Source organism: Kitasatospora sp. NPDC022785 (assembly GCF_055561295.1).
Genome location: NZ_JBVHHB010000030.1, coordinates 1 through 112,828, shown reverse-complemented (window position 1 = coordinate 112,828; position 112,828 = coordinate 1). Strand labels below are relative to the sequence as shown.

The 112,828-nt window shown below is 73.8% G+C and carries 98 protein-coding genes and 1 riboswitch; of the genes, 44 read left to right on the top strand and 54 right to left on the bottom strand.

The window, feature by feature from the left end; genetic code table 11:
- Positions 1-73 precede the first annotated feature (73 nt).
- Complete coding sequence (locus ACZ3YO_RS34030) at positions 74-1,051, top strand: GlxA family transcriptional regulator (protein WP_465577230.1); 978 nt, start codon at positions 74-76, stop codon at positions 1,049-1,051.
- 418 nt (positions 1,052-1,469) lie between these two features.
- Here the strand turns inward: ACZ3YO_RS34030 and ACZ3YO_RS34025 are convergent, their stop codons facing one another.
- Entirely contained in the window at positions 1,470-2,024 is a 555-nt protein-coding gene (locus tag ACZ3YO_RS34025; protein ID WP_465577228.1) for an ATP-binding protein, read from the bottom strand.
- Positions 2,025-2,570: 546 nt separating this feature from the next.
- On the opposite strand from ACZ3YO_RS34025, the gene ACZ3YO_RS34020 reads away from it, so the two are divergent.
- Both ACZ3YO_RS34020 and ACZ3YO_RS34015 read left to right on the top strand, forming a co-directional pair.
- Entirely contained in the window at positions 2,571-3,353 is a 783-nt protein-coding gene (locus tag ACZ3YO_RS34020) for a sigma-70 family RNA polymerase sigma factor (RefSeq protein WP_465577264.1), read from the top strand.
- A complete protein-coding gene (locus tag ACZ3YO_RS34015; protein WP_465577226.1) occupies positions 3,350-4,531 on the top strand; it encodes a zf-HC2 domain-containing protein in 1,182 nt (393 codons plus the stop codon). Before ACZ3YO_RS34020 ends, ACZ3YO_RS34015 begins: the two co-directional genes overlap by 4 nt.
- 107 nt (positions 4,532-4,638) lie before the next feature.
- Here ACZ3YO_RS34015 and purU read toward each other — a convergent pair whose 3' ends face one another.
- Both purU and ACZ3YO_RS34005 read right to left on the bottom strand, forming a co-directional pair.
- Entirely contained in the window at positions 4,639-5,505 is an 867-nt protein-coding gene (gene purU / locus ACZ3YO_RS34010; RefSeq protein WP_396324439.1) for a formyltetrahydrofolate deformylase, read from the bottom strand.
- Between the two features lie 238 nt (positions 5,506-5,743).
- On the bottom strand, positions 5,744-6,187 hold the full coding sequence (locus ACZ3YO_RS34005) for an SCO4402 family protein (protein ID WP_465550256.1): 444 nt from the start codon (positions 6,185-6,187) through the stop codon (positions 5,744-5,746).
- 245 nt (positions 6,188-6,432) lie between these two features.
- On the opposite strand from ACZ3YO_RS34005, the gene ACZ3YO_RS34000 reads away from it, so the two are divergent.
- Entirely contained in the window at positions 6,433-7,749 is a 1,317-nt protein-coding gene (locus tag ACZ3YO_RS34000; RefSeq protein WP_465577221.1) for an ABC transporter substrate-binding protein, read from the top strand.
- A 167-nt stretch (positions 7,750-7,916) separates the two neighbouring features.
- On the opposite strand, the gene ACZ3YO_RS33995 is transcribed toward ACZ3YO_RS34000, so the two are convergent.
- Together ACZ3YO_RS33995 and ACZ3YO_RS33990 are read right to left on the bottom strand one after the other, a co-directional pair.
- Positions 7,917-9,098, bottom strand: coding sequence for a hypothetical protein (locus tag ACZ3YO_RS33995; protein ID WP_465577219.1), 1,182 nt, complete (start codon positions 9,096-9,098; stop codon positions 7,917-7,919).
- Positions 9,099-9,283: 185 nt separating this feature from the next.
- Complete coding sequence (locus tag ACZ3YO_RS33990) at positions 9,284-10,660, bottom strand: tetratricopeptide repeat protein (RefSeq protein WP_148643299.1); 1,377 nt, start codon at positions 10,658-10,660, stop codon at positions 9,284-9,286.
- 324 nt (positions 10,661-10,984) lie between these two features.
- Here ACZ3YO_RS33990 and ACZ3YO_RS33985 point away from each other — a divergent pair, with 324 nt between their 5' ends.
- Positions 10,985-11,683: a bifunctional DNA primase/polymerase gene (locus ACZ3YO_RS33985; RefSeq protein WP_465577261.1), complete on the top strand. Its 699-nt coding sequence runs from the start codon at positions 10,985-10,987 to the stop codon at positions 11,681-11,683.
- A 540-nt stretch (positions 11,684-12,223) separates the two neighbouring features.
- Here the strand turns inward: ACZ3YO_RS33985 and ACZ3YO_RS33980 are convergent.
- Positions 12,224-12,916, bottom strand: coding sequence for a metal-dependent transcriptional regulator (locus ACZ3YO_RS33980; RefSeq protein WP_396324435.1), 693 nt, complete (start codon positions 12,914-12,916; stop codon positions 12,224-12,226).
- Between the two features lie 221 nt (positions 12,917-13,137).
- Between ACZ3YO_RS33980 and ACZ3YO_RS33975 the strand changes: the two genes are divergently transcribed.
- The 3 genes from ACZ3YO_RS33975 to ACZ3YO_RS33965 all read left to right on the top strand — a co-directional run bounded on the left by ACZ3YO_RS33975 (position 13,138) and on the right by ACZ3YO_RS33965 (position 15,984).
- Positions 13,138-13,902 (top strand): sugar isomerase domain-containing protein, encoded by a 765-nt coding sequence (locus tag ACZ3YO_RS33975; protein ID WP_465550263.1) that lies wholly within the window; start codon positions 13,138-13,140, stop codon positions 13,900-13,902.
- 158 nt (positions 13,903-14,060) lie between these two features.
- Positions 14,061-14,981 (top strand): DUF4231 domain-containing protein, encoded by a 921-nt coding sequence (locus ACZ3YO_RS33970; protein WP_465577216.1) that lies wholly within the window; start codon positions 14,061-14,063, stop codon positions 14,979-14,981.
- Between the two features lie 115 nt (positions 14,982-15,096).
- The gene (locus ACZ3YO_RS33965) at positions 15,097-15,984 is read left to right on the top strand and encodes an alpha/beta fold hydrolase (protein WP_396324460.1); all 888 of its coding nucleotides are present in this window, start codon (positions 15,097-15,099) and stop codon (positions 15,982-15,984) included.
- Here the strand turns inward: ACZ3YO_RS33965 and ACZ3YO_RS33960 are convergent.
- From ACZ3YO_RS33960 to pdxH, 11 genes are all read right to left on the bottom strand, one after another.
- Complete coding sequence (locus ACZ3YO_RS33960) at positions 15,974-16,942, bottom strand: 2-hydroxyacid dehydrogenase (RefSeq protein ID WP_465577213.1); 969 nt, start codon at positions 16,940-16,942, stop codon at positions 15,974-15,976. The two genes, ACZ3YO_RS33965 and ACZ3YO_RS33960, sit on opposite strands and share 11 nt — an antisense overlap.
- A gap of 43 nt (positions 16,943-16,985) precedes the next feature.
- Complete coding sequence (gene fxsT, locus ACZ3YO_RS33955) at positions 16,986-20,978, bottom strand: FxSxx-COOH system tetratricopeptide repeat protein (protein WP_465577211.1); 3,993 nt, start codon at positions 20,976-20,978, stop codon at positions 16,986-16,988.
- A gap of 150 nt (positions 20,979-21,128) precedes the next feature.
- Positions 21,129-22,493, bottom strand: a complete 1,365-nt coding sequence (locus ACZ3YO_RS33950; RefSeq protein WP_465577208.1) for a TIR-like protein FxsC — start codon at positions 22,491-22,493, stop codon at positions 21,129-21,131.
- A 147-nt stretch (positions 22,494-22,640) separates the two neighbouring features.
- The gene (locus ACZ3YO_RS33945) at positions 22,641-23,480 is read right to left on the bottom strand and encodes an AAC(3) family N-acetyltransferase (RefSeq protein ID WP_465577205.1); all 840 of its coding nucleotides are present in this window, start codon (positions 23,478-23,480) and stop codon (positions 22,641-22,643) included.
- A gap of 314 nt (positions 23,481-23,794) precedes the next feature.
- On the bottom strand, positions 23,795-24,553 hold the full coding sequence (locus ACZ3YO_RS33940; protein ID WP_465577203.1) for an AAC(3) family N-acetyltransferase: 759 nt from the start codon (positions 24,551-24,553) through the stop codon (positions 23,795-23,797).
- 405 nt (positions 24,554-24,958) lie between these two features.
- Positions 24,959-27,403: an FxsB family cyclophane-forming radical SAM/SPASM peptide maturase gene (locus ACZ3YO_RS33935; RefSeq protein WP_465577201.1), complete on the bottom strand. Its 2,445-nt coding sequence runs from the start codon at positions 27,401-27,403 to the stop codon at positions 24,959-24,961.
- 41 nt (positions 27,404-27,444) lie between these two features.
- Complete coding sequence (locus ACZ3YO_RS33930) at positions 27,445-27,630, bottom strand: hypothetical protein (protein WP_465550279.1); 186 nt, start codon at positions 27,628-27,630, stop codon at positions 27,445-27,447.
- Between the two features lie 217 nt (positions 27,631-27,847).
- A complete protein-coding gene (gene fxsT, locus ACZ3YO_RS33925) occupies positions 27,848-31,897 on the bottom strand; it encodes an FxSxx-COOH system tetratricopeptide repeat protein (RefSeq protein ID WP_465577199.1) in 4,050 nt (1,349 codons plus the stop codon).
- Positions 31,894-33,288 carry a TIR-like protein FxsC gene (locus ACZ3YO_RS33920; protein WP_465577197.1) on the bottom strand — a complete coding sequence of 465 codons (1,395 nt, stop codon included), beginning with the start codon at positions 33,286-33,288 and terminating at the stop codon, positions 31,894-31,896. Before ACZ3YO_RS33920 ends, fxsT (ACZ3YO_RS33925) begins: the two co-directional genes overlap by 4 nt.
- 168 nt (positions 33,289-33,456) lie before the next feature.
- The gene (locus ACZ3YO_RS33915) at positions 33,457-33,636 is read right to left on the bottom strand and encodes a hypothetical protein (protein ID WP_465577195.1); all 180 of its coding nucleotides are present in this window, start codon (positions 33,634-33,636) and stop codon (positions 33,457-33,459) included.
- A gap of 195 nt (positions 33,637-33,831) precedes the next feature.
- Entirely contained in the window at positions 33,832-34,464 is a 633-nt protein-coding gene (gene pdxH / locus ACZ3YO_RS33910; RefSeq protein ID WP_465577257.1) for a pyridoxamine 5'-phosphate oxidase, read from the bottom strand.
- Positions 34,465-34,881: 417 nt separating this feature from the next.
- Between pdxH and ACZ3YO_RS33905 the strand changes: the two genes are divergently transcribed.
- A complete protein-coding gene (locus ACZ3YO_RS33905) occupies positions 34,882-35,982 on the top strand; it encodes a citrate synthase 2 (RefSeq protein ID WP_396324422.1) in 1,101 nt (366 codons plus the stop codon).
- 133 nt (positions 35,983-36,115) lie between these two features.
- Positions 36,116-37,234 (top strand): phosphoserine transaminase, encoded by a 1,119-nt coding sequence (gene serC / locus ACZ3YO_RS33900; RefSeq protein ID WP_465577193.1) that lies wholly within the window; start codon positions 36,116-36,118, stop codon positions 37,232-37,234.
- A 154-nt stretch (positions 37,235-37,388) separates the two neighbouring features.
- Here serC and ACZ3YO_RS33895 read toward each other — a convergent pair whose 3' ends face one another.
- Positions 37,389-38,186, bottom strand: coding sequence for an SDR family oxidoreductase (locus ACZ3YO_RS33895; RefSeq protein ID WP_465577191.1), 798 nt, complete (start codon positions 38,184-38,186; stop codon positions 37,389-37,391).
- An 84-nt stretch (positions 38,187-38,270) separates the two neighbouring features.
- Here ACZ3YO_RS33895 and ACZ3YO_RS33890 point away from each other — a divergent pair, with 84 nt between their 5' ends.
- The 3 genes from ACZ3YO_RS33890 (at position 38,271) to ACZ3YO_RS33880 (ending at position 41,588) form a co-directional block, all read left to right on the top strand.
- Positions 38,271-38,891 carry a TetR/AcrR family transcriptional regulator gene (locus tag ACZ3YO_RS33890; RefSeq protein ID WP_465577189.1) on the top strand — a complete coding sequence of 207 codons (621 nt, stop codon included), beginning with the start codon at positions 38,271-38,273 and terminating at the stop codon, positions 38,889-38,891.
- 107 nt (positions 38,892-38,998) lie between these two features.
- On the top strand, positions 38,999-40,276 hold the full coding sequence (locus ACZ3YO_RS33885; protein ID WP_465577186.1) for a hypothetical protein: 1,278 nt from the start codon (positions 38,999-39,001) through the stop codon (positions 40,274-40,276).
- A gap of 52 nt (positions 40,277-40,328) precedes the next feature.
- Positions 40,329-41,588, top strand: a complete 1,260-nt coding sequence (locus tag ACZ3YO_RS33880; RefSeq protein WP_465577183.1) for a hypothetical protein — start codon at positions 40,329-40,331, stop codon at positions 41,586-41,588.
- Between the two features lie 41 nt (positions 41,589-41,629).
- Here the strand turns inward: ACZ3YO_RS33880 and thpR are convergent, their stop codons facing one another.
- A complete protein-coding gene (thpR, locus tag ACZ3YO_RS33875) occupies positions 41,630-42,217 on the bottom strand; it encodes an RNA 2',3'-cyclic phosphodiesterase (RefSeq protein WP_465577181.1) in 588 nt (195 codons plus the stop codon).
- A 44-nt stretch (positions 42,218-42,261) separates the two neighbouring features.
- Here thpR and ACZ3YO_RS33870 point away from each other — a divergent pair, with 44 nt between their 5' ends.
- Positions 42,262-42,780, top strand: a complete 519-nt coding sequence (locus tag ACZ3YO_RS33870; protein WP_465550293.1) for a GNAT family N-acetyltransferase — start codon at positions 42,262-42,264, stop codon at positions 42,778-42,780.
- Between the two features lie 48 nt (positions 42,781-42,828).
- Here the strand turns inward: ACZ3YO_RS33870 and ACZ3YO_RS33865 are convergent, their stop codons facing one another.
- The 7 genes from ACZ3YO_RS33865 to ACZ3YO_RS33835 all read right to left on the bottom strand — a co-directional run bounded on the left by ACZ3YO_RS33865 (position 42,829) and on the right by ACZ3YO_RS33835 (position 50,072).
- Positions 42,829-44,385: an MFS transporter gene (locus ACZ3YO_RS33865; RefSeq protein WP_465577177.1), complete on the bottom strand. Its 1,557-nt coding sequence runs from the start codon at positions 44,383-44,385 to the stop codon at positions 42,829-42,831.
- 124 nt (positions 44,386-44,509) lie between these two features.
- Entirely contained in the window at positions 44,510-44,944 is a 435-nt protein-coding gene (locus tag ACZ3YO_RS33860) for a MarR family winged helix-turn-helix transcriptional regulator (RefSeq protein ID WP_396324415.1), read from the bottom strand.
- A gap of 87 nt (positions 44,945-45,031) precedes the next feature.
- Positions 45,032-46,834 (bottom strand): hypothetical protein, encoded by a 1,803-nt coding sequence (locus ACZ3YO_RS33855; protein WP_465577172.1) that lies wholly within the window; start codon positions 46,832-46,834, stop codon positions 45,032-45,034.
- A gap of 57 nt (positions 46,835-46,891) precedes the next feature.
- The gene (locus tag ACZ3YO_RS33850; protein ID WP_465577170.1) at positions 46,892-47,740 is read right to left on the bottom strand and encodes a nucleic acid/nucleotide deaminase domain-containing protein; all 849 of its coding nucleotides are present in this window, start codon (positions 47,738-47,740) and stop codon (positions 46,892-46,894) included.
- 14 nt (positions 47,741-47,754) lie between these two features.
- Positions 47,755-48,309: an SUKH-4 family immunity protein gene (locus ACZ3YO_RS33845; RefSeq protein ID WP_465577168.1), complete on the bottom strand. Its 555-nt coding sequence runs from the start codon at positions 48,307-48,309 to the stop codon at positions 47,755-47,757.
- Between the two features lie 27 nt (positions 48,310-48,336).
- Positions 48,337-49,335: a nucleic acid/nucleotide deaminase domain-containing protein gene (locus ACZ3YO_RS33840; RefSeq protein ID WP_465550303.1), complete on the bottom strand. Its 999-nt coding sequence runs from the start codon at positions 49,333-49,335 to the stop codon at positions 48,337-48,339.
- Complete coding sequence (locus ACZ3YO_RS33835; RefSeq protein WP_465577164.1) at positions 49,332-50,072, bottom strand: WXG100-like domain-containing protein; 741 nt, start codon at positions 50,070-50,072, stop codon at positions 49,332-49,334. Before ACZ3YO_RS33835 ends, ACZ3YO_RS33840 begins: the two co-directional genes overlap by 4 nt.
- Before the next feature lie 293 nt (positions 50,073-50,365).
- On the opposite strand from ACZ3YO_RS33835, the gene ACZ3YO_RS33830 reads away from it, so the two are divergent.
- A complete protein-coding gene (locus ACZ3YO_RS33830) occupies positions 50,366-50,770 on the top strand; it encodes a VOC family protein (RefSeq protein WP_465577161.1) in 405 nt (134 codons plus the stop codon).
- Between the two features lie 331 nt (positions 50,771-51,101).
- Positions 51,102-51,884 (top strand): MHYT domain-containing protein, encoded by a 783-nt coding sequence (locus ACZ3YO_RS33825; RefSeq protein WP_465577158.1) that lies wholly within the window; start codon positions 51,102-51,104, stop codon positions 51,882-51,884.
- Between the two features lie 89 nt (positions 51,885-51,973).
- Here the strand turns inward: ACZ3YO_RS33825 and ACZ3YO_RS33820 are convergent, their stop codons facing one another.
- From ACZ3YO_RS33820 to ACZ3YO_RS33805, 4 genes are all read right to left on the bottom strand, one after another.
- Positions 51,974-53,686: a hydrogenase maturation protein gene (locus tag ACZ3YO_RS33820; protein ID WP_465577155.1), complete on the bottom strand. Its 1,713-nt coding sequence runs from the start codon at positions 53,684-53,686 to the stop codon at positions 51,974-51,976.
- A 263-nt stretch (positions 53,687-53,949) separates the two neighbouring features.
- A complete protein-coding gene (locus ACZ3YO_RS33815) occupies positions 53,950-58,503 on the bottom strand; it encodes a caspase, EACC1-associated type (RefSeq protein ID WP_465577152.1) in 4,554 nt (1,517 codons plus the stop codon).
- Positions 58,504-58,508: 5 nt separating this feature from the next.
- Positions 58,509-58,976, bottom strand: a complete 468-nt coding sequence (locus tag ACZ3YO_RS33810) for an effector-associated constant component EACC1 (protein ID WP_465577149.1) — start codon at positions 58,974-58,976, stop codon at positions 58,509-58,511.
- 103 nt (positions 58,977-59,079) lie between these two features.
- On the bottom strand, positions 59,080-59,982 hold the full coding sequence (locus ACZ3YO_RS33805; protein WP_465577147.1) for a DUF4231 domain-containing protein: 903 nt from the start codon (positions 59,980-59,982) through the stop codon (positions 59,080-59,082).
- A gap of 158 nt (positions 59,983-60,140) precedes the next feature.
- Between ACZ3YO_RS33805 and ACZ3YO_RS33800 the strand changes: the two genes are divergently transcribed.
- Both ACZ3YO_RS33800 and ACZ3YO_RS33795 read left to right on the top strand, forming a co-directional pair.
- Positions 60,141-60,584, top strand: coding sequence for a VOC family protein (locus tag ACZ3YO_RS33800; protein ID WP_465577255.1), 444 nt, complete (start codon positions 60,141-60,143; stop codon positions 60,582-60,584).
- A gap of 185 nt (positions 60,585-60,769) precedes the next feature.
- Positions 60,770-61,786, top strand: a complete 1,017-nt coding sequence (locus ACZ3YO_RS33795; protein WP_465577144.1) for a hypothetical protein — start codon at positions 60,770-60,772, stop codon at positions 61,784-61,786.
- 97 nt (positions 61,787-61,883) lie between these two features.
- Here the strand turns inward: ACZ3YO_RS33795 and ACZ3YO_RS33790 are convergent, their stop codons facing one another.
- Positions 61,884-63,344, bottom strand: coding sequence for an NCS2 family permease (locus ACZ3YO_RS33790; RefSeq protein ID WP_465577142.1), 1,461 nt, complete (start codon positions 63,342-63,344; stop codon positions 61,884-61,886).
- 256 nt (positions 63,345-63,600) lie between these two features.
- Here ACZ3YO_RS33790 and ACZ3YO_RS33785 point away from each other — a divergent pair, with 256 nt between their 5' ends.
- The 3 genes from ACZ3YO_RS33785 to ACZ3YO_RS33775 are packed head-to-tail and all read left to right on the top strand — an operon-like array spanning position 63,601 to position 66,759.
- Positions 63,601-63,939 carry a DUF2530 domain-containing protein gene (locus tag ACZ3YO_RS33785; protein ID WP_465550327.1) on the top strand — a complete coding sequence of 113 codons (339 nt, stop codon included), beginning with the start codon at positions 63,601-63,603 and terminating at the stop codon, positions 63,937-63,939.
- A 52-nt stretch (positions 63,940-63,991) separates the two neighbouring features.
- Positions 63,992-66,496 carry an HAD-IC family P-type ATPase gene (locus tag ACZ3YO_RS33780; protein ID WP_465577139.1) on the top strand — a complete coding sequence of 835 codons (2,505 nt, stop codon included), beginning with the start codon at positions 63,992-63,994 and terminating at the stop codon, positions 66,494-66,496.
- Positions 66,497-66,537: 41 nt separating this feature from the next.
- Entirely contained in the window at positions 66,538-66,759 is a 222-nt protein-coding gene (locus tag ACZ3YO_RS33775; RefSeq protein ID WP_465577136.1) for a hypothetical protein, read from the top strand.
- Here the strand turns inward: ACZ3YO_RS33775 and ACZ3YO_RS33770 are convergent.
- Positions 66,696-67,679, bottom strand: a complete 984-nt coding sequence (locus tag ACZ3YO_RS33770; protein ID WP_465577133.1) for an EamA family transporter — start codon at positions 67,677-67,679, stop codon at positions 66,696-66,698. The two genes, ACZ3YO_RS33775 and ACZ3YO_RS33770, sit on opposite strands and share 64 nt — an antisense overlap.
- 106 nt (positions 67,680-67,785) lie before the next feature.
- On the opposite strand from ACZ3YO_RS33770, the gene ACZ3YO_RS33765 reads away from it, so the two are divergent.
- On the top strand, positions 67,786-68,811 hold the full coding sequence (locus ACZ3YO_RS33765) for a LuxR C-terminal-related transcriptional regulator (protein ID WP_465577130.1): 1,026 nt from the start codon (positions 67,786-67,788) through the stop codon (positions 68,809-68,811).
- Here the strand turns inward: ACZ3YO_RS33765 and ACZ3YO_RS33760 are convergent.
- Positions 68,808-72,113: a sacsin N-terminal ATP-binding-like domain-containing protein gene (locus ACZ3YO_RS33760; RefSeq protein WP_465577128.1), complete on the bottom strand. Its 3,306-nt coding sequence runs from the start codon at positions 72,111-72,113 to the stop codon at positions 68,808-68,810. The genes ACZ3YO_RS33765 and ACZ3YO_RS33760 overlap by 4 nt on opposite strands.
- 186 nt (positions 72,114-72,299) lie before the next feature.
- Here ACZ3YO_RS33760 and ACZ3YO_RS33755 point away from each other — a divergent pair, with 186 nt between their 5' ends.
- On the top strand, positions 72,300-72,662 hold the full coding sequence (locus ACZ3YO_RS33755; protein WP_465577125.1) for a hypothetical protein: 363 nt from the start codon (positions 72,300-72,302) through the stop codon (positions 72,660-72,662).
- Positions 72,663-72,757: 95 nt separating this feature from the next.
- Here ACZ3YO_RS33755 and ACZ3YO_RS33750 read toward each other — a convergent pair whose 3' ends face one another.
- Complete coding sequence (locus ACZ3YO_RS33750) at positions 72,758-73,639, bottom strand: DUF3027 domain-containing protein (protein ID WP_396324457.1); 882 nt, start codon at positions 73,637-73,639, stop codon at positions 72,758-72,760.
- 621 nt (positions 73,640-74,260) lie between these two features.
- On the opposite strand from ACZ3YO_RS33750, the gene ACZ3YO_RS33745 reads away from it, so the two are divergent.
- From ACZ3YO_RS33745 to ACZ3YO_RS33730, 4 genes are all read left to right on the top strand, one after another.
- Positions 74,261-75,568, top strand: a complete 1,308-nt coding sequence (locus tag ACZ3YO_RS33745; RefSeq protein WP_465577252.1) for an MFS transporter — start codon at positions 74,261-74,263, stop codon at positions 75,566-75,568.
- A 107-nt stretch (positions 75,569-75,675) separates the two neighbouring features.
- Entirely contained in the window at positions 75,676-76,209 is a 534-nt protein-coding gene (locus tag ACZ3YO_RS33740; protein ID WP_465577123.1) for a hypothetical protein, read from the top strand.
- A gap of 10 nt (positions 76,210-76,219) precedes the next feature.
- Positions 76,220-76,969 (top strand): futalosine hydrolase, encoded by a 750-nt coding sequence (locus tag ACZ3YO_RS33735; RefSeq protein ID WP_465577120.1) that lies wholly within the window; start codon positions 76,220-76,222, stop codon positions 76,967-76,969.
- A complete protein-coding gene (locus tag ACZ3YO_RS33730) occupies positions 76,962-77,807 on the top strand; it encodes a 1,4-dihydroxy-6-naphthoate synthase (RefSeq protein WP_465577118.1) in 846 nt (281 codons plus the stop codon). The genes ACZ3YO_RS33735 and ACZ3YO_RS33730 overlap by 8 nt, the downstream gene beginning before the upstream one ends.
- Before the next feature lie 88 nt (positions 77,808-77,895).
- Here ACZ3YO_RS33730 and ACZ3YO_RS33725 read toward each other — a convergent pair whose 3' ends face one another.
- Positions 77,896-78,279: a cold-shock protein gene (locus ACZ3YO_RS33725; RefSeq protein WP_396324388.1), complete on the bottom strand. Its 384-nt coding sequence runs from the start codon at positions 78,277-78,279 to the stop codon at positions 77,896-77,898.
- Between the two features lie 463 nt (positions 78,280-78,742).
- On the opposite strand from ACZ3YO_RS33725, the gene ACZ3YO_RS33720 reads away from it, so the two are divergent.
- Positions 78,743-78,976, top strand: a complete 234-nt coding sequence (locus ACZ3YO_RS33720; RefSeq protein ID WP_465550347.1) for a hypothetical protein — start codon at positions 78,743-78,745, stop codon at positions 78,974-78,976.
- A 10-nt stretch (positions 78,977-78,986) separates the two neighbouring features.
- Here the strand turns inward: ACZ3YO_RS33720 and ACZ3YO_RS33715 are convergent, their stop codons facing one another.
- Positions 78,987-79,631, bottom strand: a complete 645-nt coding sequence (locus ACZ3YO_RS33715) for an HAD family hydrolase (protein ID WP_465577114.1) — start codon at positions 79,629-79,631, stop codon at positions 78,987-78,989.
- Between the two features lie 100 nt (positions 79,632-79,731).
- Between ACZ3YO_RS33715 and ACZ3YO_RS33710 the strand changes: the two genes are divergently transcribed.
- The 4 genes from ACZ3YO_RS33710 (at position 79,732) to ACZ3YO_RS33695 (ending at position 83,680) form a co-directional block, all read left to right on the top strand.
- Positions 79,732-80,784: a FecCD family ABC transporter permease gene (locus ACZ3YO_RS33710; protein WP_465550351.1), complete on the top strand. Its 1,053-nt coding sequence runs from the start codon at positions 79,732-79,734 to the stop codon at positions 80,782-80,784.
- Complete coding sequence (locus ACZ3YO_RS33705) at positions 80,781-81,827, top strand: FecCD family ABC transporter permease (protein ID WP_465577111.1); 1,047 nt, start codon at positions 80,781-80,783, stop codon at positions 81,825-81,827. The genes ACZ3YO_RS33710 and ACZ3YO_RS33705 overlap by 4 nt, the downstream gene beginning before the upstream one ends.
- A complete protein-coding gene (locus ACZ3YO_RS33700; protein ID WP_465550355.1) occupies positions 81,827-82,648 on the top strand; it encodes an ABC transporter ATP-binding protein in 822 nt (273 codons plus the stop codon). Before ACZ3YO_RS33705 ends, ACZ3YO_RS33700 begins: the two co-directional genes overlap by 1 nt.
- Before the next feature lie 63 nt (positions 82,649-82,711).
- A complete protein-coding gene (locus ACZ3YO_RS33695; protein ID WP_465577107.1) occupies positions 82,712-83,680 on the top strand; it encodes an ABC transporter substrate-binding protein in 969 nt (322 codons plus the stop codon).
- 64 nt (positions 83,681-83,744) lie between these two features.
- Here ACZ3YO_RS33695 and ACZ3YO_RS33690 read toward each other — a convergent pair whose 3' ends face one another.
- Positions 83,745-84,743 carry a zinc-dependent alcohol dehydrogenase family protein gene (locus ACZ3YO_RS33690; RefSeq protein ID WP_465577105.1) on the bottom strand — a complete coding sequence of 333 codons (999 nt, stop codon included), beginning with the start codon at positions 84,741-84,743 and terminating at the stop codon, positions 83,745-83,747.
- Between the two features lie 167 nt (positions 84,744-84,910).
- Here ACZ3YO_RS33690 and ACZ3YO_RS33685 point away from each other — a divergent pair, with 167 nt between their 5' ends.
- Complete coding sequence (locus ACZ3YO_RS33685) at positions 84,911-85,279, top strand: ArsR/SmtB family transcription factor (protein ID WP_465577102.1); 369 nt, start codon at positions 84,911-84,913, stop codon at positions 85,277-85,279.
- Here the strand turns inward: ACZ3YO_RS33685 and ACZ3YO_RS33680 are convergent.
- The gene (locus ACZ3YO_RS33680) at positions 85,264-86,061 is read right to left on the bottom strand and encodes a DUF6597 domain-containing transcriptional factor (RefSeq protein WP_465577099.1); all 798 of its coding nucleotides are present in this window, start codon (positions 86,059-86,061) and stop codon (positions 85,264-85,266) included. The two genes, ACZ3YO_RS33685 and ACZ3YO_RS33680, sit on opposite strands and share 16 nt — an antisense overlap.
- A 64-nt stretch (positions 86,062-86,125) precedes the next feature.
- On the opposite strand from ACZ3YO_RS33680, the gene ACZ3YO_RS33675 reads away from it, so the two are divergent.
- Positions 86,126-86,725: a TIGR03086 family metal-binding protein gene (locus ACZ3YO_RS33675; RefSeq protein WP_465577097.1), complete on the top strand. Its 600-nt coding sequence runs from the start codon at positions 86,126-86,128 to the stop codon at positions 86,723-86,725.
- A 26-nt stretch (positions 86,726-86,751) separates the two neighbouring features.
- Here the strand turns inward: ACZ3YO_RS33675 and ACZ3YO_RS33670 are convergent, their stop codons facing one another.
- Positions 86,752-87,351: a TetR/AcrR family transcriptional regulator gene (locus ACZ3YO_RS33670; protein WP_465577094.1), complete on the bottom strand. Its 600-nt coding sequence runs from the start codon at positions 87,349-87,351 to the stop codon at positions 86,752-86,754.
- A 126-nt stretch (positions 87,352-87,477) separates the two neighbouring features.
- Complete coding sequence (locus ACZ3YO_RS33665; protein ID WP_465577091.1) at positions 87,478-88,242, bottom strand: SDR family NAD(P)-dependent oxidoreductase; 765 nt, start codon at positions 88,240-88,242, stop codon at positions 87,478-87,480.
- 124 nt (positions 88,243-88,366) lie between these two features.
- Here ACZ3YO_RS33665 and ACZ3YO_RS33660 point away from each other — a divergent pair, with 124 nt between their 5' ends.
- Positions 88,367-89,002, top strand: a complete 636-nt coding sequence (locus ACZ3YO_RS33660; RefSeq protein ID WP_465577088.1) for an NAD(P)-dependent oxidoreductase — start codon at positions 88,367-88,369, stop codon at positions 89,000-89,002.
- Between the two features lie 32 nt (positions 89,003-89,034).
- On the opposite strand, the gene ACZ3YO_RS33655 is transcribed toward ACZ3YO_RS33660, so the two are convergent.
- Positions 89,035-89,709: a hypothetical protein gene (locus ACZ3YO_RS33655; protein ID WP_465577085.1), complete on the bottom strand. Its 675-nt coding sequence runs from the start codon at positions 89,707-89,709 to the stop codon at positions 89,035-89,037.
- 361 nt (positions 89,710-90,070) lie between these two features.
- On the opposite strand from ACZ3YO_RS33655, the gene ACZ3YO_RS33650 reads away from it, so the two are divergent.
- Positions 90,071-92,653 carry a helicase-associated domain-containing protein gene (locus tag ACZ3YO_RS33650; protein ID WP_465577084.1) on the top strand — a complete coding sequence of 861 codons (2,583 nt, stop codon included), beginning with the start codon at positions 90,071-90,073 and terminating at the stop codon, positions 92,651-92,653.
- Positions 92,654-92,661: 8 nt separating this feature from the next.
- Here ACZ3YO_RS33650 and ACZ3YO_RS33645 read toward each other — a convergent pair whose 3' ends face one another.
- Positions 92,662-92,916, bottom strand: coding sequence for a hypothetical protein (locus ACZ3YO_RS33645; RefSeq protein ID WP_465577081.1), 255 nt, complete (start codon positions 92,914-92,916; stop codon positions 92,662-92,664).
- A gap of 105 nt (positions 92,917-93,021) precedes the next feature.
- On the opposite strand from ACZ3YO_RS33645, the gene ACZ3YO_RS33640 reads away from it, so the two are divergent.
- Both ACZ3YO_RS33640 and ACZ3YO_RS33635 read left to right on the top strand, forming a co-directional pair.
- Entirely contained in the window at positions 93,022-93,423 is a 402-nt protein-coding gene (locus ACZ3YO_RS33640; RefSeq protein WP_396324375.1) for a hypothetical protein, read from the top strand.
- Positions 93,424-93,520: 97 nt separating this feature from the next.
- Positions 93,521-95,158, top strand: a complete 1,638-nt coding sequence (locus ACZ3YO_RS33635; RefSeq protein ID WP_465577078.1) for a DNA repair helicase XPB — start codon at positions 93,521-93,523, stop codon at positions 95,156-95,158.
- Positions 95,159-95,188: 30 nt separating this feature from the next.
- Here ACZ3YO_RS33635 and ACZ3YO_RS33630 read toward each other — a convergent pair whose 3' ends face one another.
- On the bottom strand, positions 95,189-95,389 hold the full coding sequence (locus ACZ3YO_RS33630) for a hypothetical protein (protein WP_396324373.1): 201 nt from the start codon (positions 95,387-95,389) through the stop codon (positions 95,189-95,191).
- Positions 95,390-95,792: 403 nt separating this feature from the next.
- Between ACZ3YO_RS33630 and ACZ3YO_RS33625 the strand changes: the two genes are divergently transcribed.
- Positions 95,793-97,868 carry a HelD family protein gene (locus ACZ3YO_RS33625; protein WP_465577074.1) on the top strand — a complete coding sequence of 692 codons (2,076 nt, stop codon included), beginning with the start codon at positions 95,793-95,795 and terminating at the stop codon, positions 97,866-97,868.
- Between the two features lie 115 nt (positions 97,869-97,983).
- Here the strand turns inward: ACZ3YO_RS33625 and ACZ3YO_RS33620 are convergent, their stop codons facing one another.
- The 3 genes from ACZ3YO_RS33620 to ACZ3YO_RS33610 all read right to left on the bottom strand — a co-directional run bounded on the left by ACZ3YO_RS33620 (position 97,984) and on the right by ACZ3YO_RS33610 (position 100,096).
- Positions 97,984-98,670 carry a copper homeostasis protein CutC gene (locus ACZ3YO_RS33620; RefSeq protein WP_465577072.1) on the bottom strand — a complete coding sequence of 229 codons (687 nt, stop codon included), beginning with the start codon at positions 98,668-98,670 and terminating at the stop codon, positions 97,984-97,986.
- A gap of 149 nt (positions 98,671-98,819) precedes the next feature.
- A complete protein-coding gene (locus ACZ3YO_RS33615) occupies positions 98,820-99,752 on the bottom strand; it encodes a hypothetical protein (protein ID WP_465577069.1) in 933 nt (310 codons plus the stop codon).
- A complete protein-coding gene (locus ACZ3YO_RS33610) occupies positions 99,749-100,096 on the bottom strand; it encodes a PadR family transcriptional regulator (RefSeq protein ID WP_465550382.1) in 348 nt (115 codons plus the stop codon). Before ACZ3YO_RS33610 ends, ACZ3YO_RS33615 begins: the two co-directional genes overlap by 4 nt.
- An 87-nt stretch (positions 100,097-100,183) precedes the next feature.
- Here ACZ3YO_RS33610 and ACZ3YO_RS33605 point away from each other — a divergent pair, with 87 nt between their 5' ends.
- Positions 100,184-100,816 carry an HD domain-containing protein gene (locus tag ACZ3YO_RS33605; protein WP_465577065.1) on the top strand — a complete coding sequence of 211 codons (633 nt, stop codon included), beginning with the start codon at positions 100,184-100,186 and terminating at the stop codon, positions 100,814-100,816.
- Between the two features lie 45 nt (positions 100,817-100,861).
- Here the strand turns inward: ACZ3YO_RS33605 and ACZ3YO_RS33600 are convergent, their stop codons facing one another.
- From ACZ3YO_RS33600 to thrC, 5 genes are all read right to left on the bottom strand, one after another.
- A complete protein-coding gene (locus tag ACZ3YO_RS33600) occupies positions 100,862-101,221 on the bottom strand; it encodes a hypothetical protein (protein ID WP_465577062.1) in 360 nt (119 codons plus the stop codon).
- A 98-nt stretch (positions 101,222-101,319) separates the two neighbouring features.
- Positions 101,320-102,942, bottom strand: a complete 1,623-nt coding sequence (gene groL, locus ACZ3YO_RS33595) for a chaperonin GroEL (RefSeq protein ID WP_209412901.1) — start codon at positions 102,940-102,942, stop codon at positions 101,320-101,322.
- A 324-nt stretch (positions 102,943-103,266) separates the two neighbouring features.
- On the bottom strand, positions 103,267-103,470 hold the full coding sequence (locus tag ACZ3YO_RS33590; protein ID WP_030289665.1) for a cold-shock protein: 204 nt from the start codon (positions 103,468-103,470) through the stop codon (positions 103,267-103,269).
- A 684-nt stretch (positions 103,471-104,154) separates the two neighbouring features.
- A complete protein-coding gene (locus ACZ3YO_RS33585) occupies positions 104,155-104,433 on the bottom strand; it encodes a ubiquitin-like small modifier protein 1 (protein WP_396324366.1) in 279 nt (92 codons plus the stop codon).
- A 30-nt stretch (positions 104,434-104,463) separates the two neighbouring features.
- Entirely contained in the window at positions 104,464-105,759 is a 1,296-nt protein-coding gene (gene thrC / locus ACZ3YO_RS33580; protein WP_465577057.1) for a threonine synthase, read from the bottom strand.
- 17 nt (positions 105,760-105,776) lie between these two features.
- A riboswitch (SAM riboswitch) is annotated at positions 105,777-105,911 on the bottom strand.
- 172 nt (positions 105,912-106,083) lie between these two features.
- On the opposite strand from thrC, the gene ACZ3YO_RS33575 reads away from it, so the two are divergent.
- Together ACZ3YO_RS33575 and ACZ3YO_RS33570 are read left to right on the top strand one after the other, a co-directional pair.
- Entirely contained in the window at positions 106,084-107,091 is a 1,008-nt protein-coding gene (locus tag ACZ3YO_RS33575) for a glucosyl-3-phosphoglycerate synthase (protein WP_465577054.1), read from the top strand.
- A 38-nt stretch (positions 107,092-107,129) separates the two neighbouring features.
- On the top strand, positions 107,130-108,599 hold the full coding sequence (locus ACZ3YO_RS33570; protein WP_465577051.1) for an alpha,alpha-trehalose-phosphate synthase (UDP-forming): 1,470 nt from the start codon (positions 107,130-107,132) through the stop codon (positions 108,597-108,599).
- Here the strand turns inward: ACZ3YO_RS33570 and otsB are convergent, their stop codons facing one another.
- Together otsB and ACZ3YO_RS33560 are read right to left on the bottom strand one after the other, a co-directional pair.
- A complete protein-coding gene (gene otsB, locus ACZ3YO_RS33565) occupies positions 108,600-109,442 on the bottom strand; it encodes a trehalose-phosphatase (protein WP_465577049.1) in 843 nt (280 codons plus the stop codon). It lies immediately after the preceding gene.
- 44 nt (positions 109,443-109,486) lie between these two features.
- Positions 109,487-109,747: a DUF3263 domain-containing protein gene (locus ACZ3YO_RS33560; RefSeq protein ID WP_465550395.1), complete on the bottom strand. Its 261-nt coding sequence runs from the start codon at positions 109,745-109,747 to the stop codon at positions 109,487-109,489.
- Positions 109,748-109,813: 66 nt separating this feature from the next.
- On the opposite strand from ACZ3YO_RS33560, the gene ACZ3YO_RS33555 reads away from it, so the two are divergent.
- Positions 109,814-110,158: a cupin domain-containing protein gene (locus ACZ3YO_RS33555; protein ID WP_396324360.1), complete on the top strand. Its 345-nt coding sequence runs from the start codon at positions 109,814-109,816 to the stop codon at positions 110,156-110,158.
- Between the two features lie 24 nt (positions 110,159-110,182).
- Here ACZ3YO_RS33555 and ACZ3YO_RS33550 read toward each other — a convergent pair whose 3' ends face one another.
- On the bottom strand, positions 110,183-111,454 hold the full coding sequence (locus ACZ3YO_RS33550) for an extracellular solute-binding protein (protein ID WP_465577045.1): 1,272 nt from the start codon (positions 111,452-111,454) through the stop codon (positions 110,183-110,185).
- Between the two features lie 347 nt (positions 111,455-111,801).
- Between ACZ3YO_RS33550 and ACZ3YO_RS33545 the strand changes: the two genes are divergently transcribed.
- A complete protein-coding gene (locus ACZ3YO_RS33545) occupies positions 111,802-112,749 on the top strand; it encodes an ROK family protein (protein ID WP_465550399.1) in 948 nt (315 codons plus the stop codon).
- The last annotated feature ends 79 nt before the right edge of the window (positions 112,750-112,828 follow it).

Genomic DNA, 112,828 nt, shown 5'->3' with positions numbered 1-112,828 from the left:
GCTTTCGCAAGGATCGGGCCAGCGACCGGCGTACGCTGAGGCACTGCATCGGGGCACGGGAAGGGAGACCGGGGTGGCGCACAAGGTCGCGGTACTGGCCCTCGACGGGGTGATCGCCTTCGAACTGGGCATCCCCGCAAGGATCTTCGAGTCGGCCAAGGACGCCGACGGCGTCCCGTTCTACCAGGTGGCCACCTGCACCGTGGACGGCCGGCCCGTCGCCACCAGCACCGACTTCCGGGTCGCCGTCGACCACGGGCCCGAACTGCTGGAACGGGCCGACACCGTGGTGATCCCGGCCTCCACCGATCCGGGTCCCAAGGAGGTGGACGCCGAGCTCAGCCCCGCCCTGATCGCCGCACTGGCCCGGATCCGGCCCGGCACCCGGCTGGTCTCGATCTGCACCGCGTCCTTCGTCCTGGCCGCCGCCGGCCTGCTCGACGGCCGCCCGGCCACCACCCACTGGAGCTACACCGGCCGGTTCGCCGCACTCTTCCCGAAGGTCCGGCTCGACCCGGACGTGCTCTTCACGGACGACGGCGACGTGCTCACCTCGGGTGGGGTGGCGGCCGGCGTCGACCTCTGCCTGCACATCGTGCGGCGCGACCACGGCAGCGCGGTGGCCAACACGGTGGCCCGCACCTGCCTGGTCCCGCCGTGGCGCGAGGGCGGGCAGAAGCAGTACGTGACGCTCCCCCGCACGGCCGCCGAGACCGGCCCCGGCACCGCCGCCGTCCGGGCCTGGGTACTGGAGCACCTGGACGAGCCGCTGCCGCTGCGTCTGCTCGCCGACCGGGCGGGCATGAGCGTGCGGACCTTCACCCGGCGGTTCCGCGAGGAGACCGGTGCCAGCCCGGGCCAGTGGCTGACGGTCCAGCGCACCGAACGGGCCCGGCAGTTGCTGGAGCGCACCGACATGACGATCGACCAGGTGGCCCGGGAGTCCGGATTCGGGACGGCCGCCTCACTGCGGCTCCGGCTGCGCGGCCGGCTGGACGTCGCGCCGAGCGCGTACCGGCGCGCCTTCCGCACGGTCGAGCCCGCCGGCTGACGGCCTGCGGGCGCGTGGTCCGACGAGCCGGAAAAGTGGTCCCGCCGGTGGCCGAAACTTGCCCCCGGGAGTGGACGGATTGGATGGCGACAGGCCGCACGCACCCCGAGCACGGCACGGCAGGCCGCCATCCAACCGCGACGCACGGGCCCTGAACCCGCGCAACCGCCCTCCGCACTCGCCAAGGAGCCACCGCGCGATCGGCAGACCACGGCCCCCCTGCTGACATGATCCCCCTGGACAGCAGCACCGCAGCGGCGTTCGGGTGTTCCCTCGGCGTCCCCTCGCGACGGAGAGCTGCTCCCAAGAGTGATCAGTCGGATACGTCACGTCAATGGCTTGTCCGAAATTCGGAATGGTTGCGTCAGGTTTCGGCCCGATGATCGCCGGGTGATCGCCCGGCGTCCCACAGGGGTCGTCACTGCGCCAGCGCGGCCCAGTCCACGGTGGTCAGCGGGTCCACCGGCCGGGCGTCCGCGCCGATCTCGCACCAGACCCGTTTGCCCGAACCGTCCGGATACCAACCCCAGCGGTCGCAGAGCAGTTCGACCAGCTCCAGGCCGCGTCCGTTGGTGGCGTCGGTGTCCGGGCCGGCGTGCCGGGGGGCGGGGGCGACCTGGCTGGCATCCGCGACCTCGACCCGGAGCGGGCCGACGGTCGCCGTCTCGCGCACGCCACCGCCGAGCCCGCCGACCGCACCGCCGCCGCCCACGCCCCCCGCCGCGGAGCCGTGCGCCGGGCCGTAGCCCGCGGCGACGTCGTCCATCGGGAAGCAGAGCCGGAGCACGGCCGGACAGCCGGTGTGCACCACGGCGTTGGTCACCAGCTCGGAGACGACCAGCACCACCGTCTCGGCGATCGGGGCATCCGGATCCACGCCGTGGTTGAGCAGCCGCGAGCGCACCCAGCGGCGGGCCCGGCCGACCTCGGCGGGGTCCGCCTGCACCGCCAGCTGTACCTGAAGAACCTGCACCGCTCCACCACCCGCACTCGCAGTTCGGCCGTCGTCTCGTTCGGGCCGGGTCGTCCAGCCGGCCGGCCCTGGCGCGCGCCGGGCCACCGCATGCCGGGCCGCGCCGCACGTCAACCCGGTACGTCGCACCCGCGCCACCTCGTCCGTCGCGCACTGGCTGCGACACGAATACGCCTCAGGATGAGTCGGCGGGCGGACCGCAGCAAGCGCTTCGGGCATATTCCAGCGATCGAGGGACAGGGCAGTGCATACTGTCCCGTTCACTCTCGCGAGCCTCGCACCGGCGCTCGTCCGACCGGGGGCCGACCAGCCGGACACGCAGTGGCGAACCTACCGCCGGACGCCCCCGGTACCCGGCCCGCCACTCGCGAACCACCCGTGCGACATATGTCCAACGGCCTTCGAACAGCGGGATCGGCGGCAGATCCCACGATGTGACGATCCGAAACTGCGGGCTCCGTTCTGCCCGGAATCCACCCGTCCCCGGAAGAGCGCAAGATACCGTTGGGTACGGCAGCGAACCCCATGGCAGGAGGGTGGTTGACGATGGCCACCCCCGGCAGCGCCCCGCGCTGGGACGAACAGCTCCAACGCCGGCTCGCCCGGGGCGAGGAGACCGCCCTCGGCGAACTCTACGACCAGCTGGCGCCGATGGTGCACGGGCTGGCCGGACGGATACTGGCCGACCAGGCCGCCGCCGCCCAGCTCACCCGCGAGATATTCGCCCATGTCTGGGAGCACCCCGAGGCCTTCGACCCGGCCCAGGGCTCGCTCCGCTCCTGGATCGGCTCGCTCACCCACCGCCGCGCGGTGGACCGGCTCCGTCTCCGGCGCGCCGCCGAGGCCCCGCTCGCCGGCGGGGACAGCGACGGCAGCGAGGACAGACCGATCGGCAACGACGGCTCCGGCAGCGGCAGTTACGGCGAGGTCTCACTCGTCGAGGAGGAGATCCGGACCGTGGCCACCGCCGCCCGGATCCAGATCGCCGTCGACTCCCTGCCGCAGAGCCTGCGTGAGACGATCACGGTGTCGTACTACGGCGGCCGCACCTACGAGGAGACGGCCCGGCGCCTCGGCGTCAGCGAGCAGATCGCCAAGCAGCGGATGCGGCTCGGCCTGGAGCTGCTGGCCACCGAACTCGCCGAGGAGCGCGACCGCCAGCGGCGCGCCCGGCACGGCGACGCCCGGCAGCACGGCGAGCGGCAGCACGGCGACGGGCAGTGCGACAACGGACAGTGCGACGACGGGCAGCACGGGCACCAGCACCACGGGGCACAGCAGGACGAACAGCACGACGACCGGCACCGGAACGAGGACGGGGGCACGTGACGACCACCGAGGAGCAGCACGAGGCCCTGCGCTCGGTGCTCGGCGCCTGGGCCCTGGGCGCCTGCCCGCGCCGCGAGGCCGCCGAGCTGGAACGCCACCTGCGGGCCTGCCCGGACTGCGCCGAGGACGCCGCCCGGCTGCGCGAGGCCGCCGGCTGGCTCGCCGTCGACGAACCGCTCGACCAGCCCGGATCGCTGCGCCAGCAGGTGCTCGACTGGTGTCTGTCCCGGCGCCCCGCCGAACTGCCCGTCCCCGCCTGGGGCGCGCCCTACACCGCCGAGACCGCCAAGCTCGACGCACTGCTGCGCGACCTCGGCCCGGAGGAGTGGCAGGAGGTGGCCGAACTCCCCTGGCACGGCGGCACCGAGTACCTGCGCCCGGCCGAGGTGCTCTGCCATCTCGCCGCCGTGGACGGCTATCTGGCCGTCGCCCTCGGCCTGCCCGACCCCGTCCCGGGCGCCCCCACGCCACCGGCCGGCCGCCGGGTGCCGTCACAGGAGGCGGCCGCGCCCGCGCCCCGGGTGCCGCCGCAGGGCGGCCCGCCGTTCGCCGGGATCACCGAGCGCACCGCCCGGCTCACCGCCGAACAGGCCGGCCTGCCGCCGCAGACGGTGCGCGCCCGGTGGCGCCGGCACTGCCAGGAGCTGGTCCGCAGCGCCGCGTTGGCCCCGCAGGGCAACACGCCCGTCGACTACGGCTTCGCGACCGTCCCGCTGCGCGACGCCTTCGTCGACCGGGCCTTCGAGTGCTACGTCCACGGCGAGGACGTAGCCCGCGCGGTGGCGTACCCGTACGACCCGCCGGCGCCCCAGCACCTGCGGCAGATGGTCGACCTGGCCGTCCGGATGCTCCCGGCGGCACTGGCCGGGCTGCGTGCCGCACGGCCCGAGCACGCCGGGGCGCCCGCGGCTGCGCCGGGCAGGGACGGCCGGACGGGCCGGCAGGTCCGGCTGGTGATCGACGGCCCCGCGGCCGGTGAGTGGCTGATACCGCTGGACGGCCCGGAGAGCGGCCCGCCCGGAGGGGAGCCGGTGGCCGCGATGGTGCTGGACGGGCTGGAGTTCTGCCAGCTGGCCGCCGCACACCGCGACCCGGACCGGCTGCCGGTGGGCGCGCACGGCGACCGGGCCGCGATCCGCGAGGTGCTCCACGCGGCCCCGCTGCTCTCGCGTCCGTAGGGCTGTGGAGCGTCGGGCCGTTCAGCCGTAGACCTGGAGGCACGCAGGGCTGCGGGCATGCGTGCCCTGGCTCGCGGTCCGCAGCTGCGTGCCTCCGGCCCCGACCGTCAGGCGAAGACCACCGTACGGGTGCCGTTGAGCAGCACCCGGTGCTCGCTGTGCCACTTCACCGCGCGGGCCAGTGCCTGGCACTCGACGTCCCGGCCGAGCGCGACCAGCTGGTCCGGGGTGATGTCGTGGGTCACCCGGGCCACCTCCTGCTCGATGATCGGCCCCTCGTCGAGGGCGGCGGTGACGTAGTGCGCGGTGGCGCCGATCAGCTTCACGCCGCGGGCGTGCGCCTGGTGGTACGGCTTGGCGCCCTTGAAGCTCGGCAGGAAGGAGTGGTGGATGTTGATCACCTTGCCGGAGAGCGCGGTGCAGAGCTCGTCCGAGAGCACCTGCATGTAGCGGGCCAGCACGACCAGTTCGACGTTCTCCTTGGCGACCAGGTCCAGCAGCTGCTGTTCCGCCTCGGCCTTGGTGTCCCGGGTCACCGGGATGTGGTGGAACGGGATGCCGTAGCCCTCGGTCAGGTCGCGGAAGTCGGTGTGGTTGGAGACCACCGCGGCGATCTCCACCGGCAGCGCGCCGATCCGGTTGCGGAACAGCAGGTCGTTCAGGCAGTGCCCGAACTTGCTGACCATCAGGACGATCCGCATCCGCTCGTCGGTCGGGTGGATCTGCCAGTCCATCCCGAAGGAGGCCCCGATCGCGGCGAAGCTGGCCCGCAGCTTGTCCACGGTGACGGGCTCGGCGGCGGAGAAGTGCACCCGCATGAAGAACAGCCCGCTGTCGCCGTCACCGAACTGCTGGCTGTCGATGATGTTGCACCCGGTCATGAAGAGGTAGCTCGAGACCGCGTGGACGATGCCCTGCTTGTCGGGGCAGGACAGCGTGAGGACGTACTGGGCGCTGGCCGGCTGCTGTTCCACGGTGGGGGGTTCCCGTCCTGAGGTCGTGCTGTTGGTGAGTGGTCCAGCGTGTCACATCCTGGACAGCCACCGTCCCGCTGCCCGCACTGCGGGACGGCCCGGCCCACCCCGCGGCCTCGGGCCCCGACCCGAGCCCTGCGGCACCGGCCTCGGGGCGGAGCGGGACAGGCCGGGACAGCGCCGTAGCAGGGCCGGACCGGAGCAGGGCCGGGCAGCACCGGCGCCGGGCCGGCCCGGGTCAGGACGAGGTCAGGATGCGCAGCACGTCCAGCGAGCGCGGGCGGGCGTCCGGGTCCTCGCCGTCGTTGACCGCCAGCTTGACGTGCGCCTCGCGGGCCGCCCGGACAGCCTCCGGCCAGCCGTGGTGGCCGAGGTACGCGGAGGCCGGGGCGTCCGCGCCGACCTCGTGCAGGATCCGGACCACCCGGAGCACCGCGACGTCCACCACGGTGGCCTCGGCCGAGTCGCGGAAGATCGTGCCGACGTACTTCTCGGCCGACCACCGGTCCAGCCAGGTGTCCTCCACCAGCCGGTAGACGGCGTCGGTCACGTCACCGAAGCCCTCACGGCCGGCCAGCCAGGTCTCCTGCTGGAACCCGGGGTCGGAAAGCATGTGCAGCGCCGAGCGCAGTCGGGCACGCCAGCGCCACCAGGGCAGATCGTTGAGCGGCATGCCGCCCATCGTGCTGGAGCGGTGGCCCGGACGAGAAGGGTTTCGGGCAGACCGATACGAAGAATCTGTGCTGGCGGACATGGTGGACGATCGTACGTTCCCCTACCGTTCGTGCTCTACTCCGGTTCTACACGCGTCCCTGCCCGGAGTTCGGCCGCCGTTTGCCGTCCGTTCCCTTTTCGGCCCTCTCTGCGTGTGACGCCGGGGCTTGGCTTGTGCCGGTGCGCAGCACAGCGCCCCGGGAGGGAAGACCGATGACCAGCCGAAGGAGCTCGTCCCAGGCTCAGTACCCGATCGCGGTACGGCGTCGCCGCCGCCCGATCGCCGCAGCCGCCACCGTCGTGGCGCTGCTCCCCACCCTCTTCTCGGCCTCCGCGTGCGGCGGACCGGCCGATGCCGCCGCCACCAACGACGCCGGCGGCGGCGGCGACCTGACCGTGATGACCTGGGCGCCGTCCGGTACCGGCGCCGCCGACCGGCCCGGCATGACCACGCTGGCCGACGCCATCGGCCGGGACGTCAACACCAAGGGCGGCCTGAACGGCCGCAAGCTCCGCGTGCTCACCTGCAACGAGCACAACACCGCCGACGGCGCCACGGCCTGTGCCCAGCAGGCGGTGGACGCCAAGGCGGTCGCCGTGATCGGCTCGTACAGCCAGTACGGCGACCGCTTCATGCCGATCCTGGAGCGGGCCGGCATCCCGCTGATCGGCGGGTACGGGCTCTCCCAGCCCGAGTTCAGCAGCCCCCTGTCGTACCCCGTGGCCGGCGGCATGCCGGCGCTGATCGGCGGCAGCGGCCGGCAGCTGGTGGAGGCCGGCTGCAAGACCGTCTCGCTGGTCCGCCCCGACACCCCGGCCGGCGACAACCTGCTCGGCTACCTCGCCAACGCGCTCAAGCCGGCCGGGATCAAGCTGCTGGACGTCAAGGCGCCGGAGCAGTCCCCCGACTACACGCCGGTGGCCCGCAAGGCGATCGGCAAGGACGAGCCGGGCAACTGCCTCACCTCCGCGCTGGGCGCCGAACCGACCGGCAACCTGCTCGACTCCTACCGCCGGCTGGGCCCGAGGAACACCAAGATCGCCTCGGTGATCGGCAGCGTCCAGCAGTCGGTGGTCGACTCCACCGGCGGCGACAGCGGCCCGCTGGCCGGGGCCTACGTGACCGGCTGGTACCCGCCCGAGTCGGCCAAGACCTGGGACGCGCTGCGCGCCGTGGTGCGCAGCGACGCCGCCGGCGGCCGGGCCATCGACGTCTCCGACCCCGGGGTGCAGACCACCTGGGTCGCCTACGAGGTGTTCCGGCAGGCGGTCGACCGGCTGAACGCGGCCGGCCGGACGGTCACCTCCAAGACGGTGACCGGGCTGCTGGACGGCGGCGAGCAGATCGACGTCGGCCTGACCCCGCCGCTGAACTGGGGCACCACCAACATGCTGCCGAGCACCGAGTCGCCGCGGCTGGTGAACACCTGGGTGACGTACCAGGTGGTCAAGGGCGGGCGGATGACCCTGCAGCAGCCGGGCTTCGTGGACGTGCGCTGGGTGCTCACCGGGGGCAGGCCGCCGGCGTGACCGGGGCCCGCCCGGGAGGGGCCCCAACGCGAGGGGCCCGAACGGGAGGGGCTGAACGGCAGAGGCCTGGCCGGGAGGCGCCGTACCGAGAGGGGCCGTACCCGGGCGACCCGGGCGGCCCCTCCGGGGCTCCCGGGGCCGGCCGGCGGCCGCGGGGAGGCTCTCGCCTACAGATCCCCGTCGCCGCGGGTCGGCAGGCCGGTCTGGCCCGCGATGGCGTTCCAGAGGGCGGAGGCCTGCTTCTTCGCGTTGGTGGCCGTGCTGCTGGCCTGGACCGCGTTCTTGTAGTGCTGGTTGTCGGCCTTCTTGGCGTCGCAGGCGGCCTGCATGTCCGTGGCCCAGGCCGCGTACTCGTCGTCGGCGGTCGCCGAGGCCGTCCAGGCCGCGTTGAGCTGTTCGACCAGCTGCGGACCGCCCTGCAGCTTGTCCGTCTTCAGCGCCGCCAGCTTGGTCTGCAGCTCCCGGCGCTTGCCTGCGGCATCGGCCAGGGCCTGCTGGGACTCGGGCAGCTTGTCGCACTTCTGCACCGCGCCCACCGCGTTGACCACCGCCGTGCGGCTGTCGCTGGCGGTGCCGAGCAGGTCGGAGAGCGGCTGCGCCTGTGCCTTGACCTCCGGGTTGACGGTCGCCGCCGAGCCGCTCGCGGTCGGCGCACCGGTGGAGGCACTGCTGCCGGTGGCCACCGGGGCGGCCTGCTTCTCCTTGCCGGGGGACTTGTCGTCGCCGCCGCTCATCAGGACGGCCACCAGGATGCCGGCCGCCGCGCAGCCGGCCACCACGCCGCCGATGATCAGCTTGCCGGACGAACGCCCGCCGTTGCCGCCGCCCCGGGCCGGGACCGGGCCGGTCGGGTAGTCCTGCCCGCTGTACTCGGGCTGGGCCTGGTACTCCTGCGGGCCGGGCTGGTAGGCCGGCTGCGCCTGCTGCGGGTAGGCCTGCCCCGGCGCGGGCTGCTGGTAGCCGGGCTGGGGCGGGTAGCCGGCCGCCTGTGGGTCCGCGGTGGGGTAGGGCGGCAGGTACTGGGTGGCCGGGGCCGGGTCGGCCTGCGGCGCGGCGCCGTACCCGGGCTGCGGCGCGCCGCCCCACGGGGCGCCCTGGGCCGGGATGGCCTGGGTCGGAAGCGCGTGCGCGCCCTCGCCGAGGTACTCCGGCTGACCGGCGGGGTGACCGGCCGGCGGCAGGTGCGGCTGTCCGATCGCGGGACCGGCCTGCTGCCCGGCAGGCGGCTGCTGGCCCGGCGCACCCTGGCCCGGCACACCGCCCTGGCCCTGCGGCTGGCCGGGCTCCGGGCGAAACAGATCGTCCAGGTTGAAGTCACCCGAGTTGGGGTACGAGCGGCGCTGGCTCAACGCGATTCCTCACCTGTGCACGACCGCGCGCTGACGGCGGACCACATCTCGTCGGTTCTTGGGAGCATCACAGTTCCTTGGACGTCGCGCCCACGCTACCGGTTCGCCGAACCGGGTGACCACGTGGGCGGTCCATCCCTCACCGGCCCCTCACGTGCGCGCCGACGACGCGCCCTCCGTCCAGGTCAGGCGGCCTCCGCCTCGGCCCGGGCCTGGAACTCGCGGACCACCCGCTGCTCCCGGAACGGCTCCAGCCGCCGCCGGAACTCGTCCAGGTACTCCACGCCCCGGTTGGACCGCAGCCCGCTCAGAAGCCGCACCGCCTGGGCGCCGGTCTCACAGGCCCGCTCCAGGTCGCGCTGCTGGAGCTGGGCCGTGGCCAGCAGGACGAGGTCGACCGCCCGGCGCCGCACCCTGGTCGGGGGGTGCAGGTCGAGCGCCCGGCGGGCGTAGTGCTCGGCCTGGCCGGCCTGCTCCAAGTCCCGGTGGCAGTGGGCCAGCTCGTCCGCGAGGTAGGCGTCGTCGAAGTGGACGATCCAGTCCGGGTCGTCCTCCGGGCGGCGCTTCTCCATCGCCTCCAGCGCCTTGGCGGCCACCGCCTCGCAGGAGCGGGCGTCGCCGAGCAGGGCGTGGCCGCGTGCCTCGGCCGCGTAGAACATCGCCATCGCCGTCGGGGTGGCCACCGAGCGGGCACCCTCCTGCGCGGCGCGGGCGAGTTGGGCGATCTCCCGCGGGTTGCCCAGCGTCGCCGCCAGGTGGCTCATCGAGGCCGCCAGCACGTACCCGCCGTAGCCGCGGTCGTCGGCCGCCTGGGCGAGCCGCAGCGCCTGGATGTAGTAGCGCTGGGCCAGGCCAGGCTGCCCGGTGTCCACCGCCATGTAGCCGGCCAGCTCGGTCAACCGGGCGACCGCCGCGAAGAGTTGCCGCCCGGTCTCCTCCCGGTAGGCGCCGCCCAGCAGGCCGGAGACCACGCTGTTGAGGTAGTGGACGACCACCGGGCGGACGTGCCCGCTGCCGAAGCGGTGGTCGAGGTCGACCAGCATCGCCGTGGTCGCCCGGATCGCCGCGACGTCCGTCGGACCGACCCGCGGGCCGCCGGTACGGGCCACCACCGGGTCGGGCGGGGTGATCAGCCAGTCCCGGCTGGGCTCGACGAGCGCGGAGGCCGCCACCGTCGCCCCGGTCAGGAAGTCCCGCCGGCCGACGTCGCTGCGCCACAGCTCGCAGACCTGTTCCAGCGCGGCGTTCAGCGTCGGCGCGAACTGCAGCCCGATCCCGGAGCTGAGGTTCTTGCCGTCGGCCATGCCGATCTCCTCGACCGACACGCTCCGCCCCAGCTTGCGGCCGAGCGCCTCGGCGATGACCGCCGGGGCCTGCCCGCGCGGCTGCTGGCCGCGGAGCCAGCGCGCGACGGACGTCTTGTCGTACCGAAGGTCCAGGCCGTGCTCCGCGCCGCACAGGTTGACTCTCCGCGCCAGGCCGGCATTGGAGCAGCTGGCCTCCTGAATGAGCTGCTGCAGACGCTCGTTGGGCTGTCGTGCGACAAGTGGTCTCGCGGCCATTGGGCTTCGCCTCCCCACACCCTCCGGTCCCGGCCGGCGGGCGACGATTCTGCTGATCTGTTGCCGACTGTCCGACCGTCCAAGGAATCTGACACCAGGTTAGCGATCAGCAACGCCACCGGGATACCCACGGTGACGATCCCCACCCCCCGCGCGCCCTGGGAAATGCTCCCGTGCGCCCCCACTGCGCCCACCCCGGTCCACCCCGGTCGCGCCAACTCGGTTGCCTCACCGGTTCGGGTGACATTGCCACCACGCGCAAGACCCGCCCACGCCCGGCCGTAACCAGCCTCACGCACGGTAGTTGTGCACCGCGTGGAAGACATCCCAGACTCCCCCGACCAGGGCGGCACCGCCGGACTGCCCCCGCTGCTCATCGAAGCCGTCAGCTACGCCGAGAGCCGGCACTGGGAGGTCGCGCCGGGCGCCTGGCTGATCGACGGCGACGGGCCGGCCCGCTGCTCCTGCGGCGACGCCCGCTGCCCGCTGCCCGGCGCGCACCCGATCGACTCGGACTGGGCGCGCAAGGCGAGCGCCGGCCCGGGCGCGGTGCGGCGCTGGTGGACCGAACGCCCGGACGCCTCGATCCTGCTGCCCACCGGCCGCTCCTTCGACGTCCTGGACGTGCCGGAGGTGGCCGGCTGCCTGGCGCTGGCCCGGATGGAGCGGATGGACCTCCAGCTCGGCCCGGTGGTGGCCGTCCCGGCGGCCCCCGGACGCTCCGGCCGGCGGCTGCACTTCCTGGTGCTGCCCGGAGTGGCCGCCAAGCTGCCGGAGATGCTGCGCAAGCTCGGCTGGCCGCACGGCCGGCTGGACCTGGTGGCCCGCGGCGAGGGCGACTGGACGGTGGCCCCGCCGTCCCGGGTCGGCCCGTCCGGCTTCGCCCAGTGGGCCCGCTCGCCCTCCGCGCTGAACCGCTGGCTGCCGGACGCCGCCGAGCTGATCAGCCCGCTCGCCTACGCCTGCGGTCGCGAGGCCCCGTCGGCGCACCCCCAGCCGGCCCAGCCGGCGGCGGTGCGCTGAGCCACCCGGGCCCGTGCTGGGCCGGACGGTCTTCGGGTCCGGCCCGGAGATTCACCGTCCCGTGAACGGCCGCCCTACGCCTATCGGGTGAGGGTGCGCAACGCGCGACACCCCGCGCGCGACTGACGGGCCTTGCCTCCCACCGGAGGCGGGGCCCGTCACACGCATGTGCGGATAAGGCTTCGGTGTACCCGCTGGTCAACGGCGAAAGCCCCTCGTACGAGTGACAACGCTCAAGGATTGCCATGATCTGCCGAGGGGAGAAATTCCACCGTGAGGGGACGCCGGAAGGGACGCTCGGACGGGGAAGCCGGGCGGGGCGGTCGGGAGGGAACGGAGGGGAACGGAGGGGAACGGAGGGGAACGGAGGGGACGGGAGGGACGGGAGGGACGGGAGGGAACGGAGGGGCCGTGACACCGGCCGGGTTCGGGGAGGCCGGTGTCACGGAAGCACCGTGGGACAGGGAGGGACGGGGAGGACGAGCAGGGCCCGGTGCACGGGGATGCACCGGGCCCTGCTCACTGCGCTGTCGGGGAGGGTCAGGCCTGCGCGACGAAGACGTGCGCGGCGATCTCCTTGCCCAGCTCGGCCGCGGTGTCGCCGGTGCCGACCAGCACCCCGCCGACCCCGGCGGTGACCCGCACCGTCGAGCCCGGCCGGATCCCGGCCCGGCGCAGCGTGCGCATCAGCTCGCCGTCCGTCTGGATCGGCTCGCCGATCCGGCGGACCACGACGTCCGCCCCGGCGTCGCCCGGGCGGACCGTGTCCAGCGGGACGAGCGCGGCGTCGAAGCCCTCGCCCTCCGCCTTGGCGTCGCCCAGCTCGTCCAGGCCCGGGATCGGGTTCCCGTACGGGGACTGGGTCGGGTGGCCGAGCATGGCGAGCACCTTGCGCTCGACCGTCTCGCTCATCACGTGCTCCCAGCGACAGGCCTCCTCGTGGACCTGCTCCCACTCCAGGCCGATCACGTCGACCAGCAGGCACTCGGCGATGCGGTGCTTGCGCATCACGCGCACCGCGAGCCGGCGGCCCTCCTCGGTGAGTTCGAGGTGACGGTCGCCCGCTACCCGGAGCAGCCCGTCGCGCTCCATCCGGCCGACCGTCTGGCTGACCGTGGGGCCGCTCTGCTCCAGACGCTCGGCGATCCGGGCGCGCATCGGGGTGATGCCCTCCTCCTCCAGCTCCAGGATGGTGCGAAGGTACATCTCAGTGGTGTCGATCAGCCCAGACATCGCCGCTGGCTCCGTTCTTCGGTGTCCTCACCGCCAATTCTGACGTACGGCAACGACAACCGGGCCCGCGCAGGGGCCCCGGGGGCCGCATTTCGTTCCTGTTGACAGCGGCACCGGTGAGGCAGCACGGTGCTCGCCGTAGCTTTCTCCATCGGCGGTCTGGACCACCCAGGCCTCCCCACCCGGCCGGCTCCCCCGCCGGCAGAGAGCGAAGGCAACCGATGAGTGACCTGGTCGGCCGGTACTTCGACGCCGCGATCGCCCACCTCCAGCGGGTCCGCGCCGAGGAGGCCGACACCATCGACGCGGCCGGCGCGCTGCTGGCCGAGGCGGTGACCGAAGGACGCCGAATCTTCACCTTCGGCTCCGGCCACTCCTCGCTGGCCGCCCAGGACGTGGTCTACCGGGCCGGGGGGCTCGTCCCCGTCAACCTCCTGGACGTCCCCGGGATGGCCGGGGTGACGGTGATGCCGGCCCCGCTCGCCAGTGCGCTGGAGCGCGTCTCCGGCCTGGCCACCACCACCCTGGACCTCACCCCGGCCACCGCGGGGGACCTCCTCTTCGTCATCTCGCTCTCCGGCCGCCAGGTCATGCCGGTCGAGCTGGCCCAGTACGCCCGGAACCGCGGGCTGAAGGTGATCGGGGTGACCTCGCTGGCGTACCCGGAGGAGGTGCCCTCGGCGCACCCCTCCGGCACGTACCTGAAGGACCACTGCGACGTCGTCCTGGACAGCAAGATCGCGGTCGGCGACGGCGAGCTGACCCACCCGGCCGCCGAGACCTCCTTCGGCCCGGTCTCCACCATCGTGACCAGCGCGCTGATGCAGGCCGTGGTCGCCACGGCGGTCGGCCGGCTGGCCGACGCAGCGGCGGCCGGCGCCGGAGCCGCCCCGCCGCTGTTCCGCTCCGGCAACGTGCCCGGCGGCACCGAGTGGAACGCCAAGCAGATGGCCGACAACGCGGACCGGATCTTCTACACGTACTGAGCGGCGGGTGCCCGGGTACCGGACAACCTGCGGCGGCATCCCGGCCAATGCGGCCGGAGCCGGCCCGGGCCAGGCGTACCGGCACGGCGGGCGGGGCAGGACAGCGGTGCGACCGGAGCGACGGGTGGGGGCCGAGGATGGCGTCGGGTGGGGGTCCGATGGGAAGAGTGCGCGAGCAGGAGCTGATGCCCGCGTTGTTCTGGTCCGCCGACTCTGCCTCCCTGCAGGGCCAGCGGCGGTCGGTGCTGCTCTCCGCGTGGGAGCTGGTGCTGCTGGTCGCCGCCGCCGCGTTCGGCTCGGCCGACGGCACGCCGTGGGCCTGGCCGGCCGCCGTGGCCTACCTCGGTGCGATCGCCCTCGCCGTGGTGATCAGCCGGCAGAACCCGCAGGGCCTCTGGTACGAGGGCCGGGCGGCCGCCGAGTCGGTGAAGACGCTGGCCTGGAAGTTCAGCGTCCGGGCCGATGCGTACCAGCCGCCGCCGCGGAGCCTGCCGGACGCCGAGGGGCTGTACAGCTTCCAGCTCGGCCGGGTGCTGAACGCCTTCCGGGGCAGCCGGGCGATCGGCGCCGCCGGGGCGGAGGACGGCGGGGCGCGGATCACCGACGCGATGCGCGGCCTGCGCGACCAGCCGCTGGCGGTGCGCCGCGAGGTGTACCTGCGGGAGCGGATCCAGGTGCAGCACGACTGGTACCGCTCGAAGGCGCGGTACTGCGCCCGCGCCGGCTTCTGGACCGGCGTCCTGGGCGTGGTGCTGCCGCTGCTCGGCCTGGTGCTGGCGGTGTTGCGGGCGATGGGCGAGTTCGGCTACGACGCGCTCGGCACCGTGTCGGCGGTGGCCGCCTCGGTCGCCGCCTGGGCGCAGCTGCGCCAGTACCGGCCGCTGGCCGCCGCGTACGGGCTGGCCGCCGACGAGCTGGAGCTGATCCGCAGCCAGCTGGCCCAGCTGGACGTGACGTCGTCCGACGCCGAGGAGATCTGGGCCCGGCTGGCCCGGGACGCCGAGGACGCGGTCTCCCGGGAGCACACCACCTGGCAGGCCCGCCGCGAGGTCCGCGGCACCACCGACCGGGACCACTGAGCAGACCGGGACCACCGCGCGGACGAGGATCGCCGAGCGGACGAGGATCACCGAACAGACCGGGACCACCGAACAGCAGTACCCCGTACCGAGGAGGCCGCGCGTGTCATTACGGATGGTCAAGGCGCCGGACGGCCGTGCCATCGCCGTCGAGACCCTGGGCGACCCACGCGGCCGGCCGGTGTTCCTGCTGCACGGCATGCCCGGCAGCCGGATCGGCCCGCACCCGCGCAACACCGTGCTGTACCGCCTGGGCATCCGGCTGATCTCCTTCGACCGGCCCGGCTACGGCGACTCCACCCGGCTGCCCGGCCGCCGGGTCAGTGCGGCCGCGGCCGACGTGCGGACCATCGCGGACGAGCTGGGGCTGAGCGGCTTCGCGGTGCTCGGCCGCTCCGGCGGCGGCCCGCACGCGCTGGCCTGCGCGGCGCTGCTGCCCGACCGGGTCGGCCGGGTCGCCGTGCTGGTGGGCCTGGCGCCCCGGAACGCGGCCGGGCTGGACTGGTACGGCGGGATGACCCCGTCCAACGTCCGCGCGTACCGGGAGGCCGAGCGCGGGCACGACCGGATCGCCGACGCGATGCGGTTCCGCTCCGAGCAGATCAAGGCCGACCCGGTCCGGCTGCTCAAGGGCCTGCGGCCGGAGCTGCCGGCCACCGACCGCGAGGTGGTCGCCGACACCGGGCTGCGGCGGATGCTGCAGAGCAACTACCGCGAGGCGTTCCGGCACGGCGCCGACGGCTGGATCGACGACGTGCTCGCGTTCACCGCCGACTGGGGCTTCAAGGTGCAGGACATCACGGTGCCCACCTGGCTCTGGCACGGCGCCGACGACCAGTTCTCGCCGGTCGACCACTCGCGCTGGCTGGCCGACCACATCCCCGGCGCCGAACTCTTCCTGGAGCCCGGCGCCGCGCACTTCGGGGCGTTCCGGGTGATGACCACCGCGCTGGCCTGGGCGGCCGGCCACACCTCGGCGGGCGGTCGGGCCCTCAGGCCTTGACCGGGGTGACCGGCTCGCCGCCGGCCAGCACCGCCAGGACGTTCTCCACCGCGAGCCCTCCCATCGCCTGCCGGGTCCGGACGGTGGCGCTGCCCAGGTGCGGGGCCAGCACCGCGCGTTCCTGGGCGAGCAGGGCGGACGGCACGGCCGGCTCGTGCTCGAAGTTGTCCACGGCGGCGGCGAACAGCGCGCCCGACTCCAGCGCGGCGGCGAGCGCCTCCTCGTCCACCACCCCCGCGGTCATCGAGACCACGACCGCCCCGGGCGGCAGCAGGGCCAGCCGGCGGGCGTCCAGCAGGTGCCGGGTGGCGGCGCTCAGCGGGCAGGTCACCACCAGCACGGTGGAGGTGGCGAGCAGCTCCTCCAGCGGGAGCCACCGCGCGCCCTCGGCCTGCTCGGGCGGGAGTTCGGAGCGGTTGTGGTAGCCGACCGGCATGTCGAAGGCGCGGGCCCGGCGGGCCACCGCCTGCCCGATCCGGCCCATGCCGAGGACGCCCAGCGGGGTGCCGGCCAGCTCCAGGCCGAGCAGGAAGTCCGGTGCCCAGGCCCACGGACGCCCGGAGCGCAGCCACCGTTCGCCCTCGCCGAGGCGCCGGGTCGCGGCCAGCAGCAGCGCCCAGGCCATGTCGGCGGTGGCGGCGGTGAGCACACCGGGGGTGTTGGAGACCAGCACGCCGCGCTCGGCGCAGGCGGCGAGGTCGACGTTGTGATGGCCGACCGCGTGGTTGGCGACGATGAGCAGGCCCGGGCCGGCCGCGTCCAGGAACGCGCCGTCCACCACGTCGTCCAGCGTGGTGACCACCGCCGACCGGCCGCGGACGGCGGCCAGGAGCTCGGCGCGCGGCATCGGTACGTCCGAGTCGTGGTGGGTCACCGCGTGGTGCGCGGTGAGCCGCTCGATCACCCCGGGCGCGAGGCGGCGGGTGACCAGGACCGGGGGCAGTGGCTGCTCGCTCATAAGTCCCGCAGCGTACCCCCGGGCCCCGGCCGGTGTGTTCGCGTCAGACCGGCTGCGGCTCCAGGTCGCGGTTGATCCGCTTCCAGCCGCGGGCCGAGACGGTGTTGGGGTGCTCCTCGCCGAACTGCCGGATCAGCTCGGCGATCGCCTTGGCCCGCAGCTCGGCCGCCTGGGTGTGCCGGCCGGCCGCGCGCAGGGTGACGGCCAGGTTGGCCTCGCAGGCCACCGCGTCCGGGTGCCGGGGCGTGTAGCGCTCGCACAGGCCCGCGTACGCGAGGCGGCCGAGCTCCTCGGCCCTGCTGATCTGGCCGTCCTCGCCGTACGCGTTGGCCAGGTTGATCATCGCGTTGAGGGTGTACGGGTGCTCCGCGCCGACCGATTCGGTGAGCCCTTCGACTGTGGCCACCCCGCGGGCGATGGCGCCCCGGATGTCGCCGCTGCCCCGCAGGTAGATGCCGAGGTTGTTGGCGCAGGCCAGGGTGAACGGGTGCTCGTCGCCGAACAGCCGCCGGTGGCCGTCGTACACGGTGGTGCAGAGGTCGCGGGCGGCCTCCTTGTCACCGGAGGCGCTGTGGTCGGCGGCCAGGTTGAGCGCACAGGCCAGCGCGTCGGGCGCGTCGGCGCCGTACCGCTCCAGGTAGCGCTCGTACGTCTCCTTGGTGATCCGGCGGGCCTCGGCGAGCTGGCCGGTGCGGCGCAGCGACACCGCCAGCGACTTGGCGTTGCGCAGGTTCTCCGGCAGGTCGGGGTCGAGCACGTCGCCGAGGTCGTTGGTGACCTCCCGGAGCAGGTCCACCGAGCCCCGGTAGTCGCCGAGTTCGCGTAGGTCGCGGGCGAGCGCGGACTTGGTGTTGAGGGTGTACGGGTGGCGCGGGCCGAGCACGGCGGTGCGCCGGTCCAGCGTCTCCTGGTCGAGTTCGCGGGCGGCCTCGCTCTCGCCGACCAGCCGGTAGTCGATCGCCAGGTTGTTCGCCATGGCGAGGGTGCGCGGGTGGTCGTCGCCGAACAGCTCGCGGAACTGGTCGAGGATCTCGCGGTCCAGTTCGAGCGCGGCCTGGAACCGGCCGAGTGCCCGCCGGTCGGCGCCGAGCGAGCCGGCGGTCATCAGGGTGTACGGGTGGTGCTCGCCGAGCAGGGCCCGCTGGCGCTCCAGGGTGGCCTCGTCGAGGGCCAGCGCCTCGGCGTAGTTGCCCTGCGAGCGCAGCACGTTGGCGAGCTGGAAGCGGAGCAGCAGGGTCTGCCGGTCGTCCTCGCCGAGCTTGCCGGTCCACTCGGCGTCCAGGGCGTGGCCGAGGTCCCGGGCGCGGTCCAGTTCGCCGCGCTTCCACAGGTAGCGGACGCGGTCGATGAGCAGCTGCCGGGTGTCGGCCTCGTCGCAGTTGTGCGCCTTGGACGGCGACAGGTGCGGCCAGATCTCGTCGAAGGCGGGCCAGTTGGCCGGGTCGTCGGTGTCGCCGAGGACGGGGCGGGCGCCGGTGAGGATGCGGTGCACCTCGTGGACGGCGACCTCCTGCTCGTCCTCGGTCATCTCGGCCCGGATGACCGCCTGGACCAGCCGGTGCACCTGGAAGCTGTTGGTGCCGGCGTCGACCTTGGCCAGCGCGTACCGGCCGATCGCCTGGATGACCTTGCCCAGCATGAACTTGTCGCTGAGGTCGGCGTCGTACTGGACGAGCGCGCGGATCATCTGGTCGCTGTAGAAGAGGTTCATCGAGATGGGCTCGGGCGCGAAGAACGCGCAGAGCTGGAGCAGCCGCACCGCCGCCGGGGACTGGGTGCGCAGCCGGCCGATCGAGACGTTCCAGGTCGCGCCGACGGGCGTCGGGTAGTCGGCCGGCCGGGCGCCGGCCAGGGCGCGGGCGGCCTCGGCCTGGAGCTGGGCGACGTAGGTGTCGACCGGGGTGCCGGTGGTGTCCAGCCAGGCCGCGGCGACCTCGACGGCGAGCGGCAGGTCGCCGACCGCCTCGGCGACCCGGTCCGCGTCGGGACGGGAGAGGCCCCGGGCGCGCCGGCAGAGGTGCTCGACGCTCTCGCCACGGGTGAAGACGTCCACCTCCAGCGCCTCCGCGTGCCCGGACCAGGCCTGGTTACGGGAGGTGACCAGGATGTGGCCGGAGCCGCCGGGGAAGAACCGGCGGATCTCGGAGGGCTCGTCGGCGTTGTCGAAGATCAGCAGCCAGCGCGAGGTGGGCACGCCGCGGCGCAGCGCCTCGCGGGCGGCCTCGGCGGCCTCGGTGACGGAGTCGCCGACCCGCAGGCCGAGCCGGCGGGCGAGGTCGGCCAGGGCCGGGGCGACCAGCTCGGTCTGCTCGGCGTCGATCCACCAGACCAGGTCGTAGTCGGACATGAAACGGTGCGCGTACTCCAGCGCGACCTGGGTCTTGCCGACGCCGCCGAGCCCGTACAGGGTCTGCGGGGTGGGCAGGACGGCGGCCATGCCGCCGCGCAGCTGGTTGCGCAGCTGCTCCAGGACGGCGGCGCGGCCGGTGAAGGACGGGTTGCGCGGCGGCACGTCCCAGACCTGCGGCTTGCTGCCGGGGAACCGCGGGCCGGTGCCGGTGGTCTCGGCGAGCGGCACGTCGCCGCGGCCCAGCGCGCGCAGCAGGGTCTGCACGGACTGCGTCTCGTCCCGGCCGACCAGGTCGACCGGGTTGCGGTTGCTGAACGGCGCGGTGAGCCGGACGTCGCCCACCCGGACGGGGACGAGCTGGCGGCGGGTGCCGGACGGGTCGGAGCTGACGACGGACTCCCAGAGCGCGCGGGCCTGCGGCGAGCGCTGGTAGGCGGGCGAGAGCACGGCGACCGTCCGGTAGGCGGCGTCGATGCCGCGCTCGGTCTCGTGGCGCGGGTCCGAGCCGGCGCTCAGGTCCCTCGGCAGCACGCGGAAGCCGGCCCTGGTCAGGATGGACTCGATCCAGTCCGCCCACATCCGGTCCTCGGGCACGTAGGAGAGGTAGAGGTCGGCCGGCACGGAGGGGCGGCGCCGGGTGAAGGCGTCCACGTAGCGCAGCCGGACCTCCTCGTCGACCGCGGGCAGCGAGGTGACCCGGCCCTCGGTGATCACGCCGGTCAGCCGCTCGCAGGCGGCGAGCATCGACGTCTGGGTGCCGCCCTGGTCGCCGAAGGTGGCGAGGATCTCCTCGTAGGCGTAGAACGGCCGGTACGGGATCTCCACCGAGCCCCAGTAGTGGGCGAGGTCCTCGCCGTGCACGCCGGCCGGGAGTCCGTCGAAGCGGATCCGGGCCAGCGCCCGCCCGGCGTCGGCCTTCTCCTTCTCGCCCTCGTCGATGCGCATCGGCACCGGGAGGATGCGGATGCCGCGCTCGCGGTAGCGGTCGTGGATGTGCTGGGCGATCCGGGAGGCGCCGTCGATCGACTGGTCGCTGAGGGTGAAGCAGACCACCAGGTCGTCGGGCATCTGGACGGTGCAGATCTCGGCGATGTCGGAGAGGCCGGTCCGGGAGTCGATCAGCACGTAGTCGTAGCGCTTGCTCATGTCGGCGCGGAGCGCGTCGAAGAACTGCCCGCCGTCGAAGCGGTCGTAGAAGATGTCCCAGTCGAGGTGGGTGACGGCCTCGGAGTAGTCCCGGTTGAACTGGCCGGCGGAGAGGAAGTCCAGGCTGCCGCCGTCGGGGAACAGCGGCCAGGAGAGCGAGAGCGCGTGCGGGTGGACGCGGGCGAAGTCGAGGTGCCAGCCCTCGGCGTGCTCGACCGGCCGCAGTGCCTCCTCCCGGTACTCGGCGATCAGGTCCATCATGCCGGTGGTGCCGGCCAGGACCGCCGGGTCGAGGAACGGGTGGAAGAACTTGGCCAGGCCGGGCGCCTCGAGGTCCCAGTCGACGGTGAGCACCCGGAAGCCGTTGGCCGCCAGGATCCAGGCGGTGTTGGCGAGCGCCATGGTGCGCCCGGTGCCGCCCTTGTACGAGTAGAAGGTGATGATCCGGCCCTGGCGGTCCTGCTCCGCCTCGCGCTGGGCGGCGAGTTCGGCTGCGGTCAGGCCGCCGATGCGGAGGTTCCTGGTGCGGTCCTCGCTCATGCGCCCACCTCGCTGCACTCGGAGGCCGCTTCGCGAAACGCGCAGCCCTCAATGAATCGCTCGCTCCGCTCCCTCATGCGCCCACCTCGCTGCACTCGGAGGCCGCTTCGCGAAACGCGCAGCCCTCAATGAATCGCTCGCTCCGCTCCCTCATGTGGTTCCTCCCCCGGGCGGCGTCCCGTCGTCCGGGCGGTCGCCTAAGTCGCGTGCTGGCTGGTCGTCGTCGTAGGCGAAGGGTCCGGGCCCGTCCCGGCCGCGTCCGTACCGGAAAGCGTCCCGCAGATTGGGGCGCGGCGCCGGTGGTTCCTCCGGTTCGGTCCTGGTGCGGCCCTCGAAGGCGTACTTGGCCTTCATGGCGGCCCGGGGAAGTGCGTCGTCGAACTCCTCCAGGCTGCCCAGCCCGGGCGGCCCGCCGGTGGCGCCGAGGAAGCTCGGCCGGACCGACCGGTGGGTGAACCGCAGGACACGGTCGCTGAGTTCGCCCATCTCACGGTGCTTCTCCACGCAGTCCGGGTCGTCCAGGTTCCACGGTTCCAGGACGCTCACCCAGGAGCAGTCGGAGCTGTCGAAGCGGCGGACCAGCTCGCTCCACCGCTCGTCCTGGAGCACCCAGCGGTCCAGCAGCAGCAGACCGGGCGCGACCGGTTCGCCGCCGGAGATGATCGCCTCGGCCTCGCCGTCGAACTCGTGCACGGTGGCCTGGAACCCCAACTGCCGGGCGAGCCGCACCGCGTGCTCGGCCAGCGGGCGGGCGGCGGCCGGCCGGTACGGGTGCCAGTCGGTGCGCCGGGCGCCGTAGTAGTCGGGGTTGCGGTCCTGCGGCACCTCGCCCCGGCGGTAGGCGAGGACGGAGATCCGCAGCTGCTTGGTCGGCGCGGTGACGTTGAAGGCGCTGGGCTGGGCGTTGAAGTCGAGCCGGCGCCCGACCGGGATCACCGTCTCCTCGGCCACCTCGACGATCCGCCGGGCCAGCCGGTGCACGGCCAGCTCGTAGGCGGAGCGGAAGTAGCTGAGCTTCATCAGCGCGTAGAGGCCCTCGGTGGCGTAGTCCGGGCCGAAACTGGCGTGGTTGAACTGGAGTTCGCTCGCCACCCCGGGCAGCCTGTAGCGGCTCATCGGCGCCCAGAGCACCGGCACGATGCCGCTGGTCCGCTCCGAGTCGAGATTGGCCGGGTAGACCGGCCGCTGGGTGAAGGAGTGCCACTCCTGCCCGCACGGCAGGCTGTTGAAGTACCGCGGCGAGTACAACGGCACGAAGACCCGGCAGGTGGCCAGCTCCTCGGAGAGCCGCTCGGCCCACAACTCCCCCTGGTGCATGGACTCGTCCATGAACCCGACCGGCACGCCCGCGGGCACGGTGGTCAGTTGCAGCACCGCTTCGCAGAGGTCGCGGTACAGCTGCCGCACCCAGTGGTTGGGATCACCGGCGCCGCGCGCGCCGGCCTTCGGGGTGTGGGCGTAACTGAGGAAGAAGTACGGCCGGGCGGCGTCCTCGTCCCAGCCATGATCGTTCACACGCGCCTCCCCCTGGCCCGCCGGCAACCTCATTCCCGCGAGTCCCCGTACGCGGGGCTTCAGTGTAGGAACGACTGAGGGTCCAATGGAATAGCACAGTGGGCCACACGAGTTGACATGACCGAAACGACTGCCCCCGCACGGCCCCTATGCGCCACGGTCGGAGGCGCGGCGCGCCCGCATGATGCCCACCGCGAGATCGACCGCCTCGCGCATCGGGACCAGGTAGCAGCGGGCGCCGCCCACCCGGCCCTCGGTTATCCCGGTGGCACTCCTCAGGACCTCCTCCCCCAGTCCGGCGAAGTGCACGTCGTCCAGGTCGGGTGCCTTGAAGGCCACCCAGCCCTCCTGGACCCGGCAGTAGTACTCGCGGTGCCGTATGTCGGGCATCCGCAGATCCGCCAGGTGGAAGGAGGTGAACCGGGACATCGGGACGCCGAGCAGCAGGACCTTCGCGTCGAGGTCGTAGAGCCGGCCCAGGGCGGAACGTTCCCCCAGGTGACAGTCGAGGGGGTGGTCCGCGGTGATCTCCCGGGCCCGCGGGCCGAGGGCGGCGAAGGAGGTCTGGGGGTGCGCGCTGCGCAGTGCCCCGGCGCGGGTGCGGATCTTCTCGGACACCACCCCCATGGTCGCCGAGGAAGGGGTCGTGGCCGGGTCGAAGGGCGGCATCCGGTCCCGGTAGTCGGCGATCCCCTCGGCCGAGAGCCCGGCCGTGGCCGCGATGTACAGGCGCGAGGTCGCGGAGTTCTCGGGGGTGGCGGTGTACGCGACCAGGGTGCCCCGGTCCGGCGCGTCCACGGCCTCCATCAGTGCGTCGACCACGGTGGCGGCCCCGCCGCACACCGGGCCGAGGTTGCGCAGCGAGGCCTGGACGAACAGGACCCCGCCCGGCCGGACGCCGAGTGAGGCGAGTTCGCGGGCCAGGTCCGATGCGGTGAGTTCGGGTTCTTCGCCACGGGGGGCGACGGGACGGTGGGCAGCGGCCATGACAATTCCCTGGGGGCAACCCCCGGCGAGGGTGTCCGGGGGACGGAACGACATGAGGGCGCGGCGCAGGCCGCGGCGGAGCCCGCCACGGGGCGGGCACCACAGAGGTGGTGAACGGTACAACCGGGCACCGCAGAGGCGGTGAACCGTACGCCGGGGCGGGCGGGGTGGGACGGGCCCGCACCGGAGAGCAGTGTGTCGCGGCCGTCCGCGACGCTGCGGACCGCCTGGGTGGCGTTGCCACGGGGCCGGGCCCAGGGCTTGTCCGACGAGTCCCGCCGCGCACTGGTGCGACGCGAACGGTCGGACAAGCCCTAGCCGAGCTGCGGCGCGCCGGGCCGGAGTTCGGGGCGCTCGTGCAGGATACCGACGGCCAGGTCGACCGCCTCGCGCATCGGGATCAGCCGGCAGTCGGCGGCCCCGACCCGCCCGGTCACCACGCCGGCGGCGCGCCGCAGCACCTCCTCGCCCAGGGTCTGGAAGTGCAGGTCGTCCAGGAGCGGGCCGTCGAAGCGGATCCAGTGGCTGCGGCCGCCGTCCATGACCACACAGCCGTAGTGCCGGACGGGCAGGTCCGGCATCCGCAGGTCGGCCAGGTGGAAGGCGGTGAACTTGGCCAGCTCGACGCCGATGCTCAGCACCCGGGTGCCGATCTCGTACATCCGGCCGAGCGGGGACTCCGGGCCGAGGTGGCACTCCAGCGGGTGCAGTTCGGTGATCTCCTTGGCGCGGGCCCCGACGGCCGCGAATGAGGATTGCGGATGGGTGCTGCGGACCGCCTCGGGGTGGGTGCGGACCAGTTCGGAGAGCATGCCCATGGTCCGCGAGGAGGGCGTCTCGGCCGGGTCGAACGGGGGCATGGCCGCCCGCCACCGCGCCACCTGCCCGGGCGTCCAGCCCGCCATCATGGTGGTGACGAGCCGGGAGGTGTCCGAGTTCTCCGGGGTGGCGGTGTAGGCGACCAGGGTGCCGCGCTCGGGACCTCCGAGCGCGTCCAGCAGCGCTTCGCGGACCGTGGCGCTGCCGCCCTCCACCGGGCCGATCGCCCGCAGTGAGGCCTGCACGAGGAGCACGTCCCCCGGCCGCACACCGAGATCGGTGAGCTGACGGGTGAGCTCGGCCCGGGTCAGCTTATTTTCGGATATGTCCCGCTGGGGAGGCGCGGGACTCGGTTCGTGAGGGATGGCGGTTCCCGAGGGTGAAGGGCCCGGAGAGGGGTCTCCGGAGCCGGCTGGGGTAGGGGCGAGCGTACCTCCGAGGCGGCGCGCCGGGTGGCAGGGCGCCCGGCAACCGCCGCTCGTGTTCGGCCAGTTGCGACCGGCCTGGAGTGGCCGGCCGGTGGTCGTGGTCGGCCGGTGGTGGTGGCCGGCCGGTGGTGGTCGGTGGCCGTCCCGGCCGGTCGTGGTCGGCCGGTGGTCGTGGTCGGCCGGTGGTGGCCGGCCCCGCCGCCTCCCGCCGACCGATTCCCGCCGGTGTGGTCAGCCGGTGGGCACCGTCGGCCTGCGGTCCTGCCGGGCCCGCCGGGCGGCGTCCTCGGCCGCCTTCGGCAGCCGCACGTCCAGCCACGGCCCGACCGTCTCCCGCATGCCGTCCGCGAAGCGCAGGCCGACCGGGGTCAGCGAGCCGGAGCCGGCCAGCCGTTCGACCGCCTCGGCGGTGTACCGGCGCCAGAGCGCGAACTGCGCCCGGGCGTGCTCGGCGGCGGTGCCGGGCAGGCCGTCGTAGATGGCGGTCCGGGTGCCCCAGAAGGCGGTCACCGCTAGGTGGGCGTAGGTGCCTTGGAGCAGGCCCTCGATCGGGCGCGGGTCGGGCCGCCAGGGCGCGTCGTACAGCGTGCCGTCGGCGGGGTCGTAGAGGTCCACCAGGTCCAGCACGGCGCCCAGTTTGACGTGCTGGAACTCGTGCGCGAGCAGCAGCGCGAGGATCGGCGCGGTGGCCGGGCGGGCGATCCCGACCGCGCCGAAGGCCTGCCGGGCGGCGGCGCTGACGTCCCGCCCGGCCGGGCCGGGGCACAGCGGGGTGACGGTGGTCAGGCCGGTGCGCAGGCCCTGGGCGTAGGCCGGCAGGTCGCGGTCGAGCAGTTCCACGGCCTCGCGCAACGCCCCGGTCCAGGCGTGCAGTTCGGCCTCGTCGAGGCGGTCGCCGACCGGCCACTGGTGGCTGTCGCGCTGCGGGTCGGTGTCCTCCAGGGCGAGCGTCCAGCCGCCGGCCAGCCGGACCTGCCGGACCGGCTCCCAGCGCGGGTCGCCGTGGCCCGCGCCGATGGTGAGCACCTCGCCGTCGGCGGTGCGGACGGTGAAGCCGCCACCGGTGCCGGTGACCACCGCCTCGCCGCCCGGGACGGCGAGCCGGCCCAGCGTCGGCAGGTGCAGGGCGCCGGCCCGGACCGGGACGGCCACGGCGTCGCCCCGCCCCGCCCGGACGGCCGCGGCGCCGGCCAGCTCGGCCAGCCGGCCGAGCCCGGCGCCGGGGTCCCCGCCGAGCCGCCGGGCCGCCCAGGCCCGGGCGTAGGGGTGCCCGAGCACCGTGTCCAGCGCGGCCGGTGCGGCGGAGTCGAGGTCGGCGAGCAGCTCCCAGGCGGCCGAGGAGCGCAGCCCGGAGGTGCCCCAGACGGCTGCCAGCATGGCGCGGGTGAGGGCGAGTTGGGAGCGGACGAGGGCCCGGACGGTGTCCGCGCCGCCGTGGCCGTGGGCCAGCTCGTCGAGCCGGCGGTCGGTGAGGCCCGCGGGCACGGCCGGCTCACCGGCCTGCGCGGGAACTGCCTGGACGGCCGCCGGCCGCGCGGCCGCGCCGGGCCGGGGGTCCGGCTCGCCTCGGTCGGCGATGCCGTTGATGAGTGTCATGAGATCCCCGCAGTAGACGGAGGGGTGGTCGAAACCACCATCGGCCCGGTAGCGGTGGGCGTACAGACCGCCACCGCAGGAGCGGACGACGGGGCAGGCCCGGCAGGTGGCGCTGAGGTCGGCCAGCCCGGACTGCCGGGCGACCATGCCGGGGTGCCGGGCGACCTCGTCCAGGCTGTGCGTGAAGACGTCGAGACCGGTGGCGGGCGCGCCGTCGTACGCGGTCTTCAGGCTGTCGGCCTGCTCGAAGGTGCCGTCGGTCTCCAGCACGACCAGCGCGGCGGGTTCCAGGCCGAGCGACTCGGTGAGGCTGGAGAGCCCGTGCAGGGTGCGGTGGACCGAGTCGAAGGTGCGGACGGCGAACGGCCGGCCGGCCGCCTCCCAACGGTCGTAGACGGCCAGCAGCCACGCGGCGTAGGGGTTCTCCCCCCGGTCGGCGGGGCGTTTCGGCGGCTGGTCCCAGGTGGCGTGCGGGAGCAGGAAGTCGACGGCCGGGGGGTCGAGTTCGGCCAGCGCGTCGTAGACGGCGACCGGGTCGTTGTCGACGTCGACGGTGCAGAGCAGGCCGGCGTAGAGGTGGCGGTACTCGGGCCGCCGGAGCAGGGCCACCGCCCTCAGCACCTGCGGGTGGCTGCTGCGGCCGTCGGCGAAGCGCCGGTGCCGGTCGTTGGCCGCGCGGTCGCCGTCCAGCGAGATGCCGACCTTGATGTCCTGCCGGTCGAAGAGCTCGCAGAAGGCGGGGCTCAGCAGCACGCCGTTGGTGTGGATCCGCAGGTCGAGCGCGCAGCCGGGCGGGAGCGCGGACCTGAACTCCTCGGCGGCGCGGCGCAGTCGGTCCGGGCCGGCCAGCAGGGGTTCTCCCCCGTGCAGGACGACCCGGACGACGGTGAGGCCGTGGGCGGCCGCGTGCTCGCCGATCCGTTCGGCGGCCTTGGCCAGGACCTCGTCGCCGATGACCTTGGGCCGGGCGCGCCAACTGGTGTCGGCGTGCTCGTAGACGTAGCAGTGGTCACAGGCGAGATCGCACCGGCTGTGGACCTTCACAACGAACTGCGTGAACGGAAGCAGGGATCGCGTCATGGTCAGTCGGTTTCAGCCGGAGCCGATGGTCGATCGGCTGGTCAGATGGAGGAGTTGAAGGCCGCGACCGGCACCAGACCGGTATCGGAGCCGGGCAGGGCACGTCGGAGTCGCGCGGCCAGCTCGTCCGACCCGAGTGCGGCGAGACCGGTCAGAGTGAGCCGGTCCACATCGCCCTGAGGCTCCGTCAGTTCGCTGGTGGGCCTGGTGTCCAGTGCGGGTGTCATGTTCGATTCTCTTCCGCGATGGGGGTTAGAGAGAGCAGATACCGGGTATAAGGCCCGGCTCCAATCATCAATGTAGTGGCAGCGGGACAGCAGCGCCGTACTGTTCCGTGCACGTCTGTGCCCACTACCCCCGCCAGGCTGCGACGTCACGCGGAAAGTTCACCCACTCGGCGGTCGCATCGGGGCGTCGCACGCCACACGAGTGGCCGTGCCGGGATCACACCGGGGGCTGCTCGATGTCGCGGTCCAGCCGCACCCCCTCCCGGATCGCCACCGTCACCGGGTGGTCCTCGCCCAGCGTCTCCCGGGCCCGGGTGAGGGCGTCGGCCGCCGTCCGGGCCGCCCGGTCGTGGTCACCGGTCGCGGCGAGCGTGAGCGCGAGGTTGGACGCGGCCGCCAGGGCGTCCGGGTGGTCCGCGCCGAGCCGCCCGGCCAGCAGCGCGAGGGCCTCCTCCTCCAGCGGGAGCGCCGCCGCCGGACCGCCGTCGAGCGCAAGCCCGTTGGCGTGGTTGAGCAGGGCGATCCCGACGTACGGATGGTGGTCGCCGAGGGCCGCGCGCAGGCCGGACAGGGCCTCGCCGGAGAGCTGCCGGGCCTCTGCGGTGCGGCCGCCCCGCCGCAGCAGCACGGCGAGGTTCCCGGCCGTGGTCAGCGTGGTGGGGTGCTCCGCGCCGAGGTGGGTCCGGCAGTACCGGTAGGCGTCCTCGCCCGGCGGGACGGCCCGCCCGGTGTCACCCAGCGCGGCCAGCGAGCCGGCCAGGTTGGCGGCGGCGGCCGCGGTGCCCGGGTGGTCGGCGCCGTGCCGGTCGAGCAGCCGCCGGTGGACGTCCTCGTCGTTGGCGAGCGCCTCCTCGTACCGGCCGAGCCGGCGCAGTGCGGCGCCGAGGTAGCCGCGGGCCCGCAGCAGGCCGTGGTGGTCCTCGCCGTACAGCCCCGCGTAGCCGCGCACGGTGGCCTCCAGGAGGTCCAGCGCCTCCCGGGGCCGGCCGGCATCGCCCAGGTCGCGGGCGAGGTTGGCGGCCGAGAAGAGCGTGTAGGGGCTGTCGGCGCCGAGCGTCGCGCGCTGGCGCCGCAGGACCTCCCGGTGCCCGTGGACCGCCTCCGCGAAGTCCCCGCAGAGGAACTGGGACACGGCCAGGTTGTTGCCGCTCATCAGGGTGCGCGGGTGGTCCGGCCCGAGCACCCGCACCGCGGTGGCGAGGGTCTCCCGGTCGAGCGCCCGGGCTTCCTCGTAGCGGCCGAGGTGGCGCAGGTCACCGCCGAGGCTGTTTGCGACGGCGATGGTGTTCGGGTGGTCCGGCCCGAGGGCGGCGGTGAGCCGGGCCAGGACGTCCCGGTCGGTCTCGTACGCCTCCCCCGCGAGGCCCTGGAGCCGCTGGACGTTGCCGAGTTCGACGCGCAGCAGCAGGGTCGGGACGTCGTTCCCGCCGTCGTGCCCGGGCCCGGCCGGGCCCGCCTCGTACCAGCGGGCGAGGACCCGCTCGGCGAGGTCGCGCGCGGCGCCGTGCAGGCTGCGCTGCCACAGGTAGCGGACCGAGCCGACGATCCACCGCCGGACGGCCGGGTCGGCGGACCCGGCGGCGCCGGACGGCCAGAGATGGGGCAGCAGTTCGGCGTAGCGCGGCCAGTTCGCCGGGACGTCCGGGTCGCCCGGGTCGGCGAGGGTGAGCGCGCGGTGCACGACGGCCCGCACCCGGGCCCGGTCGGCCTCGGCGACCTGGTCGCGCAGCAGCGCCTGGGTGATCCGGTGCACGCTCAGCGTCCCGCCGGCCTGGTCGTAGCGGGCCAGGTTGAACTGGTTGACGGTGCGCAGGATCTCGCCCGTCGCGAGCCGGGCGTCCGGGGTGTCCGGGGGCAGCCCGACGGCCTCGATCACGGGCGCGCTGTAGAGCAGCCGGATCGGGATGGCGTCCGGTCCGAGGAAGCCGCAGACCTCCAGCAACCGGGCGGCGGGGGCGTTGATCCGGCGCAGGTCGGCGCCGGCGATCCGCCAGGTGGCCGCGGTGACGGTCGAGTACTCCGCGTCCGCCTGGACCGACCGGTCGAGGATGTCGGTGAGTGTCTCGTCCAGCAGTTCGGCGTAGGTGGCGGCCGGCATCGGGGTCTCGTGCAGCCAGGCCGCCGCCTGGCCGACGGCGAGCGGAAGGTCGCCGAGGAGTTCGGCGATCCGGTCGGCGTCGGCGGCCCCGACACCGGTGTTGAGGCGGCGGACCAGCTCGACGCTCTCCGCCCGGTCGAACACCTCGACCTCGGTGCATCCGCGGTGCCGGGCCCAGCGCCGGTCGCGCGAGGTGACCAGGACGTGCCCGTCGGCGGAGCCGGCGGGCAGCCACGGGGCGAGCTGCTCCGGGTCCTCCGCGTTGTCGAAGACCAGGAGCCAGCGCCGGTACGGGCGGCCCCGGCCGAGCGCGTCCAGCACGGCCCGGGCCGTCAGGGCCACGTCGTCACCGCTCTCCAGGCCGAGTTCGGGGGCGAGTTCGGCGAGCCGCTGCGGGACGCCGGCCGGCTCCTCGGCCGGCACCCACCAGACCACCTCGTACGCGGGCGCGAAGCGGTGGGCGTACTCGACCGCGGTCTGCGACTTGCCTACCCCGCCCATGCCGTACAGGACCTGCACCGGCTCGGCCGCCGGGCCGAGGGTGAAGCCGTCGCGCAGGGTCTCCAGCAGCCGGCCGCGGCCGGTGAAGGCGGGCAGCCGCGGCGGCGGGTTCGCCACGTCGGGCCGACCCGACGGGAAGCGGGCGGGGGCGGGCGGGGCCTCCTCGTCGGCCTCCAGCCAGCGGCCGGCGCCGGGCGGCGGGCCGAGCAGTTCGAAGAGCTGGGTCTCGGCCGCCTCGGCGGAGCCGCGGGCCAGCTCGGGCGCCCGGTGGCCGGCGAACGGCCCGGACAGCCACTCGCCCGGCGCCGCCAGGGCCAGCGCCAGCAGGCCGGCCGATCCGCCGTCCTGCTCGGCGGAGGTGAGGCGGCGCCAGATCTCCCGGCCGCGGGGCAGCGCCGCGTACTCGGGCGAGAGCAGCACCAGCACCCGGCCGTCGCCGTCCAGGGGGCCGGCGGCTTCGGGCAGGGCGCTGTCACCCGGTGGTCCGGCGTCCAGCGCCGCCGCGGCGCCGTGCAGTGAGGCGAGGTAGCCGAAGCCGGCCAGGGCGGCGGCGGCCCACTCGGCCCACATCCGGTCCCCGGGCGCGTAGCTGACGTACACCTGGCGGGAACGGCTGCGGCCGGTGCGCAGGTACGCCGCGTACAGCCGGCGGCGGGCCCGGTCGGGGACGGGCCGCAGCGTGCGGACCCGGCCGTCGGTGAGCCAGGCCGCCAGCCGTTCGAACGCGCCGAGCAGGCTGCGGCCCTGCTGCGGCCGGTCGACGACGGTGGCCGGCACCTCCTCGTACGCGTAGAACGGCTTGTACGGGACTTCGACGTCCCGCCAGTAGTCGGCCCGGCGTTCGGCGCTCAGCCAGCGGTCCAGGTACGGGGCGAAGGCGTCGTGGGCGAGATCGCGCCCGGCGGCCAGGCCGGCCCGCTCGGCGTCCTCGACCCGCATCGGGACGGGCAGCACCCGGATGTCGCGCTCGTCGGCGTCCACGATGGCGTGGGCCGCGTCCACGCCGCCGCGGATGCTCTGGGCGCCGAGGGTGAAGCAGTCCACCACGGTGTCGGGCATGAGCACGGTGCAGATGCCGGAGGTGTCGCTGACCCCGGTGCGGCTGTCGATCAGCACGTAGTCGTACGCGGCGGTCCACTCCTCGCGCAGCGCGTACAGGAACTCGGCGCCCCGGATGTCGCCGCGGGTGTAGAAGCTGCGCCAGTTGAAGCTGGTCACGGCGGCGGAGTAGGCGGCGTTCTGCCGGCCGGCCGGCATCAGGTCGAGCCGCCCGCCGGCGGGCAGGTCGAGTGCGAGGCCGCAGAGGTAGCGGTCGAGCCTGCCGGGCGCGGCCAGCCACTGCCGGGGGGCCGCCGCGGCGGCGTCGCCGGGGCCGGGCAGGGCCTGTTCGACGTAGGCCCGCAGCAGGTCGATCAGCCCGTCGGTGGCGTGGAGTTCGGGGTCGATCAGCAGCGGGTGGTAGTACCGGTGCAGGCCGGGCGCCTCCAGGTCCCAGTCGACCACCAGGACGCGCAGGCCCTGGCTGGCGAGGATCCAGCCGACGTTGGCCAGCGCCATGGTGCGGCCGGTGCCGCCCTTGTAGGAGTAGAACGTGACGACCGATCCGGTCCCGGGCGTCGACAGGACGGCGGACTCGGCGTCCGCCAGGGCCACCTGGTCGGCGGTCATCGTACGGAGTCTCCTTCGCGGGGCCCCCGGGGAGCCGGGGGCAGGACTGCATCAGGGGACACGGCCGGCGGCCAGGCCGGGATGGTCAGTCCGGGCATGGCCGCGGCTCCGGGGCCGAGGCCGAACGTGGCCCTGGCCAGAACCGGATCGGCCTCGTCCGCCTCGTCTAACAGTTTGTTCTGGGCGACCGTAACGGTGCATAGCAGTTCACTTTCGAAGCGTTCCCGCTGGACGCGGACCCTAAAGAGCGGCTCAGGCCCCGACCTGTGCAGCCAGTTGCGCGGGAACACGTCCCGCACTCCCCCCCAGAGCCGGGTGCGCGCCGGTCCCTCGGGCGGGTCGTCGGTGCCGGCCGGCACCAGGACGCCGGTGACGGGGTGGTTCCGGTCGTCGAAATCGCGCAGCGCCTGCCGGTAGTGCTCGGCGCCGGCCGCCCACGGGTCCACCAGCAGGACGCTGACCTCGTTGTTCTCGCGGGCGCGGTCCAGGTCGGCGGACAGACCGGGGCCGACCTCGTCCAGCGTGGTGCTGTGCCCGGCCCGGGTGATCGCCTGCTGGGCCTGCACGACCAGCGAGGGCAGCCGCGGCGGGTGGTAGGGAGCCCAGTCCCTGGGCCGGTCCCCGTACCACCCACCGCGGTACCGGCCTTCGTCCCCCGCCGGCACCGGGGCCCCCTCGTCCCCCGCCGGCACCGGGGCGGCCACCGGCCGGTCCTCGGCGGTGGCGGCGGGGCGGGCCGCCACGCTGCCGGCGGCGACGAAGATCCGGACCATGCCGCTGCGCCCCGGCGGCGGTGCGGCGTCCGGTACCGGGAAGCAACCGTCCACCCGGCCCAGGTCGAGGTGGGGCAGCTCGGTCAACGGCAGGCAGGCCGCCTCCCGCACCCGCTCGGCGATGGCCCGGACCACGCGGCGGTAGTCGGGCCCGTGCGGGTCGGCCCGCAGCAGGTCGCGCAGCCCACCGGTGACGTACGCCGCGCCCAGGTCGTGCTGGCTGTACTGGATCCGCAGCACCTCGGCCGGCAGGTCGGCCGGAGGCGGCTCCCAGACCACCGGGATCAGGGCGGGCACCGCCTCGCCGGTCAGCTCCTGGTGCCGGCGCATCCGGCCGTCGAAGGCCGTCCACTCCTTGCCGCAGTACGGGCTCGCGAAGTAGGCCGGGGAGTACAGCGCCACCAGGGTGCGGCTGACCGCGAGCATCCGGGAGAGCTGCCGCTCCCAGTCGTCGCCGACGCGCAGCCGTTCGGTGTCCCGGTAGGCGAGTTCGCCCGGGCCCGCCGCGGGCTCGATCCGGGCCAGCTCGTCCCGGAGGTCGCTGAAGAACTGGTCGACGAAGGCACCGCCGGCCTGGTGGTCCCGCCGCGCGTAGCTGAAGAAGAAGTACGGCCGCACTTGCAGCACCCCCCGGGCCGGTCGGCGAACTCGGCCTACGCTACCGGGGAGTTGGGTCGATGGGGAGCCGGGACTGGGGAAGATCCCGGCTCGGCTTTCACTCGGTTCCGTCACGGGGCGGTCACGCCGCAGGGTGGCGCCCCGGGGGGCGGTGCGCGGACCGGCCGGTCAGACCGCGGACTGGAAACAGGCCACTGGCAGGGCGCCGGGCCGGTCCTCGTCCACGCCTGCCCGGCGCACCAGTTCACCGACGTAGGCGGTTGCCTGTTCGGCGAGTCGGCCGAGCGTCGGGCGCTCGGCGCCGTCGCCCGGATCGAGTGCCGCGGTGGGGGTGGCGGTGTCACTCATCGATTGCCTCACCCTCTCGGGAGGAGTGGTGGCTCCGGCCCGCGGCCGGGGCCTTTGCTCCACGCTACCGTCGCGGATGACGTGGAGTCAGATCGCGCCGGAGGGCGGCCGGTTCACGCGGGAGCGCACGGCGGGGCGCACGGCCCCGCCCGACCCGGCCGCACCCCTGGAGGCCGAACTCACGGACGCCGCCGCTCACGGGCAGAGGCGCTCCACCCGCCAGCCGGCCGGGGCGGACGGGTCGGCCAGGTAACGCAGCCGGTCGTGCAGCCGGTTCTCCCGGCCCTGCCAGAACTCCACGCTCTCCGGGATCACCCGGTACCCGCCCCAGAACGGCGGCACCGGCACCCCCTCGCCCTCCGGGTAGCGCCGCTCCAGCTCCGCGTACCGCTGCTCCAGCACGTCCCGGCCGCCGACCGGGCTGGACTGCTCGCTGGCCCAGGCGCCGAGCTGCGAGCCGTGCGGGCGGGTGCGGAAGTAGGCGGCGGTCTCGTCCCGGCCGACCTTCTCCACCCGGCCCTGGACGATCACCTGGCGGGCCAGCGCGATCCACGGGAAGAGCAGCGCCGCATGGGGGTTGTCCGCCAGCTCGGTGCCCTTGCGCGAGCCGTAGTTGGTGAAGAAGACGAAACCGCGCGCGTCGAAGCCCTTCAGCAGGACGGTCCGCGAGCTCGGCCGCCCCTGGGCGTCGGCGGTGGAGAGCACCATCGCGTTGGGCTCCGCCAGCCCGGCGTCGTCCGCCTCGTGGAACCAGCGGGTGAACTGGGCGACCGGTTCGGCCGCGAGCTGCTCCTCGACCAGGCCCTCCTGCGTGTAGTGCTTGCGCATCACGGTGAGGTCCGGCCCGGGCCGGGCCTCGTCGGCCAGGATCCGGGTGGCGGGGCTCAGGGGCGTCGGCTGGGCGCGTTCCGGGGTCTGCACGTCAACATCATCCCGTACGACAAGCAACCGGCACCGCTACCTCCGGACAAACCCCGGTGGGAGATAAGGTGACTCGCCACCGCTTGACCGCCCGGCCTACGGTGAATTGTCCGGAACCTGGGGTTTGGTTCCGGAGATTTCCCTGGCACGACCGGCCTCCGGGCAAAAAGTCAAGCGGGCCCGCGGGCAACATCACCACGGTGGTGTATGGCGCAATGCACTCTGTGCCTGTGAGTATGGCACCGAGTGCCAACCACCATTCGGTCACTGGCGTACCGCCCCACCACGGCGGCCCGCCGATCGCAGAACTGAAGGAGCCGTCGCATGTCCGACTTCGTACCCGGGCTTGAGGGAGTCGTCGCGTTCGAGAGCGAGATCGCCGAACCCGACCGTGAAGGCGGCGCCCTGCGGTACCGAGGCGTCGACATCGACGACCTGGTCGGCCACGTCTCCTTCGGCCACGTCTGGGGCCTGCTGGTGGACGGCAAGTTCAACCCGGGCCTCCCGGCAGCCGAGCCGTTCCCGATCCCGGTCCACTCCGGTGACATCCGCGTCGACGTGCAGTCCGCCCTCGCCATGCTCGCCCCGGTCTGGGGCCTCAAGCCGCTGCTGGACATCTCCGCCGAGCAGGCCCGCGACGACCTCGCCCGCGCCGCCGTGATGGCACTCTCCTACGTCGCCCAGTCCGCCCGCGGCCAGGGCCTGCCGATGGTCCCGCAGAGCGAGATCGACAAGGCCGAGACCGTCGTCGAGCGCTTCATGATCCGCTGGCGGGGCGAGCCGGACCCGAAGCACGTCAAGGCCATCGACGCCTACTGGACGTCCGCCGCCGAGCACGGCATGAACGCCTCCACCTTCACCGCCCGCGTCATCGCCTCCACCGGCGCCGACGTCGCGGCCGCGCTCTCCGGCGCCGTCGGCGCGATGTCCGGCCCGCTGCACGGCGGCGCGCCGTCCCGCGTGCTCGGCATGATCGAGGAGATCGAGCGCACCGGCGACGCCACCGCCTGGGTGAAGAACGCCCTCGACAAGGGCGAGCGCCTGATGGGCTTCGGCCACCGCGTCTACCGCGCCGAGGACCCGCGCGCCCGCGTGCTGCGCCGCACCGCCAAGGAGCTCGGCGCGCCGCGCTTCGAGGTCGCCGAGGCGCTGGAGAAGGCCGCGCTGGAGGAGCTGCACAACCGCCGCCCCGACCGCGTGCTGGCCACCAACGTCGAGTTCTGGGCCGCCATCATGCTGGACTTCGCCGAGGTCCCCGCGCACATGTTCACCTCGATGTTCACCTGCGCCCGGACCGCCGGCTGGTCGGCGCACATCCTGGAGCAGAAGCGCACGGGCCGGCTTGTGCGCCCCGCCGCGCGCTACATCGGCCCCGGCCCGCGCAGCCCGCGCGACATCGAGGGCTACGCGGCCATCGCGCGCTGACGAAACCCCTGCTGAACAGCGGGTCAGGCCTCGTGCCGGGCCCGCTGTTTCCGCAGCTCCGGGCCGCGAAGATCACATCTCAGCGGGCGGACCGACCGCACACCGCGGCGGGCCCGGCCGGTAGGCTGCGCGCGTGGCTCAGATCCAGATCCCCGCTGACATCAAGCCCGCAGACGGCCGTTTCGGCTGCGGCCCGTCCAAGGTGCGCCCCGAGGCCCTGAGTGCCCTCGCCGCGACCGAGACCTCCCTGCTCGGCACCTCCCACCGCCAGGCCCCGGTGAAGAACCTGGTCAAGCGCGTGCGCGAGGGCGTGAGCAGCCTCTTCTCCCTCCCCGAGGGGTACGAGGTGGTGCTCGGCAACGGCGGCTCCACCGCCTTCTGGGACATCGCGGCCTTCGGCCTGGTGCGGGAGAAGTCCCAGCACCTCGACTTCGGCGAGTTCTCGTCCAAGTTCGCCTCCTCGGTGAAGGCCGCGCCGTGGCTGGCCGAGCCGACCGTGATCAAGACCGCCCCGGGCACCCACCCGCTGCCGGTCGCCGAGGCCGGCGTGGACGTCTACGGACTCACCCACAACGAGACCTCCACCGGCGTCGCGATGCCGATCAGGCGCCCGGCCGGAGCCGACCAGGGCTCGCTCGTCCTGGTGGACGCCACCTCGGGCGCCGGCGGCCTGCCGGTCGACATCACCGAGACGGACGTCTACTACTTCGCCCCGCAGAAGTCCTTCGCCTCCGAGGGCGGGCTCTGGCTGGCGTCCTTCTCCCCGGCCGCCCTGGAGCGCGCCGCCGAGATCGCCGGCTCCGGCCGCTACATCCCGCCGTTCTTCGACCTGCCGACGGCCATCGACAACTCGTCGAAGGACCAGACGTACAACACCCCGTCGATCGCCACCCTGTTCCTCCTCGCCGACCAGCTGGAGTGGCTGAACGGCAACGGCGGGCTCGACTGGGCCGTCGCCCGTACGGCTGATTCCTCGTCCCGCCTGTACGGCTGGGCCGAGAAGTCCGCGTTCGCCAACCCGTTCGTGGCGAACCCGGCCGAGCGCTCGCAGGTGGTCGGCACGATCGACTTCGACGACTCCGTGGACGCCGCCGCAGTCGCCAAGGCACTGCGTGCCAACGGCATCGTCGACACCGAGCCGTACCGCAAGCTCGGCCGCAACCAGCTGCGCGTCGCGATGTTCCCGGCGATCGAGCCGGCGGACATCGAGGCGCTCACCGCCTGCATCGACTACGTGGTCGAGCAGCTCTGACCGGCTGACGCACGCGGAAAGGGCCACCGCCCACGGGCGGTGGCCCTTTCCGCTGTCCGGAGCTACCTGCTGACCAGCGAGCTGATCACCACGACGGCCAGCAGCAGCACCAGGGCGCCGGTCACGATACGCATACGAGTCTTGGGATCCACGGTCAACGAGCGTACCCGGACCCCGGCCGGGTCAGGACGCCGAGGTTGGACCCGCCGCTGGCATCGAGGTTCTGCCCGGTGACCCAGCGGGAGTCGTCGGAGGCCAGGAAGGCCACGATGTCCGCCACGTCGGCCGCCTCGCCGACCCGGTCGAAGGCCGAGTAGGCGGCCACCCGGGCGCGCGCCACCGGATCCTCCAGCCAGGGGTTGATGTCGGTGGCGACGACGCCCGGCAGCACCGCGTTGACGGTGATCCCGCGCGGGCCGAGCTCCTCGGCCAGGGTCAGCGTCAGGGTGTTCAGCGCACCCTTCGTCATCGCGTACGAAACCGCCGTCGGGAACGCCACCCGGGTGACGCCGGAGGACACGTTGACGATCCGGCAGCCGTCCCGCAGCCGGCCCAGGCCCTGCTGGACGACGAAGAACGGCGCCCTGGCGTTCACCGCGAAGACCCGGTCGAAGTCGGCCTCGGTCACCTCGTGGATCCCCTTGAACACGCCGATCCCGGCGTTGTTCACCAGGATGTCCAGACCCTCGCCACCGTCGGCCGCCGCGAGGCCCGCGTCGAATGCCGCCCAGAGCGCCTGCGCGTCGCCGGGGACACCCAGCTCGGCGCCGACCGCGAAGGCCCGCCCGCCGGCCTGCTCGATCACCTTGACGACCTCCTCGGCCGCCGCCGCGTTGGTGGCGTAGTGGACGCCGACCAGCGCGCCGTCCCGCCCCAGCCGCTCGGCGATGCCCCGCCCGATCCCCCGGCTGCCGCCCGTCACCAGTGCCGTCTTCCCCGCAAGCGTGCTCATGGCCACGCCCCCTCATTTATGTAGCGGTCGCTAATGAAAGGAACCGTAGCACGTGTTCTGTAGTGCTCGATATAGAATCTCCGCATGGCGACGACCCCGGCGACCACGCCCACGACGAGCACCCCCCGGCGCGGGCGCCCGCGCTCCTTCGACCGCGAGGCCGCCCTGGAGCAGGCACTGCGGCTCTTCTGGGAGCACGGCTACGAGGCGACCTCGGTCGCCGACCTCACCGCCGCCATGGGCATCCGCCCGCCGAGCCTCTACGCGGCCTTCGGCGACAAGCGGGCGCTCTTCGAGGAGGTCGTCACCCGCTACCGCAAGACACACGGCGCGTACGCGCCCCGCGCGCTGGCCGAGGAGCCCACCGCCCGGGCCGGCGTCGCCCGGATGCTGCACGAGGCCGCGGCCCAGGGCACCGACCCGGACCACCCCTGGGGGTGCCTGGTAATCAGCTCGACGGTGAACTGCACCTCGCCCGAGGTCACCGGCGCCGTACGGGAGCTGCGCAACGCCAACGTCCGGGCGCTGGAGTCCCTGATCCGCGCCGACATCGCGGCCGGCCACGAACCCGCCGACGCCGACCCGGCGGCATTGGCCGCGTTCACCGCCACCGTGCTGCAGGGCATGTCCCAGCGCGCCCGTGACGGCGCGAGCCGGGCCGAGCTGGAACTGGTCGCCACCACCGCGATGCGGATCTGGCCCTGACCGAACCAGCCGTTGCCACCCGGGACTTATCCCGTTGACCGGCCGCCGACAGCTGCCGCTACGATGCCCTCCGCGATCATATGATCTTCACATCAGGGGGACTCTTCATGCGCACTTCGCGCGCAGCGGCCTTCGCCGCCCTCGTACTCGCCGCCGGGACCGTCCTGCCGTCCGCACCGCTCGCGGCCGCCGCCCCTGCGGGCGAGGTGGGGGCCGCGAGCACCTACTTCGCCATCCCGCCCCAGCGGATCCTCGACACCCGCTCCGGCGTCAACGCCCCGGCCGGCCGGCTCGGCACCGACGGCGTGATCTCGCTGAACATCGGCAAGATCCTGAGCACCAGCGGCAGCCGGATGCCCACCGCGGTGGTCATGAACGTGACGGCCGTCAACCCGACCGCCAACAGCTATGTCACCGCCTACCCGAACGGCGCGGAGCGGCCCAGCGCCTCCACCCTGAACTTCACCGCCGGGCAGAACGTCACCACCAATCGCGTCACCGTCCAGGTCGGGCCGGACGGCATCGTCAACCTGTACAACCACATGGGCGGCGTCGACCTGGTGGCTGACGTCCAGGGCGTCTACATGGTCAAGGGCGGCAACAGCCCGTACCCCGGCTCCACCTTCGTGCCCGGCGAGCCGAGCCGCCTGCTCGACACGCGCACCACCATCGGCGACCGCCAGGGCACGGTCGGCAGCGGCGCGCAGAACGCCCTCGCCGCCGACGTCTCCAGCGTGACCCCGTCGGGCGCGAGCGACACCGACCTGGTGCTCCAGGTCACCGCGACCAACCCCACCGAGGCGAGCCACGTCGTCGCCTTCGCTGCCGGTCCGCAGCCCTGGATCCCGAGCACCTCGGACCTCAACTTCGCCGCCGGCCAGACTGTCACCAACCTGTCCTACGTCGACGTCGGCCGCAACGGCCTCGGCCTCTACAACAACGCCGGCCAGGTCGACCTGGTGGTCGACTACGTTGGCCGGTTCCAGCAGATCATCGGGCACCCCGAGGCCGCCGACCACGGGCTCTTCTTCCCGACCCGGCCCACCCGGGTGCTCGACACCCGCAGCGGCCTCGGCGCCCAGGCCGGCCCGCTCGGCGCCGAGGACACCCGCCGGGTGAAGGTGAGCGACCTGCCCGGCGCGCCCGCCGGCATCGCGGCCGTCGTGGTCAACCTGACCGCCACCGACACGCCGTACGACGGGCACGTCACCGCCTACGCCGCCGGGACCGCGCGCCCCTCGACGTCCAACCTCAACTACCGCGCCGGCCAGGACGTGCCCGCCATGGCCGTGGTGAAGGTGAGCCCGGACGGCTACATCGAGCTCTACAACCACCACGGCAGCGTGGACCTGGTCGCGGACGTCCAGGGCTACTACACCTCCTGAGCCCGCCCCCTCCCGGCCCCGCCACTCGACTCTCTTCCCTGGGGGAACTCCCATGCGCGCATCCCGTGCCGCGGCGCTCGCCGCACTCGTCATCGCGGCCGGCACCGTCCTGCCGTCCGCGCCACTCGCCACCGCCGCTACGGTCGAGCAGGTCGGCCCGGCCGGCACGTGGTTCTCGGTGTCGAACTACCGGATTCTGGACACGCGGGTGGGCAACGGCGCCCCGTCGGGCAAGGTCGGCCCCGACAGCGTCACCAAGCTCGACATCAAGAAGCTCCTCGGGCTCTCCAGCGGCGACGTACCGACCGCCGTGGTGATGAACGTGACCGCGGTCGACGCGACCGACGAGAGCTTCCTCACCGCCTTCCCCGACGGCCGGCCGGTGCCGACGGTGTCCAACCTCAACGTGTCCCCGACCCGCAAGGTCACCACCAACCGGGTGACGGTGCAGGTCGGCGCCGACGGCGTGGTCAACCTCTACAACCACGTCGGCCGCGTCCACCTGGTCGCCGACCTGCAGGGCTACTACACCGCCAAGGGTGCGAGCGTCTACCAGGGCTTCAGCTTCGCGGTCGGCGAGCCCACCCGGCTGCTGGACACCCGCACCACCACCGGCAACCACCCGGGCAAGCTCGTCGCCGGCGAGCAGAACGTCCTCAATCTGGACGTCTCCTCGGTGGCGTCCCCGAACGGCAACCTGGTGGTCCAGGCCACCGTCACGGAGCCGACCGAGAGCGCCCACCTCACCATGTACCCGGCGGGGCAGTCCCCCTGGGGCACGTCCGACCTCAACTTCGCCCCGGGTCAGACAGTCACCAACCTCTCCTACGCCTACACGGGGACCAACGCTCTCGCGCTCTACACCAATGCCGGCCAAACCCACGTCGTGGTCGACTACATCGGCCGGTTCGAGTACCACAGCCCCAGCAGTGACGCCGGCAACAGCGGCCTGTTCATCCCGGCCGACCCGACCCGGGTGCTCGACACCCGCTCCGGGCTCGGCGCCCCGGCGGTCCAGGTCCGCCCCGGCTCCACCACCCGGGTCAAGGTCACCGGCCTGAACGGCGTGCCGGAGACCGTGGCGGCCGTCGTCCTCAACCTGACCGGCACCAACGCGAGCGAGGACGGCCACATCACCGCGTTCCGGGCCGGCGCCCGGCGTCCGTCGACGTCCAGCCTCAACTACGCCCAGGGCCAGGACACCGGCGCCATGACGGTCGTCCCGGTGAGTGCCGACGGCTACGTCGAGCTGTACAACCCGCACGGCAGCCTGGACCTCGTCGCCGACGTCCAGGGCTACTACACCATCTGACCCGGAGGCTCCCGGGGCGCGGCGCGCGCCCCGGGAGCGCCTCAGCTCCAGTCGGCCAGCGGCCAGGAGCGGACCGTCTCGTAGTGCGCGAAGCCGCCGTCCAGCTGGCTCTTCATCAGGTGCAGTTCGGCGGCCTCCCACTCCGGCCCCCGGTACTCGCCGAGCGCCAGCGCCAGGGAGTCGAGCTCCGCCGCCGCCACCCGCTGCACCGCCCGCCGCTGTCCGCGCGAGGAGCCGGCCCGGGCCAGGGTCAGGTGCGGGTGGAAGGTGAACGCGTCCACTTCGCCGATCACGTCCGCGGTGGCCTCGTTCACCGCCTCGGCGAGCCGCCGCAGTGCCCAGGTCTGGCCCTCCACCCCGGCCCAGAGCACCCGGTCGCCGAACCGCCCGGCCCCGGCGAGCCGCAGCCGGTGCACGGCGTGCACCTCCGCCACCCCGGCCAGCCCGGCCTCCAGCTCCGGCAGCCGCTCGACCGGCACCTCGCCGAGGAAGGCCAGGGTCAGGTGCCAGCCCTCCACCGTCGTCCAGCGCAGCCGGTCCGCCCCCGGCAGGCCACGCACCGGCGCCACCGCGTCGGAGAGCCCCTGCAACGCCTCGACCGGCGGCAGCACCGCCACAAAGAGCCTCATGAGGTCATCTTCCCGCGCACGGCTCTTTGAGCTAGAACATTTTCATGAAGATCCGTACCGGCGGCCCCGACGACGTCGCCGACATCCTTTCCCTGCTCGACGGCGCGGTCGCCTGGCTGGCGGCCCGGGGGCGCACCGGCCAGTGGGGCGACCAGCCCTTCAGCGGCAACCCGGCCAGGGTCGACCACATCCGGAAGTACGCCGACGAGCCGTTCCTTATCCGGCTCGCGGTGGACGACGAGGGCCGCACCGTCGGCTGCTGCGTCGTGTCCGAGGAGCGCGGCCAGTACATCCCGGCCGTCGAGGAGCGGGAGCTGTACATCCGCAACCTGGTCACCGACCGGTCCCGCAAGGGCTCGGGCATCGGCGCCGCGCTGATCGCCGACGCCCTGGACGAGGCCCGCCGCCGCGGCATCGGCCTGGTCCGGGTGGACTGCTACGCGGGCGACGACCGCCGGCTGGTCGGCCAGTACCGGGCACTCGGATTCACCGAGACCGAACCCTTCGAGGTCGAGCAGCCGAACGGCCTCTGGCCCGGCCAGATCCTGGAGATCCGGCTCTGACCACCGCCCCCGGGCGGGCCACCGTGCCAGCCCGGGTCTGACCGACCGTCAGCAGGCGGCGGCCAGCTCCGACTTGACGGTGGTCCGGGTACGCGGCACGAAGGCCACCACCCGTCCGCCGCGGCCCGGGTGCAGGTCGACCCGGACCTTGAGGTCGGCACTGCGGGCCAGCACCAGGCCGACCGTGCCGGCGGCCAGCGCCGAGACCAACCCGCAGGCCAGCAGCCCGAGTCGGGGCCCGTACGAGGCCGTCACCCAGCCCACGACCGGCGCACCGATCGGCGTGCCGCCGGTGAAGACCAGCACCAGCAGGCCCATCACGCGGCCCCGCATCTCCGGGTCGGTGGCCAGCTGCAGCGTGGAGTTGACCGAGGTGTTGAAGCTCAGCCCGAACACCCCGATCAGGGTCAGCAGCGCCGCGAAGGTCCAGTAGCCGGGCGCGAACGCGGCCACCACCTCCAGCGTGCCGAAGGCCAGCGCCGCCCCCACCAGCCTGCGCAGTCTGGGCGCGCCGCGGCGGGCCGCGAGCAGGGCGCCGGCCAGCGAGCCGACCGCCATCGCGGTGTTCAGCAGGCCGTACTGCCCGGCGCCCACCTTGAAGGTGTCGCGGGCGAAACCGGAGAGCAGCGTCGGGAAGTTGAACCCGAAGGTGCCGATGAAGCCGGCCAGCACCATCGGCCAGAGCAGCTCGGGCCGCTCCTTCACGTACCGCAGCCCCTCCCTCAACTGCCCCTTCTCGCGGGCGATCGGCGCGGTCGGGCGCAGTTCGCTCTGCCGCATGGCGAGCAGTCCGCCGATCACGGCGGCGAAGGAGAGCGCGTTCACCGCGAACGCCCAGCCGCTGCCGACCGCGGCGATCAGCAGGCCCGCGACGGCGGGGCCGACCAGCCGGGCGGTCTGGAAGTTGGCGGCGTTCAGGCTGACCGCGTTGGCGAGGTCCTTCGGGCCGACCATCTCGGAGACGAAGGCCTGCCGGGTCGGGTTGTCGACCACGGTGACCAGGCCGAGCAGCAGCGCGAACGCGTACACGTAGTACGGCGTGACCACACCGCCGATGGTCAGCGCGGCCAGGCCGGCGGCCAGCAGGCCCATCGCGCCCTGGGTGTAGATCAGCAGCCGGCGCTTGGGCATCCGGTCGGCGAGCACGCCGCCGAACAGGCCGAGCAGCAGCATCGGCAGGAACTGCATGGCGGTGGTGATGCCGACGGCCAACGGGCTGCCGGTGAGGCTGAGGACCAGCCAGTCCTGCGCGATCCGCTGCATCCAGGTGCCGGTGTTGGACACCACCTGGCCGGCGAAGTAGTAGCGGTAGTTGCGGACGCGCAGCGAGGAGAACATCCCCCCGGGCCGGGTGAAGCGGGCGCCTGTGGGGGATGCGGCCGCCGAGAGGGGCCGCGCGGTGGTGGCGGGCCACGGGCGGGCGCCGCCTTGAGCGGCGGGGTCTACCGCCGCGGTGCGTTCGTCGGGGTCGTCGTCGCCGTTGCCCGGCAGCCCCGTGGGGGCGGGTGCCTGGGCGTCGGCGGCCGCCGCGGAGGCGGCGGCGGGGTCGGTGGTCGGCTCGTCGGTACGGATGGCGGCGGCGCTGGCTGCGGCCGGCGGTGTCACGGTGGTCTCCCCTCGCGGCACGACGACCCGTCGGGGGGCCGTCGCGCTCCTGGTGTCTGTGCTCGGTCCTGCGGTGATGCGGTTCTCCTTCGTCCTCCGGCGGCTGACCGGAAACAGGTGTGCCTCAGAGATGTGCGAGCTTGTACAGCACGGGCGCGGCCTCCCGGAGGACGGCCCACTCCTCCTCGTCGAGCCCTTCGGCGAGCTCGGCGAGCCAGGCGTTGCGCCGGCGACGGCTCTCCGCGAGGATCACCTCCGCCTGCTCGGTACTGCTGACGACCACCTGCCGGCGGTCCTCCGGGTGCGGCTCCCGCCGCACCAGGCCCTTCTCCTCCAGCATCGCGACGATCCTGGTCATGGAGGGCGGCTGGACGTGCTCCTTCCGGGCGAGCTCACCCGGCGTGGCCTTCCCGCAGCGTGCGAGGGTGCCCAGCACCCCCATCTCGGTAGGGCTGAGCGACTCCTCGACCCGCTGGTGACGCAGGCGACGGGAGAGGCGCATGGTGGACGACCGCAGCTGACTGACGGCTGCGAGGTCCTGCTCGGACATCTCGGGCATGTCCTTAGCCTACGTCATTACTCTCGCTAAGGAAAATTGCTTTCCGATCACCCTCGGCCGACCGCCGGTGCCCCGGCGCCGGCGCCGTCAGCGCCGGGTGTCCACCGCGACGAGGCCGTCCGGCATACCCACCACCAACAGCGTCCCGGCCAGGGCGAGCGACCAGACCTCAGAGCCCGTCCGCAGGTCCAGCACCCCGCCGCCGCCCAGGTAGCGCACCCGGACCAGCCCGTCGGACCAGGCCGCGGCCACCACCGGGCCGGCCGCCGTCGCGCCGGCGGCCACCGCCGTCACCGGGCAGCCGCGCCGGTCGGACGGCTCGGGCATCGGCGCCGAGCGCGGACCCCAGATCCGTACGGCGCCGTCGAAACCGCCGCTCACCAGCAGCGGGATCTCCGGATCGGACAACGGCCCGCCCCCCAGGGCGGTACCGGCCAGCGCGGTGACCGGCCCGTGGTGCAGCCGCTCGCCGACCACCTTGCCGTCCTCGTACCAGTGCACGGCGCCGGCCTCGTCGCCGAACGCCGGCGCGGAACCGGCCAGCCCGCCGATCGCCGCCACCGCGCTCAGCCCGCCCGGGCCGCCGGCCGGCGTCGTGCCGCCGGCCACCGAGCCGACCGCGTCCAACGCCGTCATCAGCCCGTACGGCTCCAGGCCCGGCCGCGGTTCGGCCGGGACCACCAGCTCCGCCCGGCCCCAGGCGTCGAGCAGCACCACGGAACCGCCCGCCGTCGCCGCCAGCCCCCGCAGCGGGCGCGGGGACGGCACCACCACGGCGCCGACCCGGCGGCCGGTGGCGGCGTCGAAGGTCCGCACCGCGCCGGTCGGATCGCTCACCAGCACCTGCGACAGGTACGGCCCCGCCCCGGCGGTGATCGCGACGGCCGGCCCCGGCCAGTCCCGGTCGGCGCCCTCCCAGCGCGCCCAGCGCCCGGACCAGGGCACGGGCAGCTGCGCGAGGACGGACGCGGCGGCTGCGGCGGAGGTGTCCCCGCCGAGCAGCCTGGTCCGCAGCACGGCGGCCCGGACGGCCGGATCGGGCTCCTCGATCAGGGCCGGACCGGCGGCGCGCCAGGCCCGGGCGAGCGCGTCGTCCCGCCGCTCGACGGCCGCCGTCACCGGGACGGGGCGGGCCAGCGCGTAGAGCAGCGGGTCCGCGACCAGCGGGCCGGGGTCACCGCCCGCCGCGGCCGCCCTCCAGAGCGCGGACAGCGTCTCCTCGCCGACCGCCCGCAGGTCGGCACCGGCCGGGACCGCCGGCGGCACCGGAGCCGACGGGGCGGCCGGTGTCCCGAGGGCAGGGCCGGGCAGCGGGTAGGCGGCCGCGTCGCCGCCCCGGGCCGCCGCCCACTGCGCGAACCGCGCGCGGTCCGTCCACTGCGGATCGCCGAGGTCCAGCACCGCCGGCGCGGGCACCGCGGTGAACGCCCCGGCCGCCGCGCCCCCGGTCGTCGCCTCGACCACCAGTCGCACGCCGGGCAGCCGGAGCAGCGGGTCGAGCAGTCCGGTCACGAGACCGGCCGGGTCCTCGGCCGCGTCCAGCTCGGGGACGCAGACCAGGGTCGGCCGGGCGTCCGCCGCGATCGCCTCGATCAGCGGGCCCGGGGCGTGCGCGACCAGGTCGAGCTGCCGGCCCAGCGACCAGACGGCCGTCCGGACGGTGGCCCCGGCGGCGGGCAGCACGGCGTGGATCCGCCGCGTGCCCGGCACCGTCTCCGTGGTGCAGCCGCGGACCAGCCAGGCCAGCAGGTGCGACTTGCCGGCCCCGGGCGGCCCCGCCACCTGGCAGAGCCGCGGCGCCCGCAGGTCGTCCAGCCAGCCGAGCAGTGCCAGTCCGGCCGGCCTGCGCCCCGCCTCCAGCGGCGGCATCCGCCGTCCGTCCCGCGCCATTCCCCTGATTCCCTCTCCTGGTTCCACCACGGTCCGACCGCTCGGGTCTCTCCCCGCTCAGCCCTGCCGCTCGGCCAGGCTGATCATCAACGCCTTGATCCCGCTCTCGCGGGACCCGGCCGTGTCCCCGTAGTCGAAGCTGTGCGTGAACTCCGCATCCGGGAACTCCCGTGCCATCCAGCGGGCGCAGTAGTGCCCGGGCATCATGCACGGCTCCAGCTCACAGTAGACCCGGAGCACCTGCTCGGCCTCGACGCCCTCCGCCCGGAGGCGGTGCCACAGCACCTCCTCGGGGTGCAGCGGCCCGGGGCCGCCGGCCTCCGTGACGATCCGCTTCCCGCCCCGCTCGTCGACCACCTCGAAGGCCGCCGACGAGTCGACGTTCAGTGGGCGCCGCAGGTCGTCCAGCACCCGCGGCCACCAGCCCTCGCGGTCCTCGAATGCGGCGGGGTCGGCCGCCAGCAGTCCCTGGCGCAGCTCCCGGTAGGCCGCGAAGGCCTCCTCCGGCCGGTCGGACGCGGTGACCGCCGGCAGGTGCCGGTCCAGCAGCAGCAGTCCGGCCGCGAACGCCGCCACCGTGGAGCTGACCGGCTGGTCCACCGGCTCCGACCCCAGCAGCACCGCCCGGACCGACCGGTCCGGGGCGAAGTACAGCTCGGCCCCGCGATCGGTGCCGATCCGCAGCTGGGCCGCCGACGGCCCCGCGTCCAGCCCGTACCCGGCCGCGTACTCGCCCAGCGACGGCGGGTCGGACTCCTCGGCGGCCTGGAAGTACGGCCCCACCTGGAGCGGCAGCCCCGGGTGCCGCAGCGGTCCCGCGGGCGCGATCGACAGGCTGCGCAGCCCCCGCGGCCCGAAGTGCGCCAGCAGCTCCGCCGCCAGCTCGTCGTTCATGTCCGCGCTCACGTCCGAACCGGCCCTCACAGCATGGGGTAGGAGTCGAGGAACGCCGTCCAGAACTCACTCTTGAAGGGCAGCGAGTCCCAGCGCTCCATTCCCTCGCGGACGATCTCCTCCACGTCGGCCCAGTCGTTGGGGTCCGGGCGCTCGTCCGGCCCCGGCCGCTCCACCTCGAACTTGTAGACGAGGTAGGCCAACGAGGAGACGTCCCCGTGGATCAGCTCGTACTCGATCTCGGAATCCGGGTCGGAGACCCAGATCGTCCCGTCGCCGAGGTGCACGAAGACGACCGCCTGGTAGAGCCTGCCCAGCGGCTGCAGCTTCCCGTGCGGGGTGTCGACCGGCTCGGGCCCGGGCCAGTTCTCGAAGGCGATGTCCCGGCTCGCCGGGTCCCGGTCCGCCAGCTCCTCCAGAATGCGGAAGAGCCCCTTGGAGTTCGGGATCCCGATCTCCGTCACGAAGCGCGCGCCGTCACCGCCCGGCCAGATCCGCGCCGCGGCCTCGGGCCGGAACCTCAGCAGATCACCCGGCGTGGCCCGTTCAACGACCACGGGCCAGTCAATCCCTACCAGCACCAGTCATCCATCCTGTCGTCCCGCCCGTCACAGGCCAGTGTGTTTGAGCTTCTGCTTCTTCGCCACGTGCTTCGCGTCGGAGGCCGCCTTGTCCTGCTGCCCCTGCGCGTCGAAGTCCTTCGTGCCCATCGTGCCATCATGCTTGCCCGTGGAGTGGTCCTCCTCGAGCTGGTCCAGATAGGCCTTGTGGCCCCAGTCGCGGTCCTTCGTGGGGACCTTGTTGTCGTAGTCGACGCCGTGGGTGACCTTCAGGTCGGGATTCTCGGACTCGAAGTGCCGGGCCAGCCAGCGCTCGCAGTTCGGGCCGGCCTGGCAGGGCGCCCGTTCGGTGTAGAGCTCGCTGACGTTGCCTTCCTTGCCGCCCAGCAGCGGTTTGCCGATCGACCGTTCCGAGTGGCTGCGGACGTAGTCGCTCCGGCCGACCAGGATGAACTCGCCGTGCTCGTCCCGGTACCTGAGCGAGGCGTAGTTCTTGCCGCCGTAGTTGCCCTCGGCGCGCCGGGCCTCCTCCACGGCCCGGGACAGCTCCGTCGGCTCGGTGATCTTCTGGCTGACGACCTTCTCGTCCTGCTTGGGGTTGCCGTCGTCGTCCTTGTCCGACTTCTTGTACTTCTTCGCGTGGTACGTGGAGCTCAGGTCCTTCGGCTCCGCGTCCTTGACCTTGCCCGAGTCCCCGTCCAGCAGGGTCTTGAGGGACTTGTCGGTCCCGTCCGGGTCGACGAGCTTGCCGTCCTTGATCTCCTGGACCCGGCCGTCGTCGTGGATGAAGTACTTCCGGGGCGGCGGCTTCGCGTCTCCGCCGGAGCTGGTGCCCGCCTTCGGCGGCGGTGCGGCCTTGTCCTTGCCCTTGTCGGCGAAGCCCTGCGCGTGGTGCTCGTCGTTGGTCTTGTGGTGCTTGGCGGTCTTGGCCAGGTTGTCGCCCGCCTGCTTGTACATCTTCTTGACGGCTTTGCCCGTGTCCTCGGCCAGGGCCTTGCCGAGCTTCTGGGCGCTCTTCTGCAGCGCCTTGACGACCGGGTCGGTCATTCGAAGCTCACCCCTGCCACTCGGGCGCTGAAGACCTGCGCGTGCTGGGCGACCTTCTCCGCCTGGGCGTGCAGGGCCCGGGCGTGCGTCTCCACGACCGCGGGGTCGATCTTGAATCCGGTGCCGGCCGAACCGCCTCCGCCGTTCACGGCCGCTTCCGCCGCCTCGAACACCAACCCGGACACCGCCCCCGCGACGATCTCCACCAGCGGGGTGACCGCCGCCTCGATCACCTCGGAGATGATGTGGTCCTCCAGCTGGTGCGCCAGATAGGACATCAGCTTGCGCGCGGCCTGCTGGATCGCGATCACCCCGGCCTCCGCAAGCCCGAGGGTCGCCACGGCGGCGGCCTGGGCCGCGACGAAGGAGGCGGCCAGCACGATGAGCTCGGCGAGCGCCTCCATCTTCATGGCGATGATCACGTCCGCGGCGGTATCCAGGGCCTTCGCCACCACGTGGGCCGCCTGGACGACCTCGTTGAAGTGCTTGTCGGACATCAGCGCCCACTTGGCCACCAGCGCCTCGTACGACTCGCCCTCGTACGCCCCGCCGAGCTGATGGACCGACGCGGTCGAGTCCGTGTGCAGGTCTTCGAGTCCCTTGGCGAACTCCTTGACGTGCTCGCCGAATTCGCGGACCTTGTCCTCGTTGACCGAGGGCCAGTGAATGCCGATGAACTCGAGGAGCGTCGCCACCTCGCCGGGCAGCTCGATCGCCATCAGGATCCCCCCACTCACACCAATCCGTCGATTGCATCGAAATTTTATCCAATGAACCATCAGACAGCTCCCCCCGGAACGTGCCGATTCTGTACCGATCTGTACCGACCCGGACGCTCTCGATCCGCTCCGGCGACCGACCCCGACCCTCCGGGAACGGGCCCCACCCGCGTCCGGCCCGCTGGCCGTGCCCTCCGTGGCTCCCGGTGCGATGCTGGTTCTGGGGCCTGACCTACACGGCTCCCAGCGCCACGCACCCCTCGACGGAAGGGCCGACCAGCACCACCCCTCAGTGAAAGGGCCGACCAGAAATGACCGACGTCGCCGCCGAGCAGGCCGAGCAGAACGACACCGGCTTCGCCCGCCTCGCCATGGTCACCATCGACTGCGCCGACCCGGTCGCGCTGGCCGCCTTCTACGGCGAGCTCCTGGGGTGGGAGACCCGGCACGTGGACGAGCGCTTCGCCATCCTGGACAACCCGGAGGGCGGCAGCCCGCTCGGCTTCGGACGGGTGACCGGGTACCGGCCGGAGCCGTGGACCGAACCGGACGGCAGCAAGCACTTCCACCTGGACTTCTACGTCGACGACCTGGAAGACGCCACCGCCCGGGCGCTCGCACTCGGCGCCACCGAACCCCGCTACCAGCACGGCCGCACCCTCAAGGTGCTGATCGACCCGGCCGGCCACCCGTTCGGCCTAGCTCCTCTGGAGTGACGGCCGGGAGGCCCGAGCGGCTCCCCGGACAGGCCGGGTGCTCTATGCGCAGGCGACGTCAGGGCTTGGTGGCGAGATCTTGCCGATCACGTGAAGAACAGCTCTGACCTGCGCTTTCACCAAAAACCCGAACATTGTGCGACTCACCGGTAGTGGTTACTGTCCCCCGTTGTCAGGGGCACCACACGCCAGGCTTCCCCCGGGCAGGACCGCGACACCCGCGCGTACCGCGCATCCGGCTTCGCCACCCATGACCGGGCCGTCCCACGGCCGACGCGTCCGCCCGTTCCTGGCGTCAGTCCTCCCCCCAAACCCGTCAGGGAGCTTCCTCGTGGGAGAGATCCATCATGCCGACCACGGCTGGGTGACGCCGGCGGTCTCGTACTTCGTCGCCTGTCTGGGCGCCTTCGTCGCCCTGCGCAGCACCCGCTGGGCGCTCGTCTCCACCGGCCGGACCCGCGTCTACTGGCTGCTCTTCGCCTCGACCTCGCTCGGCGCGGGCATCTGGTCGATGCACTTCATCGCGATGCTCGGCTTCTCCGTCACCGGGATCGAGATCAGCTACCGACCGGGGCTCACCGTGCTCAGCCTGCTCGTCGCGATCTTCTTCGTCGGCCTCGGCATGTTCGCCGTCGGCTACAGCCGCCACCGCGTCGTCGCCCTGCTCGCGAGCGGAGTGACCACCGGGCTCGGCGTCGCGGCCATGCACTACCTCGGCATGGCCGCCATGGTCCTGCCCGGCCACGTCGGCTACGACCGCACCACGGTGTGGCTGTCGGTCGGCATCGCGGTGTTCGCCGCGACCGCCGCGCTCTGGGCCGCGCTGAACATCCGGGGCACCCTCGCCGTGCTGGCCGCCGCCCCGGTGATGGGCGTCGCGGTGTGCGCGATGCACTACACCGGGATGGCCGCCGTCTCCGTCCGGCTCGACGCCTCGCAGAGCACCCTGGGCGGGGTGATGGCGCTCCAGTTCATCTTCCCGCTGGTGGTCGGGCTGGGCTGCTACATCTTCTTCGGCTCGCTGGCCTTCGCGGTCTCGCCGAGCCGCAGCGCCGTCAACGCGCAGCCGATCCTGGTCGGCCGGGCGGCGCCGCTCGCCCCGCGCGGGCGCTGAGCCGCCCCCGCGCGGGCGCTGAGCACGCGCAAAAGCCCTGGGGCCCGGTCTTCCGGCCGGGCCCCAGGGCTTCGCCGCACCCGGGCCGTCTACTCCGGCTTGCCGAGCAGCCCGGTCAGGTGCTCCGGCGTCGCGACCGGGCAGACCTTGTGCACGAAATTCCGCCGCAGCTCGTGGTACGGCTCGCCGTCCCGGTAGAAGTTGCGGTGCATCCGGCGCAGCTCCTCCGCCCGGTACTCGGCCAGCGGCTTGGTCTCCTCGTCCTCGGCCCGGCGGCGCTTCTTGTCCACCAGCCGGCCGGTCAGCTCCGGTGAGCCGGCGAGCCGGGCCGCCTCCCGGGCCACCCAGCGGCGGAAGTCCGCCGCGCTGCCGCCCGCCGTCCGGTCCACCAGGCCCAGCCGCTCCGCGTGCGCCGCGCCGACCGGCAGCGCCTCCGTGGTCAGCCGCTCGGCCTGCTCGGCGCCGACCCGGCGGGGCAGCGTGTACGTCCAGTACTCGGAGCCGTAGAGGCCCATCAGCCGGTAGTGCGGGTTCAGCACCGCCGACTCGCGGCACCAGACCTCGTCGGCGGCGATCGCCAGCATCAGGCCGCCGGCGGCCGCGTTCCCGGCCAGGGCGGAGACGGTGACCTTGTCGGTGGTGGTGAGGACCGCCTCCACCAGGTCGTCCATCGCGTTGATGTTCTCCCACGACTCCAGCGCCGGGAACGACGCGCCCTCGATCACGTTGAGGTGGATGCCGTTGGAGAAGAAGTCCCGGGCCGCGCCGAGCACCAGCACGGAGGTCGGCCGGTCCGCGGCCTCCCGGTAGGCGGCCAGCAGGCGGCGGCACTGCTCGGTGCTCATCGCCCCGCCGGCGAAGGCGAATTCGAGGAAGCCGACCTCGTCCTGCTCGTGGTAGCGGATCTCCGACCAGGTGTCCCGCCGGGCCGCCGAAGCGGGGCTGACGGGCACCTCGCGGACCCGGTGGAGGTGGCCGGCGAGCACCGTCGCGGCCGGCTGCTTGAAGGTGGCCGGCCCGCCGGGCGTGCGGCGCGGGCGCAGCTGCGGGATCCAGACCGCGCCGTCCACGGTGGCCCGGCAGATGGCGCCGTCCCGGGTGGCGATCACCGCGCCGGGCTCACGGCCGCGCAGCTCGTCCTCGGGGTGGCCGCCGTGCAGGAAGTACTCGCGCCCGTACAGCTCGTCCAGCACGCCCGGCTGCGAGTCGGCGGCGCGCAGCTTGCGCAGCACGGTGGCGGTGGGGTCCTCTGACCAGTCGATCCGGCGGGCGGCCTGCTTGAGGAAGGGCCGCAGCTCGCCACGGACGTCCGGGCGGTCGTAGTCCAGCGGCTCGGGGGTGAACAGCCCGCCCTGGAACCGGCTGACGGCCAGCAGCACCGCCTCGACGGCGGCGTCCGCGACCTCGTTCCGGTACAGCTCGCTCTTGCCGCCGGCCGGGACGGCGAAGTCGACGGAGGCCCAGATGTCCCCGGCGTCCATCTCCTCGACGGCCTGGAGGACGGTCACGCCCCAGCGCTCGGCGCCCTCGGTGATCGCCCAGTCGAGCGAGGAGGGGCCACGGTCGCCCTTGGGGCCGGGGTGCACGATCAGGACGGTGCGCTGCGACCAGATGTCCTCGGGGACGGCCTTGGTGAGCATCGGGCAGAGGATCAGCTCGGGGTCGGTCCGCTTCACCGCCGCCCGCATCTGTTCGTCGCCGAGCGCCAGTTGCACGGCCACCTCGTGCCCGCGGTCGCGGAGTCCGGTGTGGACGCGCTGGGTCAGGCTGTTGAACGCGCTGGCGATCAGGAGAATGCGCAAGGGGGGCCTCCGAGCAGTGACTGACGTCGTGCGCGGAGGCGATGAAACCAGGGCATGGACACGTAACGATTACGGTTCGGGCTTCCGCGCCCGACCCTCACCCACCTCGCACACCTGTGCCCCAAGCGGTGCGCAGGCTTCGCCCGATCTCCCCACGACCTCCCGATTTCCCCCGTGACGCGGCCGGGGGTGCCGGCGCTGCGCCGCTCGTCAGCGGGGGAAGGCCCGCCGGGCGCGCTCCCGGTCCGGGGCGACGCACCTGGTCAGCAGAGCTTCGGCTGCGAGACACCCGGGGCGTGCTTCTTCCACAGCTCGTCGGGGAGCTGCCCGCTCAGCCGGTGACACGCCAGCCCGATGAGGTCGGCCGCCACCGCGGGGAGGTCACCGAGCTCCCAGACCTGCAGCGTCCGGTCCGACACACCCACCAACAACCGGCCGTCCGGGCTGAAACCGACCTCCCCGCCCGTCGACATGCTCAGCCGCGCCAGCAGGAAGGCCTGGTCGGGAGCCTCGACGTCCCAGACGGCGATCGCGCCGGCGGAGCTCGCCCCCGCCACCAGCTTGCCCCCGGGGTGGTACGCCACCGCGTGGCTGTCCCTGATGTCGGCCAGCTGCGCGGCCTCCCTGGGCCTGTCGGGGTCGGCGAGGTTCCACAGGACGACGCCCGCGCCGCCCTTGGTCACGGCCAGCGTTCGGCTGTCCGGGCTGAAAGCACCCTGGCCGACCCCGTAGGGATGTCCGTCGTCCTGCACCGCCTTCCATCCGCCGTCCGGCGTCCGGCGGAACACGGCCGACATGGGCTTGGTGAAGTTCCCACCGGTGTCGAGCGGGACGAGCAGCAGCCGGCCGTCCGGGCTGATCCGGACCGGGGCGGTCGCGCTGGCTCCCTCCAGGCGGTACGCGGCCACCGGCCGGCCGCGGTCCCTGACGTCCCACACCACCGAGGTGCCGGACGCGAACGAGTTCGCGGCCCCGGACGTGATCAGCGTCGTCCCGTCCGGGGTGAAGCCGACCGAGGCGTTGCCCCGCGTACCGGGCAGGGTGACGGCGAGGCGCGGGCTGGCGCGGTCGGTGACGTCCCAGAGGATGGTCTCGTCCACCGCGCCGCTCGCCAGCACGGTGCCGTCGGGGCTGAACGCCACGGTGTCGACCATCCGGGTGTGGCCGGTGAGCGCGGCTGCCGCCCGCGGGTGCTGCGGGTCGGAGAGGTCCCACAGCTCGACGGTCTCAACGGCGGTGCCGACGGCGGCGAACCGCCCGTCCGGCGTGAACGCGATCCCGTGCCCGGACGCCCCGAGGTCCGCCCGGCCGAGGAGGGTGGGCTCGGTGTGCTTGCCGACGTCCCAGGCGGTCAGGCGGTTCTGGCCGTCCAGTGTCGTGAGGGTCCGGCCGTCGGGGCTGTAGGCCAGGGCTTCGATGCCCCTCTCCCGGTTGGTGACGGTGGCCACCACCCGGGGATGCGCCGGGTCCGTCACATCGGACTCGACGACGGTCCCCACGCCGTCCCCGCTCGCCAGCCGCCGGCCGTCGGGGCTGAACCGCAGCGCCGAGACGTCGTCCGTGTGATCGGCCACGGTGGAGAGCGCCCGCGGGTCGGCCGGGTCGGCCATGTCCCACAGCCGCACACGAATCCCGGAACGGGTCACCAGCAGGCGGCCGTCCGCGCTGAACACCAGCCCGGCGGACCAGCCGTCGATCCGCTTCAGCCGCCTCGGCCGGGTGGGGTCGGAGATGTCCCAGACGGTCATGCCGGAGTGCTTGACGACCGAGTCCGGATCGGGCACGTCGCTGCTGAACTTGATCATGCCGTCGCCGATCACCAGCGTGCGGCCGTCCGGGCTCAGCGAGACGGTGTCGCAGTCGTAGAGGTCCGACATCCGGGTCACCCTGACCGGCTTCGTACGGTCGTGCAGATCCCAGAGCGTCAGCGTGCCGCACTCCGTGTCCTTCACACTCCCGACGACGGCCATCATCGTGCCGTCCCGGCTGAACGAAACACTGTCCGCCCCCTCGGTCAGCCCGGGGTCCAGCACCGCGCTCCTGACCGGACGGGCCGGATCGGCGAGGCCCCAGAGCGTCACCGTCCTCACCCGGGCGGGGTCGCGGCCGGTCTCCAGCACCACCAGGGTCCGGTCGTCGGGGCTGAAGCCGAACCCGGTGACCCGCTCCCGGTCCACCGGCAGCTCCGCCAGACGGCGCCGGTGCAGGGGATCGGCGACGTCCCACAGGACGACGGCGGTGCGGGTCACGCCCACCAGCAGCCGGCTGTCGTGGCTGAACGCCGGTTCGTCGACGAAGTCGACCGGGTCGGCGGGCGACTCCACACGGGCACCCAGGAAGCGCGACTGCGCGAGCGTCGTGGCCAGGCCGGCCCGGGTGTGCGGGGCGGAGTCCAGCCGTACGGCGGCAAGCCCCATCGCGATCGCGTTCTCCGGCTGGACGTCCCGCAAGTCACGGGCGTCGGAGACCAGCACCCGGGCCGTGGCGGCCTGACGCTGCTCCTGCGCCGTCAGCTGCTGCTGCCGGGCCAGGTAGGCGGCCGCCAGCGCCACGCACAACGCCGCCGCGATCACGGCGAGCAGGCGCCGCAGCACCCGGACCCGACGGAGCTCACGTGCCTGCACCGCCTGCTCGGCGGCCTGGCTGACCCGCAGGAACCGCTCGTCCACCGTCCGCAGCAGCCGCGCCGCCCGTTCGTCGGTCGCCCACTCGGCCGCCGCCGCCAGGCGGGTACCGACGTAGAGGTAGGCCGGGTCACGGCCGGAGCGGTCCCAGGCATCGACGGCGGACGCCAACTGCTGACGCTTCACCAGGTCGGCTCTGTCCGCCTCGATCCAGCCCTTCAATCGCGGCCACGCGCGCAGCAGGGCCTCGTGCGCGAGCTGGGCGCTGCCGCGGCCGACGGTGACCAGCCGGGCCGCCGCCAGCCGGTCCAGGAGCAGGGCCAGCAGCTCCCGCTGCTCGCGCGACCTGCCCTCCCGCAGCACGCGAAGCCGGACCTGCCGGCGTACCGCCCCCTCCCTGCCGTCCGGCAGCTGGATCATGCTCAGCATCAGGTCGCGCAGAAGTGCCCGGCCTTCCTCGTCCAGCTCGTCGTGGATCGCCTCGGCCGTGTGGGTGAGCGAGTCCCAGATGCCGCCGGTCGCGGCGTACCCGGCGAGGGTGAGGGTGCGATCGGACCGCCGTACCCAGGTCTGACGCAGTGCGTGCGCGAGAAACGGAAGGGCCGAGCCGAGGGCCGGTCCGCCGCCCCTTCCCGCGTCGCGCAGCAGCAGGTCCGTGAGGCCTGGCTCCAGCGCCAGGCCGGTCTGCGCGGCCGGGCCCTCGATCGCGGCCCGAAGACCGTCCTCACCCATCTGCGGAACGATCACCTGGCGTCGGTGCAGCGCCCGGACCAGCTGCGGATGGTCCAGGCAGCTGTCGTACCGGTCGGCGCGCAGCGCGATCACCACCCGCACCCCGGCGGCGGCCGCCTCGCACAGGGCGGCGACGAAGCGGCCCCGCTCCTGCTCATCCGGACAACGGCTGAAGACCTCCTCGAACTGGTCGACCAGGAGGACGGGGCAGCCCGCGGGCACCGCGCCGGCAGCCAGCTCCTCCTCGACGTCGGCCACCGGCCGGTCCAGGGCCTGCGCCCAGCGGGCAGCCAGCGCACGCAGCGGGCGCGGGCCCGGCGCCTCCAGCAACAGGGCGGGCCAGGGCACTGCGGGATCCGCACCGTAGCGGCGCTCCAGCGCCGGGAGCAGGCCGGCACGCAGAATCGAGGACTTGCCCGCACCGGACGCGCCGACCAGCATGACCGGCAGACCCGGCGATTCCTCGGCGGCGCCGTCCACGGCGGCCCGCCCCTCCGCGGCACCGTCGACCGGCGGGGCCTGCCCGGCCGGACGGAGCACCTCGGCCAGAAGCTGCCCGACCAGCTCCTCCCTGCCGAAGAAGTAGTCGTACTCCTCCGGCCGGAACGCCTCCATACCCGGGTACGGGCAGATCGCCCCGTCGTTCCGGACCGGCTCCTGGTCGCGGTCAGGCTGCGGGGGAAGGGGGTAGCCGAGGTTCCGTGCCAGCACGAGTTCGCCCGCGCGGTCCGAACTCTGCCGGTGCGGGCGGACGTCGGTATTCGCGAACTGCTGGTCGAGCCGGGCGTAGACGTCCTCCAGCGTCAGCCAGGCGGGCGCGCCGGGGTGCCCCTCGCCCAGCAGCCGCAACAGCTCGCCGCTGAACCGGGTGTGCCGCTCGCCCTCGGGTGCGTACGAGCGGTCGAACCCCGAGGCCGAGGTCAGGAGGAAACTACCGCGCGGGCGTGCCGAGACGAACGGGTCCCGGCGCAAACCCCCACCCACGTCCGCGAGGCCGGAGAAGCAGCAGTCCAGGATGACGGCCGTGGGCTGGAGGCAGCCGCTCAGCGGGTCCCGGACGGACTGGAAGGGCACCGCGTAGGCAACCCGGCCCGCCCCGGTGCTCGCGCTGGTCGCCACGTAGAGCTCGTCGCCGGCGCTGAGCAGTCCGTGCCCGACGAAGTAGAACAGCACCGGGCCGCGCGCCTCGGCGACGGCCTCCTCGACCGCTGCGACCACGACGCCGTCGTTCGGCGGGTCGACCAGCAGGGTGATCTGGTCCGGCGCCATGCCGCACACCTCGTGCAGGACGGCGGCGATGTCGCGTGCGGTGGTGGCGGCGCTCGGGAGGTCGGGCAGCCTCGGCAGGGCGGCGGCGCCGTCCGGCACGACGGCCGCTGCGTGCCGGGCGGTGCCGACGACAACGGCCCGAGCTCCGGGCACGGCGAAGCCCTCGGAGCGGCGGGGCGCAGGGGGTGCCACGGCCGTCAGCCCCGCACGGGCGGCAGGCCGCGGGGGGCCGGCGGCGACCCGGACGGCGGCACAGCGGTCGGCGGCACAGCGGACAGCGGCGGTTCGGCCGAGGGCTGCCCCGGTTCGATGACGTCCGCGATCCGCCGGGTCAGCTCGGCGAGCTGCTCCGGGTTCATCGGGCGCACCCGATCCGAGGCCACGGTCACCTGACCGCCGTCCGGCCTGGTGACCGTCACCGAGACGCTCTGGCCGCCGCGGCGGTTCTGCACCCAGGCCACCACCGCGGTCGCGAGGACGGCGGCGACACCGCCGGGGGCGAGCACCGCGAGGAACAGCTCACCTGCGCCGCCCATCGTTCCGGGCGGTGGTACGGCAGTGTCGTCCCGCCTTACAACGCCGCGCAGTTCGGGCTGCCGGTCGAGCCACCTCCGCAGCCCGCCCGAGGCGTCCTCCCCCGCGTCCGACCACACCGAGATCGACACCCTTGGATCCGACGTCACATCACATTCCGTTTCCGCGAAAGAGTCGAGCCCACCCCCGGCCTCGACATCCCGACCTTCTCGCCCCAGGGCACCAACGGCCCCCTCAGCGGGGGAAGGCCCGACGGGCGCGCCAGGTGGTGTGCTCGCGCGAGACCGCGTCCTCCGCCTCGGCGGCCAGCCGGGCCCAGCGGGGCTCGGCGTCCGGGGCCTTCAGGTCGAGGTCGGAGAGCTGGTTGCCGACGTTCTCCAACTCGCGCGCGGCCAGCTGGTACGCCGCCGCCAGCGGGCGCAGCTGCTTCAGCTGGGTCCAGGCGATCACCGCGGCGGCCGCCGCCGAACTGGCGCCGAAGACGTGGACGGGCAGCGCCCCGACCGCCTGCGCGATCGCCGCCGCCGCACCGATGATGATCAGCGCCGCCACCCCCAGCCCCCAGGAGACCGCCTGCGACTCGCACGCCTCGGCCCGCGAGCGGTACCAGGTGCGCTGGCCCTCGACCCGGGTGCGCAGGTAGAGCGTGCGGCGGGCGACCAGGCTGGCGGAGCGGACACGGCGCATCTCGGGGGTGATCTCCGGGATGGTGCCGGGCGGCACGATCTCCGGGTCCTCGAAGGCGCGCAGCACGTCCTCCAGCTGGAGCAGGTAACCGCGGTCCACCTCCGCCGATTCCGCCGCACCGTCGAACGGCCGGGCCCGCATCGAGTACTTCCAGGCGAGGGTCTTCACCGACTCGGCCGCCGCCCGGGCCTCGTACCAGCGGCCCTGCGGGTTGCTGCGGCGCAGCCGCGACCAGAAGTAGCCGGCGACCAGGAATGCCACGACGGAGAAGAGCGGCGTGATGTCGCCGTCCCCGCGGTGCTCCGGGCCCGGCAGGGATCCCACCACCGCGGCGATCACCAGCATCGCGATCAGTCCGCGGTACCAGCGCAGCGTCTGCCGCTGCCCGTCCACCGAGGCCCGGTCGGCCGTCCAGAACAGCTCCGGCAGCAGCCGCGCCTCATCGCCCACGGGCGGATCTTCCTGCACCATCGGTCGAGCCCCCTCCGCGTCTCCCGTCCAGGCAGTATGCCCACCACCAACTGGCCTACACAGTCCCATTTTTGACACCTTCCGCCCGCCGGTGATTGCCCGTGCCCGGGGTAACCGATATACACGGTTACATGCCCATGCACTGGAAGATCGTCATCGACTGCGCCGACCCGCACCGCCAGGCCGCCTTCTGGGCCGCGGCCCTGGATTACACGGTCGAGGACCACAGCACCCTGATCGAGCGCCTGGTGTCGGCCGGCGCGGTCACCCCCGACCTCCTCACCGAGGTCGACGGCCACCCCGCCTTCCGCGCCCTGGCCGCCGTCCGCCACCCCGACGAGCCGTTCGACCCCGTCAGCGACACGGGCCTCGGCCACCGCCTCCTCTTCCAGCAGGTATCCGAGCCGAAGACCGTCAAGAACCGCCTCCACCTCGACCTCCACCCCGGCCCCGCCGACCGCGACGCCACGGTGGAGCGGCTGACCGCCCTCGGCGCCACCGCCCTGCGCCACGTCAAGGAGCCCGGCACCGATCACGTCGTGATGGCCGACCCCGAGGGCAACGAGTTCTGCGTTCAGTAGCGGGCACCTCGCCCCCCGGGGCGGGGAGCCGGTCCGGTCCGGCCTCCCGCTCCGGGGCGCCGGCGGTCGCCCCACCCCCTGCTTGCCGGGCCCCCGACCGGCAATGTGGCCCTTCCGGCCTCCAACCCTGCCCTGTCTCGGATAAGTTGACCGCCCGAGGTGCCGGCGCCCAGACAGGAGGGCCGATGGCCGCGAGGCATCAGGACACCCGCAGGACCCTGGTCAACTACGCGTTCTTCCTGGCCTGCCTGGTGGCCCTGTTCGCGGGCTTCCTGCTCATGAAGGCCGATCCCGGCCTGACCACCCGACAGATCCTCTCGAACCTGGGTCTCAGCCTGATCGGCAGCGTGCTGTTCGCCCTGATCTTCACCGCGTTCAGCACCCGCATCCAGGAGAAGAGCCTCCAGGAGTCACTCAAGGAGAGCTTCGCGGAGCTGTCGGGCGAGCTGACGGCCACCGTCGCCCAGGGCAACAAGGACTACCTGCCGATCGCCCTCTACCCCGCCCTGAATCCCTCGGACGGCAGGTACGGGAACCGGTTCAACATCGACATGACCAGGAGCCTGGAGGCCACCGGCTTCTGCGCCTTCCGCGGCCCGAGCGCCCGCTACGTGGCAGCGCGGCTCCGCGCCTCGAACCAGTACCCCCAGCAGGTGAAGGTCGCCATGCTGAACCCGAGCGACTCCCGGGCCGTCCAGCGGCGTGCCGCCGACAGGGTCCACTGGGACCGGTTCTCGGACCGGGAACTCCAGCAGCTCGAAACCGAGCTGCGCCACGAGCTGATCGTCAGCATCGTGTCGCTCTTCGACTACCGCCGCTTCTGCCCGGTCGAGCTGCTGCACGTCGAGGACACGGCCGTCTACCGCTACGAGATGTTCGACGACTCCGTCTACATCTCCTGGTACCACGGCCCCCAGTCCCAGGCCAAGGAGATGCCGGAGTCACTGCGCTTCACCGCGAACTCCTTCCTCTACAAGACGCTCCGCCTCGAACTGACCCGCAGGTTCGAGATTTCGAGCAGCAGGGTGACCTTCACCCCGGACCAGGACGACGAGTTCCTGGCCCGCCACCTGGCGACCGTGCTCGGACAGCCCGTCGACCAGTCCGACATCGACCAGTGGCGGCAGGACTACCAGCGACTGGTGGGGGACTTCCCGGACTACCTGGGCTCGGTCTACCGCGAAATCCGGGGCCTCCACTGAACCCGGGCGCGGTCTGTTTCTGCGGACGCCCGCGCGGAGAAACAGACCGGGCCCCCTCCCGGTCGGGGGAGAGGGCCCGGTACGGAGTCCGCCTTGATCAGAGCAGGCCGAGGGCCGGCATCAGGTAGTAGAACGCGAACACCGCCGCCACCGCGTACATCGCGACCGGCACCTCACGCCCCCGGCCTGCGGCGACGCGCAGGATGCAGAAGGTGATGAAGCCGAAGCCGATGCCGTTGGTGATCGAGTACGTGAACGGCATCATCACGATGGTCAGGAACGCCGGGATCGCGATGGTGTAGTCGGCCCAGTCGATCTCCTTGATCGAGTTGGCCAGGATCAGGAAGCCGACGGCGACCAGGGCCGGGGTGGCGGCCTGGGCGGGGACCATGGTGGCGAGGGGCGTGAGGAAGAGGGCCACCACGAAGAGCAGGCCGGTGACGATCGAGGCGAAGCCGGTGCGGGCGCCCTCTCCGACGCCGGCCGTGGACTCGACGAAGCAGGTGTTGGCGGAGGAGGAGGTGGCGCCGCCGGCGGCGGTGGCGATGCCGTCGACCATGAGGATCTTGTTGATCCCGGGCAGGTCGCCCTTCTCGTCCAGCAGGTGGGCCTCGTCGGCGACGCCGAGGATGGTGCCCATCGCGTCGAAGAAGCACGACATGAGCACCGTGAAGACGAAGAGCACGCCGGTCAGCACGCCGACCTTCTCGAAGCCGCCGAACAGGCTGACCTTGCCGACCAGGCCGAAGTCGGGGGCGGCCACCGGGTTGCCGGGCCAGGCCGGAACGGTGAGGCCCCAGCTGAGGGCGGGGATGTCGGCGAGCTTGTCGATCACTACGGCGAGGCCGGTCATCACGACGATGGAGACCAGGATCGCGCCGGGCACCTTGCGGACGATCAGGACCAGCGTCAGCACCAGGCCGAGCACGAACACCAGCACCGGCCAGCCGAGCAGGTGGCCGTTGCCGCCTAGCTGGAGCGGGACGGTGGTGTGGGCGGCGTCCGGGATGCGGCTGACGAAGCCGGAGTCGACCAGGCCGACGAGGCTGATGAAGAGGCCGATGCCGATCGCGATGGCCTTGCGCAGGCCGAGCGGGACGGCGTTCATGACCCGCTCGCGCAGGCCGGTGGCGACCAGGAGCATGATCGCGAAGCCGGCCAGCACCACCATGCCCATGGCGTCCGGCCAGGTCATCTTGGGGGCGAGCTGGAGGGCGACGATGGTGTTGACGCCGAGGCCGGCGGCGAGGCCGATCGGGACGTTGCCGATCACGCCCATCAGCAGGGTGGTGAGCCCGGCGGTGAGGGCGGTGGCGGTGACCAGCTGGGCGCTGTCCAGGTGGGTGCCGTTCATGTCCGTGGCGCTGGCCAGGATGATCGGGTTGAGCACCAGGATGTAGGCCATGGTGAAGAAGGTGGCGATGCCACCGCGGACCTCGCGCGGCAGGGTGGAGCCGCGCTCGGTGATCCGGAAGTAACGGTCCAGGGCGCCGGTGGGGGGCTTCGGCGCGGTGGAGGCGGGCTCGGGCGACTCGGTGGTCGGCTGGGCCACAGGCATGCGTGCGTCCTCTGGTGGGGGCTGAGGAGAGGGTGAACGCCCGGAGCGACGGTGGCCGGGCGGGCCCGGTGGGACGGGCACGAACTCAGGCGTCCTGGGCATGGCGCGGCCAACCGGAATGCTCAGTATGAATTCCCCGATCGCATGCGCGCTATCTTCGCGCGTAGATCGAGCAGGGGCGATCACGGGCGAGGGACGACCGGGCGTGAGCCGCCGGGAGTCGGACTCGCAGCCCCGGCGCCGTACGCTAGGGCCCATGCCGAAGACCCCGCTGCACCCCTCGCCCCCGCCGCTGGAGGCCAACGACGTCGCCATCGTCGGCGGCGGCACGGTGCTGTGGTTCGTCGCCTTCCTGGCGCTGCTCCCCTTCCAGGGCACCCTCTCCGACCACGGACACGGCAGCTGGCCGTGGATCTGCCTGTCCGGTGCCGGCCTGGGCCTGATCGGCCTCTGGTACTGCCGCGCCCGCCGGGACGCGATCGCCCGCAGCCGCGCCGCCGAGACCGAGGCCGCGGGAGCCGGCACGCCCGGGGACGGCACGCCCGGGAACGACGCGACGGGCAACGGCGCGGACCCGGCCACCCGGTCGGACTGAAGAGTCCTTTAGTAGCACGCATCGGACATAAGGCGCCCGTAGAGTCGGTGCCATGACGCAGCCTGCGCAGCCCGCGGAAGAGACGCCCGGCGACCAGGACAGCGGCCGCGACCGGGAGCACGACGGCGCCCACCCGCTCGGGCTGCTGCCCGGGCGGCGCGGCGGCCTCACCAGCGCCGAGGTCGCCGAGCGGGTCGCCCGCGGAGATGTCAACGACGTTCCGGTGCGGTCCAGCCGCTCCACCCGGGAGATCGTCCGGGCCAACGTCTTCACCCGGTTCAACGCGATCATCGGCGTGATGTTCGGCATCATCCTGATCGTCGGCCCGATCCAGGACGGCCTGTTCGGCCTGGTCATCGTCGCCAACACGGCGATCGGCATCGTCCAGGAGCTGCGCGCCAAGAAGACCCTGGACAGCCTCGCACTGATCGGCGAGGCCAGACCCCAGGTGCGAAGGGACGGCACCGTCCAGCAGATCGCCACCGGCGGGATCGTGCTGGACGACACCGTGCTGCTCGGCATCGGCGACAAGGTGATCGTCGACGGTGAGGTCACCGAGGCGGACGGCCTGGAGATCGACGAGTCGCTGCTCACCGGCGAGCCCGACCCCGTCCTCAAGCAGCCCGGCGACCAGGTGATGTCCGGCAGCTTCGTGGTGGCCGGCGCGGGCGCGTTCACCGCCACCAAGGTGGGCCGCGAGGCGTACGCGGCGCAGCTGGCCGAGGAGGCGAGCCGGTTCACCCTGGTCAGGTCGGAGCTGCGCAGCGGTATCGACTCCATCCTGCGGTTCATCACCTGGCTGCTGATCCCCACCGCCATCGGCCTGATCATCAGCCAGCTGGCGGTGGAGGGCCGGGACTGGCGGGAGGCGGTCCGCCGGATGGTGGCCGGCATCGTGCCGATGGTCCCCGAGGGGCTGGTGCTGCTGACCTCGGTCGCCTTCGCGATCGGCGTGGTCCGGCTCGGCCGCAAGCAGTGCCTGGTGCAGGAGCTGCCCGCGATCGAGGGGCTGGCCCGGGTGGACACCGTCTGCCTCGACAAGACCGGCACCCTCACCGAGGGCGGCATGGACGTGGTCGAGCTGCGGGCCCTGCCGGAGGCCGCCGAGGCCGACGACCACCCGCGGCCGGACGCCCCGTCGGCCCGCAGGATCCCGGCCGACCCGGCGGTCATCAGGCAGGCGCTCGGCGTGATGGCCGGGGCGGACGCCCGCCCCAACCCGTCCATGCAGGCCGTGATCGACGCCTACGGCAGGAACGACGGCACCGGCGGCGGCTGGCGGGTGATCGAGGCGATGCCGTTCTCCTCCGCCCGCAAGTGGAGCGGCGTGCAGCTGCTGGAGCCCCAGGGCGGCGAGGCCAGCTGGCTGCTCGGCGCGCCGGACGTGCTGCTGCCCACCGGGCACCGGGCCCTGGACGAGGTCGACGAACTGGGCGCCAAGGGCCTGCGGGTGCTGCTGCTCGGCCGTACGTCCGTCCCGCTGGACGCCCCCGACCCGGCCGCCGACCTCCAGCCGCTCGCCCTGGTGGTGCTGCAGCAGCGCCTGCGTGAGGACGCCGCCGACACCCTGCGCTATTTCGAGGGCCAGCAGGTCCAGGCGAAGGTGATCTCCGGCGACGCGGCCGTCTCGGTCGGCGCGGTCGCCGCCCACCTCGGCCTGCCCGGCGCCGACCACCCGTTGGACGCCCGGACGCTGCCCGGCGAGCCGGCGGAGTTCGCCGACACCGCGGAGCGGACCACCGTGTTCGGCCGGGTCACCCCGCAGCAGAAGCGCGAGCTGGTCGGCGCGCTGCAGTCACGCGGACACACCGTGGCGATGACCGGCGACGGCGTCAACGACGTGCTGGCGCTCAAGGACGCCGACATCGGTGTGGCGATGGGCACCGGCAGTGACGCGACCAAGGCGGTCGCCCAGATCGTGCTGCTGAACGACTCCTTCGCCACCCTCCCGTCGGTGGTCGCCGAGGGCCGCCGGGTGATCGGCAACATCGAGCGGGTGGCCGGGCTCTTCCTGGTGAAGACGGTCTACTCGGTGCTGCTCGCCCTACTGGTGATCTTCACCCACTCGCCGTACCCGTTCCTCCCCCGGCACTCGACGGTGCTCTCCACGCTCACCATCGGCGTGCCGGCCTTCTTCCTGGCGCTGGCGCCCAACAACGAACGCGCCCGCACCGGCTTCGTCCGCCGGGTGCTGCGGCTGGCCGTCCCCGGCGGCATCATCGCCGGGACGGCCACCTTCGTCGCCTACGCGCTGGCCCGGGCCGACCACTCCACCGATCTGGAGTCCGACACCAGCGTGGCCACGCTGACGCTGTTCCTGGTGGCGATCTGGGTGCTGGCGATCGTGGCCCGGCCGTACAACTGGTGGCGGCTGCTGCTGATCGGCACGATGTGCGGGGCGTTCGCGCTGGTGCTGTTCGTGCCGTTCCTCTCCGGCTTCTTCGAACTCTCCCTCTCCGGCACCCGGGACCCGTGGATCGGCGTCGGCATCGCGGTGATCGCCGACGTGACGCTGGAGGTGACCTGGCGGGTCATGCGCCAGAAGGTGGATGATTGACCCGGAGGGGGGTGGCCGTATTGGCTTACCGGGAGCGGGATTTGGAGGCGTTCACCGCCTTCCTGGGCGGGGTGCTGGCGACCGGGCTGCTGGCCCTGGCGCTGGCGGGGATCGGCGCGCTGGTCGAACCGGCGCCCTGGCACCGGAACGCCGCGGCCGTGCTGCTGGCGGCGGCGTGGCTGAGCAGCACGGTCGGGATCTACCGCCGGCTGCTCTCACGCGCTGCGGGGCGGACGCCGGGTTCCCGCGGCACCCTGCCGTAGCGGGCCCGGGCAGCGGCGCCCAGGCCGACCATGGCGGTGATGCCCAGCACGCAGAGCAGCGTCAGAGGGGACGGCGAAAGCCGCCGGTCCGGCAGTTGCAGCAGGTAGGCGAAGAGGGGCGAGAGGGCGCTGAGCAATGAGGCGGTGATCGGCTCGGTGTGCTTGATGCCCACCTGGATCAGGTAGAGCGGCAGACCGACCCCGATCACCGCGATCACCGCGCCGGGCAGCGCCGCCGGGCCGATCCGCTCCGGCCCGCCGAGCAGCGCCGCCGCCCACGTCACCCCGACGGTCAGGAAGAACCGCACCGAGAGCACCGCCCGCGGCCCGAGCCCGGCCTCGCTGAGCCGCTTGGAGTAGAGCACGTTGGCGGTCACCGCGCAGCCGCAGACCACGGTGAGCGCCAGCCCGAGCAGGGCCGCGCCCGCGCCCACCCCGCCGACCCCGCTTCGGCCGGTGAGCGAGCCCCAGACCAGCAACGCCAGGCTGAGCACGATCCCGGCGGAGGCCACGGCCTCGGCCCGCAACACCACCGCGCCCCGCCGCAGCAGCGGCCCGAAGAGCACCGTCAGCACCGGGCCGATCGCCAGCCCCACCACGTTGACCACCGCCGGTTCCAGGTACTTCAGCGCGTACAGCATGGAGAGCCAGGTCACCGCGGTGGAGAGGTTGACCGCCAGCACGTCCCCGCGGTGCGCCCGCAGCGGCCGCAGAGCCTGCGCCGGGCCGTTCCGGACGCTTTCGAGGCCGAGGAAGAACGCGGCGGCCAGGGTGAACGAGACGGCGGCCAGCGCCAGCGGGTCCACCGACTGGAGCCGGTTGCCGGCGTAGACATCGAGGGCGGCGGTGAGGGCGGCATAGCCGAGCAGGGGCGCGGCGCCCCGCACCGGGAGAGTCGCCGGCAGGGTCGTGGATGGCATCAGGGAGTTCCTCCGTTCCGCGATCACGATCACAGGCGCCGGGCCGGTGGTCGAGATAGCTTGGGCGGCGGGATCACGACAGGCGGAAAACCGAAGGGGGCGGCACATGTCGGCCGAGGGAGCGGTGTTGAGCGAGGCCGCCACCCGCGCGTACGCCTTCGCGGTGGACCGGCTCTGCTTCGGGGTCGCCGAGCTGGCCGATGCGCTCGACCTGGACAGGCGGGCGGCGGAGAGTCTGGTCGCCGAGCTGGAGGGGCTGCACCTGCTCGCCCGGGTGCACGGCGAGCCGTGGCTGCTCTCCCCGGTGCCGCCGGAGTCGGCCGCCGCCCGGCTCCTCGCGCCGATGGAGCAGCGGGCCAGGGAGGCCCGGTTGGCGATCGACCGGGCCCGCACGGGGCTGCTGGAGCTGGCGCCCCGGTACGAGGCGGGCGCCGCGCACCAGCGCCGTTCGGGCCGGGTCGAGCTGGTGGCGGACGCGGCGGCAGTGCGCGGGATCGTCCAGGACGCGGCGCACCGGGCGGGCGTCGAGGTGCTGGCCGCGCACCCGGGCGACGGGCGCCCGGCCGGGCCGCTGACCGGCTCCGCCGAGCGGGACGCGGAGCTGCTCGGTCGAGGAGTCGCCGTTCGCACGCTCTATCAGCACACCGCCCGGCGCCGCCCGGCGACGGTCGCGCATGCCGAACGGGTGGCCGAACTCGGCGGCCAGGCGAGGACGGTGGGAGACGGTCTGCGCCGGATGCTGGTCTTCGACCGGTCAGTCGCACTGCTCCAGGTGCAGGGCGACGAGGACGCCGCCCTGGTGGTCCGCGAGCACAACATCATCGACCTGATGCGCTCGGTGTTCGAGCAGAACTGGCTCCAGGCCAGGCCGTTCAGCTCACCGGCGGACCGGGCCGGCGCACTGGTGATCTCGGACGAGCTGCAGCAGGCCGTGGTCGCCCTGCTGGCGGAGGGCCTCGACGACCGGTCGATCGCCCGCCGACTGGGCATGTCCGAGCGGACCTGCCAGCGGCACATCGCCCAGCTGATGGCCCGGATCGGCGCCAGGAGCCGGTTCCAACTGGGCTATCTGGTGGGCGGGCTGCAGACCGGGGAAGCACCCGGGGACCAGCCCGCCCGACAACGGATCTAACCTTCGAAGTCCCGGGCGGCGGACAGCTCGTAGGCGCGGTCCGGCTCGGTGAGCGCGGCCAGCACCTCGAACCGCCGGTGCCACTGCCCGACCGACCAGGCCAGCCCGGCCGCCAGGCCCTCCGGGGTGGCCGCGTGCAGCAGCCCCGGCACCGGCGCCAGCTCGAACTCGTCGTCCTCGTCCGCCGCTTCGGCCGCCTCGGGGTCGTACGGCGCCTCCGGGGTGTCCGCCGAGGTGTCCCAACGCCAGTCCACGGCAGCCTCGTTGCCGTCCGGGCCGACCACCAGCAGCTCCTCGTGCTCCTCGTAGGCCACCGGGCAGCCGGGCAGCAACTCCCGCACCACGGCGGGGACCCGGTGCAGCTGGCCCTCGGAGAGCACCCGCCCCCCGGCCACCTCGCTGGCCAGCGAGACGTGCAGCCGCTCGGCGAGGTCGGCGGCCAGCGCCGGGGCGACCGGCAACAGCGGGTACCGGTGCAGGAGTTGGACCAGGTCCGGGGCGTCGGCGACGACCGCCTCGGTGGCGTCCACGATCACCGTGTGCGCGGGGCGGCGGCCGGTCTCCACGTCCAGCGGCGGCAGCGCCCGGACGACGTCCAGCGGGTCGATCCGGTCCGCCTCGACGCGGGCCAGCGCACTGTGGACGCCGTGCAGTTGGCGGTGGCCGATCTCGGAGGCCGGGTCGGTGAGCCGGTCCAGCACCTCGTCCGGCCCGTGCGGCTCGGCGAGCAGCGCGGCCAGCGTGGTGCGGACGCCCAGCGCGTGCAGGAACTGCTCGTCCAGCGTCGTCCGCGCCTCCTCGTAGAGGCCTCGCAGCAGCGGGTCCGCGCCGGCCGCACGCAGGCCCGCCGGCTCCCGGCCGTCCAGCACCGGGTGGTCGCGCAGCCACCACGCGGTGTACGGCGGCAGGTCGGCGTACGAGCCGTTCGGCAGCAGGGTGCGGACGGGGAGGACCACGGCGTCCCGGTACGGCGGGCGGGCCAGCGCGGCCAGCGCCTCGGGCCAGGCGTCGTCGTCCACCAGGTCGAGGTCGCGGACGACCAGCAGCTCGGCGGCGACCGGAGGCACGCCGACCGCGTCGGCGTCGTCGGCGTGCAGCGCCTCCAGGGCGTCCTCGGCCCACTCGGCGAGGCCGTCCGGCGCCTCGTCCAGCAGTCCGGTGGGCCGGCCGCCGGCGGCGCGGTCGGCCGGGACGGTCGGGTCGAGCCGCTCCAGGTCGTCCGGGTCGAGCACCACGTCCTCGGCGCGGACGAGCACGAAGTCCGCCAGCACACCTGCGGCGGTGAGGACTTCGGGGCCCCAGCGGTCCAGCAGCTCGTCGTCCACCCAGCCGGCGTCGTCCTCCCGGGCCAGCGCGGCGAGCGGGCTGTCGGGCAGGATCAGCTCGCCCGCGCGGGCCGGCTCGCCCTCGTCGTCCAGCAGCGCCAGCCGGGCCAGCCACGGGTGCTCGCCGACCGCCGGGGCGGCCGCCTTGACCAGGGCGAGGACGGACTCGGCGAGGTCGACGGCGGCGTCCAGGTCGTCCTCGGCCAGCTCGTAGGAGCGGGCGACGGCGGCCCGCACCTCGGGCGTGTCCAGCACCCCGGCCGGGGTCGCGGTGCCGGCGCCGAGCTTGGCCAGCAGCGGGTGCGCGGCCTCCGGGTGGGCGAGGCGCAGGTCGAGCAGGGCCAGCGCGCCGGCGAGCGACTCCGGGTAGCCGGGGAAGGCCGCCCAGTCGGCGTCGTCGGAGGGCAGCAGGACGCGGCGCGGGCCGGTGACCGTCCGTCCGTCGGCCAGCGGCACCGGCAGCGCGCCGAGCGCCTCCGGGTCGGCCGCGCCCAGCGCCGCGTAGAGGTTCCGCCACCAGGCCGGCTCACGGTCCAGGCCGCCGAGCTGGTCGACCACGTCGGCCAGCGGCACCCGGCGCACGTTCAGCACCCGCAGCTCCGTCCGGCGCTCCAGACCGGCCGGGAGCAGACCGGGGAAGATCGGCGCCAGCGCCTCGACCACGGAACCGTCCGCACCCTCCAGCAGCGTGGCGTCGCGCGGCCGCAGCGCGGGCGTGCCCTGCTCGACCGGCGCCGGGTGCGGCAGGAACGGCGTACCGGGCAGCCGGGAGAGGATCGCGGCGCGCAGCGCGTTGTCCAGCGCGCCCTGGCCGAGCGGGCCGGGCACCAGGCCGAGCGAGCCGAGGTCGCCGCCGCGGGCGCGCAGCAGGTCGGCGTAGCTGTCGGCGGCGCGCTCGGTGAGGAAGTCGGCGAGCGGGCCGGGGGCGACGTGCCGGCGGGTGGAGTCCAGCGGGTAGGAGGCGATCAGCAGCGCCGGCAGGCCGAGCGGCTCGTCGCTGGGCGTGGGCGCGTGCAGCACCGGGGCGATCCCGGGCGTCTGCGGGGAGCCGTCGGCGGCGACCGGAACGGCCCAGGTCACCGTCCAGTACGGGCGGGCGCGCTCCTCGGTGGGGCGGTCGGCGAGCAGCCCGGCGTCCAGGGAGCCGGAGGCGCCGGCGGTCTGCCAGACGGTGTGCCGCAGCCGCCCGGCCGCGTCGTCGGTGACGGTGACCTCGGTGACGCCGTCCGGGCGCGGCTCGGCGGCGCTGCGGGTCAGCGTGCGGGTGCCCTCCGGGGTCTCCACCACGACCTCGGCGAGGCCGGGGAGGGTGAGCAGCAGGGCGTCGTCGATGCCGGCCAGCAGGCGGCGGGTGAGATCCTCGGCGGCGGCGTCGCGCAGCGGCAGCACGACCACCGTGTCGTAGCCGTCGGGCGCCGGGCCCTCGGCCGCGAACGGAAGCCGCAGCAACGGCACATGGCCGTCCCGGCGGCGCAGTTCGTCGGCGAGCGCGGGCTGTGCCTCGGCCAGCGAGCGGGCCTCGCCGAGCGACCAGCGCACGCCGCCGGCGGCGCCGAGCACGGCGGGCTCGTCGGTGACGGCGAGGACGGCGGCGAAGCCGACACCGAAGCGGCCGACGGTGGGCCGGTCGTCCGCCCGCTTCGAGGACGCCCGCAGCGTGGAGAGCGATTCGACGGCGGCCTCGTCCAGCGGCGCGCCGGTGTTGGCGGCGGCCAGCACGCCGTCCGCCAGGGTGAGCCGCAGCCGGCCGGGCCCGCCGCCCGCGCGGGCCGCCGCGTCGGCGGCGTTCTGCGCCAACTCGACCACCAGGCGGTCACGGTACCCGCCGAGGGCGAGCTCCTCCTCGGCGTTGGCGTCCTCCCGGAACCGGGCCGGGGAGGCGGCCCAGGCGTCCAGCACCCGGCGGCGCAGCCCGGCGCTGCCGAAGTGGTCCGCGAGGTACTCGTCCGTGCCGCTGCCGATGATCCGAGGTTCCACTGGACCTGCCGCCTTCCGCCGCCCTGTACTTCGTACGGGGGGCATTCTCCCCCGCCCGGGCACCCCCGGCGGACCGGGGTGGGGCCGCGCCTATGTTGAAGCCGCTCCGACGGCCCGGCGAGGGGGGAACCCGATGGTGTCCGACAGTACGCAGGAGTCCGCTGCCCCGCAGGTCTCCGACCGTTCGTGGTACGTCCTGATCGAACGCGACCGGCGGACTACGACGACGCCGTCCACTACCGGTGGCAGCCGGTCCCGCCCAGGGAGGCACCGCTGGGCCGGGAGCAGGCCGTCGAGACGGCGGAGGAGGCGGCCCGCACGTACACCCCCCGCGAGAACGGGCAGCCGAACGGAACGCCGGCCCGCCGGGTCTTCCGGCTGCCCGACGGCGGCTTCCTCGTCGAGCTGCGCCACGCCGGCTGGAAGCGCCACTTCCGGGTCTCGGTCGGCGAGCTGGTGCACACCGAGGAGCAGCGAGAGGCGCCGCCCGCGAGCCCGAAGCCGTCCAGTGCCCCCGCCCCCAGGCGCGGGCTGTTCGGCCGCCGCTGACCCCGCCCGACGGCGGACGGGGCCCACGGCACCGGCCCGGGCCCGCAGCGCCGGGCCCGGGCCCGCGACACGGGGCCCAGGCCTGCGGCACCGGCTCAGGAGTGGCCGAGCTCCTCGGCCGGGGCGTCCGGCTCGACCGAGCCGGAGGTGCGGTCGGGGTGCAGCTGGAGCGGCTCGACCACCAGCTCGTCCAGGATCAGCTCGGACGGCGCCGGCGGGGCCGGGATGACCGCCGCCTCGGAGTGGCCGCCGCAGCCGTACGCGAAGGAGACGATCTGGCCGTCGGCCGGACCGAACTCGTTGCCGCAGACGCCGAACGCCTGGCCCAGCGAGCCGCCGATCGGGATCAGGAAGCCACAGCTGTTGCAGGAGGCCGGTGCCGACTGCGCCATCGGGGTCTGCGGGCCGTGCGCCTTCTCCCAGCGGTCCGCCGCCAGGTGCAGGCCGAGGCGCGAGAGCACCCGGCTGCGGCCCATGCCGAGCTCCTCGGCGACGGCGCCGATCTGCGCACGGACCGGGGCCGGCTGGATGTGCGGGTCGCTGACGACCACGTCCTCGTCGGCGGCCAGCGCCACCGCGGAGTTCGGCGCCGGCTCGTCCTCGCCGGTCCAGCCCGGCTCCAGACGCAGGTCGTCGGCGTCGGTGGGCAGCAGGTCGCCGGGGCCCATGTCGCCGGGGCGCAGCCGCTCGCTCCACGGCACCCACTGCGGGGCGAGGACGGCGTCGGGGCCGGGCAGCAGCACGACCTCGTCCAGGGTGACGTTCTTGGCGCGCGGGGCGCGGGCCACGGTGACGGCCCAGTGCCAGCCCCGGTAGGCCGCGTCCAAGCACTCGAAGGTGTGGGTCACGACGCGGTCGGCGTCCGCCTGGACTCCGAGGTGCGCACCGACGGTCTCTGCTCCGACGGCCTCGTCCGCTGCCTGCCGGGCGAGTTCGACGGCCTCGGCACAGAGCCGGTCGGGGGTACGGCTTCGCATCGCAGCACTCACGGCGTCGATTCTCTCCCAGTTCTTCTGTTGCCCACGGCGTGTTGCCTGTTCCGTCGCGGCTCGGTGTCCCTCGTCCATTCTGCGCGACCGCGGGCCGCCTCGGATACCGGCCGCGCCGCTCGCCCGCTCCCGCCGACGCCCGGCCGGCCGTCGGGCGGACCCTGGGCAGGCTACCCGCCGGTCGGCCGCCCGGCACAGTCCGGGGCGGTGGCCGGCGCCGGAACGGCCGCGCCGAGCGGACCGGAATCCCGCGTCGCAGTCACGATTCTGGGGCAGGATGGGCTTGTGGCGGACGAAAACCCGTCGCAGCACGCACTGCGCGCCTCGCAGGCCGACGGCAGCCCCGACGAGGCGAACGCCGTGCCGCGACAGCAGCCTCCGGTCCTCGCTGCGGGTGAACCGCAGCCGGTGGGCACCTCCACGACGCCTCCGGACCCCGGCGGGCCCGTGGACCTCGCCAAGCACCCGGGCGCGCTCGTCGGGGAGGACGCGCTCGGGGAGAACCCTCTCGACGAGGAGGGCGCGGAGCCCCGCCGGCACTTCCTCGTCCGCACCGCCTCCGCCGCCGGCTCGCGCACCGGAAAGGTCGTACACGGCACCGGACGGCGGATCCGCAAGGCCACCTCCGCGGAGGGCGCCGGCGAGTCCGGCCTCGCCAAGCTGATCGAGCTGCACGCGCTGAACTCCTTCGGCGACATGCTGATCACCGTCGCCCTGGCGTCCACCATCTTCTTCTCCGTCCCCACCGGCGAGGCCCGCGGCCGGGTGGCGCTCTACCTGCTGATCACCATGGCGCCGTTCGCCGTGCTGGCCCCGGTGATCGGCCCGCTGCTGGACCGCCTGCCGCACGGCCGCCGGGCGGCGATGGCGATGTCGATGCTGGCCCGCGCGGTGCTGGCGTGGACGATGGCCGGCACGGTGGCCGGCGGCGGGCTGGCGCTCTATCCGGAGGCGCTGGGCGTGCTGGTGGCGTCCAAGGCGTACGGGGTGGTGCGCAGCGTCGTGGTGCCCCGGCTGCTGCCGAGCCGGCTGTCACTCGTGAAGGCGAACTCGCGCGTCACCCTGGCCGGACTGCTGGCCACCATGGTGGCGGCCGGGGTGGGCGGGCTGCTGCACCTGATCGGGCCCGGGTGGCCGCTGCGAGGCGCCTTCCTGGTCTTCGTGGTCGGCACCCTGATGGCCTTCCACCTGCCGCACGTGGTGGACTCCGCCAAGGGCGAGCAGCGCGCCGTCCTGCACGCGGAGGTGCACGGCGAGGCCGGGGCCGCCCCCGCCGAGGCCGGAGCCGGGCCCGCACAGGCGGCCAAGGCCCCGAAGGCGTCGCTGCGCACCGTCGGCCCCTCGGTGATCCTGGCGCTGCGGGCGATGTCGGCGCTGCGCTGGCTGGTCGGCTTCCTGGTGATGTTCCTGGCGTTCCTGCTCCGTGACGACCCGATCGGCGGCCTCCAGCCCACCCTGGCCCTGGGCCTCGTCGCGCTGGCGGCCGGAACGGGCAACGCGCTGGGCTCGGTGCTCGGCTCCTGGCTCCGCACCCGTGGCTCGGAGGCGACGATCACCGCGATGCTGCTGCTGGCCACCTGCGCGACGGCCGCCGCCGCGCTCTGGTACGGCGTTGTGACGGTGATCGTGGTCGCCGCGGCGTCCGGGGTGGCGGCCTCGCTGGGCAAGCTGGCGCTGGACGCGCTGATCCAGCGGGACGTCCCGGAGTCGGTGCGGACGTCCGCCTTCGCCCGTTCGGAGACGCTGCTCCAGCTGTCCTGGGTGGCCGGCGGTGCGGTCGGCATCCTGATGCCGCTGAACGGCGCGCTCGGCCTCTGGGTGGCGTCCGCTGTGGTCGGCCTGGTGCTGCTCTGGACGGTCCGCTCGCTGTTCCGGGTGGGGCTGCGCCACCGCGCGGCCGCGCCGCGGGTGGCCTGACGGCCGCGCCCCGCCGGTGGCCGGGACGAGGCGGTGGTTTCCGGCCACAACACGCGGTTGCCCACCCCCGCGTAGCGTGATCGGCAAAGCCCGGTAGCCTCTGACCCATGAGCCTCAGCACCCGTGTCATCGCCGCCCTCGGCGCCGTCGTCGTGATCGGCGCCGGCACGGTCGGCGGGTCCATCGCCTACGCCATGGGCCAGGACGAGCCCGTCAGCCACCGCGCGACCCTCACCGTCGGCCGCTCCTCGATGGAGACCGGCCCGTTCTGCTTCAACGACGGCAAGCCGCTCACCGAGGACCAGCAGGGTGAGTGCCAGGACAAGGCCAGCAAGGCCCTGGACGAGGGCAAGCTCCCCAAGTCCGACGTGGTCGCCAGCGACATGATCGGCCTCGGCGTGACCCCGGACGTGGCGGACCGCGGCTGGTGGGCCAACACCAACGGCGGCGGCCAGGCCTCCGGCGGCCGCTTCATCCTGGCCCCGGCGGCCAAGGGCTCCACGTACTCCGGCTCCGTCCCGGCCTCGAAGGCGATCAACGCCTCCGGCAAGACCCTGATCACCGTGGTCGAGTCCGACCCGAAGCAGCCCGACGCGATCTACGGCGTCTGGTACTTCGAGCTGAACACCCAGGACGCCTGATGGTCGCCCGGTGACCGCGCGACTTCCCGACGACGAGCAGTCGGCCCCCGAGCCGGGCCGGCTGCTCGTCGTCGTCGCGGTGGCCGCCGAGGCGGAGGCGGTCCTGCGCGGCCTCGGCGGGGCCGCGCGGAGCCTGCCGCTGCCCGGCGGTGAACTGCACCGCGCCGTGCACCCCTCGGGCGTGACGGTGGACGTGCTGGCGGGCGGGGTCGGCCCGGCCGCCGCCGCTGCCGCCGCGTCCGCCGCGCTCGCCGCCCACCGCTACGACGGGGCGGTCTCGGCCGGCATCGGCGGCGGCTTCGCCCCGCAGGCGCCGGTCGGCGCCACGGTGCTCGCCGACGCGATCGTCGCCGCCGACCTCGGCGCCGAGACCCGGGACGGGTTCGCCGACGTCACCGAGCTGGGCTTCGGGACGGTCCGGCACACCCCGGCCCCCGCCGCCGTGGCGCTCGCCGCCGAGGCGCTGGGCGCCGTCACCGGCACCGTGCTGACCGTCTCCACGGTGACCGGCAGCGCCGGACGCGCCGCCGCGCTGACCGCCCGCCACCCCGGTGCGGTGGCCGAGGCGATGGAGGGCTTCGGTGTCGCCGAGGCCGCCGCCCGGCACGGCGTACCGGCCTTCGAACTGCGCACCGTCTCCAACCCGGTGGGCCCGCGCGACCGGGCCGCCTGGCGGATCGGCGAGGCGCTGGCCGCGCTGGAGCGGGCCTTCGCCGCGCTGCCCCACCCGGAGTTCCTGAAGGAGGCCCGCCGTGGCTGAACAGCTGGGCATCGCCCACTCGCCGTGCCCGAACGACACCTTCGTCTTCCACGCCTGGACCCACGGCCTGGTTCCCGGCGCGGACGCCCCCGAGGTCACCTTCGCGGACATCGACATCACCAACGGCCTGGCCGAGCGCGGCGAGCTGGACCTCCTCAAGATCAGCTACGCCGCCCTGCCCTGGGTCCTGGACGAGTACGCCCTGCTGCCCTGCGGCGGCGCGCTCGGGCGCGGCTGCGGCCCGCTGGTGCTGACCCGCCCGGACACCGACGGCGACCTCACCGGCCGGACCGTCGCCGTCCCGTCCGAGCGGTCCACCGCCTACCTGCTGTTCCGGCTCTGGGCCGCGAAGGCGGTGCCGGGCGGCTTCGGCGAGATCGTCGTCCTGCCGTTCCACGAGATCATGCCCGCCGTCCGGGACGGCCGGGTGGACGCCGGACTGGTGATCCACGAGGCCCGCTTCACCTACCGGCAGTACGGGCTGCACTGCCTCGCCGACATGGGCGAGGCCTGGGAGCAGGAGACCGGCCTGCCGATCCCGCTCGGCGCGATCATCGCCAAGCGCTCGCTCGGCACCGAGCGGCTGCGCGAGATCGCCGACGCGATCCGCTCCTCCGTCCGGCAGGCCTGGGCGGACCCTTCGGCCAGCCGGGAGTACGTGCTGGCGCACGCCCAGGAGATGGACCCGGCCGTCGCCGACCAGCACATCGGGCTGTACGTCAACGAGTTCACCGCGGACCTCGGCGAGGAGGGCTACGGCGCCGTCCGGGCGCTGCTCACCCGGGCCGCGGCCGAGGGGCTGGTACCCCCGGTCGACCCGGGTGCGCTCGCGTTCTGAGCCCCGCTGAACGCGGGGCGGCTCAGGCGGCGGACCGACGCCCTGGCCGGCCGATCCTGCCGGGCGGGCAGATCGGCCGGACGAGGACCTAGACGTCGAACTGGTCCGCCACCGCGCGCAGCAGTACGGCCAGCTTCTGACCGGCCGGCTTGGCCGGGTAACGGCCGTGCTGGAGGCCCGGCAGCACCGAGTCCATCATCGTGATCAGGTCCTGGACGAGCGCCGCCATGTCGTCCGGGCTCTTCCGCTGGGCGGCCGCCACCGACGGCAGCGCGTCCAGCAACTGCACGGCCATCGCCTGGTCGCCGCGGTGGCCCGCGACCACGCCGAACTCGACCCGCTGGCCCGGCTTCAGCACGGTGACACCGGCGGGCAGCGCCTTGGTGTGGACGAAGACGTCGCCGCCGTCGTCGCGCGACAGGAAGCCGAAGCCCTTCGTCTCGTTGAACCACTTGACCTGGCCGGTGGGCATCTCGAACAGTCCTCGATGTGGGTGTGAGGGATCCCGGCCCTGGCCGGGGATCACTGGATGGGAGGGCGGGCCGACCTCGGCTCGGCGCCCGCGGGGCGCTCACGGTCAGCACGCCGTAGGGAGCAGACTAACGGTCCGTCACTGCCTCATCCGCGTTCCGCGAAGGATCCGTACGGGGCTCTCGCGGCCACGGGCGACCCGGTACTGGCATGGCCGGGGCGCGACTCGGCGCTTTCCACTGGCTCACACCCCCGGTCTGAGGAGACGGGGCGCACCTGTCGCACCCCTCGGCACAGCCTGCATACCCCCGCTCAGCAGGGATCAAAACTCCCAGCTCCCGGGAAACTGCGCAACGTGACCGAACCGCTCGCCCCCGGAGCGGTCCGGCGCGGGCGCCGCCCGGGCGCTCTGCGAGACTGGGGCGGCAGACCGACTCCCCCAGGCCCGCAGAGGAGCAAGCCCAGTGAGCAGCCAGAGCGCCGACCGAGGCGACGCCTACGTCAAGGCCGGAGCGATCGTCTTCGGGCTCGGTGCGCTCGCCACGCTCGTCACCTTCGTTCCGCTGTTCCTGCACCTCACGCCGCTGCCGACGGCCGCGTACTGGCTGAGCATGATGATGCCGCTGGGCTTCCTGCTCGCCCTGACCGGGCTGCTGGTCTCCGCCCGCGCCCAGCGCCGCCGGGTCCGCGGCTCCTAGCGCCTGGCTCCTAGTTCACACGGCTCACGCGGCCGGCGAGGTGCCCGGCCAGCCAGGCGGGGAACTCGGTGAGGCCGGCCAGCACCACGTCCGCGCCGGCCGCCAGGAGTTCGTCCGCGCCGTACGGACCGGTGGCCACGCCCACCGCGACGGCGCCCGCGTGCCTGGCGCCCCGGATGTCGCCGAGGTGGTCGCCGACGTAGACGCTCGCGCCGTGCTCGCGCAGCGCGTCCCCCTTGCTCTCCGCCCAGAGGTCGCCGACCAGCGCGTCCGCGTGCAGCCCGGCGTGCTCCAGGTGCAGCCGGGCGTTCGGCTCGTACTTGCCGGTGATCACCGCGACCCGGCCGCCGTGCGCGCGGACCGCCTCCACGGCGGCGTGCGCGCCGGGCAGGGCGACGGTGGGGGCGAAGGCGTGGTCCCGGTACAGCTCGCGGTAGCGGTCGACGGCCGACTGGAGCCGCTCGGCCGGGAACCAGTTGCGCAGCTCGTCCACGAGCGGCGGGCCGAGCCGGGTGACCACCAGGTCGGCGTCGATGTACACGCCGGTCTCGGCGGAGAGCACCGCGTAGGTGGCCCGGATGCCGGGCCGGGTGTCCAGCAGGGTCATGTCCAGGTCGAAGCCGACGGTGAGCGGGGCGTCCGGGGCGGGGGGCATGCCGTCAGGCTATCCAACCCGGCCGACCGGCCGGCACGGTGATTTGCCGCGCCTTCTCCGTGGAACTTAGGTTTGCCTGAGCTATCTGCGAGAGAGAGCCATGACCGACACCACCGCGCCGGCCGCACGACCGGCCACCGCACCGGGCAAGCGGCGGCTGCTGCGCCGCCGAATACTGTGGCTCGCCGCCGCCCTCGCCCTGCTCGCCGCGGCCGTCCTGCTGAGCCTGGCGGTCGGCAGCCGCACGATCCCGTTCGGCGAGACCCTCGACGCCCTGCTGCACGGCGGGGACACCACCAACGCCGTCGTCGTCCGCGAACTGCGGGTGCCGCGGACGGTGGTCGGACTCGCGGTCGGCGCGGCGCTCGGCCTGGCCGGCGCGGTGATGCAGGGCATCACCCGCAACCCGATCGCCGACCCCGGCATCCTCGGCGTCAGCCAGGGCGCGGCGGCCGGCGTGGTACTGGCGATCTCCGGCTTCGGCATCTCCACGCTCACCGGCTACGTCTGGTTCGGCTTCGCCGGGGCCGTGATCGCCACCGTGCTGGTGTACGGGCTGGCGGGGCGCGGCCGGGGCGGAGCCACCCCGGTCAAGCTGGCGCTGGCCGGCTCGGCGATGTCCGCGTTCATCGCCTCGCTCAACACCCTGGTGCTCACCACCGACGCCGCCGCCATGGACCAGTTCCGGTTCTGGCACGTCGGCTCGCTCTCCGGCCGCACCGCCGACGTGGCCTGGCAGCTGCTGCCGTTCCTGCTGGCCGGCACGGTGCTGGTGTTCGCGGTGGCGCGCGGGCTGGACGCGCTGGCCCTCGGCGACGACACCGCCAGGGGCCTCGGCGCCAGGACCGGCGTGGTCCGGGCGGCCGGTGCGCTCGGCGCCACCGTGCTGACCGGCTCGGCGGTGGCCGCGGCGGGCCCGATCGCCTTCGTCGGCCTCGCCGTCCCGCACGCCGCCCGCGCGGTGGCCGGCGCGGACCACCGCTGGGTGCTCGCCTTCTCCGCCGTGCTCGGCCCGGCGCTGCTGCTGCTCGCCGACGCGCTCGGCCGGGTGCTCTTCCCGCCGTCCGAGGTGCCCGCCGGGGTGATGACCGCGCTGGTCGGGGTGCCGGTGCTGGTCGCCCTGGTCCGGCGGCGGAAGGTGGTGGCGGCGTGACCACCGTCTCCTTGCGCGGCTACACCGTGCTGCGCGCCGGGCGCGCGTCGTTCCTGCTGCACCGGCGCTCGGCCCTGGCGGCGGCCGGCCTGCTGCTGGTGCTCGCCGCCACCGTCGTCGCCTCGCTCTGCCTGGGCGAGTCCACCGTCTCCCCCGCCGAGGTGGTGAAGGTGGTGCTCGGGCAGCCCAGCCCGGATGAGCTGGTGGTCGGCGAGTTCCGGCTGCCCCGGGTGGTGGTCGGGCTGCTGACCGGCACCGCGCTGGGCCTGGCCGGCGCGCTGATCCAGACCGTCGCCCGCAACCCGCTGGCCAGCCCCGACGTGGTCGGCGTCTCCTGGGGCGCCACGGCCACCGTCGTCGGCCTGATGGCGTACGGCGTGGTCGGCTCCCCCGGGCAGGTGCCGTACGCGGCGGTGGCCGGTGGCCTGGTGGCCGGCCTGCTGGTGTACCTGCTGGCCTGGCGGCGCGGCCTGCACGCCCAGCGGTTCGTGCTGATCGGCATCGGCATCAGCGTCGCGCTCTCCTCGCTCACCTCGGTGTTCCTCACCAGGGGCGACGGCTTCCAGGCACAGGCGGCGAAGGTGTGGATGACCGGCAGCCTCAACGGCTCCGGCTACGACCAGGCCGGCCGGCTCGCCTGGGTCCTGCTGGCCGCCGTGCCGGTCGCGCTCTGGGCGGCGCGGGCGCAGCGGTCGATCTCCTTCGACGACGCCACCGCCGTCGGCCTCGGCCTGCGCCTGGACCGGATCCGGCTCGGCATGGCGCTGCTCGGCATCGTGCTCGCCTCCTGCGCGGCGGGCGCGGCCGGCCCGGTGGACTTCGTCGCGCTGATGGCCCCGCAGATCGCGCTGCGGCTGGCCCGCTCGGCGCAGATCCCGCTGCTCTGCTCGGCCCTGACCGGCGCGCTGGTCGTCGTCCTGGCCGACCTGCTGGCCCGGCGGCTGCTCGCCCCCACCGAACTGCCGGTCGGCGTGGTGACCGGGCTGGTCGGCGCGCCGTACCTGATGTGGCTGCTGATCCGATCCCGCCGTGGAGGTTCCTGATGACCGCTCCCCTGGTGCCCGGCCACCGTCTCGAGGCCCGGGGCCTGACCCTCGCCTACGAGGCGCGCACGGTCGTCGAGGGGCTGGACCTCGTCGTCCCGGACGGCAAGGTGACGGTGATCGTCGGCCCGAACGCCTGTGGCAAGTCGACGCTGCTGCGCGCGCTCGGCCGGCTGCTGAAGCCGGTGCGGGGCGCGGTGCTGCTGGACGGCTCCGAGCTGGCCCGCGTCCCCACCAAGAGGATCGCCCAGCGGATCGGGCTGCTGCCGCAGTCACCCACCGCGCCCGAGGGCATCTCGGTGGCCGACCTGGTCTCGCGCGGCCGGCAGCCGCACCAGAGCTGGTGGCAGCAGTGGTCGGCGGAGGACGAGCAGGCGGTGGCCGAGGCCCTGGAGCGCACGTCCACGGCCGAACTGGCCGAGCGGGCCGTCGACGAGCTGTCGGGCGGCCAGCGGCAGCGGGCCTGGATCGCGATGGCGCTCGCCCAGGGGACGGACATCCTGCTGCTGGACGAGCCGACCACCTTCCTGGACATCGCCCACCAGGTGGAGGTGCTGGACCTGGTCCGGCGGCTCAACGTCGAACGCGGGCGGACGGTGGTCGCCGTCCTGCACGACCTCAACCAGGCGGCCCGGTACGCGGACCACCTGGTGGCCATGCGCGACGGGCGGATCGTGGCCCAGGGCGAGCCCGGCGAGGTGGTGACGGCGGAGCTGGTGCGGGAGGTCTTCGGGCTGGACTCGGTGGTCGTACCGGACCCGGTGACCGGCACCCCGTTGGTCGTGCCGGGCGCGCCCTGGGCGGTGAAGACGGACGCCTAGCGGGCAATTCGGACATAATCGACGCGCCAGCGCCCTTGTGCCCACCTCACCCGAGGACCGCCGATGCCCCCGATCACCCGCCGCACCCTGCTCGCGGGGCTCGGCGCCGCCGCCCTCACCGGCTGCAGCACACGGCACTCCACCCTGCCCGCCGACACCACGACGGTCACCGTCACGCCCAGCCCGGCGCCGGTGCCCCCCGTCACCGTGAACACCGCGACGGGCCCGGTCCTCGTGCCGGGCGCGCCGATGCGCGTGGTCACCCTGGACACCGCCGAGTTCGACTCCGCGCTCACCCTCGGGATCACCCCGGTCGGCTCGGCGCTGGCCGCCCTGGACTCCGGGCTCCCCGACTACTGGCCCACCTCCCGGCTCAGCGGGATCACCCGGGTCGGCCCCATCGGCAACCCGGACCTCTCCGCGATCCGCGCCCTCCGGCCGGACCTCATCCTCTCCAACCAGACCCGCGACGGCGCCCGGTACGACCAGCTCCGCGAGATCGCCCCGACGGTGCTGACGCAGACCACCGGCGCCCCCTGGAAGGCCGACTTCCAGGTGCACGCCCAGGCCCTCAGCCGCCAGGAGGCGGCGGCGGCGTTCGTCGGCTCGTACCAACGGCACGTCTCCCAGGTGATCCAGGCCCTCGCCGGCGCCAAGGCCTCGGGCCGGAAGGTCAGCCTGGTGAGGTTCGTCGAGGGCGGCGGGATCCGGCTGTACGGCCGGCAGAACTTCCTCGGCACCGTCCTGGCCGACGTCCAGCTCGGCCGGCCTGACGCGCAGAACACCGACCAGTTCGACGTCGAGATCCCCATCGACCAACTCGCCAAGGCCGACGGCGATCTGCTGGTGTACGCCACCTACGGCAACCCGATCGGCACCGCCGCCGTCCTGGCCATGCCGGCCTGGCAGTCCCTCGGGGCGGTGCGGGCGCACCGCGCCTTCGAGGTGGACGACCAGCTCTGGTTCCAGGGCATCGGCTACACGGGCGCCAACTACGTCCTCGCGGAGTTGCAGCGGTTCCTGGGGGCTTGAGCGGCGGTCCCACGGCCCCCTCGCTCCGCCGGGCGAGGGGCCCTGGCGTCCGCCTGCCGGACCCTCAGTGGTCGACGGTCACCACGATCTTGCCCAGCTGGTCGCCCGCCTCCATGTACCGGTGGGCCTCCGCGATCTCGTCCAGGCCGAAGACCCGGTCCACCACCGGCGTGAACGCCCCGCTGCGCAACCCCGAGGCAACGAACGCCTCGGCCCGGCGCAGCCGTTCGGCATCCCTGGTGATCTCGTGCAGCGTGTAGGTGCGCATGTTCAGCGCCGGCATGCCGAGTTCGAACCCGGGGTACGGCGTCTCCTCGCCGCTCAGGGCGCCGTACAGGAAGAGGGTGCCGCCGGGGGCGACCACCCTGGCCAGGTCGAGCACGCCACGGCCGGCGACGGCGTCGAAGACGAAGTCGGCGCCCCGGCCCCCGGTCAGTTCGAGCACGCGCCCGACGACGCCCTCCTCCTCGGTGACGATCACCGCGGCCGCGCCCGCCTTGAGCAGGGCGTCCCGCTTGGCGCGGGTGCGCGTGGTGGCGATGGGCACCGCGCCGACGCGGTGGGCGAGTCGGATCGCGGCCAGGCCGACGCTACTGGAGGCGGCGGTGAGGACGACGGTGTCCCCGGCGCGCATGCCGCCGACCTCGACCAGCGCGCCGTAGGCGGTCAGGTACGGCATCCACACCGCCGCGCCGGCGACCGCGTCGAGCCCTTCGGGGCGGTGGACCACAGCGGCGGCGGGGACGATCGCGCGCTCGGCGTAGACGCCGTAGTCGTTCATCGAGAACGCGGGCACCACGCTGATCGCCTGGCCGGGCTCGAAGCCGGTCACCTCCGGGCCGACGGCCTCGACCACACCGGCGGCCTCGCTGCCGAGCCCGGCGGGGAACTCCCGGACCGGCTCGATGTAGTGGCCGCTGCGGAACAGCACCTCGGCCCGGTTGAGGCCGATCGCGTCCACCCGGATCAGCAGCTCGCCGGGGCCGGGCGCGCCGACCTCCGCGTCCTCCAGCCGCAGCACCTCCGGCCCGCCGATTTCGTGGAACCGCACCGTCCTGGCCATCACGCATCGCCCCCTTCCGATCGGTGACGGCGGCCCGGGAACCGCGGGCCGCCGCAGATCACTGAACCTGAAAGTACGTCAGCTGTCAAACTTCGATGGATGTCGTACTTTGACACGGGCCATACTTTGCCCAACCTCGTACGACGAGCCCCCGAGATCGGAGAGAGATGGCGACAACACGGCGCGGCGGGCAGCAGGACCGCACCCCGCCCCACCCGGACATCCGGGAGATCACCCTTCAGCAGGTACTGGAGGCCGTGGTCGACCCGGTGCGCCGGTTGATCGTCGGCGAGCTGTACGCCGCCGCCGAGGACCTCGCCTGCGGCACGATCGAGTTGCCGGTCGGCAAGTCCACCGCCACCCACCACTTCCACGTGCTGCGCGAGGCCGGGCTCATCCGGCAGTACTACGTCGGCACCTCGCGGATGAACGCGCTGCGCCGGGAGGAGTTCGAGGAGGCCTTCCCGGGGCTGCTGAGCGCGCTGATGGCCGAGCGCCAGCGCGGCCGGACCACGACGGGTCAGCCGCCCGCGTAACGGGCCGGGGACAACCCCACCGCCGCCGTGAAGTCGCGGGTGAGGTGCGCCTGGTCGGCATAGCCGAGGTCGGCGGCGAGCGCCGCCCAGTCCACGTCCGCGCCCCCGTCCGCACGCTGGGCGGCCTCGTGCAGACGGGCCCGCCGCAGCACCCACTTGGGGGCGGCGCCGACGTACTCGGCGAAGAGGCGCTGCAACCGGCGGACGGTGACGCCGAACTCACCGGCCAGCTCGTCCACGCGGTGCAGGTCCGGCGAGGCGGTGATGCGCTCGACCATCGAGGCGGCCAGCTCGGCCTGCCGGCCCGCCACCGGGTCGGGCTCGGGCAGCCGGGCGAGCAGGAAGGCGTCCACCAGTGCGGCCGGCTCCGCGCTGCCGTACAGCACCTCCTCGTTGAGCCGGTCGGCGCCGGGGCCGAAGACGCCGGCCGCGGGCACCGACCGGTCCGCGAGCCCGGCCGCCGGGCGGCCGGTGAGCAGACGGAACCCGCCCGGCCGGAACCTCACCCCCAGCACGTGCCCGGCCCCCTCCAGCCGGCGGACGAACAGCGACCGGTCGACCCCGTAGACGGCGGCCCGCGGCGCCTCGAAGACGAGGTGGACGTTGGGGTGGGACAGCACCTTCTGCTCGTGGACGGGCAGGCCGCGGCGGTCCCAGCGCACCAGCCAGTAGTACTCGACCAGGCGCGCCAGCCCGGGGGCGGGCTCCAGCCGGTCCAGGTGGACCACGCCCGCCGCCCGTCCGGGATGGAGGACCCCGCGGCCGAGATCACGAGCGTTCACACCGCCAGGCTAGCCGTCGCGTTTCTTCAAGACCCGGCGGCACCGCCCGGCCCAGGATCGGCCCATGAACGGTCATGCACTCCACCCCCTCATGGCTCGCGCCGCCACGGAAGCCGCGCGCGTCGCCCGCGGCGTCCGCCCCGAACAGCTGGACGGGCCCACCCCCTGCAGCGGCTTCGACACCCGGACGCTGGTCAACCACTGGGTGCTCTACACCTCCCACGGCCTGGAGCACCGGGCCCTGCGCAAGGAACTCCCGAAGGACCTGACCGAACACGACTTCACCACCGACCCGGAGTGGGCCGACGCCTACGCCGCCCAGCTGGAGCGGGCGGTCGCGGCCTGGGCCGACCCTGCGGTCTGGGAGGGCGAGCTGGACCTGGGCGGGTCGTCCATGCCCGCGACGGCCATCGCCCGGATGCTCGTCCTGGAACTGGTGGTGCACACCTGGGACGTCGCCCGCGCCACCGGCCAGCCGAGCGAGGTCGAGGACGACCTGGCCGTGGCGACCGTCGGGCTGGTCGAGGAGCTCGCCGAGATGTACCGCCAGTACGACGGGTTCGCCGCCCCCGCGGCCGTGCCCGCCGACGCCTCGCCGCTCGACCGCGCGCTGGCGGCCTCGGGCCGCGACCCGCGGTGGGTGCCGGCGACCGCGTCGGCCTGAGACGTACCGGGCGGGCCTGCGGCACCTCAGGCCGCAGGCCCGCCCAGCGCGCCACGGACCAGCCGTATGACGGCCGGGACAGCCGTCCGCAGGTCCCCGTCGGGGCCGGCCACCTCGCCCGCCAGCGCGTCGAAGGTCTCGAAACCGGTGAGGACGAACAGCAGCGCCGCCGCGTCCTGCGGCGCACCGTCGAGCCGGGCGGCCAGCACCCCGGCACCCTCACGGCGGCGGGCGTCGCGCGCACCGACGACCCGGCCCACCTCCTCGTCCAGGGCGGCCAGCGCACGCAGCCGACGGGTGCAGACCCGGTCCACCGCCCAGAAGCCGCCCATCACTTCGACGAAGCGGTCCACCGCCGGCCAGGGCTCGGGCAAGGCGAACGCCTCGGCGAGCCGCGCCATCCCGCCCTCGGCCGCGAGCGCGTCGCAGACCGCCTCCAGCAGGCCCGTCTTCGAGCCGAACTGGTAGTACACGGTGGCGCGCGCGACGTCCGCCCGCTTGGCGACCGCGTCCAGCGAGAGCGTGCCCGCCCCGGTCAGCTGCCCCCGCGCGGCCGCGACGATCCGCGCGCGCGTCTCGTCCACGTCCGCCTGCCGCTGTCCCATCCGGTAGGACCGGGGGCTCATCGCGCTCGCCTCCACTCGCTCGTCCCGCCGCCGGTGCAACGGCCGTCGGACCTCTCGTGAACAGGCAGTATCCCCGATGGCTCCGGGCCCCGGCCGGGCGAGCCCTCCACTCCCCGGCCGGGGGCGTCAGACGATGACCCGGCCGCCGCTGACGTCCAGCGTCTGGCCGGTGATCCACGAGGACGCGGTGGAGGCGAGGAAGAGCGTGGCCGCCGCGATGTCGGCCGGTTCTCCGAGCCTGCCGAGCGGGTGGGCGGCGGCAACCGCCGCCTGCAGCTCGGGCGGCATGACGGCGGCCGTCCGCTCGGTGCGGACGGCGCCGGGCGCGATCGCGTTGACCCGGACGCCCTCACCCGCCAGCTCCAGGGCGAGGTGGCGGGAGTACATCAGTACCCCCGCCTTGGCGGCGGCGTACGCGGCGGAGGCACCGCTGGGCAGCCGGCCGGCCGTGGAAGCCATGGTGATCACCGAGCCGCTGCCGCGCTTCAACAGGCCCGGCAGGAAGGCCTGGACGGTGAGGAAGGTGGCCGTGAGGTTGGCGTCCAGCACGGCGCGCCAGTGTTCCTCGGTCTCCCGGACGGTCGGCACGGGGTAACCGTCCCCGCCGGCGAACGCCGCGAGGACGTCGACCGGGCCGAGCTCCTCCTCGATCCGGGCGCCGGCCCGGCCGAGCGCGGCGGCGTCGGTGCAGTCGGCGACCAGGCCGCGCGCCCCGGCACCGGACGCGCGCAGCTCCGCCTCGACAGCGGCGAGGGCCGCCTCGTCCCGGCCGAGGACGGCGACGGCGGCGCCCTGCCGGGCGAACGCCCGGGCGGTCTCCGCGCCGATGCCGCGGCTGCCTCCGGTGATCACGACGACCTTGCCGGCCAGGTCGGGGTACTGAACTCCCATGTCCCATCACTCCCTTGAGCCGTACTGTTGTGGTTCACTGTGTTCAGTCATACAGCCTGTCTGAATGAATCGGCAAGGGCGCACCCCCGAGAGACCGCGAGGGCCGCCCGCAAGGAGGAACCCGATGAAGCTCGCCGTCGTCGGCGCCACCGGACGCACCGGCCGCCTGGTCGTCGACCTCGCCCTGGCCGCCGGGCACACCGTCACGGCGGTGGCCCGCACACCCGCCCGGCTACCGGAGTTCACCCACGGCACCCCGCGCATCGCGCAGGCCGACGTCCACCGCCCCGGCTCCCTCCGGGGGCCGTTGGCCGGCCAGGACGCGGTGGTCTCGGCGCTCGGCACCACCGGCCGGGCAGCCACCACCGTCTTCTCGGACGGCGCACGGGAGTTGGTGACCGCAGCGCGGGCCGGCGGGGTGCAGCACCTGGTGGCGCTGGGCTCGGCAGGCCTGGAGACCGACCATCTCCCCTTTGCCCAGCGGGTGGTGACGCGGCTGGTGGTCGACCGGCTCTATCGGGAGATCCACCGCGACCTGGCCCGGATGGAGGCGGTGCTGGCCGGCTCCGAAACGAACTGGACCGTCGTCCGCGCCCCGATGCTCAAGGACGGACCGGCCGCCGCCGACCCCCGTGTCTCGTACGGGCTTCCGCTCCCGGACGCGGGCACCGCCACCCGGGCCACCATCGCCGCCTGGATCGTCCGACACCTCGGCGCGCCCGCGACCTTCTGCCGCCGGATCACCATCGCCGACCGCTGAGTCGGTCGCCCGCCGTCTCCCGGCCCCGCGGGTCAGCCCCCCGGCTGGGCACGCCGCTTCAGCGCCACGGCCAGCAGGAACAGCGCCGACAGCACGGCCGCCAGGCGCAGCACGCCGGGAGCGGCCGACCACGTGACCTGGCCGACCTGCTGGCCCGGCTGGAGCGCCTCGCCCCAGCGGCCCTGGGCGCGGCCCCAGAACCAGAGCGTGGTGCCGCTCATCGTCATCAGCGGGATGCCGAGGATGCCGACCTTGCGGGTGAAGTCGGTCAGTCGGCCGGACAGGTAGCCGAGCCCCCAGCCGACCAGCATCACCACGATCTGGCTGGAGACCGCGCCGCCGATCAGGGTCACCGCCGCGAGCAGCAGGAGCGGGGAGGGGCGGCGGCCGGCCATCGCGGACGGCTTCGGGGCGGCCCCGGCGGCGGCGTCGGGCGCGGCAGGCTGCGGCGGGGGCGCCGCCCTGCCCTTCCCGCGCCTCCTTCCCCTGCCCTTCGCAGGGGCAGGTTCGGTCGCCGGGGTCTGCGCGGGCTCCTCCCCCGGGGCGCCCTCGGCGGCGGTCCGCTGCTCGGGGACCGGCTTGACCGCCGGGCCGGGGCCGTCCGAGAAGTCGAGCGACACGAGCGACCAGTCGCCCGCGTTCACGGTCGTGAACGGCGCCGGCACGGCATCCGGATCGCCGTCCGCGTCCGCGATCGGCTGCGACACCCAGGGCGAGCCCGGGTCGTCGGCGGCCGCCGGCCTCCGCGCGGCGGGCGGCCGGTCGAAGGGGTGGTCCGCCGGGGGCCCGGCAGGCGGCACGGAGGGCCGCGGCGGCACCGCGGGCCCCTCGGCGTACACACTGTCCTCGTCGCCGGAGCCAGGTCCGCTCCCCGCGCCGTCACCACCCCCCGGTGGCCCGCTCCACGGCCCCCGCTTGCGCCACCACTCGCCGTCCGCCATCGCCCCACACCCCGCCTCACCCGTGCCGCAGCGGCCGTCGTGGGGCCGCCGGTCAGACGGTACCCAGCCGAACCGGGGCCACGCCGACCGGTCCCCACCGTCCGTCCTCGCGACTAACCTAGGTCGAATGACCACACAGCAGGGCCCCCAACGCCCCGGCAAGGCGCCCACCGGCCCCCGCACCCTCGCCGAGGAGCTCCGCAGCCGCGCGGACGACGACCTCGCCACCCTGCTCCGGTCCCGCCCCGACCTGCTCAACCCCGTCCCCGGCGACCTCACCCAGCTCGCCGCCCGGCTCTCCTCCCGCGCCTCCGCGCTGCGCGCCCTGGAGCGCCTGGACCGCTTCACCCTCCAGGTCGCCGAGGCGATGGCCGCCGCACCCGACGGCGCCTCCCCGGCCACCGTGAAGGCCCTGCTGACCGGCCCGGCCCGGGTCAAGCCGCACCCGGGCGCCACCCCGCTGACCGCCGCCGACCGGTCCGCCGTCGGCGCCGCCCTCCCCCGGGCGTTCGCCACCCTGCGTGACCGCGCCCTGCTCTGGGGGCCGGAGAACGGGCCGCGCCTGGTCATCGCGGCCCGCGAGGCGCTCGCGCCCACCGCCGCCAACCCCGGCCGGACCGGGCTCGGCCCGACGCTGGCCGACGCCACCGCCGGCATGTCCCCGGCCCGGCTCCAGCAGCTGCTCGCCTCCGCCGGGCAGCCCGCCACCCCGGACCCGGTGACCGCCGTCGCCGCGCTCACCGCGCTCCTCGGCGACCGCGCCCGCTGCGACGCCCTGCTCGCCACCGCCCCCGAGCCGGCGCTGCGGCTGCTGGACCGCCTGGTCTGGGGCCCGCCCACCGGCACCGTCCCGGACGCCACCCGCCCGGTCACCGCCGAGGACGCGCAGAGCCCGGTCGAATGGCTGCTGGCCCGCGGCCTCTTGCTGCCCAGCAGCCCCGGCAGCGTCGTCCTGCCCCGCGAGCTCGCCCTGCACCTGCGCGGCGGCCGCACCCACCGCGTGGTCGAGCCGGTCCAGCCGGAGCCGGCCCCGGCCGCCGCCCCGCGCGATCCACAGGCTGTGGACAGGGCGGCCGCCGGACAGGCCCACACCGCCGTCCGGATCGTCGAGGAGCTGCTCGACCTCTGGGGCCTCAACCCGCCGCCCACCCTGCGCGCCGGCGGCCTCGGCGTCCGCGATCTCAAGCGGACCGCACAGGCCCTGGAGACCACCGAGCAGCAGACCGCCTTCTGGCTCGAACTCGCCTACACCTCGGGACTGCTGGCCCCCGACGGCGAGGCCGACGAACGCTGGGCACCCACCCCGGCGTACGACGGGTGGCTCCAGCAGGACACCGCCGACCGCTGGCTGCTGCTGGCCGGCAGCTGGCTCACCGCCACCCGCGTCCCCGCCCTCACCGGCACCCCGGACGGCAAGGGCAAGGCACGCGCCGCACTCGGCCCCGAGCTGGACCGCACGCTCGCCCCCTCCGTCCGCCGCGGCGCCCTCGCGCTGCTCGCCGAACTGCCGCCCGGCACCGCCGCCACCGCCGGCGAACTGCTGCCCACCCTGCACTGGCAGCGCCCGCTGCGCGGCGGCCCGGCCACCGGACCGGCCCCCACGACCGGGCACGGCCCCGCCGGGCAGACCCCAGCCGGCCAGGCCTCCGCCGGGCAGACCCCCGCCACCGGCCAGGGCCGCGACCTGCGCGACGACCTCACGGCCTGGACCCTCGCCGAGGCCGAACTGCTCGGCATCACCGGCCGCGGAGCCCTCGCCTCCCCCGCCCGCGCGCTGCTCACCGCCGAGGCCGACCCGGCCGAGGTGCTGGCCCCGCTGCTGCCGCAGCCGCTGGACCACGTCATCCTCCAGCCGGACCTCACCGCGATCGCCCCCGGCCCGCTGCTCACCCCGCTCGCCCAGGCGCTCGCGCTCTGCGCCGACATCGAGTCCAAGGGCGGCGCCACCGTCTACCGGTTCACCCCCGGGTCGGTCCGCCGCGCCCTCGACGCCGGCCGCACCGCCGCCGACCTCCAGACCTTCCTGGAGCAGCACTCGCGCACGCCCGTCCCGCAGCCGCTCGGCTACCTGATCGACGACGTCGCCCGCCGGCACGGCATCCTGCGGGTCGGCGCCGCCTCCTCGTACCTGCGCTGCGACGACCCGGCGCTGCTGAACGAGGTCCTGGCCGACCGCCGCTCCGTCGACCTGCGGCTGCGCCTGCTCGCCCCGACCGTGCTCGCCGCCCAGGCCACGCCGGACGTGCTGCTCGCCGCCCTGCGCGGCATGGGCTACGCGCCCGCGGCCGAGTCCGCCGAGGGCGACGTGCTGATCACCCGGCCGGACAGCCACCGCACCCCGCCGCGCGCGGCCCCCGTCCCCGTCCCCGACGGCCCGCCCACGCCCGACGACACCCTGCTCGCCGCCGCCATCAAGGCCATCCGGGCCGGCGACCGCGCCGCCACGGCCGTCCGCCGCGAGGCCGCCCCCGACCCGCGCCAACTCCCGCGCACCCCGGCCGCCGAGACCCTCGCCGCGCTGCAGACGGCCGTCCTGCTGGGCGAGCGGATGTGGATCGGCTACCTCAACGCCGAAGGGCTCTCCAGCCAGCGGATCATCGACCCGGTCAAGGTCGAAGGCGGCTACGTCACCGCCTTCGACCACCACGCCGACGAGCTCCGCACCTTCGCCCTGCACCGGATCACCGGCGTGGCCGAACTGGAGGAGTAGCCGCCGGATCAGTGGCCCTGCTGGGCCTCCTTGACCTTCTCCTTGACGGCCTTGTCCGCCAGCGTGCCGATCTGGTCCTTGCCGACCGGCAGCTCGGGAGCGCCGGCCAGGTCGGCGATCAGAAAGGCGGGGGACGCGAGCAGCCCGCCGGGGCCCTCGCCGACGCCCGCGAGGGCGTGGGCGGAACCGGCGGAGGAGGCGGTCACGGCGAAGGCCGAACCGAGGAGGGCGAGAGCGGTGAGGGCACGCTTCGGCTTGTTCATGACCTGCTCTAACGAGCGACGCCCGGACCGGTCACCGCGCTCCGATTGACGCCTCCGGCGATGCGGCGTAGTCCGGAGGGGAGGGGGGTCGCGGAAGGAGTCACCATGCTCGGCGATCAGATAGCGGAGATACAGAGCCAGGACACCGTCCGGCGGGTGCTCGCCGGCGGCGAGGGCCCGGTGGTCGAGGTCTCGTTCCAGGGCACCGGGGAGGTCCTCGGCACCCCGGTCACGGAGTTCGCCACCTACGAGTCGGAACTGCACGCGGACGGCACCCTGTTCGGTGAGGGCCAGGGCGTCGACATGACCGCCGACGGCCAGACCATCACCTGGCACGGCAGCGGCGTCGGCCACTTCACCGAGGGTGGAGGTGTCTCGTACCGCGGCTCGGTCTACTTCACCACCGCGTCCCCGCAGTTCTCCCGACTGAACGGCACCGCCGGCGTCTTCGAGTTCGAGTCCGGCGCCGACGGCAAGAACACCGCCAAGGTGTTCGAGTGGAAGTAGCCCCCCTCAGGGCGGGCCCCCGCCTTTCCCGCCGGATGGGCGACACTGGAGGGTCTGCGTCCCGACAGACCTGTCAGCCAGTGGAGGGCTTCCCCGCGTGAACGACGGACCGCTCATCGTCCAGAGCGACAAAACTCTTCTCCTGGAGATCGACCACCCCAAGGCCGCCGACTGCCGCCGGGCCATCGCGCCGTTCGCCGAACTGGAGCGCGCGCCCGAGCACGTGCACACCTACCGGGTGACCCCGCTCGGGCTGTGGAACGCACGCGCCGCCGGGCACGACGCCGAGCAGGTCGTCGACGCCCTGGTGACGTACTCCCGCTACCCCGTGCCGCACGCGCTGCTGGTCGACGTGGCCGACACCATGGCGCGCTACGGGCGGCTCAGGCTCAGCAAGCACCCCACCCACGGCCTGGTGCTCACCACCACCGACCGCCCGGTACTGGAGGAGGTGCTGCGCTCCAAGAAGATCGTCCCGCTGGTCGGCGCCCGGGTGGACCCCGACACCGTCGTCGTCCACCCGTCCGAACGCGGGCAGATCAAGCAGGTGCTGCTCAAACTCGGCTGGCCCGCCGAGGACTTCGCCGGCTACGTGGACGGCGAGGCGCACCCCATCGAGCTGGACCAGAACGGCTGGCAGCTGCGCCCGTACCAGGCGCAGGCGGTCGAGGGCTTCTGGCACGGCGGCTCGGGCGTCGTGGTGCTGCCCTGTGGCGCCGGCAAGACGCTGGTCGGCGCGGCCGCGATGGCCGAGGCCAAGTCGACCACGCTGATCCTGGTCACCAACACCGTCTCGGCCCGGCAGTGGAAGCACGAGCTGGTCAAGCGGACCACGCTGACCGAGGACGAGATCGGCGAGTACAGCGGCACCAGGAAGGAGATCCGCCCGGTCACCATCGCCACCTACCAGGTGATGACGACCAAGCGGAAGGGTGTCTACGCCCACCTGGAGCTGTTCGACGCGCGCAACTGGGGCCTGGTGGTCTACGACGAGGTCCACCTGCTGCCCGCGCCGGTGTTCAAGTTCACCGCCGACCTGCAGGCCCGCCGCCGGCTCGGCCTGACCGCCACCCTGGTCCGCGAGGACGGCCGCGAGGGCGACGTCTTCTCGCTCATCGGCCCCAAGCGCTTCGACGCCCCGTGGAAGGAGATCGAGGCGCAGGGCTACATCGCGCCCGCGGACTGCTGCGAGGTCCGGGTCACCCTCACCGACTCCGAGCGGCTCGCCTACGCGACCGCGGAGCCCGAGGAGCGCTACCGCTTCTGCGCCACCACCGCCACCAAGCGGCGGGTGGTGGAGGCGCTGGTCAAGAAGCACGAGAAGGACCAGACGCTCATCATCGGCCAGTACATCGACCAGCTGGACGAGCTCGGGGAGGTCCTGAACGCCCCGGTGATCAAGGGCGAGACCAGCAACGCCCAGCGCGAGAAGCTGTTCGAGGCCTTCCGCACCAAGGAGATCAGCGTCCTGGTGGTCTCCAAGGTGGCCAACTTCTCCATCGACCTGCCGGAGGCGACCGTCGCCATCCAGGTCTCCGGCACCTTCGGCTCCCGCCAGGAGGAGGCCCAGCGCCTGGGCCGTGTCCTGCGACCGAAGGCGGACGGCCACGCGGCGCACTTCTACTCGGTGGTGGCCCGCGACACCGTCGACCAGGACTTCGCCGCCCACCGCCAGCGCTTCCTGGCGGAGCAGGGCTACGCCTACCGCATCATCGACGCGGACGACGTGCTCTGACGGCCGGTGCCTGACGCCTGGATCTGACGCCTAGTACCTGACGCCGTCGCGCCCGAGGAAGACCACGCGCGCGGCGGTGTCGAGGGCGATGCCGACGTTGCGGACGGCGGTCTTCAGCGGGCTGCGGTGCCGGCCGGGGCCGGTGGCCGCGATAGCGGTGGCGCCCGCGGGGCGGGCGGGGGCGGACTTCTGGTTCGGCACTCGCGGCGCCGTGACGTGTACGGTGCTCATGTCTTCAACGGTAGGTCCGTGGCGGGCCGGGCACATCACCCCAAAGGCCGTACCGGACGGGCCGGAAGTCGTCCTCCGGGTGTACGGAGACCCCCGCCACCCCCTACGCCTCCCCCTACGGGACGGGAGAAGTGGGAGAGGACGCCGAGGCGGTCGCGGGGCTGCGCGTGCCGGCCTTCCAGGCGGTCGGGTACGCGGTCCGGGGCAGCACGGCACAACTGGATAGCACCGGGGCCGCGGGCCGTCTAGGATCGTCCGTCTGCCCCCTCCCGAACCGTGGTACCTGCTGAGTCCCGCAGGCAGCCGGGGGAGGCGCCGACCGCACGGCAACCGGTCGGCTGTGTCCACCGTGAGCTCCAACGATCCGCTGCGCCCGTCTCCGGGGCAGCCGGGAAGGTTCGCTGTGCCCGCCACCCCCACCACTGACCCCCTCCAGCGCGAACGCGACCACCTGGCCGCCTCCCGGGCCGCCCTGCGCGCCATGCGGGAGGACGTCCAGTCGCTCGACATCCGCGACGTGACCGGCACCTGGGTCACCGCCATCGTGCTGCAGAACCAGATCGAGGCCCGGATCGCCGCCCTGGCCGACCTCTCGCACACCCCGCTCTTCTTCGGCCGCCTCGACTACCTGCACGCGATCAGCGAGGAGCTCTCCGAAGGCTCCGGCGGGGAGAACTTCTACATCGGCCGCCGGCACGTCCACGACGCCGACGGCGACCCGATGGTGATCGACTGGCGCGCGCCGGTCTCCCAGCCGTTCTACCGGGCCAGCCGGGCCGAACCGATGGACGTCGACCGCCGCCGGCGCTTCGGCTACACCGGCGGCGAGCTCACCGCGTACGAGGACGAGCGCCTTTCCGACCCGGACGCCGTGACCTTCTCCGGCTCCGCCGGGGGGAACACCGTCTCCGCGCTGCTCGCCGCCGAGATCGAGAAGCCCCGCGTCGGACCGATGCGCGACATCGTCGCCACCATCCAGCCCGAGCAGGACGAGATCGTCCGCGCCGACATCACCGGCACCGTCTGCGTCCAGGGCGCCCCGGGTACCGGGAAGACCGCCGTCGGCCTGCACCGCGTGGCCTACCTGCTGTACGCGCACCGCGAGCGGCTCGCCCGGACCGGCACCCTGGTGATCGGGCCGAACAACGCCTTTCTCTCCTACATCGAGCAGGTGCTGCCCGCCCTCGGCGAGCTGGACGTCGCCCAGGCCACCGTCCAGCAGCTGGTCGCGCACGTCGAGGTGAAGGCCGAGGACACCGCCGAGGCGGCCCGGCTGAAGGGCGACGCCCGGATGGCCGAGGTGCTGCGCCGGGCGGTGCGGGCCGGCATCACCCTGCCCACCGAGCCCTGCGTGGTGGTCCGCGGCTCCCGGCGCTGGCGCGTCCCGGCGTACGAACTGGTCGAGATCATCGAGGAGTTGAAGGACCGCGACATCCGCTACGGCGCCGCCAGGGAGGCCCTGCCGCAGCGGATCGCGCACGCCGTGCTGCTGAAGATGGAGCAGGGCGGCGAGGCCCCGGACGACCGGGTGCAGGACGCGGTGGCCCGCAACTCGGAGGTCAAGGCGGTGGTCAAGGAGTGCTGGCCGCTGGTCGAACCGGCCAAGCTGGTGCTGCGGCTGCTCTCCGACCCGGAGTTCCTGGCCGCGTGTGCGGAGGGCGTCCTCACCCCCGAGGAGCAGCGGACGGTGCTCTGGCCCAAGCCCGGCCGCTCGGTGAAGACCGCCCGCTGGACACAGGCCGACGCCGTCCTCGTGGACGAGACCGCGGACCTCGTCCACCGCACGGCCTCGCTCGGGCACGTGGTGCTGGACGAGGCGCAGGACCTCTCGCCGATGCAGTACCGCGCGGTCGGCCGCCGCTGCACCACCGGCTCGGCGACCGTCCTCGGCGACCTCGCCCAGGGCACCACCCCGTGGGCGACGGCGAGTTGGCCGGACGCCCTGCACCACCTGGGCAAACCGGCCGCCCACATCGAGGAGTTGACCAAGGGGTTCCGCGTCCCCGAGGAGGTCATCGCCTACGCCTCCCGGCTGCTGCCGGCGATCGCCCCCGGCCTCGCCCCGGCGACCTCGGTCCGCGAGGCGCCCGGCTCGCTGACGATCACCCGCGTCCCGGAGGACGGGCTGGAGAAGGCGGTCGTCGAGGCCTGCCACCGGGCGCTGGAGCACGAGGGCTCGACCGGCCTGATCGCCGCCGACGCGCGCATCCCGCTGCTCGCCGAGGCGCTCGACGCGGCCGGCCTGCCGCACCTCTCCCCCGGCGCCGAGACCAGCGCCGAGGCCCGGCTGACCCTCGTCCCGGCCTCGCTGGCCAAGGGCCTTGAGTACGACTACGTGGTGCTGGACGAGCCTGCCGCGGTGGTCGCCGGCGAGCCGGACGGGCGGACCGGCCTGCGCCGCCTGTACGTGGCACTCACCCGTGCCGTCTCCGGGCTGGCGGTGCTGCACGCCGAGCCGCTGCCCGAGCAGCTGGGCTGAGCGGGGCGACACCCAGCGGGAAGGCGGCACCCACAAGGAAGGGGACCGGCCGATGCCGGTCCCCTTCCCACCGAGCCGACGGCCACCGATCGCTCAGCCGTCGGCGCTTCCACGCTCAGCCATCGATCAGGGCACGCCACTCGGCGACCTTGCCCGCGTCCACCGGCGACCGCCACCCGTCGGCGCGGACCGCACCGCCGACGTGGAAGGCGTCGAAGCCGGCCGCCCGCAGGCCCGGCAGGTGTTCGGCCCGCAGCCCGCCGCCGATCAGGATCCGCTGGCCGTACCCCGGCTCGCCGGCCCGGGCCAGCTCGGCCGCGAGCACCTCCCGGCCGGCGTCCACACCGGCGGCCGCGCCGGAGGTGAGGAAGGTGTCCAGCCCGGGCAGTACGCCGACGGCCGCGCGGAGGGCGGCCCGGTCGGCGCTGTGGTCGATCGCCCGGTGGAAGGTCCAGCGGCAGCCGGCCACCGCCTCGGCGACGGCCGCGGTGGCGGCGAGGTCGACGGCGCCGTCGGCGTCCAGGAAGCCGAAGACGAACTCGTCCGCCCCTTCGGCCCGGAGTGCGGCGGCGCGGGCCCGCAGCCCGTCCAGGTCGCCGGGCGTGAAGCCGTCCCGGATGCGGAGCATGACGCGCAGCGGGAGGTCCACGGCGGCGCGGATCCCGGCGAAGTCCTCGGCCGACGGCGTGAGTCCGTCGGCGGCCATGTCCGTGACCAGTTCGAGCCGGTCGGCGCCGCCCGACTCGGCGGCCTGGGCGTCCTGGGGCGTCAGCGCGATGACTTCGAAAATTGGTCTAGACATATGCGAAGCCTGCCACATCCGCCCGGCGGCGGCGAGCCCTGCGCGGCTTTACGCCGGGCACTCCGTCGCGCCTTCCGCCGGGCGTTCCGTCGCGTCTTCCGTCGAACGCCCGGCCGGGCGCGTGACCGGGCGTCCGGCCGGGCGTCCGATCAGGCGATGCTGTGCGCGCCACCCGCCCCGACCCCGCGCCCGATCATCAGCGGCGCCACGATCAGCGCCACCGCCACGGCGGAGATCGGCAACAGGTTCCAGAGGCCGCCGGTCGTCTGCCAGAGGGTGAACATGCTGAAGGTGGCGGTCAGCGGCAGCATCGCGAGCCCGATCGCCGCCGGCACCAGCCGGCCGCGCAGCGCCGTCAGCACCAGGAACAGCGGGACGACCACCAGCACGGCCGAGCGCGGGCCGTTCAGCATGTAGTGGGAGTCGAAGCCACCCTGGGAGGCGATCACCAGCCAGCCGCCGACCGCCGACGCCAGCACCAGGCCGCGGCTGCGCCAGGTCGGCTCGCCCAGCATCTCCCGCGGCGCCGCGATCACCAGCAGGCCGGAAAGCAGGAACGGCATCGCCGAAGAGCCGACGGCCAGGACCCCCCACGCGTTGATCCCGTCCGCCACGAAGACCTCCTTCATCCCGAGCAGCCCGGCAGCCATCACCGCCACCGAGATCACCCGCGCCTCCGCCCACCGCCCCAGCAGCGCGGCGAGGGCCAGCAGCAGCGACGCAACCGGCTGCGCGAAGGCGGCCACCAGCGTCACCACCGACGAGGTGTGCTCGAGCCGCCAGGCGAGCTGGTCCGAGTCGCCGACCCACGGGTACAGCCCGGCCCCCGCGGCCGCCCCGGCGATCAGCGGTGCGGCCAGTGCGAGCAGCCGCCCGCCGGGCGAGAAGGCGGTCAGCCGGGTGCGCACCCGCAGGCCGTACGCGGCGAGGTCGAGCGCCTCCCGGACGACGGCCGGCTTCCCGGCCTCGGCCGTGGTGTCGGAGAAGACGGCGGCGAGTTCGTCCCCGCGCTCACGGCGGTAGCGTGCCGGGTAGAACTGGAGCGCCGCCTTCATCGCGACGGTCGGCGTGTTCATGGTCATGCGAAGGTCCCCCTGGCCCTTGGGTGAAACGCGGAGAGGCGGCGTTCCGCCTCGCTGGCGACGGCGCGCAGCCGCTCCGCCTCGGTGGAGAGCGCGGCCCGGCCGGCGACGGTCAGCGCGTAGGTGCGCCGGGCCCGGCCGTCCACGACATCCTCGGCCGCGACCTCGATCAGGCCCTGCTGGAGCAGCCGGTCGAGGGCGCCGTAGAGCGTGCCGGTGCGCATCGCGACCCGGCCGCCCGAGATCGCGGCGACCTCCTGGATCAGCGCGTAGCCGTGTCTGGGGGCGTCGGCCAGTGCGGTGAGCAGAAGCAGCGTGGGCTCCTGCATGGAGCGTTCGGTCATGGAACTACATATATCGCCAAACTACCTATAGGTCCAGTGGAAGCCCCGGCCGAACCCCCGGCGCGCCGGACCACCACAATGGCTCCCATGCCGACGGACGACCTGCTCACCGCCTGGACCGCCCTGCTGCACCGCTGCGGCGCGAGCGCCGACCCCGAGCCCTACGGGCGCGACCTGCTGCACCGCTGGGCCGAGCCGCAGCGCCGCTACCACACCACCGACCACCTGCGGGCGATGCTGCACCAGGTGGACGCGCTTGCCGGGCACGCCGGGGACCCGGACAGCGTCCGCCTCGCCGTCTGGTTCCACGACGCCGTCTACCGCCCCGACCGCTCCGAGAACGAGGAACGCAGCGCCGCCCTCGCCGTCCGGGCGCTCACCGAGGCCGGCCTCCCGGAGCGGCGGACCGCCGAGGTGGCCCGGCTGGTCCGGCTCACCGTCACCCACCACCCCGAGCCCGGCGACCGCGACGGCGAGGTGCTCTGCGACGCGGACCTCGCCGTCCTCGGCACCACCCCCGAGGCGTACGCGGCGTATGCCGCCGCCGTCCGGGAGGAGTACGCCTTCGTCCCCGAGCCGGACTTCCGGGCCGGCCGGGCGGCGGTCCTGCGCCAGCTGCTCGCGCTGCCCGCGCTCTACCGCACCCCCACCGCCCACGCGCGCTTCGACGCCCCCGCCCGCGCCAACCTGGCCGCCGAACTCGCCGCACTGGAGGGCTGAGGCCCGTCGCCGGAGTCCGGTCCGCCCGACGGCAGGCGCCGGGGCCTAGGCCAGCTGCCCGACGGGGGCCACGACCATGCCCTCCTTGCCGCAGACCCAGTGCGGCTCCGGGCCCAGCTCGGGCTCGACGCTGAGCGCGTGCGGGTCCCCGTCGGCCGCGCAGGAGGCGCAGAGCGGCCAGCGGCCGTAGGCCTCCAGCAGCGCGTCCTGGACGTCCTGTGCGACCAGCCCGAGCACGTACTCGGTGCCGTCCGGCCACTGCTCCAGCCACCAGCGGCGGTGGGTCACGGCCGTCTCGACCAGCGACACCACCGCGGCGTCCGCCACGTCCTTCGCGGTCAGGTCGGCCAGGATCAGCGCCCGCGCGTTGTGCAGGGCGGTCTCGATGTCGTCGGAGGAAGCCATCCGTCCATTGTCCCAAAGTGCGCCCGGCACGAACGCCGCACGGGCGGCTCCCCGAGGGGAACCGCCCGTGCGATCAGGAAACGACCGACCCCGGAGGATCAGAAGTCCATGTCACCGCCCGGCATGCCGCCGCCGGCGGCCGCAGCGGCCTTCTCCGGCTTGTCGGCGATGACGGCCTCGGTGGTGAGGAAGAGCGCCGCGATGGAGGCGGCGTTCTGCAGCGCGGAACGGGTGACCTTGGCCGGGTCGATGATGCCCTCGGCGATCAGGTCGACGTAGGTGTTGGTGGCCGCGTTCAGGCCGTGACCGGCGGGGAGGTTGCGCACCTTCTCCACCACGACGCCGCCCTCGAGGCCGGCGTTGGTCGCGATCTGCTTGATCGGGGCCTCCAGGGCCACGCGGACGATGTTGGCACCGGTGGCCTCGTCGCCCTCGAGCTCCAGCTTGTCGAACGCGACACCGGCCTGCAGCAGCGCGACGCCACCACCGGCGACGATGCCCTCCTCGACGGCGGCCTTGGCGTTGCGGACGGCGTCCTCGATGCGGTGCTTGCGCTCCTTGAGCTCCACCTCGGTGGCCGCGCCGGCCTTGATGACGGCCACGCCGCCGGCCAGCTTGGCGAGGCGCTCCTGGAGCTTCTCGCGGTCGTAGTCCGAGTCGCTGTTCTCGATCTCGGCGCGGATCTGGTTCACGCGGCCGGCGACCTGGTCGCTGTCGCCGCCACCGTCGACGATGGTGGTCTCGTCCTTGGTGATGACCACCTTGCGGGCGGTGCCCAGCAGGTCGATGCCGGCGTTCTCCAGCTTGAGGCCGACCTCCTCGGAGATCACGGTGCCACCGGTGAGGATGGCGATGTCGCCGAGCATGGCCTTGCGGCGGTCGCCGAAGCCCGGGGCCTTGACGGCGACGGACTTGAAGGTGCCGCGGATCTTGTTCACGACCAGGGTCGACAGGGCCTCGCCCTCGACGTCCTCGGCGATGATGACGAGCGGCTTGCCGCTCTGCATGACCTTCTCCAGCAGCGGGAGCAGGTCCTTGACCGAGCCGATCTTGGAGTTGGCGATGAGGATGTACGGGTCCTCGAACGTCGCCTCCATGCGCTCCAGGTCGGTGGCGAAGTAGGCGGAGATGTAGCCCTTGTCGAAGCGCATGCCCTCGGTGAGCTCGAGCTCCAGACCGAAGGTGTTGCTCTCCTCGACGGTGATGACGCCTTCCTTGCCGACCTTGTCCATGGCCTCGGCGATGAGCTCGCCGATCTGGGTGTCGGCGGCCGAGATGGAGGCGGTGGAGGCGATCTGCTCCTTGGTCTCCACGTCCTTGGCCTGGGCCAGCAGCTGGTCCGAGACGGCGGCGACGGCCTTCTCGATACCGCGCTTCAGGGCCATCGGGTTGGCGCCGGCGGCGACGTTGCGCAGACCCTCGCGGACGAGCGCCTGGGCGAGCACGGTGGCGGTGGTGGTGCCGTCACCCGCGACGTCGTCGGTCTTCTTGGCGACCTCCTTGACGAGCTCCGCGCCGATCTTCTCGTAGGGGTCCTCGAGCTCGATCTCCTTGGCGATGGAGACACCGTCGTTGGTGATCGTGGGGGCGCCCCACTTCTTCTCCAGCACGACGTTGCGACCCTTGGGGCCGAGCGTGACCTTCACTGCGTCGGCGAGCTGGTTCATGCCACGCTCAAGGCCGCGGCGAGCTTCCTCATCAAAGGCGATGATCTTGGCCATCAGAAGTGGTCCTCCGGGACACGGTCGACTGCTCGGACCAAGGGGTGCCCGCGACGGACGGCCCTGGTGTGCGGGGGTCCTTTCCCCTACCGCTCCCGGGGGCCTCACCGACCCGGTCCGCTGTCACTCTCACGCTGTGAGTGCTAACGCCAATGATTAGCACTCTGGGTGGGCGAGTGCAAGCCCAATGGGCAACCCGCGAGCCGCACCGGCCACTCCCCGGACACGGCGACGGGCCCGTACGACATGTGTCGCACGGGCCCGTCGCGAAGCAAGAGGTGCACCAGCCGATGGGCCGAGCCGAACTCCTGGGTGCCGGAAAGGTCAGACCGCCGCGCGGACCATGTCCGCCTGCGGGCCCTTCTGCCCCTGAGAGATCTCGAACTCGACCCGCTGGCCCTCCTCAAGGGTGCGGTAGCCGTCCATCTGGATCGCGCTGTAGTGGACGAAGACGTCCGCACCACCGTCGACCGCGATGAAGCCGTAGCCCTTCTCCGCGTTGAACCACTTGACGGTGCCCTGAGCCATTCCGAACTCCCCTAGTGCTGTGCTGGCCCTTCACGCGCCCGCAGGTCGCGGGCCCGGGTCTGGTTTGAGGCCGGCCCGGGGAACCCCCCCTGGGCGCAGCCGTGCACGCCACAATCCCCCCGCCGAGCCACCGGACGGTGTCCGATGAAGGGGCGATTGCGTCGACCGCGGCTGAATGTATCCGGCTCGACGCCCTCTGCAACAGAGCCAGCCGCCGGGAATTCCCCTGGCCCGTCAGGGGACAGGACGGGCCAAAAGCCCAGAAACTTCACATTTCACGCCGGACATAGCGGACGAATTACCCAAATGCCCTCAAGAATTCTGACACCGGCCTGACATGTTTCACGGCCGCGGGCCCGGCGCCGGTCTCAGCGGCCGGACAGACACCGGCGGTACGGGGCGCAACAGGGGGGCGACGACCGGTGCGAGGGGGGAGGGGAGGCCCTCTTCCCGGCCGAGCGACACTCTACTCCGACTGGCCGGGGAAATATTCCCGCCGGAATGCGGCGCGCGGGGACGGCCCGGGAAAGCGCCCGGGCGGGCGGCCTTCACGGCGGCCCCGGAAGAATCCCGGAAGCACCTGGGACACCCCGGGAACACCCGGAAGCTCGCGGGGAAATGCGAAGGCCGTCCGGGTGTACGGAATTCCGTACACCCGGACGGCCTTCCCGTCGGCGGTGCGGCTCAGCAGCCGCCGGCCACCGCGGGAATGATCGAAACGCTCGCGCCGTCCGCGATCTCGGTCGCCAGGCCCTCCGCGAACCGCACGTCGTCGTCATTGACGTAGACGTTGACGAAACGGCGCAGCTTGCCGGTGTCGTCCAGGATCCGGGCGGCGATCCCGGCGTGGTTCTTCTCCAGGTCGGCGATGACCTCACCGAGAGTGGCACCCTCGGCGGCCACCTCGGCGGCGCCGCCGGTGTAGGTGCGCAGGATGGTCGGGATGCGGACGTTGGCGCTCATGGGGCTTCTCCTTGCGGCGGGGTGGAGGGGTCAGGCGGACGCGAGGCCGGCGTCGCGGAACGACGCCAGCGTCGGGCGGATGACGGCGGTCATCCCGGCGTCGGAGACGGCGTCCAGCGTCTTCAGGCCGTCGCCGGTGTTGATCGCGACGGTCTCCTTGGCCGGGTCCAGCTGCCCGGTCTCGACCAGCTTCTTCAGTACTCCGACGGTCACCCCGCCCGCGGTCTCGGCGAAGATGCCCTCGGTCCGGGCCAGCAGCTTGATCGCGGCCACCACCTCGGCGTCCGTCACGTCCTCGACGGCGCCGCCGGTGCGGCGGGCGATGTCCAGCACGTACGGGCCGTCGGCCGGGTTGCCGATCGCCAGCGACTTGGCGATGGTGTCGGGCTTGACGGGGCGGATCACGTCGCTGCCGGTCTTGAAGGCCACCGACACCGGCGAGCAGCCCGCCGCCTGGGCACCGAAGATCCTGTACGGCCGGTCCTCGACCAGACCGAGCCTGATCAGCTCCTGTAGCCCCTTGTCGATCTTGGTCAGCTGCGAACCCGACGCGATCGGGATCACGATCTGCTCCGGCAGGCGCCAGCCCAGCTGCTCGCAGATCTCGTACGCCAGCGTCTTCGAGCCCTCGCCGTAGTACGGGCGCAGGTTGACGTTGACGAAGCCCCAGCCCTCGCCGGCCGGGTCGCCGATCAGCTCCGAGCAGAAGCGGTTCACGTCGTCGTAGTTGCCCTCGATGCCCACCAGCTCACCGCCGTAGACACCGGCCATCACGACCTTGCCCTGCTCCAGGTCGTGCGGGATGAACACGCAGGACTTGAAACCGGCCCGGGCGGCCGCGGCGCCCACCGCACCGGCCAGGTTGCCGGTCGAGGAGCAGGAGAGCGTGGTGAAACCGAACGCCCGCGCCGCCTCGATCGCACAGGCGACCACGCGGTCCTTGAACGAGTGGGTCGGGTTCCCGGAGTCGTCCTTGATGTGCAGCTGGGCGGTGAACCCGAGCTCGCGGCCCAGGTTGTCCGCCTTCACCAGCGGGGTCCAGCCGGGGTTCAGGTTGGGCTTCCCGGCCACGTCGGCCGGCACGGGCAGCAGCGGCGCGTACCGCCAGATCGACGCCGGCCCGGCCTCGATCCGCTTGCGCAGCTCCTCCGCGGCCTCGCCGCCGAAGTCGTACGCGATCTCCAGCGGCCCGAAGCACTCCAGACAGGCGAAGCTCGGACCGAGCGGGAACCGGCTACCGCACTCGCGACAGGACAGGGCGGCGGCGGGGCCGAGGTCAACGGTTGCGGGTGCGGCGCCAGAAGGAGTCGTCGCAGTGATAGCCATGATGGCGGAGGCCTCTCTCCTCATCTTCCCCGTGACGCGGTCGCGCCACAGGCCGGAATTGGCACCTGTCCCGCCGGGGCCTGTAACGACAGCCGCGCGAGAAGGTTGCCGGGACGTCAACGGGCCGTTCCCTCAGTCCCTCTGGATGAGCTCTGTGAAGTTGTTGGTCTTGCTCAACGGTGACCCCGGCGTGCGAAGGTCCGACCGCTGTACGAAGACTGTATCCGAAGGCGTCAACCCCGAACGGGACCGTCCGCCACGCGAGATGACCCGTCCCGGCCCTTCCCAGCCCGTCCCAGCCGACCCCCCGCCGAGGAGAGACCCGTGCCCGCCGACCCGACACCCGAGCTCCTCCCACAGGCGGCGTCCTGGCTGCGCCGCCGGTCGTGGAGCGCGGCCGACCGTCCGGTGCGCACCCTGCTGGACGCCAAGCGGGCCGCCGGCCGCGCGGGCACCGTCAGCGTCGTCCTGCCCGCCCTGGACGAGGAGGCCACCGTCGGCGACATCGTCCGCACCATCCGCCGCGAACTGATGGAACGCCTGCCGCTGGTCGACGAACTGGTCGTGGTCGACTCCGGCTCCGCCGACCGCACCGCCGCCGAGGCCGCCGAGGCCGGCGCCCGGGTGGTCCACCGCGACGACATCCTCCCCCGGCTGCCGGCCGCCCCCGGCAAGGGCGAGGTGCTCTGGCGCTCGCTGCTGGTCACCCGTGGGGAGATCGTCTGCTTCGTCGACGCCGACCTGCGCGAGTTCGACCCGGCCTTCGTCTCCGGCATCGTCGGCCCGCTGCTCACCGAACCGGAGATCCAGCTGGTCAAGGCCATGTACGACCGGCCGCTGGAGACCGAAGGAGCCGTGGTGCCGGCCGGCGGCGGCCGGGTCACCGAGCTGGTCGCCCGCCCGCTGCTCAACCTGCACTGGCCGGAACTCGCCGGTTTCGTCCAGCCCCTCGGCGGCGAGTACGCGGCCCGCCGCTCCCTGCTCGAACGCCTCCCGTTCCCCACCGGCTACGGCGTCGAACTCGGCCTGCTGGTCGACGCCCTGGAGACCGCCGGCCTGGACGCCCTCGCCCAGGTCGACGTCGGCGTCCGCCACCACCGCCACCAGGACGGCCAGGCGCTCGGCCGGATGGCCGCCACCATCTACCGCACGGCGCTGGAACGGCTCGACCGCACCCACCGGCTCAAGGCCTCCGCCGACCTGGTGCACCCGCTGCTCACCCAGTTCACCCGTGACCCGGAAACCCGCGCGTTCACCGCCCACACCCACCCGGTCACCGCCCTCGAACGCCCCCCGATGCACACCGTCCCCGAGTACGCCACCCGGCACTGAAGGGTTTGGGTCCGCAGACCCCCGGCAACCAACCAGTCATGGGCGATCTCACGACCGAACGTTCGAATCCGACCGGCACCGCCCCCGTCCTGGTGGCCTCCAACCGGGGACCGGTGTCGTTCAGCACCGCGGACGACGGCACCCTGACCCTCCGGAGAGGAGGCGGCGGCCTGGTCTCCGGGCTCTCCGCCATCGACGACCCTGAGGCCGTCTGGGTCTGCGCGGCCCTGGGCGACGCCGACCGCCGGGCCGCCCGGGAGGCGCCGGACGGCCGCCTCGACCGGGCCGGCCACGATACCGGCGGGCAGGCCGTCCGCATGCTGGGCATAGACCCGGAGACCTTCGCCCGCGCCTACAACGGCGTGGCCAACTCGACCCTCTGGTTCGTCCACCACCTGCTCTACGCCACCCCCACGGCCCCCTCCTTCGACGCCGGGTTCCGCACCGAATGGCAGGCCTACACGGCCTACAACACCGCCTTCGCCGACGCCCTCGCCGCCGAGGCCGCCCCGGGAGCGGCCGTCCTGGTGCAGGACTACCACCTCTCGCTGACCCCGGCCCTGCTCCGCGCCGCCCGGCCCGACCTGCGGATCGGCCACTTCTCGCACACCCCCTGGGCCCCGCCGGAGTACTTCCGGCTGCTGCCCGACTACGTCGCCGAGGCCGTCCTCACCGGCATCCTCGGCGCCGACCGGGCCGGCTTCCTCACCCGCCGCTGGGCCCTGGCGTTCGCCGACTGCTGCGAGCAGCTCCTCGGCGCCACCGTCGACCGCACCGAGCTCACCGTCACCCTCCGGGGCCGCACCACCCGGCTCGGCGTCCACGCCCTCGGGGCCGACGCCGACTTCCTGCGCGAGCGCTCCCACCGCCCGGACGTCGACGAGCGCCTCGCCGCCCTGCGCGAGGCCGTCGGCGACCGCCGCACCGTCGTCCGGGTCGACCGCACCGAGCTGAGCAAGAACATCGTCCGCGGCTTCCAGGCGTTCCGGCACCTCCTGAACACCCACCCCGAGTGGCGGGACCGCGTCGTCCACCTCGCCTTCGCGTACCCGTCCCGCACCGACCTCGCCGAGTACCGCGAGTACACCGCCCGGGTCCGGCAGCTCGCCGCCGAGATCAACGCCGAGTTCGCCACGCCCACCTGGCAGCCGCTGATCCTGCACGTCAACGACGACTTCCCGCGGTCGCTGGCCGCCTACCGGCTGGCGGACGTCGCCCTGGTCAACCCGATCCGCGACGGCATGAACCTGGTCGCCAAGGAGGTGCCGGTGGTCTCCGACCGCGGCTGCGCGCTCGTCCTCTCCCGCGAGGCCGGCGCGTACGCCGAGCTGGCCGACGACGCCCTCACCGTCAACCCGTACGACGTCGTCGCCACCGCCGAGGCCCTGCACACCGCGCTCACCATGCCCGCCGGCGAACGCGCCGACCGCACGAAGCGCCTCGCCGCCGCCGCGACGGCGCTGCCGCCCCAGCAGTGGTTCCTCGACCAGCTCGCCGCTCTCGGCTGATCACTCCCGCCGGCCGAGCTCCGCCCCCAACCGCTCCAGCAGTTCGACCACGCCGGCCGGGCCGTCGACCACCAGGTCGGCCCGGTCGGCGAGCTCCCTCACCGGCGCGTCCCCGGCCGCGGCGCTGCACACCAGCAGCCCGGCCACGCCCTCCGCGCGCAGCTTCTCCACCGCCGCGAAGGCCGCCACGTCCCCCAGGTCGTCCCCGGCGTACAGCACCGTCCGCGCGCCCCGCTCCCGCAGGAACCCGCTCAGCGCGGCCCCCTTGTCGACCCCGGGCGGCCGCAGCTCCAGCACCAGCCGGCCCGGCTCCACCACCAGCCCGTGCTCCGCGGCCAGGGCCTCCACCGGCGCGCGCAGCAGCTCCAGCGCCTCCTGCGGGGCCTCCGTCCGCCGCGTGTGCACCGCCAGCGAGCGCCCCTTGTCCTCCACCCACGTCCCCGCCGGCGCACCGGCCGCCGCCAGCGCGGCGTCCAGCACCGCCCGCGCCGCGTCCACCCCCGGGTGGACCGGCGGCGCCGTCACCACGCCGCCCTCCCAGCGCTCGGCCCCGTAGTGCCCCAGCACCACCACACCGTCGATGCCGTCGAACCCGCCGTACTCGACGGCCAGCCCGGCCGGCCGGCCGGTGACCACCACCGTCGCGCCCACCCGCGGTGCCAGCCCCCGCAGCGCCCCCACCACCCCGGGGTGCGCCCGCGCCCGGTCGGGATCGGCCACGATCGGCGCGAGCGTCCCGTCGAAGTCCAGCGCCACCACCGCGTCGCGCGGCGAGGCGAGGACCGCCTCCAGGCCCTGGCGTCCGGCGTCCGTCCTCAGCTGCAAAGTCTCCTCAAGCCCCATGCCGGGACCCATACCCAGCCGTGCCCGCCGAAGCACCCGCCGGGTTACCGGGCCCCCCGCCGGGCCTCCCGCACCCGCCGCAGCCGGTTCACCAGGACCGGCGCATGCGCCAGCGCCTCCGGCCGGTCCAGCAGGGCGTTCAGCAGCTGGTAGTACCGCGTACTGGAGAGCCCCAGCTCCTCCCGGACGGCCCGCTCCTTGGCCCCCGCCGTACGCCACTGGCGTCCTTCGAGCTCCAGCACCGCCTGGTCCCGCTCGCTCAGCTCGTCCACGCTCCACCTCCGCCCACCACTACGGAGTGTCATTCTCCCCCGCGCACCCGACACACTCTGCGCCCCGCACGACGTCCGCGCCCCCACTAGCGTCGGCCCATGACCGAAAGTTTCGCGCTGCACATCCCCACCGCCGATCTCGAACCCGACCCGCTGGACCCGGCCCAGATCGTCTCCGGCACTCCCGAGGTCTCCGGCCGCGTCCTCTCCGAGTCCCCCGACGGCCGCCAGCTCCGCGGCATCTGGCAGATCACCCCGGGCGTGGTCACCGACGTCGAGGCGGACGAGCTGTTCGTGGTGCTGAGCGGCCGGGCCACCATCGAGATCGAGGGCGGCCCGACCCTGCACGTCGGCCCGGGCGACTGCGCCGTCCTGCGCGCCGGCGACCGCACCACCTGGACGGTCCACGAGACCCTGCGCAAGGCCTACGCGATCACCCTCTGACGCAGCACCCGGCGGCCCCCGGGTTCACTTCCGGACCCGGGCGGCCTCCTTGACCGCGGCCTCCTGCAGCCCCTCCAGCACCTGCTTGGCGTCCCCGGTCACGGCCCCGCCGATCCCCGCCTTGATCCGGTTGCTGACCTCGACCCAGGCCGGGTCACCGAACGGGTAGAAGCTGGCGTTGGTCAGCCCGGCCGCGAACTGCTTCAGGTCCTCGTGCCTGCCGTCCGCGGTCATCTCAGCGAAGGCGTCCTGGGTGACCGGCAGCAGGTTGTACGTCCCGTCGAACTTGAGCTGGTTGTCCTTCGCGTAGACGAAGCTCAGGAACTTGCGGATCTCGTTCTTGTGGCCGTTGGCCTTGAACGCCATCATCCAGTCGGCCACCCCGAGACTGCCCGTCCTGGCCAGGCCGTCCTTCTTGGGGATCGGCGCCGTCCCGAAGTCGACCTTCGCGTTGGCGGCCATCCGCAGCAGCGTCGGGTGCCCGTTCAGCATCGCGACCTTGCCCGCCGTGAAGTCGGTGAACACCGGCGTCCGGTTCATCTTGCCCGGCTCGGGGTACGTCAGCCTGGCATCCACCAGGTTGGTCTTCAGCCAGCTGAAGGTCGCCTGGTTCGGAGTGCTGTCGATGGTGTAGTTGCCGACGTCGTCGGAGAGGCTGCCGCCACCGCTCAGCGTCCAGAGCATCGACTCGGCCGGCGCCTCCTCGGGCCCGAGCGGCAGCCCGTACGGCGTGACCCCGGGCACCTTGGCCTTGATCTTCTCCGCGGCCTGCTTCAGCTCGTTCCAGGTGGCCGGCGGCTGGGTGATCCCGGCCTGCCTGAAGATCGCCTTGTTGTAGAAGAGCACCCGCGAGGAGGAGACGAAGGGGATGCCGTACTGGGTGCCGAGCACCTGCCCGGCGTGGTTGAACGACTCCATCATGTTGGCCTGGGTGTCCAGCGAGAGCACGTCCGCGGCGGGGTAGAGCCGGTTCGCGGCGACCTGGTCGGCGAAGCCGCCGGTCTGCACCAGGTCGGGGGACTTTCCGCTGTCCACCAGGTCGCTCACCCGCTTGCCGATGTCGGTCCAGCCGACCACCTCGACGTCCACCCTGATGCCCGGGTTGCCGTTCTCGAAGCGGCGCGCGACGTCGTCCCAGTACTGCCTGGAGCTGGTCGCCGCGTCCTCGCCGTAGTCGGCCGCCACCAGCCTGAGGGTGACCGTCCGGTCGTCCTGGCCGCTGCAGCCGGTGAGCAGCAGCGCTCCGGCCAGCGCGGTGCCGAGCAGCCGGGTGGGGACCTGGGCGCGCCTGTTCAACGCGGGTACCGCCTTCGAGGGGAGGAGAAAGCAGCCGGACGGGTGGAATCCGACAGGGGGGAGCGCCACACTGCCAAAAGCCCTGCACAGTGGTCCAGACCTCCGGGCCGTACCCGCGGGGTAGTTATCGAAGTGCGGAGGTCGTTGCACGATGCGCAATGAATCGAGCCGACCAGGCGCGAACCGGCCCGGGTCCGGCCCCGGGGCCGGCCGGCCGGGAGCTCGCGACGGCGCGCGCAAAGTGCCGCACACCACATGGTTCTGCGACAAAGCTCACCTACTTTGGACCAGACCAATCCGACAACTGGACTAGACCTCTCCGACCCAGCCAAGGGAAACTGTCCCCCGTGAAGCACGTCATCGCACTCGATGTAGGCGGCACCGGCATGAAGGCCGCGCTGCTCGCCCAGGACGGCTCCGTGCTGTTCGAAGCACGCCGACCGACCGGGCGGGAGCACGGCACGGATGCCGTCGTCGCCGCCATCCTCGACTTCGCCGCCGACTTGGCGGACGAAGGCCGCGGCCGCTTCGGCGTCGCCCCGCTGGCGGCCGGCGTCGCCGTCCCGGGGACGATCGACGAGAAGAACGGCATCGCGGTCTTCTCCGCCAACCTCGGCTGGCGGGACCTGCCGCTGCGCAAGCTGCTGGGCGAGCGGCTGGCCGGTCCGGGCGGTGTCGCGATGCCGGTCGCCCTCGGTCACGACGTGCGGTCCGGCGGTCTCGCCGAGGGGCGCCTCGGCGCCGGCCGGGGCGTCGGACGCTTCCTGTTCATCGCGCTGGGCACCGGCATCGCCGGAGCCATCGGCATCGACGGCCGGATCGAGGCCGGTGCCCACGGCTACGGCGGCGAGATCGGCCACGTCGTCGTCCGGCCGGGCGGCCCGCAGTGCGGCTGCGGCGCCCGGGGCTGCCTGGAGACCCTCGCCTCCGCCTCCGCCGTCTCCCGCGCCTGGGCCGAGGCCAGCGGGGACCCCGACGCCGACGCGGCATCCTGCGCCGTCGCGGTGGACGCCGGGGACGAGCGCGCGGCCGCGGTCTGGCAGCACGCGGTGGACGCCCTCGCCGACGGCATCGTGCTCGCCCAGAGCCTGCTCGACCCGTCCACGGTGATCGTCGGCGGGGGCCTCGCCGAGGCCGGCGACACCCTCTTCACGCCCCTGCGCGCGGCCGTCGGCGAGCGACTGACCTTCCAGATGCCCCCCGAAGTCGTACCCGCCATGCTCAAAGACACCGCCGCATCCCTCGGCGCGGGCCTGCTCGCCTGGGATCTGCTCTCCTTGGAGGTGACCGCGTGACCGCGCGGATTCAATCAGCGGCCCTGTCGCGGGGCACCGCCCTGTCCGGCGCCCGCCTCGTCCTGCCCGGCGGTGTCGT

What these genes read in the sequence shown, in the direction of transcription:
- ACZ3YO_RS33785 (WP_465550327.1), top strand. Translation starts at nt 63,601, where the DNA reads ATGCCGAAGACCCCGCTGCACCCCTCGCCCCCGCCGCTGGAGGCCAAC.
- ACZ3YO_RS33715 (WP_465577114.1), bottom strand. Translation starts at nt 79,631, where the DNA reads ATGCCCCCCGCCCCGGACGCCCCGCTCACCGTCGGCTTCGACCTGGAC.
- fxsT (WP_465577211.1), bottom strand. Translation starts at nt 20,978, where the DNA reads ATGAGCGAGGACCGCACCAGGAACCTCCGCATCGGCGGCCTGACCGCA.
- ACZ3YO_RS33640 (WP_396324375.1), top strand. Translation starts at nt 93,022, where the DNA reads ATGCTCGGCGATCAGATAGCGGAGATACAGAGCCAGGACACCGTCCGG.
- ACZ3YO_RS33870 (WP_465550293.1), top strand. Translation starts at nt 42,262, where the DNA reads ATGAAGATCCGTACCGGCGGCCCCGACGACGTCGCCGACATCCTTTCC.
- ACZ3YO_RS33725 (WP_396324388.1), bottom strand. Translation starts at nt 78,279, where the DNA reads ATGCCCACCGGCCAGGTCAAGTGGTTCAACGAGACGAAGGGCTTCGGC.
- ACZ3YO_RS33560 (WP_465550395.1), bottom strand. Translation starts at nt 109,747, where the DNA reads ATGACACTCCGTAGTGGTGGGCGGAGGTGGAGCGTGGACGAGCTGAGC.
- ACZ3YO_RS33770 (WP_465577133.1), bottom strand. Translation starts at nt 67,679, where the DNA reads ATGCCATCCACGACCCTGCCGGCGACTCTCCCGGTGCGGGGCGCCGCG.
- ACZ3YO_RS33830 (WP_465577161.1), top strand. Translation starts at nt 50,366, where the DNA reads ATGACCGACGTCGCCGCCGAGCAGGCCGAGCAGAACGACACCGGCTTC.
- thrC (WP_465577057.1), bottom strand. Translation starts at nt 105,759, where the DNA reads ATGGCTATCACTGCGACGACTCCTTCTGGCGCCGCACCCGCAACCGTT.
- ACZ3YO_RS33665 (WP_465577091.1), bottom strand. Translation starts at nt 88,242, where the DNA reads ATGGGAGTTCAGTACCCCGACCTGGCCGGCAAGGTCGTCGTGATCACC.
- ACZ3YO_RS33750 (WP_396324457.1), bottom strand. Translation starts at nt 73,639, where the DNA reads ATGCGAAGCCGTACCCCCGACCGGCTCTGTGCCGAGGCCGTCGAACTC.
- ACZ3YO_RS33890 (WP_465577189.1), top strand. Translation starts at nt 38,271, where the DNA reads ATGGCGACGACCCCGGCGACCACGCCCACGACGAGCACCCCCCGGCGC.
- ACZ3YO_RS33630 (WP_396324373.1), bottom strand. Translation starts at nt 95,389, where the DNA reads ATGAGCACCGTACACGTCACGGCGCCGCGAGTGCCGAACCAGAAGTCC.
- ACZ3YO_RS33710 (WP_465550351.1), top strand. Translation starts at nt 79,732, where the DNA reads ATGACCGACACCACCGCGCCGGCCGCACGACCGGCCACCGCACCGGGC.
- ACZ3YO_RS33980 (WP_396324435.1), bottom strand. Translation starts at nt 12,916, where the DNA reads ATGTCTGGGCTGATCGACACCACTGAGATGTACCTTCGCACCATCCTG.
- groL (WP_209412901.1), bottom strand. Translation starts at nt 102,942, where the DNA reads ATGGCCAAGATCATCGCCTTTGATGAGGAAGCTCGCCGCGGCCTTGAG.
- ACZ3YO_RS33965 (WP_396324460.1), top strand. Translation starts at nt 15,097, where the DNA reads ATGGTCAAGGCGCCGGACGGCCGTGCCATCGCCGTCGAGACCCTGGGC.
- ACZ3YO_RS34020 (WP_465577264.1), top strand. Translation starts at nt 2,571, where the DNA reads ATGGCCACCCCCGGCAGCGCCCCGCGCTGGGACGAACAGCTCCAACGC.
- ACZ3YO_RS33650 (WP_465577084.1), top strand. Translation starts at nt 90,071, where the DNA reads ATGACCACACAGCAGGGCCCCCAACGCCCCGGCAAGGCGCCCACCGGC.
- ACZ3YO_RS33685 (WP_465577102.1), top strand. Translation starts at nt 84,911, where the DNA reads ATGGCGACAACACGGCGCGGCGGGCAGCAGGACCGCACCCCGCCCCAC.
- ACZ3YO_RS33855 (WP_465577172.1), bottom strand. Translation starts at nt 46,834, where the DNA reads ATGGCGCGGGACGGACGGCGGATGCCGCCGCTGGAGGCGGGGCGCAGG.
- ACZ3YO_RS33555 (WP_396324360.1), top strand. Translation starts at nt 109,814, where the DNA reads ATGACCGAAAGTTTCGCGCTGCACATCCCCACCGCCGATCTCGAACCC.
- ACZ3YO_RS33590 (WP_030289665.1), bottom strand. Translation starts at nt 103,470, where the DNA reads ATGGCTCAGGGCACCGTCAAGTGGTTCAACGCGGAGAAGGGCTACGGC.
- ACZ3YO_RS33895 (WP_465577191.1), bottom strand. Translation starts at nt 38,186, where the DNA reads ATGAGCACGCTTGCGGGGAAGACGGCACTGGTGACGGGCGGCAGCCGG.
- fxsT (WP_465577199.1), bottom strand. Translation starts at nt 31,897, where the DNA reads ATGACCGCCGACCAGGTGGCCCTGGCGGACGCCGAGTCCGCCGTCCTG.
- ACZ3YO_RS33765 (WP_465577130.1), top strand. Translation starts at nt 67,786, where the DNA reads ATGTCGGCCGAGGGAGCGGTGTTGAGCGAGGCCGCCACCCGCGCGTAC.
- ACZ3YO_RS33660 (WP_465577088.1), top strand. Translation starts at nt 88,367, where the DNA reads ATGAAGCTCGCCGTCGTCGGCGCCACCGGACGCACCGGCCGCCTGGTC.
- ACZ3YO_RS33645 (WP_465577081.1), bottom strand. Translation starts at nt 92,916, where the DNA reads ATGAACAAGCCGAAGCGTGCCCTCACCGCTCTCGCCCTCCTCGGTTCG.
- ACZ3YO_RS33935 (WP_465577201.1), bottom strand. Translation starts at nt 27,403, where the DNA reads ATGACGCGATCCCTGCTTCCGTTCACGCAGTTCGTTGTGAAGGTCCAC.
- ACZ3YO_RS33990 (WP_148643299.1), bottom strand. Translation starts at nt 10,660, where the DNA reads ATGGCCGCGAGACCACTTGTCGCACGACAGCCCAACGAGCGTCTGCAG.
- ACZ3YO_RS33905 (WP_396324422.1), top strand. Translation starts at nt 34,882, where the DNA reads ATGTCCGACTTCGTACCCGGGCTTGAGGGAGTCGTCGCGTTCGAGAGC.
- ACZ3YO_RS33700 (WP_465550355.1), top strand. Translation starts at nt 81,827, where the DNA reads ATGACCGCTCCCCTGGTGCCCGGCCACCGTCTCGAGGCCCGGGGCCTG.
- ACZ3YO_RS33600 (WP_465577062.1), bottom strand. Translation starts at nt 101,221, where the DNA reads ATGGCTTCCTCCGACGACATCGAGACCGCCCTGCACAACGCGCGGGCG.
- ACZ3YO_RS33610 (WP_465550382.1), bottom strand. Translation starts at nt 100,096, where the DNA reads ATGACCGAACGCTCCATGCAGGAGCCCACGCTGCTTCTGCTCACCGCA.
- ACZ3YO_RS33780 (WP_465577139.1), top strand. Translation starts at nt 63,992, where the DNA reads ATGACGCAGCCTGCGCAGCCCGCGGAAGAGACGCCCGGCGACCAGGAC.
- ACZ3YO_RS33970 (WP_465577216.1), top strand. Translation starts at nt 14,061, where the DNA reads ATGGGAAGAGTGCGCGAGCAGGAGCTGATGCCCGCGTTGTTCTGGTCC.
- ACZ3YO_RS33840 (WP_465550303.1), bottom strand. Translation starts at nt 49,335, where the DNA reads ATGACCGACCCGGTCGTCAAGGCGCTGCAGAAGAGCGCCCAGAAGCTC.
- ACZ3YO_RS33800 (WP_465577255.1), top strand. Translation starts at nt 60,141, where the DNA reads ATGCACTGGAAGATCGTCATCGACTGCGCCGACCCGCACCGCCAGGCC.
- ACZ3YO_RS33915 (WP_465577195.1), bottom strand. Translation starts at nt 33,636, where the DNA reads ATGAGTGACACCGCCACCCCCACCGCGGCACTCGATCCGGGCGACGGC.
- ACZ3YO_RS33675 (WP_465577097.1), top strand. Translation starts at nt 86,126, where the DNA reads ATGAACGGTCATGCACTCCACCCCCTCATGGCTCGCGCCGCCACGGAA.
- ACZ3YO_RS33585 (WP_396324366.1), bottom strand. Translation starts at nt 104,433, where the DNA reads ATGAGCGCCAACGTCCGCATCCCGACCATCCTGCGCACCTACACCGGC.
- ACZ3YO_RS33570 (WP_465577051.1), top strand. Translation starts at nt 107,130, where the DNA reads ATGGGCGATCTCACGACCGAACGTTCGAATCCGACCGGCACCGCCCCC.
- otsB (WP_465577049.1), bottom strand. Translation starts at nt 109,442, where the DNA reads ATGGGGCTTGAGGAGACTTTGCAGCTGAGGACGGACGCCGGACGCCAG.
- pdxH (WP_465577257.1), bottom strand. Translation starts at nt 34,464, where the DNA reads ATGCGCAAGCACTACACGCAGGAGGGCCTGGTCGAGGAGCAGCTCGCG.
- ACZ3YO_RS33930 (WP_465550279.1), bottom strand. Translation starts at nt 27,630, where the DNA reads ATGACACCCGCACTGGACACCAGGCCCACCAGCGAACTGACGGAGCCT.
- ACZ3YO_RS33615 (WP_465577069.1), bottom strand. Translation starts at nt 99,752, where the DNA reads ATGACCATGAACACGCCGACCGTCGCGATGAAGGCGGCGCTCCAGTTC.
- ACZ3YO_RS34000 (WP_465577221.1), top strand. Translation starts at nt 6,433, where the DNA reads ATGACCAGCCGAAGGAGCTCGTCCCAGGCTCAGTACCCGATCGCGGTA.
- ACZ3YO_RS33795 (WP_465577144.1), top strand. Translation starts at nt 60,770, where the DNA reads ATGGCCGCGAGGCATCAGGACACCCGCAGGACCCTGGTCAACTACGCG.
- ACZ3YO_RS33670 (WP_465577094.1), bottom strand. Translation starts at nt 87,351, where the DNA reads ATGAGCCCCCGGTCCTACCGGATGGGACAGCGGCAGGCGGACGTGGAC.
- ACZ3YO_RS33945 (WP_465577205.1), bottom strand. Translation starts at nt 23,480, where the DNA reads ATGGCCGCTGCCCACCGTCCCGTCGCCCCCCGTGGCGAAGAACCCGAA.
- ACZ3YO_RS33695 (WP_465577107.1), top strand. Translation starts at nt 82,712, where the DNA reads ATGCCCCCGATCACCCGCCGCACCCTGCTCGCGGGGCTCGGCGCCGCC.
- ACZ3YO_RS33860 (WP_396324415.1), bottom strand. Translation starts at nt 44,944, where the DNA reads ATGCCCGAGATGTCCGAGCAGGACCTCGCAGCCGTCAGTCAGCTGCGG.
- ACZ3YO_RS33790 (WP_465577142.1), bottom strand. Translation starts at nt 63,344, where the DNA reads ATGCCTGTGGCCCAGCCGACCACCGAGTCGCCCGAGCCCGCCTCCACC.
- ACZ3YO_RS33690 (WP_465577105.1), bottom strand. Translation starts at nt 84,743, where the DNA reads ATGGCCAGGACGGTGCGGTTCCACGAAATCGGCGGGCCGGAGGTGCTG.
- ACZ3YO_RS33975 (WP_465550263.1), top strand. Translation starts at nt 13,138, where the DNA reads ATGAGTGACCTGGTCGGCCGGTACTTCGACGCCGCGATCGCCCACCTC.
- ACZ3YO_RS34005 (WP_465550256.1), bottom strand. Translation starts at nt 6,187, where the DNA reads ATGGGCGGCATGCCGCTCAACGATCTGCCCTGGTGGCGCTGGCGTGCC.
- ACZ3YO_RS33960 (WP_465577213.1), bottom strand. Translation starts at nt 16,942, where the DNA reads ATGAGCGAGCAGCCACTGCCCCCGGTCCTGGTCACCCGCCGCCTCGCG.
- ACZ3YO_RS33620 (WP_465577072.1), bottom strand. Translation starts at nt 98,670, where the DNA reads ATGTCTAGACCAATTTTCGAAGTCATCGCGCTGACGCCCCAGGACGCC.
- ACZ3YO_RS33605 (WP_465577065.1), top strand. Translation starts at nt 100,184, where the DNA reads ATGCCGACGGACGACCTGCTCACCGCCTGGACCGCCCTGCTGCACCGC.
- ACZ3YO_RS33740 (WP_465577123.1), top strand. Translation starts at nt 75,676, where the DNA reads ATGAGCCTCAGCACCCGTGTCATCGCCGCCCTCGGCGCCGTCGTCGTG.
- ACZ3YO_RS33885 (WP_465577186.1), top strand. Translation starts at nt 38,999, where the DNA reads ATGCGCACTTCGCGCGCAGCGGCCTTCGCCGCCCTCGTACTCGCCGCC.
- thpR (WP_465577181.1), bottom strand. Translation starts at nt 42,217, where the DNA reads ATGAGGCTCTTTGTGGCGGTGCTGCCGCCGGTCGAGGCGTTGCAGGGG.
- ACZ3YO_RS33880 (WP_465577183.1), top strand. Translation starts at nt 40,329, where the DNA reads ATGCGCGCATCCCGTGCCGCGGCGCTCGCCGCACTCGTCATCGCGGCC.